The organism is Candidatus Limnocylindrales bacterium (assembly GCA_035571835.1).
Classification (GTDB): Bacteria; Desulfobacterota; Binatia; order UBA1149; family CAITLU01; genus DATNBU01.
Map to the genome: position 1 here is coordinate 230,687 of DATNBU010000011.1, position 82,221 is coordinate 312,907.

General features: G+C 65.4%; 66 protein-coding genes (1 of these 66 running past the window's edge). 36 read left to right on the forward strand and 30 right to left on the reverse strand.

Annotated elements, in window-relative coordinates; all coding sequences use genetic code 11:
• The 3 genes from VN634_04945 to VN634_04955 all read right to left on the reverse strand — a co-directional run.
• Positions 1 to 3,360 carry the 5' portion of a hypothetical protein gene (locus VN634_04945; GenBank protein HXC50210.1) on the reverse strand. It extends 759 nt beyond the left edge of the window, so only the first 3,360 of its 4,119 coding nucleotides appear in the window; the start codon lies at positions 3,358 to 3,360; its stop codon lies off the left edge, out of view.
• Positions 3,361 to 3,689: 329 nt separating this feature from the next.
• Positions 3,690 to 4,742, reverse strand: coding sequence for an NAD-dependent epimerase/dehydratase family protein (locus VN634_04950; GenBank protein HXC50211.1), 1,053 nt, complete (start codon positions 4,740 to 4,742; stop codon positions 3,690 to 3,692).
• Between the two features lie 95 nt (positions 4,743 to 4,837).
• The gene (locus VN634_04955; protein HXC50212.1) at positions 4,838 to 5,656 is read right to left on the reverse strand and encodes a ribonuclease HII; all 819 of its coding nucleotides are present in this window, start codon (positions 5,654 to 5,656) and stop codon (positions 4,838 to 4,840) included.
• A 408-nt stretch (positions 5,657 to 6,064) separates the two neighbouring features.
• Between VN634_04955 and VN634_04960 the strand changes: the two genes are divergently transcribed.
• Together VN634_04960 and VN634_04965 are read left to right on the forward strand one after the other, a co-directional pair.
• Positions 6,065 to 6,997: an acyl-CoA thioesterase domain-containing protein gene (locus VN634_04960; GenBank protein ID HXC50213.1), complete on the forward strand. Its 933-nt coding sequence runs from the start codon at positions 6,065 to 6,067 to the stop codon at positions 6,995 to 6,997.
• A complete protein-coding gene (locus VN634_04965) occupies positions 6,955 to 7,902 on the forward strand; it encodes a PD-(D/E)XK nuclease family protein (protein ID HXC50214.1) in 948 nt (315 codons plus the stop codon). Before VN634_04960 ends, VN634_04965 begins: the two co-directional genes overlap by 43 nt.
• Positions 7,903 to 7,944: 42 nt before the next feature.
• On the opposite strand, the gene VN634_04970 is transcribed toward VN634_04965, so the two are convergent.
• A complete protein-coding gene (locus VN634_04970; protein HXC50215.1) occupies positions 7,945 to 8,397 on the reverse strand; it encodes a nuclear transport factor 2 family protein in 453 nt (150 codons plus the stop codon).
• A gap of 666 nt (positions 8,398 to 9,063) precedes the next feature.
• On the opposite strand from VN634_04970, the gene gorA reads away from it, so the two are divergent.
• On the forward strand, positions 9,064 to 10,422 hold the full coding sequence (gene gorA, locus VN634_04975) for a glutathione-disulfide reductase (GenBank protein HXC50216.1): 1,359 nt from the start codon (positions 9,064 to 9,066) through the stop codon (positions 10,420 to 10,422).
• A gap of 106 nt (positions 10,423 to 10,528) precedes the next feature.
• On the opposite strand, the gene apaG is transcribed toward gorA, so the two are convergent.
• Positions 10,529 to 10,978 (reverse strand): Co2+/Mg2+ efflux protein ApaG, encoded by a 450-nt coding sequence (gene apaG, locus VN634_04980; protein HXC50217.1) that lies wholly within the window; start codon positions 10,976 to 10,978, stop codon positions 10,529 to 10,531.
• A 115-nt stretch (positions 10,979 to 11,093) separates the two neighbouring features.
• Here apaG and VN634_04985 point away from each other — a divergent pair, with 115 nt between their 5' ends.
• From VN634_04985 to VN634_05000, 4 genes are all read left to right on the forward strand, one after another.
• Positions 11,094 to 13,244, forward strand: coding sequence for a molybdopterin-dependent oxidoreductase (locus VN634_04985; protein ID HXC50218.1), 2,151 nt, complete (start codon positions 11,094 to 11,096; stop codon positions 13,242 to 13,244).
• 210 nt (positions 13,245 to 13,454) lie between these two features.
• The gene (locus VN634_04990; GenBank protein HXC50219.1) at positions 13,455 to 14,156 is read left to right on the forward strand and encodes a MerR family transcriptional regulator; all 702 of its coding nucleotides are present in this window, start codon (positions 13,455 to 13,457) and stop codon (positions 14,154 to 14,156) included.
• 286 nt (positions 14,157 to 14,442) lie between these two features.
• Positions 14,443 to 15,453: a ferredoxin--NADP reductase gene (locus VN634_04995; protein ID HXC50220.1), complete on the forward strand. Its 1,011-nt coding sequence runs from the start codon at positions 14,443 to 14,445 to the stop codon at positions 15,451 to 15,453.
• 56 nt (positions 15,454 to 15,509) lie between these two features.
• On the forward strand, positions 15,510 to 16,682 hold the full coding sequence (locus tag VN634_05000) for a ferritin-like domain-containing protein (GenBank protein HXC50221.1): 1,173 nt from the start codon (positions 15,510 to 15,512) through the stop codon (positions 16,680 to 16,682).
• 18 nt (positions 16,683 to 16,700) lie between these two features.
• Here the strand turns inward: VN634_05000 and VN634_05005 are convergent, their stop codons facing one another.
• The 4 genes from VN634_05005 to VN634_05020 form a co-directional block, all read right to left on the reverse strand.
• Positions 16,701 to 17,573, reverse strand: coding sequence for a hypothetical protein (locus tag VN634_05005; GenBank protein ID HXC50222.1), 873 nt, complete (start codon positions 17,571 to 17,573; stop codon positions 16,701 to 16,703).
• A 164-nt stretch (positions 17,574 to 17,737) separates the two neighbouring features.
• Positions 17,738 to 18,544, reverse strand: coding sequence for an SDR family oxidoreductase (locus VN634_05010; GenBank protein ID HXC50223.1), 807 nt, complete (start codon positions 18,542 to 18,544; stop codon positions 17,738 to 17,740).
• A complete protein-coding gene (locus VN634_05015; GenBank protein ID HXC50224.1) occupies positions 18,541 to 19,740 on the reverse strand; it encodes a cytochrome P450 in 1,200 nt (399 codons plus the stop codon). Before VN634_05015 ends, VN634_05010 begins: the two co-directional genes overlap by 4 nt.
• 5 nt (positions 19,741 to 19,745) lie before the next feature.
• A complete protein-coding gene (locus tag VN634_05020; protein HXC50225.1) occupies positions 19,746 to 21,074 on the reverse strand; it encodes a patatin-like phospholipase family protein in 1,329 nt (442 codons plus the stop codon).
• Positions 21,075 to 21,281: 207 nt separating this feature from the next.
• Here VN634_05020 and VN634_05025 point away from each other — a divergent pair, with 207 nt between their 5' ends.
• The 4 genes from VN634_05025 (at position 21,282) to VN634_05040 (ending at position 25,003) form a co-directional block, all read left to right on the forward strand.
• On the forward strand, positions 21,282 to 23,315 hold the full coding sequence (locus tag VN634_05025) for an ABC-F family ATP-binding cassette domain-containing protein (GenBank protein HXC50226.1): 2,034 nt from the start codon (positions 21,282 to 21,284) through the stop codon (positions 23,313 to 23,315).
• A 129-nt stretch (positions 23,316 to 23,444) separates the two neighbouring features.
• On the forward strand, positions 23,445 to 24,155 hold the full coding sequence (locus tag VN634_05030) for a hypothetical protein (GenBank protein ID HXC50227.1): 711 nt from the start codon (positions 23,445 to 23,447) through the stop codon (positions 24,153 to 24,155).
• A gap of 48 nt (positions 24,156 to 24,203) precedes the next feature.
• Positions 24,204 to 24,479, forward strand: a complete 276-nt coding sequence (locus VN634_05035; protein HXC50228.1) for a type II toxin-antitoxin system VapB family antitoxin — start codon at positions 24,204 to 24,206, stop codon at positions 24,477 to 24,479.
• Complete coding sequence (locus VN634_05040; protein ID HXC50229.1) at positions 24,476 to 25,003, forward strand: TA system VapC family ribonuclease toxin; 528 nt, start codon at positions 24,476 to 24,478, stop codon at positions 25,001 to 25,003. The genes VN634_05035 and VN634_05040 overlap by 4 nt, the downstream gene beginning before the upstream one ends.
• 100 nt (positions 25,004 to 25,103) lie before the next feature.
• Here the strand turns inward: VN634_05040 and VN634_05045 are convergent, their stop codons facing one another.
• Complete coding sequence (locus VN634_05045; protein HXC50230.1) at positions 25,104 to 26,585, reverse strand: flavin monoamine oxidase family protein; 1,482 nt, start codon at positions 26,583 to 26,585, stop codon at positions 25,104 to 25,106.
• Positions 26,586 to 26,825: 240 nt separating this feature from the next.
• On the opposite strand from VN634_05045, the gene VN634_05050 reads away from it, so the two are divergent.
• Positions 26,826 to 27,737: a class I SAM-dependent methyltransferase gene (locus tag VN634_05050; GenBank protein HXC50231.1), complete on the forward strand. Its 912-nt coding sequence runs from the start codon at positions 26,826 to 26,828 to the stop codon at positions 27,735 to 27,737.
• Positions 27,738 to 27,770: 33 nt separating this feature from the next.
• On the opposite strand, the gene VN634_05055 is transcribed toward VN634_05050, so the two are convergent.
• Positions 27,771 to 28,460, reverse strand: coding sequence for a hypothetical protein (locus tag VN634_05055; GenBank protein HXC50232.1), 690 nt, complete (start codon positions 28,458 to 28,460; stop codon positions 27,771 to 27,773).
• Complete coding sequence (fabR, locus tag VN634_05060; GenBank protein HXC50233.1) at positions 28,442 to 29,107, reverse strand: HTH-type transcriptional repressor FabR; 666 nt, start codon at positions 29,105 to 29,107, stop codon at positions 28,442 to 28,444. Before fabR ends, VN634_05055 begins: the two co-directional genes overlap by 19 nt.
• 233 nt (positions 29,108 to 29,340) lie before the next feature.
• Between fabR and VN634_05065 the strand changes: the two genes are divergently transcribed.
• From VN634_05065 to VN634_05075, 3 genes are read left to right on the forward strand one after another with little or no spacing between them, the layout of a single operon-like run.
• A complete protein-coding gene (locus tag VN634_05065; protein HXC50234.1) occupies positions 29,341 to 30,567 on the forward strand; it encodes an FAD-binding oxidoreductase in 1,227 nt (408 codons plus the stop codon).
• Positions 30,568 to 30,593: 26 nt separating this feature from the next.
• The gene (locus tag VN634_05070) at positions 30,594 to 31,697 is read left to right on the forward strand and encodes an acyl-CoA desaturase (protein HXC50235.1); all 1,104 of its coding nucleotides are present in this window, start codon (positions 30,594 to 30,596) and stop codon (positions 31,695 to 31,697) included.
• Between the two features lie 13 nt (positions 31,698 to 31,710).
• On the forward strand, positions 31,711 to 32,259 hold the full coding sequence (locus VN634_05075; protein HXC50236.1) for an O-acetyl-ADP-ribose deacetylase: 549 nt from the start codon (positions 31,711 to 31,713) through the stop codon (positions 32,257 to 32,259).
• Here the strand turns inward: VN634_05075 and VN634_05080 are convergent, their stop codons facing one another.
• From VN634_05080 to VN634_05090, 3 genes are all read right to left on the reverse strand, one after another.
• The gene (locus VN634_05080) at positions 32,260 to 32,820 is read right to left on the reverse strand and encodes a DUF2889 domain-containing protein (protein HXC50237.1); all 561 of its coding nucleotides are present in this window, start codon (positions 32,818 to 32,820) and stop codon (positions 32,260 to 32,262) included. It lies immediately after the preceding gene.
• A 96-nt stretch (positions 32,821 to 32,916) separates the two neighbouring features.
• Positions 32,917 to 34,209 (reverse strand): hypothetical protein, encoded by a 1,293-nt coding sequence (locus tag VN634_05085; protein ID HXC50238.1) that lies wholly within the window; start codon positions 34,207 to 34,209, stop codon positions 32,917 to 32,919.
• 585 nt (positions 34,210 to 34,794) lie between these two features.
• Complete coding sequence (locus VN634_05090; protein HXC50239.1) at positions 34,795 to 36,294, reverse strand: PLP-dependent aminotransferase family protein; 1,500 nt, start codon at positions 36,292 to 36,294, stop codon at positions 34,795 to 34,797.
• 92 nt (positions 36,295 to 36,386) lie between these two features.
• Between VN634_05090 and VN634_05095 the strand changes: the two genes are divergently transcribed.
• The 4 genes from VN634_05095 (at position 36,387) to VN634_05110 (ending at position 40,031) form a co-directional block, all read left to right on the forward strand.
• Entirely contained in the window at positions 36,387 to 37,397 is a 1,011-nt protein-coding gene (locus VN634_05095; protein ID HXC50240.1) for an ester cyclase, read from the forward strand.
• A complete protein-coding gene (locus tag VN634_05100; protein HXC50241.1) occupies positions 37,394 to 38,080 on the forward strand; it encodes a GNAT family N-acetyltransferase in 687 nt (228 codons plus the stop codon). The genes VN634_05095 and VN634_05100 overlap by 4 nt, the downstream gene beginning before the upstream one ends.
• Positions 38,081 to 38,168: 88 nt before the next feature.
• Positions 38,169 to 39,068 carry an alpha/beta hydrolase gene (locus tag VN634_05105; protein ID HXC50242.1) on the forward strand — a complete coding sequence of 300 codons (900 nt, stop codon included), beginning with the start codon at positions 38,169 to 38,171 and terminating at the stop codon, positions 39,066 to 39,068.
• 150 nt (positions 39,069 to 39,218) lie between these two features.
• Complete coding sequence (locus VN634_05110) at positions 39,219 to 40,031, forward strand: SDR family oxidoreductase (protein HXC50243.1); 813 nt, start codon at positions 39,219 to 39,221, stop codon at positions 40,029 to 40,031.
• 59 nt (positions 40,032 to 40,090) lie between these two features.
• Here VN634_05110 and thiC read toward each other — a convergent pair whose 3' ends face one another.
• Entirely contained in the window at positions 40,091 to 41,722 is a 1,632-nt protein-coding gene (thiC, locus tag VN634_05115; protein HXC50244.1) for a phosphomethylpyrimidine synthase ThiC, read from the reverse strand.
• A gap of 212 nt (positions 41,723 to 41,934) precedes the next feature.
• Here thiC and VN634_05120 point away from each other — a divergent pair, with 212 nt between their 5' ends.
• Positions 41,935 to 42,747 carry an exodeoxyribonuclease III gene (locus VN634_05120; protein ID HXC50245.1) on the forward strand — a complete coding sequence of 271 codons (813 nt, stop codon included), beginning with the start codon at positions 41,935 to 41,937 and terminating at the stop codon, positions 42,745 to 42,747.
• Between the two features lie 81 nt (positions 42,748 to 42,828).
• On the opposite strand, the gene VN634_05125 is transcribed toward VN634_05120, so the two are convergent.
• Positions 42,829 to 43,131, reverse strand: coding sequence for a hypothetical protein (locus VN634_05125; protein ID HXC50246.1), 303 nt, complete (start codon positions 43,129 to 43,131; stop codon positions 42,829 to 42,831).
• Positions 43,132 to 43,405: 274 nt separating this feature from the next.
• Here VN634_05125 and VN634_05130 point away from each other — a divergent pair, with 274 nt between their 5' ends.
• Positions 43,406 to 44,824 (forward strand): amidase family protein, encoded by a 1,419-nt coding sequence (locus tag VN634_05130; protein ID HXC50247.1) that lies wholly within the window; start codon positions 43,406 to 43,408, stop codon positions 44,822 to 44,824.
• A 60-nt stretch (positions 44,825 to 44,884) separates the two neighbouring features.
• Here the strand turns inward: VN634_05130 and VN634_05135 are convergent, their stop codons facing one another.
• Complete coding sequence (locus VN634_05135; protein HXC50248.1) at positions 44,885 to 46,606, reverse strand: hypothetical protein; 1,722 nt, start codon at positions 46,604 to 46,606, stop codon at positions 44,885 to 44,887.
• Between the two features lie 427 nt (positions 46,607 to 47,033).
• Here VN634_05135 and VN634_05140 point away from each other — a divergent pair, with 427 nt between their 5' ends.
• Positions 47,034 to 47,288 carry a hypothetical protein gene (locus tag VN634_05140; protein ID HXC50249.1) on the forward strand — a complete coding sequence of 85 codons (255 nt, stop codon included), beginning with the start codon at positions 47,034 to 47,036 and terminating at the stop codon, positions 47,286 to 47,288.
• Positions 47,289 to 47,476: 188 nt separating this feature from the next.
• Here the strand turns inward: VN634_05140 and VN634_05145 are convergent, their stop codons facing one another.
• Complete coding sequence (locus VN634_05145) at positions 47,477 to 48,652, reverse strand: hypothetical protein (GenBank protein HXC50250.1); 1,176 nt, start codon at positions 48,650 to 48,652, stop codon at positions 47,477 to 47,479.
• 162 nt (positions 48,653 to 48,814) lie between these two features.
• Between VN634_05145 and VN634_05150 the strand changes: the two genes are divergently transcribed.
• On the forward strand, positions 48,815 to 49,756 hold the full coding sequence (locus VN634_05150) for a glutathione S-transferase N-terminal domain-containing protein (GenBank protein ID HXC50251.1): 942 nt from the start codon (positions 48,815 to 48,817) through the stop codon (positions 49,754 to 49,756).
• A gap of 429 nt (positions 49,757 to 50,185) precedes the next feature.
• Complete coding sequence (locus tag VN634_05155; GenBank protein HXC50252.1) at positions 50,186 to 53,995, forward strand: LamG-like jellyroll fold domain-containing protein; 3,810 nt, start codon at positions 50,186 to 50,188, stop codon at positions 53,993 to 53,995.
• Positions 53,996 to 54,031: 36 nt separating this feature from the next.
• Here VN634_05155 and VN634_05160 read toward each other — a convergent pair whose 3' ends face one another.
• Positions 54,032 to 55,876, reverse strand: coding sequence for a hypothetical protein (locus tag VN634_05160; GenBank protein ID HXC50253.1), 1,845 nt, complete (start codon positions 55,874 to 55,876; stop codon positions 54,032 to 54,034).
• A 602-nt stretch (positions 55,877 to 56,478) separates the two neighbouring features.
• Here VN634_05160 and VN634_05165 point away from each other — a divergent pair.
• Entirely contained in the window at positions 56,479 to 57,009 is a 531-nt protein-coding gene (locus VN634_05165) for a DUF6496 domain-containing protein (protein HXC50254.1), read from the forward strand.
• A 214-nt stretch (positions 57,010 to 57,223) separates the two neighbouring features.
• On the opposite strand, the gene VN634_05170 is transcribed toward VN634_05165, so the two are convergent.
• Entirely contained in the window at positions 57,224 to 59,863 is a 2,640-nt protein-coding gene (locus VN634_05170) for a hypothetical protein (GenBank protein ID HXC50255.1), read from the reverse strand.
• A 313-nt stretch (positions 59,864 to 60,176) separates the two neighbouring features.
• Between VN634_05170 and VN634_05175 the strand changes: the two genes are divergently transcribed.
• Positions 60,177 to 60,461 (forward strand): hypothetical protein, encoded by a 285-nt coding sequence (locus VN634_05175; protein ID HXC50256.1) that lies wholly within the window; start codon positions 60,177 to 60,179, stop codon positions 60,459 to 60,461.
• A gap of 84 nt (positions 60,462 to 60,545) precedes the next feature.
• Here VN634_05175 and VN634_05180 read toward each other — a convergent pair whose 3' ends face one another.
• Both VN634_05180 and VN634_05185 read right to left on the reverse strand, forming a co-directional pair.
• Entirely contained in the window at positions 60,546 to 62,303 is a 1,758-nt protein-coding gene (locus VN634_05180; GenBank protein HXC50257.1) for a phosphoenolpyruvate carboxykinase (GTP), read from the reverse strand.
• A 186-nt stretch (positions 62,304 to 62,489) separates the two neighbouring features.
• Entirely contained in the window at positions 62,490 to 63,146 is a 657-nt protein-coding gene (locus tag VN634_05185; GenBank protein ID HXC50258.1) for a methyltransferase domain-containing protein, read from the reverse strand.
• 180 nt (positions 63,147 to 63,326) lie between these two features.
• On the opposite strand from VN634_05185, the gene VN634_05190 reads away from it, so the two are divergent.
• From VN634_05190 to VN634_05205, 4 genes are all read left to right on the forward strand, one after another.
• Positions 63,327 to 64,733, forward strand: a complete 1,407-nt coding sequence (locus tag VN634_05190; protein ID HXC50259.1) for a sulfatase — start codon at positions 63,327 to 63,329, stop codon at positions 64,731 to 64,733.
• A gap of 101 nt (positions 64,734 to 64,834) precedes the next feature.
• Complete coding sequence (grxD, locus tag VN634_05195) at positions 64,835 to 65,170, forward strand: Grx4 family monothiol glutaredoxin (GenBank protein ID HXC50260.1); 336 nt, start codon at positions 64,835 to 64,837, stop codon at positions 65,168 to 65,170.
• A gap of 143 nt (positions 65,171 to 65,313) precedes the next feature.
• Complete coding sequence (locus VN634_05200) at positions 65,314 to 66,867, forward strand: DUF4301 family protein (protein HXC50261.1); 1,554 nt, start codon at positions 65,314 to 65,316, stop codon at positions 66,865 to 66,867.
• Between the two features lie 58 nt (positions 66,868 to 66,925).
• Positions 66,926 to 67,645 carry a hypothetical protein gene (locus VN634_05205; protein ID HXC50262.1) on the forward strand — a complete coding sequence of 240 codons (720 nt, stop codon included), beginning with the start codon at positions 66,926 to 66,928 and terminating at the stop codon, positions 67,643 to 67,645.
• A 26-nt stretch (positions 67,646 to 67,671) separates the two neighbouring features.
• Here VN634_05205 and VN634_05210 read toward each other — a convergent pair whose 3' ends face one another.
• On the reverse strand, positions 67,672 to 68,307 hold the full coding sequence (locus tag VN634_05210; protein HXC50263.1) for a histidine phosphatase family protein: 636 nt from the start codon (positions 68,305 to 68,307) through the stop codon (positions 67,672 to 67,674).
• Positions 68,308 to 68,388: 81 nt separating this feature from the next.
• Here VN634_05210 and VN634_05215 point away from each other — a divergent pair, with 81 nt between their 5' ends.
• Complete coding sequence (locus tag VN634_05215; GenBank protein ID HXC50264.1) at positions 68,389 to 68,838, forward strand: nitroreductase/quinone reductase family protein; 450 nt, start codon at positions 68,389 to 68,391, stop codon at positions 68,836 to 68,838.
• 131 nt (positions 68,839 to 68,969) lie between these two features.
• On the opposite strand, the gene VN634_05220 is transcribed toward VN634_05215, so the two are convergent.
• Together VN634_05220 and VN634_05225 are read right to left on the reverse strand one after the other, a co-directional pair.
• Entirely contained in the window at positions 68,970 to 69,443 is a 474-nt protein-coding gene (locus tag VN634_05220) for an Sbal_3080 family lipoprotein (protein HXC50265.1), read from the reverse strand.
• Between the two features lie 241 nt (positions 69,444 to 69,684).
• Positions 69,685 to 70,614, reverse strand: coding sequence for an alpha/beta hydrolase (locus tag VN634_05225; protein ID HXC50266.1), 930 nt, complete (start codon positions 70,612 to 70,614; stop codon positions 69,685 to 69,687).
• 140 nt (positions 70,615 to 70,754) lie between these two features.
• Between VN634_05225 and VN634_05230 the strand changes: the two genes are divergently transcribed.
• Positions 70,755 to 71,153, forward strand: a complete 399-nt coding sequence (locus VN634_05230) for an MAPEG family protein (GenBank protein HXC50267.1) — start codon at positions 70,755 to 70,757, stop codon at positions 71,151 to 71,153.
• A gap of 614 nt (positions 71,154 to 71,767) precedes the next feature.
• Positions 71,768 to 73,711: an HNH endonuclease signature motif containing protein gene (locus VN634_05235; GenBank protein ID HXC50268.1), complete on the forward strand. Its 1,944-nt coding sequence runs from the start codon at positions 71,768 to 71,770 to the stop codon at positions 73,709 to 73,711.
• Between the two features lie 3 nt (positions 73,712 to 73,714).
• Here VN634_05235 and VN634_05240 read toward each other — a convergent pair whose 3' ends face one another.
• The 4 genes from VN634_05240 to thiS form a co-directional block, all read right to left on the reverse strand.
• Entirely contained in the window at positions 73,715 to 76,588 is a 2,874-nt protein-coding gene (locus VN634_05240; protein ID HXC50269.1) for a helicase C-terminal domain-containing protein, read from the reverse strand.
• Between the two features lie 91 nt (positions 76,589 to 76,679).
• Positions 76,680 to 77,312: a thiamine phosphate synthase gene (gene thiE, locus VN634_05245; GenBank protein HXC50270.1), complete on the reverse strand. Its 633-nt coding sequence runs from the start codon at positions 77,310 to 77,312 to the stop codon at positions 76,680 to 76,682.
• 29 nt (positions 77,313 to 77,341) lie between these two features.
• Positions 77,342 to 78,172, reverse strand: a complete 831-nt coding sequence (locus tag VN634_05250; GenBank protein ID HXC50271.1) for a thiazole synthase — start codon at positions 78,170 to 78,172, stop codon at positions 77,342 to 77,344.
• Positions 78,173 to 78,174: 2 nt separating this feature from the next.
• Positions 78,175 to 78,375 carry a sulfur carrier protein ThiS gene (gene thiS / locus VN634_05255; protein ID HXC50272.1) on the reverse strand — a complete coding sequence of 67 codons (201 nt, stop codon included), beginning with the start codon at positions 78,373 to 78,375 and terminating at the stop codon, positions 78,175 to 78,177.
• Positions 78,376 to 78,438: 63 nt separating this feature from the next.
• Between thiS and alr the strand changes: the two genes are divergently transcribed.
• From alr to purD, 3 genes are all read left to right on the forward strand, one after another.
• A complete protein-coding gene (alr, locus tag VN634_05260) occupies positions 78,439 to 79,662 on the forward strand; it encodes an alanine racemase (protein ID HXC50273.1) in 1,224 nt (407 codons plus the stop codon).
• Between the two features lie 47 nt (positions 79,663 to 79,709).
• A complete protein-coding gene (purH, locus tag VN634_05265; protein ID HXC50274.1) occupies positions 79,710 to 81,317 on the forward strand; it encodes a bifunctional phosphoribosylaminoimidazolecarboxamide formyltransferase/IMP cyclohydrolase in 1,608 nt (535 codons plus the stop codon).
• Between the two features lie 45 nt (positions 81,318 to 81,362).
• Positions 81,363 to 82,221: phosphoribosylamine--glycine ligase (gene purD, locus VN634_05270; protein HXC50275.1), on the forward strand; the 859-nt coding region annotated here is incomplete at its 3' end.

Genomic DNA, 82,221 nt, shown 5'->3' on the forward strand with positions numbered 1-82,221 from the left:
GCACGGATCGCCGGCGTGGATGCTGCATCCACCGGTGCCGTTGCAGTTGTCGGCACCGTTGCAGAAGCTGCCGTCGTTGCAGGACGTCGTGGTCGCGGCAAACGAGTTTGCTGGGCACGCGCTGCCTGCTCCGGTGCAGCTCTCGGAGACGTCGCAGCCGTCGACGGCAATGCGGCAGATCGTGCTGGTCGATACGAACGTATCGGCCGGACAGCTCTTCGCGGCTCCGTCGCACTGCTCGGCCACGTCACAGACCCCCGCGGATCCGCGGCACGTCGTGGCCGTCGTGAGAACGGTGTCGGCGGGGCAGGCCGCCGCAGTTCCATTGCAGCTTTCGGCAACGTCGCAGACGCCGCCGTTCGAACGGCAGACCGTCGCAGTCGTCTTGAACGAATTTGCCGGACAGTTGACCGAAGCGCCGGTGCAGTTCTCGGCGAGATCACAGATGCCCGCCGCTGCACGGCAGACCGTAGAGGATCCACGGATCGCATTGCCGGGACAGGCGGCCGACGTCCCGTTGCAGTTCTCGGTCACGTCGCACACGCCGGTGGCTGTACGGCACGCACTGGCTGTGGTCTTGAGCGTATCGGCGGGGCACGCCGTCGATGCTCCGGTGCAGCTCTCGGCCACGTCGCAGATGCCGGCGACCGGACGGCACGTGCTGGCTGTCGTCTTGAGCGTATCGGCGGGACACACCGACGACGCTCCGGTGCAGCTCTCGGCCACATCGCAGATGCCGGCGGCGGACCGGCACGTGGTCGCGGTCGTCTGGAATGCGTCGGTCGGGCACGCTGCCGAAGCTCCCGTGCAGCTCTCGGCCATATCGCAGATGCTGACCGTGTTGCGGCACGTCACGTCGCTGGCCTTCAGCGTGTCGGCCGGGCAGGTCTTGCCGGTGCTGTCGCAGGTCTCGGCGATGTCGCAGACGCCGGCGGCGGGCCGGCACGTCGTCGATCCGTCGAGGACGGCGTCGTTCGGACAGAGCGCGCTCGCTCCGGTGCAGGCCTCGGCGGCGTCGCAGACGCCGCTGGTCTCGCGGCATGGAACGGCTGCGACGACGAACGTATCGCCAGGACAGCTCACGGAGCTGCCGTCGCAGCTCTCGACGACGTCGCAGCTTCCGGCGGCCGAGCGGCAGACGCTCGCCGTGGTGCGCACCGAGTCGGCCGGACAGACGCTCGAAGCGCCGGTGCAGCTCTCGGCGACGTCGCAGACGCCGGCGGCGCTGCGGCACGTGGTCGCCGTCGTCTTGTATCCGTCGTTCGGGCAGGTCGCCGCCGCTCCGGTGCAGCTCTCGGCCTGATCGCAGATGCTGACGGCCGAGCGGCACGTGACGATGTTCGGCTGCAGCACGTCGGCCGGGCAGTTCTTGTTCGTGCTGTCGCAGGTTTCGATGATGTCGCAGACGCCGGCCGCGGGGCGGCAGGTCGTCGAGCCGTTGAGCACGCCGTCGGACGGGCAGCTGGCGGTCGAGCCGGTGCAGCTCTCGACCGCGTCGCAGATACCCGAAGCTTCCCGGCACGTGGTCGCAGCCGACACGAATGCATCCGTCGGGCAGATCGCCGAAGTTCCGGTGCAGGTCTCTGCGATGTCGCACGCTCCGGCCGACGAGCGGCAAATCGTCATCGAGGCCACCAGCGTGTCGGTCGGACACGTCACGTCGCTGCCCGTGCAGCGCTCTTCGACGTCACAGCTTCCGGCCGATGAGCGGCAGACGAACGTCGACGGTTGGTACGGAACGTCCGTGGGGCAGGCGGCCGAAGTTCCGTCGCATGTTTCGGCCGGGTCGCAGCTTCCGAGCGCGAGCCGGCAGACGAAGCCGTTCGCGCGCAGCGGGCCGGGAGCAGGACAGACGACGTTGATGCCGTCGCAGATCTCCGGAGCGTCGCACGCGCCGCTCGCATCGCGGCAGATGTGCTGCTCGACGACGCGGAACGGTGCACACAGCACCGGGCTGCAGCATTGCGGGAATGGATCGCCGTAGCCGGGCTCGCCGACTTCGAACTCGCAGTTGGCGCTTTCACGGCCTTCGCGCAGGCCGTCGCCGCAGGTCGGGCACAGGTTCGAGCGCTGCGGCGGCGTGGTTTCGAACGCTCCGGTGTCGACGCCCCAGCAGATGACGGTGCCGTCGCTCAGCAGGCCGCATGTATGGTAGTCACCGGAGTCGATGTCGGTGTAAGTCTCGGGCTCTGGAGTCGACTGTTCGGCGCCGTTGTCACCCCAGCATTCGGCGGTGCCGTCGGAGCGCAGTCCGCAGACGTGCTCCGCTCCGGCGCTGATGGTCGTGAAGGTGCCGCCGAGAGGAACCGTTACGCCCGTATCGTTGAGATCGACGCCCCAGCAAGCGACCGTGTTGTCCGTATGCCTGGCGCACGCAAAGTCGCCGCCTGCGACGACCTGCACGAAATCATTGTCGGTCGGTGCGTCGGTCACCACTCCCAGGCCAGGCGTGGGATCGTTGTAGCCCCAGCATTTGACGGTTCCGCCGGTAGTGACGCCGCAGCTGAACGAAAATCCGCCTGCAACCTGGACGAACAGCGTATCCGCAGGCGTCGTCGTCTGTCCGTAGAGATTCTGTCCCCAGCACGCGACGGTATTGTCCGAGCGGACTGCGCAGGTGTGAAACGCACCGGCGTCGACCTGAGTGAAGTTGGTCCCTGCCGGCGTGTTGGTGACCTCCTGGTCTGCGTCGTATCCCCAGCACTGCACGACGCCAGATGGACGCACACCGCAGGTATGCAGCGCACCAGCGCTGATCTGGGAGAACGTACCAGCCGGCGGCGTGCTCTGACCGTAGCTGTCGTCACCCCAGCACTCGACGATGTCGTCGTCGAGGTGTTCCTCGCCGACCTTGCCGTTTCCGGCGACGATTGCGCACGTGTGCACGTTGCCGCCGCTGACCGCGAAGTTTCCGCAGTTCTGTCCGGCGACGTCCGCATAGACGAACGCGGTGTTGTCCGAGGTGAAAGGATCCGGCGTGGAGGACGAGACCGTCACGGTCTGGAGCGCCGGATTCGGCGGCGTCCAGTCCGACGGCAGGGTGTACGTCGAGTGGATGACCTTGCTGTCGCTCGCGGCAAGCGTGCCGAGCGAACACGGATACGGGCCCGTGCAGTCGCCGGTGTTCGAGACGAAGTCGAGATCGAGCGTGTTGTCCGCCACGCTGACGGCGATTGCCGGATCCGGCCCGTTGTTGGTCACCGTGATCGTGTAGGCGACGCTGTCGCCCGGCGAGACCGGGAAGATGTCGTCTTTGGTCGTGATGATCGAAACGTTGGCGGAAAGCGCTGCCGCAGCGCTTGTCGCGCAGACGAACAGCATTGACGCCCCAACCAACCCGGCAAACCGATTCGCATTCATGATTGTCCCCTCGTTTTCGGAGCCTGGCCGGTTGGTTCCGAAGATCCGGATCCCGGTCGTGCTCCGCGCATCGCGACGTCCTCCTCCGCAATGCGTTGTGGCCGCATCCGCCGATCGGCGGACGGACGACCACCGAGTTATGCCCCGGTTTACAACAGTGCTGCAACTGGCTTTGGCGGAGCAGCGGTCGCGATTCGCCGTTATTCGCTGGAATTTCGTCGCAAGGATCGTGCATCCGTGCACGTTCCGAAAAGCCACCCGTGCACGTTCCGAAAAGCCGCGCGTGCACGCTCGGGAAAGTCTGGCCGTGCAGGCTTCGACGTCGCCCGTTACTTCGGTGCGGGGATCAGGCCCTTGTCGATCATGCTGTTGGCCATGTCGACGAACGTCTCGCGCGCCTCGCGAGGCTTCCAGCCGAGCATGCTCGAGGCCTTGTCGTGCGAGACTTTCTCTCGCTTTCCTACGTACTGCAGCACCAGGCGGATGCTCTTGTCGAAGCGTGCTGCAAGCCACAGCAGCGGATACGGCAGCTTGCCGGTCGGCGGGCGATAGCCTCGCGGCGAGAACTCGGCCGCCAGCAGCCGGCCGATCTGCTGCATCCACATGTGATCGCCGGCCGCGATGAACCGGTGCCCCGCGGCGGCCGGATTCTCGGTTGCCAGCCGGTGCGCGATGGCAACGTCGCGAACGTCGACCACGGCCCAGCCGATTTCCGGGCAGGCCGGCAGCTCGCGCCGCATCAGCCGCCCGACGACTTCTCCGGACGTACCGATCTCGGGCCCGAGCAGCGGCCCGGCGACGAAGCCCGGATTGACCACGGCCAGCTCGAACCGCTTTCCCTCCGGAAGCGAGGCGACGTAGTCCCACGCCGCCTTCTCCGCGAGCGTCTTGCTCTTCTGGTAGGCCTCGCAGCGCTCGGCATTCGACCAGTCTTCCTCGCTGAGCACGCGATCACCGATGTCGCCGTGGCCGTACGCAACGGCCGCAACCGACGACGTGACAACCACGCGGCGGACCGTCCCGGATTCCGCTGCGGCTCGAAGCACGCGCAGCGTGCCGTCGACGGCCGGCCGGATCAGCTCGTTCTCGTCGGCGGGCGCGGCAGCCGGAAACGGCGACGCGACGTGCTCGACGTACGTGCATCCGGCCACGGCCTCCTTCCACCCGGCATCGCGCTCGAGATCGGCTTCGACGAGCTCGAGCCGCCCGTCGAAGCGACTGGCAAGCTCGCGCAGGTGCGCGACCTTTTTCGGATTTGCGAGGCTGCGTACGGTGCCGCGCACGCGGTAGCCATGTTCGAGAAACTCGCGCGCGACGTGTCCGCCGATGTAACCCGACGCGCCGGTGACCAGTACGAGACCTTTGTCTGCGGTTTCACTCATGCTCGTTCTCCAGAGGCCGGCAACCTACGCCGCGGTCCGCGAGCGGTAAAGCCTGCGAGCTCCGGGATCGGGCTGTCGAGTGAAACGGGGGCGAATCAGTCGTCGAGCTGGCGGCCGCCGGCGACCAGCTCGCGAACGAACTCGTACGAAACCCGGTGCACGACGCTCGGTCCGAGCCGCCGCAGCGCGGCCTGATGCTCGGGAGTGCCGTAGCCCTTGTGGCGGGAGAAACCGTACCCGGGGTGATCGACGTCGAGGTCGTCCATCAGCGCGTCACGGTAGGTCTTCGCGATGATCGACGCCGCAGCGATCGAAAGACATCGCGAGTCGCCGCGGATGTACGAGCTCTGCTCGATGCCGATGTCGGGAATGCGGCGCGCATCGACCAGCACGTGGTCCGGACGCCGCGTCAGGCCTTCGACCGCGCGACGCATCGCCAGCAGCCCGGCGTGGTAGACGTTGAGCTCGTCGATCTCGCGGACGTCGGCAATGCCGATCGACACGCAGACAGCGCGATCACGGATTTCGATGGCAAGCTTCGTCCGCGTCGCACTGTCGAGACGTTTCGAATCGTCGATGCCGCGGATCGCCGCCGCGTCGCCGAGAATGACGGCTGCGGCAACCAGCGGTCCGGCGAGCGGGCCGACTCCGGCTTCGTCGACGCCTGCGATCAGCGAGTGTCCGCCCTGCTGCAGCTCGCGCTCGATCGCCATCATTTCTTCGTGCCGCTCGCGATCGTCTTCCATGCGCTGGAACCGGCGGTCGGCGGCGGCAAGCAGAACGGCGACGGCCGCGCGCGGATCCGACCGCAGCGCCTCCAGGAGAGACTCGTCGCAGTACGGGCTGGCAAGGAGTCGGCGAACCTCGTCGAGCGGCATCATGCCGCCGCGGCCGTTCCCTCCGGAATCGTTCACGGTCCCGAATGTTGCCGCTTGGCATGGCCTCAGCAAGAGGAACGGTGCGAAACTTTGCCGGCGGCCGGTTCACGTCGCTGTGGATGTCATTTGTTTTTGACTGTCGGCGCGGCGTGCGGTGATCGCTTCGCGCGACCCGCGGACGTCCGCCGCGCTGAGCGGCGAAGGACCAGCGAATGTTCGGCGACGATCCTGATCCTCGGTTACGGATCCCTGCGTAACATGGCCGGATCGCATCGCGACCGTCGCCGCGAGTGACGATCCATTCTAAAAGCGGCTGCACTTACCCGTGAACCCAAAGCAGCAAGCTCGCCAGGCTCGAATGGCACTGGCGGCCGTCGTCGCGGAGATCACAGAAGGCGCCGCGATCATTACCGGCCGTGTCGCATTGCCGATTCTGGAACCGGCGTGATCGAAGCGGCGAAGCGGCTGGCGGCGGCGATCGAAGCCGCTCCGTATGCTGCGCGGCTCGGATTTCGCGCGGGCGGGATTTCGGATGCCGCAGCGAACGGCTCGGTGCCGTATGCGGGCGTGCTCGCCAACGCGCAGGGCTTCATCCACGGCGGCGTCGCTGCGTCGCTGTCGATCTGGTCGGCGCTGGTCGCCGCCGTCGCGAGCGATCGCGGGCCGGCCGGTGATCTCGACGGACCGCAGGCCATTCCGGCGGCCTCGCCGGTTTCGCTGAGCATCAGCTATCTGGCTCCGGCGCGCGCGGAGCTGCTGCGGGCTTCGGCGGCGGTGGTTTCGCGCGGGCGCGAGATCGCGCACGTTCGCATCGACGTTGCCGGCAAGGACGCAAATGCCGTGGCGACCGCGCTCGTGGTCCTACGAACCACGCGCCCGCCGGCGGCCGCCACCGCGCCGTCGATGGGCGAGGAAACGCCGTTCCCCGAGGAAATTGCCGGCTTTGGCGACGCTGCCGAACGCTCGCGGCCGCTCATCTCTCCGTTCTCCCAGGCGATGGGCATGATCGTGCACAGCTACGATTCGAATTCCGCCGTGCTCGCGATGCGCCGTGACATCAACTCGGGACCGACTGGTGCGGTCGACTGGGGAGCTCTCGCAGCGATGGCCGATACCTGCGCCGCGCTCGCATGCCTTCCGTCGATCGACGAGCGCATGCTCGGCAGCGCAACGCTGTCGCTGTCGGCGATTTTCGGCGAACCGCTGCTCGCACCGGCAATCGCCGTGGGCAGACCTGTTGCCGAATCCGGCGAGCTCAAGTCCGCGCTCGTCGAAGTCGGTGCAGGCAACCTGGACGCCGCCGAAAAAATCGCCGGCCGGCCGGCAATGACGGCGTGCGTGGCGTACCGCTTCGTCGCAGCCCGCGACCGCAGCTGACCACGCTGGCCGTTCCGCAGTCCGCGATCGGTTCGAAGCACATCCGGAGCGTCGCCGAATCCATGCACACGTTTGCATTGCAGCGGCCGGACGAACCGGCCCATGCTCCGGCGATGGCCGACCTCGAGACGTTCAGCTTTTCGCGCGTGACGACGTTCGAGCAATGTCCGCGGCGCTATCGTTATCGCTACGTCGACGGCGTTCGCGAAGCGTTCCAGTCGATCGAGGCGTTCATGGGCCAGCAGGTGCACGCTGCCGTGGAATGGATGTTCCGCGAGCGCGACGCCGGCCGGACTCCTCGAGTCGAACAGGCAGTCCAGTTCTACAGCGCATGTTTCGACAGCGCGCGCGCGCAGATCCGCGGCGCGCTCAAGGTGATCAAGCAGGGCGGCAACATCGAGCAGTACCGCCGCTCCGGTGCGGAGATGGTGGCCGATTTCCACCGCACGCGCTTTGCCGCCGATGCGCTCGAAACCATCGGCCTCGAGCGTCATTTCCTGCTCGAGATGGCTTCGGGCGGCCAGTTCCAGGGATACATCGACCGCCTGGCGCGCGATCGCTCGGGCACCATCCACATCATCGACTACAAGACCGGCGGACGGCCGCCGATCCGCTTCGGCGGAAAAGACGGCGACCAGCTCGAGGCGTATGCGATCGCGATGTTCGCCGAAACCGCCGTCGACGAGCTCGTGCTGATGCTCGAGTACCTGCGCAACGGCAGCACGCAGACACGGCGCATCCGGCGCGACGAGACGCCCGAAGCCGAGCGGCGTCTGGCGGCGCGGATCCGGGTTGCGGCCGAGGCGAGCGTGTTCCCGCCGTCGCCGGGCACGCTGTGCGACTGGTGCGGATTCAACGATCTCTGCGAAGCCTACGGACAGCGCGCGAGAGTGCGCGTCGCATGAAGTATCGGCCGTAAGCTCTCGGGTAACGGGCGACTTCGCCGGTCAGTGAAGCTTCGGCGAATCGTCCTCATCGTCATCGAGGTAGATTTCATCGCCGTCATCTTCGTCGACGCCTGCGAGGCGGATCAGGACCGCGGCAGGATCCCAGTACGACATCACGGTCTGGATGAGGCCGTCCGCGTCGATCTCGAACACCGTGATGCCGGAGAATTCCGTCGTATGTCCGTCGGCCGAGCTCGCTTTCGCCGACCATCGCGCCGCCGCACCGGAACCCGAATAGAAAACCTCATCGCTTGCGAGCGTGAGCGTCGCGAAAGGGCCGGTGAAAATCTGCCAGACCTGTTCGAGACCTTCGCGACCTTCGGCCGGCGTGGTGCCGACGGGTTCGTGAAGAACTGCGCTCTTGTCGAACAGCGCCATCCACTCGCTCTTGTTGCGCGTGCTCAGTGCGCGGAAGTATTGCTCGACCGCGGCTTCGACGCGCGGATCGTTCATCGCCTGCATCGTCCTTAGTCGCCCGCCACCGGCACAAAGGCAACGCCGCGTCGCGGCCGGGCCGGGGCGTGCCGCATCCGGCCCTCGACCGGCCGCGAATCCGAAATGCGGCCGTAAATGCTGGAATTTACTTGGTTTCCGCACGCCACCCCCAAGGTTGCCCGAGGCTTTCATGGAGTTCGCGGGCCCTCTTCGATTCCCCTTTGAACTCAAGACCTTGCAGGAAGCCATGCAAAGCCCGCCTGCGCCCGGGGCCGTTTCCGAGGCCTCCGCGCAGGAGCGAAGGCCCGAGAATTCCGGGCTTTCGCAGGAGTCTCCGAGAAACTTTGAAATGGCTGTTGGCTGCGGGTTCCGTCGACGGCAATCTTGCCTTCGCGCCTCTTGCCTCCTTCGGCGCAACCGGGCGCCTTAACGGGTGGGGCCCGGCAGGGCCCCACCCGGAAGGCGTCTTGGCAACGGCCAAGACGCCGGAACTGAAAAGCTTTTTCGCACCTGGCTCCCGCCCTGCCGAGCCAGGTGAAAACTTCCTCCTCTCTGTTCGTACCTGCTCTCACCTCTGGCCACGGGTCCTTCCGGCTTTGCCGGCACCATGACTCTCGAGATGGCATCCGGCCTCGCCTGGCCACGCCTGTTGAGCCTCCGTCCGGCATTGAGTAGGTCCGGCCAATGACCGATTTCGCCTATGACCTCCTCGTCCTCGGTGCCGGCAGCGGTGGCCTGGCCACATCCAAGCGCGCCGCCTCGTACGGTGCGCGCGTCGCCATCATCGAGAACGACCGCGTCGGCGGCACCTGCGTGATCCGCGGCTGCGTGCCGAAAAAGTTCATGGTTTACGCGGCGGAATTTGCCCACGCGTTCGAAGACGCGCGCGGCTACGGCTGGAGCTCCGAGGGCGTCAGCGTCGACTGGGCCGAGCTGGTCGCACGTCGCGACGCGAACGTCGCGAGCCTCGAAGCGACCCACGAGCGGCTTCTGCGCGAAGCCGGCGTCGAGCTTCTGCGCGGCCGCGGCCGCATCACCGGTCCGAACACGGTCGACCTCGACGGCCGCACGATCTCCGCGAAGACGATCCTGGTGGCGACCGGGTCGCGCCCGGTCGTACCCGAGATCGAAGGGATCGAGCACGTGATCACGAGCGACGGATTCTTCGAGCTCAAGCAGCAGCCGCGCGAGGTCGCCGTCATCGGCGCGGGCTACATCGCGTGCGAGCTGGCCGGCGTGCTTCAGAACATGGGCACGCAGGTGCACTTGATCTACCGCGGGGACCTTCCGCTTCGCGGCTTCGACTGCGATCTTCGGCGCGAGCTCGACTCGGCGATGCGCGCCTCCGGAATGCAGGTTCATGAGAAGACCGTCGTCCGCCGGATCCGGAAGGTCGAAACCGGATTCGCGCTCGAGCTGACCGGACCGGACGGCGAATGCCTGCTCGGTGTCGAGCGATGCATGCTTTACGCGACCGGCCGGCGCGCGAACACCGAAGGCCTCGGCCTCGAAGCGGTCGGCGTCGGGCTCGACGAGGAAGCCAACGTGGTTTGCGCGGAAGACGGTTCGACTGCCGTGCCGAGCATCGTTGCGATCGGCGACGTGACCGGCCGCAGCCCGCTGACTCCGGTCGCGATCCATGCCGGCCGGCTCTGGGCGGACCGCGTCTACGGCGGCAAGACCGTCGCGATGAGCTACGAGAAGATTCCGAGCGCGGTTTTCACCGATCCGCCGATCGGTACCGTCGGCATGGGCGAGGAAGAAGCGCGTCTCGTCTACGGCGACGAAGCCGTGACGATCTACCGCGCGCGCTTTCGGCCGATGCTGCACAACCTGTCCGGCCGCGCGTCGTTTACGACCGTCAAGCTCGTCGTGCGCAAGGACGACGATCGCGTTCTCGGATGTCACCTGATCGGCAAGGATGCGCCCGAAATCATCCAGGGATTCGCGGTCGCCGTGAAGATGGGAGCAACCAAGCGCGACTTCGACGCCACCGTCGGAATCCACCCCACCACCGCCGAAGAGCTCGTCACGCTGCGATAAAAATCGGGGACAGACACCGATTTCGGGAAATCGGGGACAGACACTGATTTCGGGAAATCAGTGTCTGTCCCCGATTACGGGAAACCAGTGTCTGTCCCCGATTATTTCAGTGGAGGGTGCGCGGCATCTGGAGCGTGAACTTCGGGATCACGGCCTGGAAGCCGGTGCCGTCTTCGCGGCGCATCTCATAGGTGCCGTGCATGCTTCCGACCGGACCCTGCAGGATCGCGCCGCTCATGTATTCGTGGGTCTCGCCCGGCGCCATGATCGGCTGCTCGCCGACGACGCCTTCGCCTTCGACCTCGCGCACCGACCCGTCGCCTTCGGCGATGAACCAGTGCCGCCGGGTAAGCTGGACCGTCACGTTCGATTCGTTCGCGATCCGGATGCGGTACGCGAACACGTAGCGGTCGAGGACCGCGTCCGACTGCTCGGGAACGAAGTAGGATTCGACCTCGATCGATATCCCCTGCGTCGTCTCCTTGGTCACCCGGTCACCGTTTCCTTCCTCGGGCGGCGTGCCAGCTGCCGGCTCGCCCGTCGATCCTTTCCGCATTTGCTCGTCACGCGGCTCAATAAACCCAAAGGGCACGGGGTCCGCAAGCCAGAAGAGGGGCAGAAGACTTGAGGTTCCCCTTTTCCGGCAGGGTCTTCCGTGGAAGGATCGGCGCATGACCCGACATCATCGCACCTGCAATCTCTGCGAAGCCCACTGCGGACTGATCATCGAAACCGAAGGCCGCCAGATCCTGTCGATCCGCGGCGACGACGACGATCCGCTTTCGCTCGGCTACATGTGTCCGAAGGGCAACGCGCTCAAGGATGCATACGAGGATCCCGACCGCATCCGGCGGCCGATGATCCGAGACGGCAGCTCGTGGCGCGAGACTTCGTGGGACGAGGCGATCACGACCGCCGCACGCGGCATCCACGGCGTGCAGAAGCGCCACGGCAACGATGCGTTCGCGAGCTACGTCGGCAATCCGAGCGCACACAACCTCACGGCAATGCTCGCGCTGCCGCCGCTGCTGCGGCTCCTCGACACGAAGAACCGCTACAGCGCGTCGACCGTCGACCAGTACCCGCAGATGCTGGCCGCGCATCTCGTTTTCGGCGCGCAGCTTTCGATCCCGATTCCCGATCTCGAGCGCACCGGCTACCTGATGATTCTCGGCGCGAACCCTCTGGTCTCCAACGGCAGCCTGATGACGGCGCCGGGCATGAAGAAGCGGCTGCGCGCGATTCGCGAGCGCGGCGGCAAAGTGGTCGTGCTCGATCCGCGCCGCAGCGAGACGGCCGAAGCGGCAACCGAGCACGTGTTCCTTCGCCCGGGAAGCGACGCTCTGTTCCTGCTCGCGATGATTTCGGTGGTGATCGAGGAAAATCTCGCCCGTCTCGGAGCTGCCGAAGGCCGCGTTGACGGGCTCGAGGACGTCGAGAAGGCCGCACGGATGTTTCCGCCCGAGCGCGTCGCCGAGGCCACCGGAATCGATGCGGACACGCTTCGACGTCTCGCCCGCGAGTTCGCATCGGCTCCCGCGGCGGCATGCTACACGCGCATCGGCGTCTGCGTGCAGGAGTACGGAACGCTCGCGAGCTGGCTCGGAACGGTCCTCAACATCGTCACCGGCAACCTCGATCGTCCCGGCGGCATGATGTTCACCAATCCGGCCGCGACCTACTCCTCCAAAGGAACGTGGAAACGGTGGCGCTCGCGCGTACGCGGACTACCCGAATTCGGCGGCGAGTTGCCGGTCGCGTGCCTGTCCGAGGAGATGGACACGCCCGGCGAAGGACAGATTCGCGGGCTGCTCACGCTCGCGGGCAATCCTGCGCTGTCCAGTCCGAACGGCGCGCGGCTCGAGCGTTCGCTCGAACATCTCGAGTTCATGGTCAGCATCGATCCCGCGCTCAACGAGACGACGCGCTTTGCCAACGTGATCCTTCCGCCGCGACATGCGCTCGAGAACGACCACTTCAGCCTCGTCTTCCACAAGCTCGCCGTGCGCGACACGGTCAAGTACTGCAGCCCGGTCTTCGATCGCGCCGAAGACAGCATGGACGAGCTCGAGATCTGCGGGCGCCTGTGTGCCGAGCTCACGCGGCTGCGCAGCGAAGACGCAGTCGCAGCCGGCGGCCAGCCGGTCGAGAACACGACCGATGCGCTGTACTCGACGACGCCCGAGCAGTTCATCTCCTTGCTGCTCGCAAGCGGACCGTACGGGCTGACGATCGACGACGTGAAAGCGGTGCCGGCAGGAATCGATCTCGGCTCGCTGAAGGAAGGCGGCATCGACCGCGCCGTCCGCCACAGCGACATGAGGCTTCATCTCGCGCATCCGGAAATTACCGAAGAGATCGCGCGCCTCGCCGGTGCGCTCGATGCCGGAAAAGTTGCGCCGGCCCCGCAGGCCACCAACGGTTTCCTGATGATCGGCCGCCGCCAGCTGCGTTCGAACAATTCGTGGATGCACAACTGTCCGACGCTGATCAAAGGGCCCGAGCGCTGCACGCTGCTGATGAGCCCGATCGATGCCGACCGGCTCGGCCTCAAGCACGGCCGCCTCGTCGCGGTCGAGAGCCGCGTTGGCCGAGTGTCGCTGCCGCTTGCCGTCACCGACGAGATGATGCCCGGCGTAGTCAGCATGCCGCACGGCTTCGGCCACACGCGTGAAGGAATCCGCGCGCGCAACGCGGCCGCGCACGCCGGCGCTTCGATGAACGACCTGACCGACGAGAGCATCGTCGAAGGAATGGTCGGAAACGGCGTGCTGACCGGAGTTCCGGTGCGCGTCAGTGCGTGCGAGCCGGCGGTCGCATAGCCGGCGTGCGAGCCGGCGGTCCCATAGCCAAGCTTTGTCGCCGTGCGGTAGTCGTGTAGCGTTGCCCGCCTGATGCCCGCGAAAGAGCGCACCCGCCGATCGAAGGCCTCGGCCACGCGCAGCCCTTCGGCACGCGCCGATGCGCGCGCTGAGGAACGCGGCAATTCTCGAAACGCGGCGACTTCCGCGGACTCCGAAGGCCACCTGCGGATGCGCGATCTGACGCGCATCACCGGCCTTCCGCGCGAGACGATTCATTTCTACCTGACGCAGGGTCTGCTGCCGAAGCCGCTCAAGACCGGCCGTAACACCGCGGTGTACGGCGAGGAGCATCTCGAGCGCCTGCAGCGGATCAAGGATCTGCAGGACAGACATTTCCTGCCGCTGAAGGCGATCAAGGCGGTGCTCCAGGACGGAGCCGCCGAGGGTTTCACCGAGGAACAGCAGTCACTGCTGGCGCGGCTTCGATCATCGATCGAGCCGGCGCCGGCGAGTGCGGTGCGTGACGTCGCGCTCTCGAGCATCGTTCCGTCTCGGGTCACGCGCAGCGATCTCGAGGCAATCCGCCGTCTCGGTGTCGTGACGGTCCATGGAAAGGGCGCGGGTGCGACAGTCACCGCCCACGATGCGGCGGTTCTCGAGTGCTGGGCGGAGCTGACCGCACTGACGCGGCCCGGCGAACCGAAAGTTATACCGGAGCTGCTCGTGGCGTACGTGGAAGCGATGGATTCGCTCGTCGAACGCGAGACGCGCCAGCTCACCGAGCGTTTCTCGGGCCTGCCTGCCCGAAGGCTGCTCGAGCTGATCGACGGGTCCGAGCCGCCGATTTCGCGCCTGATGGCCGTGCTTCGCTCGCGGCGCATCAAGCAGATCATCGCGGGCGCACCCGCTGCCCCCGTCCGCAAAGGCTAGAACTCCAGCATTTTCGAGTCGTTGGGAGTGGGCCGCGCGATTCCCGGGTGACCAAATGGTGCGCACCGTGCGCGATCGGGGCGGAGGTGTTTTTCGTTTCGCGCGTCGCGACGACGAAAAGCCTTGACCGTAGATAGTGTATAGTGCTACTACGCACTTAACATTGTCGATCCCGCGAGGTTTCTCCGTGCAACTCCAGCTCTCCTCTTTTCCGCGCAGTCTTTTCCATCCGCCCGCCGCCGGTCCCACGTTGCGGCACAACGTCACGCGATGGCCGCGTTCTGCGGTGCGTCCGGATCTGCTCCGCCTTACCGTCGAGCGCGTCATCGACGAGACCGCCAGCACGAAGACTTTCGTCTTCGCCGAACACTCTCTTGCGTACCGCCCGGGTCAGCACGTGACGATCGTTGCCGACATTGGCGGACAGACGCAGCGCCGCTGCTATTCGTTCTCGAGCTCGCCGGCCACGGGCGCGAAACCGTCGATTACCGTAAAGCGTGTCGATGGCGGCGTGCTCTCGAGCTGGCTTCACGACCATGTGAGCGCAGGTGACGTGCTCTCAGCGCTGCCGCCGTCGGGCGGGTTCGTCGTGGACGCCGATCCGGATGTCTCGCGACACATCGCATTGGTGGCCGGCGGCGTCGGAATCACTCCGCTCATCAGCATGGCCGAGACCGTGCTTCGCACCGAGCCGCTGTCGCGCGTGACGCTGCTGTACGGAAGCCGCAGCGAGAGCGAGATCATTTTCCGCAACCGGCTCGACGCGCTCGCGCATCTTTTCGCCGGAAGGCTTCAGGTGAGGATTGCACTCGACGAGTTGCCTCCGGTCTGGAACGGACTGGCCGGCGCGCTCGATGGAGAAGCCGTTTCGCGCGCGATCGACCTTCGTGCACCCGACGCGTGGTACGTGTGCGGACCGGAGCCGATGATGGAGAGCGTGACCGGCGCGCTTCGCACGGCCGGCATCGATGCCGCGCGCGTTCATCTCGAGCGATTCCAGTACGCCGAGGCCGGAAAAGGGCAGGCGGCTTCCGCCAGAGGCACCGTCCTGTTCGCAAAAAGCGGCGTCGCGTCGCCGCCACTCGCCGGTACGACGATTCTCGAGGCCGCAGAAAGGGCCGGGATCGCTCTTCCGTGGAGCTGCCGCATGGGCGGCTGCGGAGCCTGCAAGGTCAAGGTCGACGGTCGCGTCGTCCACGCTGAGCCGAACTGCCTGACCGACCGCGAAAAAGCCGACGGCTACGCGCTCGCATGCTGTTCGTACGCCGACGGCCGCGTCGAGCTGGCCGACTTCTGACGACACCTCCCCGATCACGAATTTCACAACATCAGACCATTTTCGGAGAAACGATCATGAAAGACCTCGCTCTCGACCTTCTGCCTCAGGGTGCCCGCCGCGTCGTCGACGACGTGCTCGATGCGGTCGCGATCGCCGGTGCGGTGGAAAACAAAACGGTTCTCGCCGGCATGCTGCCGTCGGTCGCTCGCGGCGTGCTGCTCAAGCGCGGCAAGCAGGGAACCGGCGTACTGATGCCGGCGAGCTACGATGCGCATTTCGATTTCGGCTACGGCGGGGATTATCCGGAGATGTACGATCTCTACCGCCGCGCGGTCGCCAACCAGTGGAACGCCGATGAGAAACTCGACTGGTCGATCGACGTCGATCCCGACCGGCCCGAGCGCCTGCTGATGCCGATGGAGTTCGTGCCCGTGGCCGGGCTTGCCGAGCACGGAATCCGCCTCGACGACCGCGAGCAGAAGCGGTTCCTTCACGATTTCACCGCGTTCATCCTGAGCCAGTTCCTGCACGGCGAGCAGGGTGCGCTGTACGCGTCGGCGCAGGTGACCGAATCGGTGCGCTGGTTCGACGGAAAGTTCTACGGCGCCACGCAGGTGATGGACGAGGCGCGGCACGTGGAAGTGTTCCTGCGCTACATCGACACCAAGCTCTGCAAGCTCTATCCGATCAACGACAACCTGTTCACGATCATCGACGCCCTGATGCACGATTCGCGCTGGGATATGAAGTTCCTCGGCATGCAGATCATGATCGAAGGCCTCGCGCTCGGCGCCTTCAACACGATGTACCAGTCGACCCGAGAGCCGCTGATGAAAGAGATGCTGCGCTACGTGATCCAGGACGAAGCCCGGCACGTGCACTACGGTGTGCTCGCGCTGAAGTCGCACTACGCAACGCTCGGCGAGTCCGAGCTGCGCGAGCGCGAGGACTGGGCATTCGAGGTCGCGCTGCTGATGCGCAACCGCTTCCTCGCGCACGAAGTCTACGACGAGTGGTTCGGCGGCCGCCTCCGGCGCCGGGAGTGGGACCGGATCATGACCGATCTGCCGCTGATGAAGAGATTCCGGTCGCTGATGTTCAAGCGACTGATCCCGAACCTCGAATACATCGGCCTGTACTCGCCGCGTATCCGGGCGCACTACGAGCGGGCCGGGCTCGCCGAATATGCCGGCGGCCGCAACGCTTCCGAGCTGACGGCAGAGGATATGCTGAGCGACGCGGCCTGACGCGGCACCCTTCGCCGGTCAGCCGTTGCATGCCTGGCTCTGCACATCGATCTGGACGGCGACCCGCAGGTCCTTGAGTGCGTCGCTCGACGTCACCTTGCCGCTGAAATCGAGATCGCCTGCCGGATGCCGAGGGCGTATCGCGACGGCGATCTGCAGGATGATCAGCGCATCGGCCGCGGTGATCTTGCAGTCGCCGTTCATTTCGCCGCAGAACATCGCGTCCTCGAAGCCTTCGCACGTCACGCAGTCCGGATTGGGCGCCGGGAATACCGACACGCGGAAGTTATCGAGGCCGTGCTCGATCTCGAGCGGGGTGCCGCCGCTGTTGGTGTTGGTTCGCAGGATGCCGAAGCGGATCGGCTCGGCCGTCGCCGAGAAATCGGGAAGCTGGTTATCCGACATCAGGAAGTCCTCGGGCTTGAGACAGACGAGCTTGCGATTGGCCCAATCGGTGTTCGAGAACGTCATGTCGGTGACCGAGAAAAACGTGTGCTCTCCCTGCTGGATCGCGAACAGCGCGCCGACCGCCGCACCGGGGACGGGCGGATCGAACTCTTTTCGATCCTCGGAGTAGGTGATGCCGGCGATCGCGCCGCGCTCGGCCGGCCGGTAGATCGCCTCGTCGCCGAGGCGAACGTGCAGGATGGACACGAACTTCCCGGCCGGCAGTTGCTGAACCATGTGACGATACGCGCCGGGATTTCCGCCGTCCTCCACGCGCTCGGCGGATTGCTCCGTATCCGGCGTCAGCGCGGTGACCTGCCAGTCGCTGTCGAGGAAGTTGCCGTCCCTGATCGGGTACGGAATGGGCTCTGCGCGGACGAGTCCGGGCGCCAGGCACGCGCATGCGAAGAGCGACGCTGCGACAGTGCGTAAACAACGGTTCATGGGCGAGACCTCCTTTTCGTGATCCCGTGATCACCGGGATCGATTCTCGACTCACCCTCCCCACGACGGCGGCCGTTCCGGCGTCGCCGCAGCGTACGAAAAATTGAAGATGCTGGCCATCGAAGCGGCAGAGGTGCGACAGCCGCGCGGCTGGCGTTTGCCGGCTAGCGCACGCAGTCGGCCGCGCCGCCGTCCACGCGAAGATCAACCGCGTTGATGTACGCGGCCTGTTCGCTGGCAAGAAACACGACGGCCGCCGCAACCTCGGACGTGAGCCCGAGCCGGGTCGCCGGCGATCCCGCGCCGATCGTTTCCGCGATCGCGCGTTTTTCGATCTCGCTCCAGTCTTCGCCCCAGCCCTTGCGCGCGGCCCGCGAACGGAAGTGCGCTTCGACCTCGACCGTCCGCAGGATGCCCGGGCTCACGCAATTGACGGTAATGCCGGTGCCGGCGAGCTCCTTGGCAAGGCTGAGCACGACCGCCGGAAGCGCGGCCTTGGCTGCGTAGTACCCGGGCATGACTGCTCGCGGGCGAACGCCGCCCACTGTGCCGAGGAAAATCACGCGGCCCCAGCCTTGCTCTCGCATTGCGGGGACAAGCCTTTGCGCCATGCGGACGCCGGACAGGACATTGCGCTCGTACATCTCGATCCACGACGTCGACGCCATCGCGTCCCAGCTGCCGCCGGCTGCGACGCCGTAGTTGTTGACGAGCACGTCGATGCCGCCGGCCGCGACGAGCAGGTCCGCGAACGCGTCGGCGCCCGCGTCGGTCATCAGATCCGCCGTCACGGCATGCGCGTCGCCGCCGCTTGCCGTGATCTCCGCGACAACCATCTCGGCCTGCCCGGGCTCGAACCCGTGCACGAACACCGACGCACCTTCGGCGGCGAATGCGCACGCCGTCGCATGGCCGGTTCCGCGGTAGCTGCCCGTCACGAGCACACGCTTTCGGTCGAGCCCGAGGTTCATGCTTCTGCCGGTTCGCGCGTGACGATCAGCTCGTCGAGGCCGCGAAACGGCCCGCGCTGAAGCCAGACGAGTGCGTGGTCGGGATGAAGCCGCAGATCCGGCCATCGCGACGAGACGGCGGCCAGCATCACTTCGGCTTCCGAACGCGCGAGCGATGCACCCAGACAGAAGTGCGCACCGAACGCGAAAGAGATCGGCGCGGCGCCGCTTCGGCCGGGACGAAACGAATCCGGATCGTCGTAGACGTCAGGGTCGCGGTTGGCCGCCGCGAGGAACACCAGAATCGGCTCGAACGCACCGATTTCGGTTCCGCCGATCGTTACGGACCGCATCGGGATGCGCGCGACGAACAACGTCGGTGTCTCGAATCGCAGGAACTCGCTGACGACGTCGACAATCGCCCATTCGCCGCTCGTAACCGCCCGGTAGCGCGCCGCGTCGGACAGAAGCACGGACATTCCGTTGGTGAACAGATCGCGCGTGGTGCGGTGACCTGCCGAATACAAGGTCGCAGCGAGCGACAGCAGCTCGACGCGCTCGAGCCTCTCGCCCTCGGCCTCTGCCGCAAGAAGCGCAGACAGCAGATCGTTGCCCGGCTTTGCGGTGCGCTCGTCGAGCAGATGACCGAGATACGCGTGAAACTCCTCGGCCGCTGCAAACGCCGCTTCTTTCTTTTCTCCCGGAACACGCACGCCGAGCAGTGGAGCGACCGCGTCGCTCCACGACGTCAGCTTGTCGCGGTCCTCGGGCGGCACGCCGAGAAGCTCGGAGATGACGAGCGACGGAAGCTGGTGCGCGAAGCGGGCGAGCAGATCGACCTCGCGTTCGCCGTCGAGTCCGTCGAGCAGCTCCGCAGCCGTCTGCTCGATCCACGGACGCAGCGTTGCAATGCGCCTCGGTGTGAACGCTTTCGAGACGATGCCGCGCACGCGCGGATGATCCGGCGGATCGAGGAAGTTGATGCGATGGCTCATCTCGTCGCGCGCCGCGCCGGGCGGCAGGCCGTCGAGGTAACGCATTGCGATCGGGCTCGATCCGCAGTCGGGATGATGCAGCGCTTCGAGCGCCGCCGCGTGGCCCGTGATCATCCAGAAGCCGCTCTCCAGCCGCTGCACGCGTCCGCCCGAGCGGATGCGCGAGAACACCGGATACGGGTCGGCGATTGCCTCGAGATCGGACGGGTCGAACGAAATCATCCGGTTCATGGCTCGGCGAGCAGCGTGAGGATCCGGTCCGAGGATGCCCTTGCATCCTCGCGCCCGAGCTCGACGAGGCGGTCGGTGTAGACGCGATCGAAGTAGATGTACGACAGGAAATCGGCTTCGTTTCGCGGCACGCCCATCGTTGCGGTTCTCTTGATCAGCTCCGAGACCAGGCTCCGTGCGCCGTCACTGGCATCGCGGCGGTGATAGCACTCCGCCGCAATCCGTCCGATGTCGTCCGACGGGCGCTGCATGAAGAAGTCGATCGGGTGATATCCCACTCCGCGCACGGCGCGAAGCGTCGGCTCGATGCGCTCGACGAAATCCTTGCCGAACGTGGCCTTGCCGCCGGCCAGCAGCGAGTTGATGATCTCGAGCTGGCGCAGCTCGTTCTCGATCGGATCGAGCAGCATCACGTCGAGGAGCTTGCCGAGCAGGAATGCAGGCTGCGTCAGCGCATCGGCCTTGAAGTACTCGACGTGGTCGTCCTTGGTGCGGGCTTTCTTCAGCCCGATCACGAGCACCTTGTCGGCCTGCAGCCGCACGGCCGGCGACAGCGGCGTGTTCAGGCGAAGCCCGCCGTCGACGTAGTAACGGCGGTCGATCAGCACGGCGGGAAACAGGAACGGAATCGCGGCCGATGCGCGCACGTGCAGGTCGGTGATCGAGACGCATACCGCATCGACGTGCGGATCGTACAGCCAAGCCGTGGTGTCGGCGCCGGGTCCGTCGAGGAACACCCGGACCAGTCCGGTGTTGACCTCGGTCACGGCGCAGCAAAGCACCGATGGGCGTCCCTGCTTGAGGTTCTCGCGCAGCCGCTGCCACGGAATCCGCGTGCGGACCAGGTCTTCGAGCGGCGCGATATCGACGAGACCGCCGCGCGACTCGTCGCCGCTCGCACCGCCGTGCGACTTCGGCCGTCCGAAACCCAGTCCGCGCAGCGGAATGCCGACCATGTCGCGCCACGAAAGCCGCATCACGTTGTCGAAACGCATGTTCTTCCACGTCTCGACGAGGTTCTTCGATCGGTCGGCCGGGTCGACGCCGGAAGATGCTGCGACATACGCAGCATGGATCGCACCCACCGACGTGCCGCTTACGATGTCGAACTCGAACTGGTCGCCGAGCTTCGGGTAGACGTGCTCGAACAGCCACGACAGTACGCCGGCTTCGTACGCTCCGCGCGAGCCGCCGCCCGACAGCACGAGCGCGACGCGCTGCTTCCTGCGCGGATCCTTCGCAGCGCCGACGAATCGATTGCTCTCCGGCAGGTTCGTGGCCGCGTCCTTGCGGGAAAGCAGACTGCTGAAACGGAAATCGGCCACGCCGGCGGCAGCGTAGCATGCCGGTCGCGATCGTGCGCGCGGGGTCGTCTCCTGTGATCCGCGAGATGGGGCGGAGAGTCCGCGCGACACGCCGACGGGATCCGCGCGATGCGCTGGCGGGATCCGCGCGATGCGCTGGCGGGATCCGCGCGACGCGCTGGGCGCGACTTGCCCGCGGACCTTCGTCTCCATAGAAAGTCCGGTTCCATGTCGCTCGTCGTCATCGAAAACAGTGAGCTCGCCTTCGGTGGCCGCACGATCTTCACCGATCTGAATCTCCGCATCGGCGAGGAAGACCGTATCGGTCTCGTCGGTCGCAACGGCTCCGGCAAATCGTCGCTGCTGCGCGTGCTCGTCGGCCAGCAGGAGCCCGATCGCGGCTCGATCCGCCGCGCCGGCACGATCCGCATCGGGTACCTGCCGCAGGAGCTCGACGTCGAGGGCGGAAAAACGCTGATCGACAGCGTGCTGTCGAGTGTGCCGGGCCGCGCGCGACTCGAGCAGACGCTCGAGGTCGTCGAGCACGAGCTCGCCGAAGCCACGACCGAATCCGAGCAGATGGAGCTTTCCGAGAAACTCGCGACGCTGCACGACGACCTGTCGCACTTCGACACCAACTACTCGCCGCACGAAGCCTACAGCATCCTCGACGGGCTCGGATTCCGCACGGGCGACGCGACCCGCGACCTGTCCGAGTTCAGCGGCGGATGGAAGATGCGCGGGGTCATGGCCTCCCTGCTGTTCCAGAAGCCGGACCTGCTCTTGATGGACGAGCCCACCAACCACCTCGACGTCGTGACCGTCGGCTGGCTTGCGGACTTCCTCAAGCGCTACCGCAACGCGATGATCCTGATCTGCCACGACCGCGATTTCCTGAACGAGCAGGTCTCGCGGATCGTCTCGTACGAAGTCGAAGGCGTGCGGCAGTACAACGGCAACTACGAGGATTACCGGCGCCAGCGCGCCGAGGAAGCCGAGATCCTCGAACGTCGCGCCGTCAACCAGCAGAGGATCCGCGAGCAGACCGAGAAGTTCATCACGCGCTTCCGCGCGCAGGCGAACAAGGCTGCGGCGGTGCAGAGCCGCGTCAAGAAGCTCGAGAAGCTCGAGGACGTCACGCTGCTCGGCACCGAACGGACGCTGCGCTTTCGGTTTCCGCCGTGCGAGCGCGCCGGGACCGACACGGTGATCCTCAACGATCTCGGACACCGCTACGGCGACGTCCAGGTGTTCGAGCATGCCGAAGGTGTGGTGCGCCGCGGCGACAAGGTCGCGATCATCGGCCCGAACGGCGCCGGCAAGACGACGCTGCTTCGCATCCTGGCCGGCGAGATCGCGCCTGCAAAAGGCGACTTCCGGCTCGGGCACAACGTCAAGGTCGGCTACTACGCGCAGCACGTCACCGAGAAGCTCGATCTGCGGAGTTCGATCTTCGACGAAGTCTGGCAGAACAGCGCGTACGACGACCTGACCCAGGTCCGCAAAGTCCTCGGCACGTTCCTGTTCTCGGACGACGACGTCGACAAGAAGATCGCGGTGCTGTCCGGAGGCGAGAAAGCACGCGTTGCGCTCGCGCGCCTGATGGTCGACCCCGGCAACCTCCTGCTGATGGACGAGCCGACCAACCATCTCGACCTCGAGTCGTCCGAAGCGCTCGCCGATGCGCTCGGTACGTACGACGGCACACTCATCTTCGTCAGCCACAACCGCAGCTTCGTGCGCCATCTCGCGACGCGAATCTGGTACGTGCACGACAACTGCGTCGAGGAATTCCCCGGCACGATGGACGAGTTCATGTACCATCTGGCCGCGCAGCGCGCGGGTGCCGAGGCGGCCGCCAAAGCAGAGAAGCGCCAGGCGAAATTGAAAGAACCGGAGATGCCGGTTGCCGCGCCGTCGCAGGCGGGCGCTGGTGTAGCGGCGCCGGCCGACCGCGCGGTCCGGCAACCGCCTGCTGCTCGGTCAAAAGAAGAAAAGGCGCGCGACCGCGCGACCGATCGCGAATCGCAGAAGAAACGGCGCGACCTCGAGAAACGCATCCAGGAATACGAAAAGCGCATCTCCGAGCTCGAAACGCTGCAGGGCGGCCGCAGCACCGAGCTTTCCCAGCCCGACGTCTATGCAGACAAGAACCGTTACGGCACGCTTCTGTCGTCGTACACCGAGGATCAGAAGAAGCTCGAAGAGCTGATGCTGCGCTGGGAACAGGCGCAGGCCGACCTGGCTTCGCTGGCGGGCTGAACAAATCCGCGCGATGCGATTTTTACTCTGGCATTGACTCCGGCGCGGCCGCTATGTTCCGGCCTGTCGCAAACGGTGTCGGGACCGTACGCGTCATTCCGCAAAAGCCGATCGACAGATGGAGGGGAAATGAGACTGCGATCACTCGCCGGTATTTCGATTGCGTCGCTCGCTTTATCGGCGGGATCCGCGCACTCGCAATGCGCGTTCGACACCGGGCCGGCGAGGGGCTTTCGCACGTCGATGGTGCGGGCCTACCTTCCGTGCCCAGCCACCTTCCGCGATTCGCCGTTTGCCAATAACCAGACCGTGTCCGGCGTGGATGCATGCTCGCCGGTGATACCGTACGTGGAACACTCTGCTGGGACCCCGTACTCGTTTTCCGCCAAGGGCGGATGTTCGGTCCAGACCAAGGTCAAGGTCGTCTCCGATTGCTCGCAGCTCAATAGCTCGGAGGGGCCCTCGCTCAATCTGCCGGCGGGCGCGTGTCACGTGACGTCGGTCCGGAGCTCGTGCAAGGGGATCATGAAAGCTTCCGGCAATACTCCGATCGATTCGACGGATGCCGGCTGGACGCTCGCCGTGCTCAGTCGCGCGTCGATCGACGATCCCGTAGGCGGCGACATGACGTTGATCGACGTGCCGATGACGTTCGAATTCTCGACGCCGGATGACGGGAAGATCTCGCTCGACAGCACAAGCGCGGAAGCTCTCGCGGACATCCTCGGGACCGGAGACGCGGCGTTGCCGCCGTGCACGTCGATGGAGATTCTCGACATCGTCATCAAGGATCCCACCGGCCTGCGCTTTGCGGCACCGGGTACGGCGACCGCGCAGTAGGCGAGTTCCCGCTTTTTCTCCGCTGTTTGTCTTGATATGGGTTCCCATATGAAGACGACCATCGAGATCTCCGAGCCATTGCTGGCGAAAGCCAAGGCGCTGGCTGCACGCGAGAAGACCACCTTGCGGGCGCTGATCGAGGAAGGCCTGCGGGAAATCCTGCTCCGCAAGGGCCGTCCGAAGCCGTTCAAGCTCAAGGACGCGAGCTTCAAGGGCGGCGGCGGTCTTACGCCGGAGATGGAGGCGAAAGGCGGCTGGGCGAAGCTGCACGAAGCAGCCTATCCCGGATTCTTCGACGATGAAGTCGACGAGGGGCAGTCGTGATCGCGGTCGATACGAACGTCCTCGTTCATGCGCATCGCGGAGAATCCAGACACTACCGGGCCGCGTACTCCTGTCTTGCGAACCTTTGCGAGAACACTGAAGCCTGGGCGATTCCCTGGCCGTGCATTCACGAGTTTCTTTCCATCGCTACCAACACATGGGCGTTCGCGCGGGCGAGCTCCCCTGCAGAAGCGCTTCGGCAGGTTGATGTCTGGCTCGAATCGCCTGGTCTCGTGCTGCTTGAAGAGACCGTGCGACACTGGTCGATTCTTTTGAATCTGGTTCGCAGCTCCCGAGCGACTGGCGGGCGCATTCATGACGCACGAATCGCAGCAATCTGCCTCGAGCATGGTGTGCGGGAGCTCTGGACGGCAGACCGTGACTTCGCGCGCTTTCCCGAGCTCGCGACGTTCAATCCTCTTACCGACGATCAGGTGCATGAGACACCGGCGGGATACGCAGCGGTGCTGCGCGCACGCACCGCCGGGCGCCGCCGCGCGCTGACCGGAATCTCCGCCCGCTGAAAAATCGGGGACAGACACTGATTAGCGGAAATCGGTATCTGTCCCGGATTAGCGGAAATCAGTGTCTGTTCCGGATTAATGTTTCCGACTAAGTTACGCGTCAGTCGAGCCCTGCGAGCACTTCTTCGGCTGCGCGCTCGCCCGAGCGGACGGCACCGTCCATGTATCCGTTCCAGTACGTCGACGTTTCCGTTCCGGCCCAGTGAATGCGGTCCACCGGTTGGCGCAGGGCTTCACCGAAATCGACGAGCGTGCCTGGGCCGAGGACGGCCACCGGACATCCGCGATTCCAGGTCTCCTCCGCCCATGCGAACGTGATGGTTTCGATCGGCGATGACGCTGCACTGCCGAAGAAGATCGCGAGCTGGGCGAGGCATGCAGCTTTGAGATCCTCCGCAGGCTGTCGCTCCCAGTAGCGCGCTTCGCTGCCGCCGATGAAGCCCATCAGGATTCCGCGGCTGCCGTCCTGCGGCGAGGTATCGAACGTGACCTTGATCGGCCCGTTCTCGCTGACGACCTGACCGGTCAGGCCGGCCGTGCGCCAGAACGGTGTCGGGTAGACGGCCTCGAACTTCATCAACGAGCCTTGCGGCATCCGCTGCGTGAGCTGGTCGCGAAGCGCCGGCAGCGGCGGATCGTACTCGATGCGCCCCGCGAGCGTCGGCGGGATCGCGACGATCACGCGCTTCGCGCGAACGCGGCGCCGATCCGACCAGACCGTCACGTAGTCTTCGCCCTGGACGATCTTCGTGACCGGTTTCCCGAGCTGGATGCTGTCACCGAGATCGTCGGCGACGTTCAGCGCAATGCGCTGCGCGCCGCCGACGAAACGGCTTTCCTGCGCGCCGCCGGCGGTATTGAAGTTGCGCTCGAAGGTGCCGGCGTTCTGCTCGTTGCCCGATGCCGCGAGGTAGAACAGCGTGTAGAGCAGCGAGAGCTCGCCGGGCTCGCAGCCGAAGATCGCTTCGGTCGCTGCCGAAACCACCGCCATGTACTCGCTGCTTCCGCTCGTATGCGCACGCAGCCACGAGTCGAGGGTCTGGCGGTCGTACTCGAGCGCATTGGTCGCGGTCCACGGACTGTCCACCGGAATTTCGGTGGACAGCTGGTCGAGCAGCGCAACCGACGCGACGATGTCGGGCGCGACAACGGGGTCGGCCGGCGCGGTGCCTAGCGGCGTGTTGCTCGGGAACTCTTCGCGACGTCCGTTCGCATAAAACACGTTGTTGCCGGTGTTGTAGGTCGGATACGTACCGACGCCGACTTCTGCAGCGAGAGCCTGGATGCGGTCCTGCGTGGGACCGGTGAACATTCCGCCGAGCTCGCTGTAGCCGCCGCTTGCGAGATCGTGGTTGAGGACGCGGCCGCCGACGCGATCGCGCGCTTCCAGCACGATCACCGAGCGACCGGCTTCGCTGATGCGGCGCGCTGCCGTAAGCCCGGCGAGACCGGCGCCGACGACGACCACATCAGCGACGTGGCGGCTGGCTGCCGCCTCGGCGTTTTTCGGAAGACGCAGCGCTGCGAGCGCAGCCGTTGCCGCGGTCGCTTCGAGGAACTGCCGACGAGTTAACTTCGCCACGAGGAAAGCTCTCCTTTCCCCCTGACCAGGCGACATGCGCCCGATTGCCCCGGGCGAATATCGCCCGCCTGACGACAGCCAACAATACGAAAACGGGACCAGGTACATTTAAAAAACTGTCGTGATTTCAACAGCCGCGTTTTTTCACGCGAAAATTAAATGTACCTGTCCCCATTTATTATTTGCTTCGATTGCGTGCCGTCTTCATGAGAAGGCCGCTCCCTGGCTCGTGAGCGGACCATGACGACTGCATCTACCGCCTCATCAGGGTCCGCCGGAGCCTCGCCGATCTGCAATCTGTGCGGCTCGGCCGACATCGCGACCTATCACGACCAGGGCTGGCGCCGCGTGGTCGAGTGCCGCCGCTGCGGTCTCGTGTTCGTCGATCCGATGCCGACGTTCGAGCAGAAGGCCGAAATCGAGCGGCTCGCGTACGAGGGCGAACTTCTGCCGGAAGTCTCCGACTTCTTCCGCAACTGCCACCGCGACTTCCAGGACGATCCCGTCATCGAGTCGTTCCGCACCGGGCTGCGGTCGATCGGCTCGATCCGCACGCCCGGCCGCCTGCTCGACGTCGGCCCTGGCACCGGCATCTTCCTTTATCTGGCGAGCAAGGAATTCGGCTGGCAGCCGAGCGGCGTCGACATCTGCAACGAGAGCGCGGTCAAGGCGAAAGAAGAGTTCGACATCGACCTCGAGGTCGGCGACTTCAACACGTATCCGTGGCCGGCGGCGAGCTTCGATGCGATCACGATGCTCGACGTGCTCGAGCACACGACCGATCCACTCGGCTCGCTTCGCCGCGCGTACGAGTTGCTCGAGCCCGGCGGCGCGCTTTACGTCGTCGTGCCGAACCAGCACTGCCTGCTGACGGTGATCCTCGATCGCTGGATCCAGATGGGCGGCCCGATGCACACCTACTTCCTCGAGCGGCTCTACGTGTCGCCGCACGAATACTACTTCTTCCCGCGAACGCTGCGCGCGTTCCTCGAAAAAGCCGGCTTCGAAGTAACCGACATGCGAACCGGCAACGTCTATCTCGGCCGCTACCGCCTGCCGCTGTGGATGCGCATCCCGATGGAGATCGTGCTGCAGACCGGAAACCTCTTCGGCATGGGCGCCAAAATCATGGCACTGGCCCGCAAGCCGTAAAAAGGGGACAGGTACATTTAAAATTCCGCTGCATTATCGCAGGTCGGTGATCTCGCTGCGGGCCTGCTCGAGCGCGCGCGCGAACGCTTCGCGGTCGAGCCCGCCGATTGCTGCGAGAAACTCTCGATGCGGCCGCCCGCGCCGCCAGTCGGGCTCGCGAACGGGATGTCGCAGCACGGCCGAGATCATCTCGAGGTCGGGCTCGACCAGCAGCGTTCCGTGCAGCAGCGTCGCATCGCGATGACGGCGCAGCGCGAGCCCGCCGACCTTGCGATCGGCGATGCGCAGATCGCCCGATGCATCGCTGTCGACCGCTTCGCGCACTCCCGCCTCGCCGAGCGCGCGCACGACGGCCGCGTTGCACGTGCTCCGCACGCTGCCGAGCGACGGCGGCTCTTTTCCAGCGTCGTGCGCGACGACGAACGCGTACTGCACCGTGCCCGGCCCGATCACCACCGTTCCGCCACCGCTCGCACGCCGCACGATCGCGACGCTGCGCCGCGCGCACTCCTGCTCCTCGACCTCGATCGAAACGATGCGGCTGACCCCGAGCACGACCGCGCTCTGGTTGCAGGTCCACACCCGCACACCTGGTCGCGCGCGTTCGAGCATCGCGAAATCGCCTTCGATCCCGTGCACGACTCCGGAAGCCGCACCGAAGAGAACTTCGACCGGCGTGCGGCGCGGGATTCTCGCCGCCGTGCTCAGACCTTGTCCTTCCACTGCGTCGCCCCGAGGAAGATCACGCGCAGCTGCAGCACGAAGTTCTGCGTCAGCTCTTCCTCGACCTGCGGCTGGTCGGGAGGAAGATCGATGAAATCGCTCGCGGCGTTGAGCATCGTGTTGACGACGAGGCCGCAGACCATCTGCAGCGTTCGCATCGAAAGGCTGGGAAGAAGGCTGAGCTCGCGGAGATCCTGCGCCATTTCGGTGGCGAAGTGCTGCGTCTCGTAGCGGATCGAACGCCGGATCAGCGGCGAGCCGCCCCAGCGCTCGCTCGCCATGAACAGGATGTGCAGCCGGTGCTCGCGCACGAACTGCCGGTAGATGCGCACCGAATGATCGATGATGCGGATCGGCGGCACGCCGGCGCGCCGCGCATCGCGAAGAAGCCGTCGCAGCGTCAGGCCGGTTTCCTCGACGAGTGCGAGGCCGAGCTCGTCGAGATCGGCGAAGTGGCGGTAGAACGACGTCGGCACCACGCCGGCCTCGCGCGTGATCTCACGAAGCCCGAGGCTGGTGTAGCTGCGGCCGCTGCTCATCAGCCGAAGCGCGGCGTCCATGAGCATGCCGCGTGTGCGCTGCTTCTGTGCGGCGCGCGAGCCGGTTCCGTCGGGTGCGCGGCCCGGCACGGCGTCGCGGACGGGCACGTGTGCGCGCGCTTCTCCCTTCCGGCTCTTCGCGTCTTCCCGGCCGATTCCGGTCGTGTCGGCGAGCGCGGAACGGTCCGGAGAGTGCCGGGACCTTCGTTTTCGATGTACGAGTGTAGTCACGTCAGTGGGGCGAAAAGAGCAGCATTTCCGAGCCATAGCCAACCGTGTCTGTGCTTTTCAGTGTACAGGTGTTGACAGAAACCATCGGTTCGGTACACAAGTGTTCACCCATGACGACTTCAGCGAATCCCGAACCGCCGCGGACCGACGGCCAGCCTCCAAGGCCGAGCGCAAGCCCGACCGGTCCCTCCGCAAGCCCGACCGGCCGCTCCGCAAGCTCGACCGGCCGCTCCGCAAGCCTGACCCGTCGTTCCGCAAGCCCGAACGGCCGTTCCAGCTGGACCCGCATTCTGTCCAGCCCGTGGCTGAGCCCGCTCAACGATACGGCCGCCATCGACGACCTGCTCGGGCTCGTCGATCCGACCTGGTCGGTCGCCGCCGTACGCGCGCGCGTCGTTTCGGTGAATCGCGAGACCGACGATGCATCAACGCTCGTGCTGCGGCCGAACCGGCTGTGGCTTGGCCATGTGGCCGGACAGCACGTGCAGCTCACGGTCGAGACCGGAGGGCGGCGTCACGTGCGCACGTTCAGCATCTCGTCGCCGCCGCGTGCCGACGGCCTCGTCCACGTGACCGTCAAGCGCCGCGCCGGCGGCAAGGTTTCCAGCTGGCTCGCTGACAGCGCCGCGGCCGGTGACGTCGTCACGCTCAGCAACCCCGCCGGCGACTTCGTGCTGCCGCCGGTGTTGCCGCCGCGCATCGTCCTCGTCTCGGCCGGTAGCGGCATCACGCCGGTGATGGCGCTGCTGCGAACCATCGTCGAGGCCGGGGGACCGACGGATGTCCTGTTCGTGCACACGTCGCGCTCGCGCCGCGACGTCATTTTCGCGCACGAGCTCGAGACGATCGCGCGAACGCATCCCCGCATCGAGATCCGCCTGCACCTGACCGAAGAGAGCGGCCGTCTCGACGCCGCGCAGATCTCAAGCATTGCCGCCGAAGCCGCCGGCGCGCCGGCGTTCGTCTGCGGCCCGGAATCCTTCATGACGAGCGTGCGCTCGGCGTGGGGCAGCGCCGGCAACGCGGAGCATCTGCGCTTCGAATGGTTCGGTGCGCCCGCGCGCGAGAACATCGGAGGCGAAGCGCAGAGCATCAGCGCCGAACATTCCGGCACGCGCTTTACCGCGCTCGCCGGCCAGTCACTTCTCGTTGCAGCAGAAAACGCGGGTCTGCGGCCGCTTTATGGATGCCGCATCGGTGTCTGCCACACGTGCAAGTGCCACAAAATCTCCGGCGTCACCGAAGACCTTCGCGACGGGCGAATTTCCGATGAGCCGGGCGAGATGATCCAGCTCTGCATCTCGACCGCACGCTCCGACGTCTCGATCGAAATCTGAAACCCAGCGGACCTCGAGGAATCACGATGAAATCTCCTGCCAGCAATCTTACCCGCGAACAGATCGACGCGATCGCCATCGAGCTCGACGGCATCCGCGACGAAATCCTCGGCGACCTCGGCGAGCGCGACGCCGCGCACATCCGCCGGGTCGTGCGCCTTGCGCGTGCCAGCTCGATTGCCGGCCGCTCGATGCTCGCGTTCGGTTTCACTCCGGTAAGCTTCGGTGCAGGCGTTGCGCTGCTGTCGCTCGGCAAGATCCTCGAGAACATGGAGATCGGCCACAACGTCATGCACGGTCAGTACGACTGGATGAACGATCCGTCTCTCGATTCGAAAACCTACGAGTGGGACAACGTCTGCGATTCGTCGCAGTGGCGCCACTACCACAACTATGAGCACCACACGTTTACGAACGTGCTCGGAAAGGATCGCGACGTCGGCTACGGGATCATCCGCGTCAGTGAGGATCAGTACTGGCACCCGAAGCACCTCATGCAGCCGGTCAGCAACGTGCTGCTGTCGCTGCTGTTCCAGTGGGGCGTCGGAATCCACGACATGGATCCGATGCGCGTGATGCTCGGTTCGAAAGACGACGAGGAATCGAGGGCCGCGCGCGCCGAGTTTCCGGCCAAATGGCGGCAGTTCCTGCGCAAGGCCGGACGTCAGCTTTTCAAGGACTACGTGCTGTTTCCGCTGCTGACGCCGTGGAACGCGCCGCGCGTGCTGCTCGGCAACCTTTCCGCCAACGTCATCCGCAACGTCTGGACCAACGTGATCATCTTCTGCGGGCATTTCCCCGAAGGCACGCGCGTCTACACGCAGGAAGAGACGGCGACCGAGTCGCGCGGCGACTGGTACGTTCGCCAGATGCAGGGCTCGGCCAACATCGAAGGCAGCTCGTGGTTCCATGTGATGACCGGCCACCTGTCGCACCAGATCGAGCACCATCTTTTTCCGGACCTCCCTGCGCATCGGTACCCGGAAATTGCCGGACGCGTGCGCGACCTTTGCGAGCGAAACGGGCTTCCGTACAACACCGGGAGCTTCGCCGAACAGTACGGAAGCGTGCTTTCACGGATCTTCCGGTTCGCGTTGCCGACGCGTGCCACGCAGGCGCAGACGGCGTAAGATCGGGGCCGCCATGCCGGTACTCTCGCTCGTCGTCGGCGACATCACGAAGCAGAAGGTCGACGCGATCGTCAACGCCGCCAACACGCGCCTGGTCGGCGGCGGCGGCGTGGATGGAGCGATCCATCGCGCGGGCGGCCCCGCGATCATGCTCGAATGCAACCGGATCCGGGCCGAGAAGGGCGGTTGCCCGACCGGCAGCGCCGTTGCGACGACCGCCGGAAACCTTGCCGCAAAGAAAGTGATTCACACCGTCGGTCCGGTATGGAGCGGCGGGCGCCGCGGTGAGGCGGATCTGCTTGCGAGTGCGTATCGATCGAGCCTCGAGTTGGCGGCGTCGCTCGGACTTCGCACCGTCGCATTTCCGTCGATCAGCACGGGTGTCTACGCCTATCCGCTGAAGGAAGCCGCCAGCATCGCGCTTTCCTCGATTCAGCGCGTGCTCGACGAGCGGCCTCAGGATTTCGACGAAGTCGCGATGGTCCTGTTTTCCGACCGCGACTTCCGGATCTATGAGAGCGTTCGAATCGAGCTCGAAGACCGACGCACGCAGCGCGCGTAATCAGTCGGCGAAACTGCGGACCGGCATCTGCTGCTCGAGCAGCCGCAGCGGCGAAGCCTTCTCCTCGATCAGCTGCTCGTGCTCATCGTTGTAGCTGAAGCACGTATTGCGCATTCCCGGTATCGCCGCATTGACCGCGCGCCAGCGCTCGATCGGCACGTCCGCGCGCTCGCGAATCTCCTTCGGCACCGACTGAAAGAACTGCACGAAGTGAAGCTGGTACGCCGCCTGCGCAATCTCGACCACGAGCTCGGATATGCGATGACAGCCCCCGGTCCCGCCAACCGCCGCGCGCGCCGCCAGCGTGAACCCGCGCCCCACTTTCATCCCGACCAGAGCATTCATGTTCACATGCGTCAGGTTGCAGACGTTCGTAAACGGCCCATTGCGAATCTCACTGCGCGCCGCCGCAATCTCGAGCGAAGGATGCAGAATCTCCACTTCGACGACGACATCATGAACTTCGTCTCGAAGCAGCGCCTCGATAAGAAAGCGGTCTTCTGCGAGCGGATAAATATTGGTTTGCTTCGTACGGTGATAGATCGCGCGAATGTCAGGCATGCCCGCTGTTTAGCGTGCGGCCGGTGCGATGCAACCAGACAAAAGGCCATTCGCGGGTTTCGTCCCCATCGACAAGATGCGGACTGCGACGACGTCTCACGGAGCGGCCGCCATTCCCCGACATTCCCCGGGGAATGTTCGCGCACCGGCGAGATTGCTGCGCCTCGCATCCATGAAGGCGCGGCCGAAGTCGAGGTCCGCCTGATACTGGTTGTGTGCAGCGCAGCGCAGCTCGATGTTCTCGGGCGTAGGACGTCCGCCCGTCGCGAAGGGGACTCTGTGGTGGAACTCGATGTTGCTGGTCTCGCGGCAGCGAAGTCCTCGGCCGTCTATGTAGCAGCAGCGCCCCGAGTCGCGTCGCCATACCTCGCGCCGCACGGCCGCGGGGATGGTCCGGGATCGCTGTTCTCGCTGCAATGCCGTCGTATCGGCCGCGGGCGTTGTGGCGGGTCGATCGGTGCATTCCGCGTTCGTCGATATGGTTGACCTCGGTCGATCGGGGCATTTTTCTTTCGTCGACGTCGTCGGCTGCGGTCGATCGGTGCACCCTGCCTTGCGCGAGAGTGTCCGGACGAGCAGCACGTCGATCGCACGACTGATGATCGCGGCGGCATCGCGACCGGTCGACGAGCGGCCCAGCAGATCCTGTAGCGACCGAAGCTTGTCATGCGTTTCTTCGTCTACGGTGATCTCGATTTTGTAACGACGCGGGCTGAGCGGAACGATTGGCTTCGGCACTTTTGCCGGCTGTGCTGACGGTGGAACGATCGCGAGGCCGACGACCGCGAAGTCTGTGGAGGCCGGCCGATTACTCGAGCAACCGACGGACTCGCGATCTGTCGAAGCGCACCGATCTCTCGCACCGCCGGCCTGTTCGCAATCCGTCGAAGTCGCGCTGGCCGCCACCGCCGGCCCAGTGTTCGCCGCGTCCGCACCGCGACGCCGCGGCATCGCACGAATACGCGACGCCACATCCGCTCGCGGCGCAAGCTCGGCAACCAGCCGCTCGACCTCGCGCGAGCTCTTGTGCCTCGCGCGCTCGAGCACTTGCAGGTGATTATCGGCCGTCAAATGCCTGGCCAGCAGATGGATCGCGCTCAGATGCAGTTCGCCGCGTGCGACCAGGTCGAGGACGACCGGAAAACGGCGCGCCGTACGCGCAGCCCAAAGCCGCTTGGCCGTAACCTGCTCCGACATGTGGAAGCGCTCCATGCAGAAGCTGAACATGGAAGAGCAGGCATGCCTGGCCCAGAGCTTGCGCTCGTCGATCTCGGCGATCGCGACGAGTAGCGACGCTGTCATACGACGGTCGCGGGCGACGAGGTGCTCGAAGTGATCGAGCAGTTCCTGTTCGGAGAGCTTTGCAATGCTGTTGAAGGATGTCGTCATGACGACGCTTGTAACATGGGTTTTTCAGGCGTCGTTCGTCCCAAGGACGCGACCGCTCAGAGACATGCGCCTGTCGCGACAAGCCGCGAGATCCAAGCGGCGTAACGCTCGAAGTCGGCGAAAAAATCCGTGCGCTCCGTTTCGCTTCGTTATAGGCGACGTCAAGCGACGAAAATTCGCGTCAAGCGAAATCGACATCGCGACGACGCTTCCATAACAAAAGTGGCATAGCCGGCCGTGATCCGCGCCCGACGCGGCGCGTGTTTTTCGACGAACTTTTCAGACCGATAGCCGGCCGCTGTCCGAGCCCGACGCCGCACGCATCCGAGTCGACGCCGCGCGCGTACGATCCGACAAACCTCCGGACCCACGCCGGTGCAGATGCTCAAAGACACCGATCATTCTGAGCACTGATGCATCGGACGAAACCTGGATCACATTCCCCGCGGAATGTTCGCGCAGCAGGCACATAGCGCGCTGGCCGTTCTGCGCATCGCAACAACAAGCCCATCGCAGCAGCGGCATCGACACGAGCCGGTGTCCAGCCGCCTGAATCAGGAAGGGCGGGCGTCGTGACCAGCCGCTCTACATGAGATCGAGCGCACGCCGAAGACGCTTGATCCCTTCACGAATCGTCTCTTCGCTGAGCGCCGCGTAGCCAAGCAGCAGCTCCGCGTGCGCGGGCGGCTTCGAGTAAAAAGGCCCCGCCGGATAAACCCCGACGCCGAGCTCACGACACGCCTGGCGTAGCCGCGTCACATCGCGCGCATCCATGTCCGGAATCTTCATCAGCACATGCAGGCCGGCGCTTGCACCGAGCACCTCGACGCGACCTGCCAGCTCGCTGTCGACGCTCTCGAGAAGGGCCCGACGCCGTGCGGCCGTTCTGGTGCGGGCCTTGCGGGCATGACGCTCGAGATGGCCTTCGGAGATGAAGTCGGCGAGCGCGAACTGCTCGATCGATGGAGTGCCGGTGTCGGCGAGCGCCTTGGCGTTGAGGCAGTACGGCGCAAGCGCCGGCGGTGCGATCAGCCACCCGATCCGCAGCGACGGAAACAGCAGCTTGGATGCGGTTCCGGTGTAGATCACGCGTCCGCTGCGATCGAGCGCCTGCAGGCATTCGATCGGCTTGCCGTCGAAACGGAACTCCCCGTCGTAGTCGTCTTCGAGCACGTAGCTCTCGTGCCGCGTGGCCCAGTCGATCAGCGCGAGGCGTCGCGCCAGCGAAAGCACGGCGCCGGTCGGGTACTGATGCGACGGCGTCACGCAGACAAGGCGCGCGTCCTCGACATGCTCGAGGTCGTCGGTGCGCAGCCCGTGCTCGTCGACGCCGATGTGCACGAGACTCGCCCCTGCAGCGTTCAAGCAGAACGAAAAGCCGGTGTAATGCGGCTCCTCGATGACGACCGGATCTCCGGGATTGACGAGCAGCCGTGCGACCAGGTCGACGGCCTGCTGCGAGCCGTGCACGATGACGATGTCGTCCGGTGAACAGACGACGCCGCGCGCGCGGCCAAGATATCCGGCCAGCGCTTCGCGAAGCTCGGCGGCGCCGCCGGGCGGCTGATACGCGAGACGCCGCGCAGAAAGCCGGCGCGCGCGGCGGCCGAGAATCCGCGACCATGCGTCCATCGGAAGGTCGGAGAACGACGGTTCTCCGTAACGGAAGTCGTACGGCAGAAGCTCGGGCCACGGGCTCCACGATGCGCGGCCCGGTGGAGCGACGAGCGAGAGACGTTCGCCGAGCGACGACAGGCGAGGCTGTGCGCCGCCCAGGGACGAAACCGTAGACGCGGAGCCGAGCGTACGCGGGCCGCGCGGCGGTTGGGGTAGCTCGGACGCGACGTAAGTTCCCGATCCTACGCGCCCGCTCGCGTAGCCTTCCGCTACGAGCTGGTCGATCGCCTGCAGGACGGTGTTGCGCGACAGGCCGAGCTCGCGCGCAAACGAACGCGTCGACGGAAGCCGCTCGTCCGGCCCGAGACGCCCGTCGAGGATCGACGCGCGCAGTGCACGGTAGAGCTGGCGATGAAGGGCGCCTTCGCCGTCGAGTTTGACCCACAGCACGCGCGCAAGCGGTACCATGAAGTTTAAAGAATGTGGATCTCGCCGGGGAGCCGCTGGCGGGCGATAGTTGCGGCACCTGAGACGCCGCGATGGCGAAGGAGACGACCGCGATGACGACAGCCGCCGCCCGATCCACCGAACCGAACGAGACCCCGAGCGATTTGCTGAGCCTGTTCGGCTACATGCGCGACTTCGAAGTCGCCTACGTGATGGACGAATGGAGCGTCCTCGAGCCGCACTTCCATGAGGACGCCATCCATCGGATCGATGGTGGAGCGCTGCCGCTCGGTGTCGGCGGGACGGGACGCGAGGCGGTGATTGCGGGGCTTCGCGCCGGGGTGAATGCCGTCGACCGGCGCTTCGACGCGCGCATTCCCGAGATCGTCGACGGGCCGGTCACGCGCGACGACGGCATCTGGATGCGCTTCGAGCTGACGCTTCGTCGCGCCGGCGTGCCGGATCTCGTCGTGCACGGCGAACACCTCGCGCGCTATCGCGACGGCCGCATCGAAGCGTTGAGCGAGAAAGTCGCGCCCGGCGAGGCTGCGCGCGTTGCGGCTTTTCTTGTCGAGCACGACGGCGCGCTTCGGCCCGCCGGCTCGGCGTTCGCGCCGCCGTCGACTGGCGACGCTGCGCTTCTCGAAGCGGCGATGGGCCGCTCTCTTGTGCGCTGCTACGGCGGTGCCAAGAGCGAGCAGGATGCGGCCGCCGCGCTTGCGGTCTGCGATCCCGGATTTTCGATCGAGACCATCGCGTTCGGCATCACGTCGCGCGACCGCGAAGACACGCATGCGCAGCTCGAGGCCTTCTTCGCGGCGTTCCCCGATTATCGCGTCACGCTCGAAGGCTTCGCGACCGGGCCCGGCGTCGTCACGTGCTGGGGACGCGCGCGCATGACGTTCGGCGGAGATTTTCTCGGCTATCGTGCGACCGGCCGCAGCGCGGACGCTGCGATCTTCTGCGTGTTCGGACTTGCCGGCGGCACGCTTGCGAGTGAACGCTTCTTCTTCGACCTTGCGGCGTTCTGCGACCAGATCGGCGTCCCGGTCGCAGAGCTGTCGACAAGCCTCGGACTGCTTCGCGAAGCCGACGCGACTCGAGAGGCGACTGCGGCGGCATGAGCATTCGACCGTCCGCTGAAGAAAAGCCCGCGAGCGATTCCGGCAGCGTTCGCATTCGCGACGCGCGGCGTGACGACGTGCCGCTGATTGCGCAGGTTCTCGAGATGGCCGGCCGCGGTCATCTCGAGCGCGGCCCTTGGAACCTGATCTATCCCGATCCGGTCGAGCTCATGCGCGCGCTCGAGCATTTCGCCGGCGGCGCGACCAGAACCTGGTGTCACCATTCACTGTTCCATGTCGCCGAGCAGGGCGGCGTCGCGTCGGCGGCACTCGTCACATTCGAGCCGGCCGAGCTCGGCGATACGTCGCTCGCAATTCCTCTGTACGAGTCGTTCTCGCTGCTCGGCTGGACGCCGGAAAGGATCGCAGGCGTGGGGCCGCTCGTCGCGCCTTATCTCGAATGCTTTCCGGACATGCCGGCCGGCACGTGGATCGTCGAGAATGTCGGCACGCTCGAGTCGGCGCGGCGGCAAGGCCTCGTGCGCCTTCTGCTCGAACGCGCTGTCGAGCTCGGGCGCGAGCGCGGATGGAAACAGGCGCAGATCTCGTGCCTGATCGGCAATGACCCGGCGCAGCGGGCGTACGAGCGCGCCGGGTTTGAGGTCGTCGAGGAGCGTCGCAGCGCGGCGTTCGAGAAACTGATCGGAGCACCGGGATTTTCGCGCATGACGCGCAGGCTTTGACCAGGCATGAAACGCCAGGAATCCAGGCGCGAACGGAACAGAGTGCACCAGCAAGAGCAGAGCATGCCGTGACAGAAATGGAGGCCTCATGAACAGCAGCAACGGCACGGACCCCGCGAAGACGTATCGGTCCGCGGCAGTCGAGCATCACGATCTCGGCGACGCATCGCTCGCCGTGAGAAGGTTCGGCAGCGGACCCGCGCTGGTGTTCATTCACGGATTTCCGACGCACGGGTATACGTGGCGTTTCCTGCTTCCGGAGCTCGCGAAGAATTTCACGTGCTACACGGTGGATCTTGCCGGCCTCGGCGACAGCAGGTTCGACGCACGCACCGATTTCCGTTTCACCGCGCAGGCACGCCGCGTCGCCGAGCTTCTCGCGAAGCTCGGCATCGAGCGCTGCGCGCTCGTCGCGCACGACACCGGTGCGACCATCGCGCGCCTCGTCGCGCTCGCGGAGCCGTCGCGCGTCAGGCGACAGGCACTGATCAACACGGAAATTCCGGGTCACCGTCCGCCATGGATTCCGCTCTACTGCAGGACCGCGAAGCTTCCCGGCGCCGCGCTGTCATTCCGCCCGCTTCTGTCATCGAAGTGGTACGTGCGCTCTGGGATGGGATTCGGCGCGTTCTACTCGGATCACAGCCTGTTCGACGATCCGACGCGTCTCGGCCCCTACCTCGATCCGCTGCTGTCATCGCGGGAGCGCATGAACGGCATGCTCGGATATCTGACCGGCATCGAGTGGAACGTGGTCGATGGTCTGAAGGAGCGCCACGCGTCGCTCCAGGGACCGACGCTGCTTCTGTGGGGTGAGGACGACGTGACGTTCCCCGTCGCATACGCTGAGCGTATGGTTCCGGAGTTTGCCGGCCGCGCGAAGCTCGTTCGCATCCCGCGAGCGTCGCTGATGCCGCACGAAGAGCGGCCGGAGGCGGTGCTGGAAAGCCTCGCGCCGTTTCTCGCGGAGTACGCGGCCTCGGCCTGACGCATACCGTGAAAATCGGGGACAGACACTGATTTTGTGGCTTTCGCCTGACGCGGATTGCGTGCACGACCCAGGTCTTCGGCTGCCGCTGCGTTCACGCCCGCTTCACGCAGCATTGCGAACCGCGGTCCCGGCGATATAAGCCACTCCATGGCAGACGACAGGCGGATCGGCGAAACGGTTCTCATCACAGGGGCTTCGACCGGCATCGGACGCGAGATCGCGAAAGAGTTCGCGTCGCGCGGCTACAATCTCGTGCTGGTCGCCCGCAACGAAGCCAGGCTTCAGGTGCTTGCGCGCGAGCTCGCGACGGAATTTCCGATCACGGCGCGCGTGATCCCGGCGGATCTGGCGACGGCCGATGGTCCGTCACGGGTGTTCCGCGCAGTCAGCGGTCAGGGCATCGCCATCGATATCCTCGTCAACAACGCGGGCATCATGCACTACTCGCCGTTCGTCGAGCAGGGAACCGAGAAGAGCCTGGAGATCGTGCGGCTGAACGTCCTCGCGCTCACCGCAATGACGAACCTCTTCCTGCAGCCGATGGTTGCGCGCGGCCGCGGCCGCGTTCTCAACGTCGCCTCGGTGGCCGCGTTCCAGCCGACGCCGCTGATCGCCGTCTACGGCGCGACCAAGGCTTATGTGCTGTCACTGACCGAAGCTCTCTCCGCCGAGCTCAGCGGCACGGGCGTCACGATCACGGCGCTGTGCCCGGGCTTCACGTCGACCGAGATGCTCGACAAGTTTGCCGACGAAGCCGGCGACAACGTGATTCCGGAGTTCCTCAAGCTCGACGCCGCGGCCGTCGCGCGCGAAGGCGTCGATGCGTGCCTCGAAGGCACGACGATTCAGGTCAACGGGCTGACGTACAAATTTTTGCTGATGCTCGAGAGCTGGCAGCCGCGCTGGGTGATCCGCACGGTCGGCGGGATCGTTTCGCGAGCATTTCGGCCCGCGCCGTAAGCGAAAAACTGGAACTCAGGTTTTCCGCGCAGTTACAAAAATGTACCTGTCCCCTTTTTCTACTGCACGCTGACCCGATCCGGCGCCGGCGAGCCGATCTCGCGATACTCGCGCGCCTTCTCCTGCATCCCTTCGCTGAGCGCGGCGGCTTCGTCCACCCCATGGTCGCGCGCGTACTCGCGCACCTGCTCGGTGATGCGCATCGAGCAGAACTTGGGCCCGCACATCGAACAGAAATGCGCGTGCTTGGCGTTGTCGCTCGGGAGCTCTTCGTCGTGGAAGCTGCGCGCGGTCTCGGGATCGAGCGACAGGTTGAACTGGTCCTCCCAGCGGAACTCGAAGCGCGCCTTCGACAGTGCGTTGTCGCGTGCCTGCGCGCCGGGATGGCCCTTGGCCAGATCGGCTGCGTGCGCCGCGATCTTGTACGCGATCACGCCCTGCTTGACGTCGTCGCGGTTGGGCAGACCGAGGTGCTCCTTCGGCGTCACGTAGCAGAGCAGCGCCGTGCCCATCGAGCCGATCATCGCGGCGCCGATCGCGGACGTGAGATGGTCGTAGCCGGGCGCGATGTCGGTCGTCAGCGGGCCGAGCGTGTAGAACGGAGCTTCGTGGCAGACCGCGAGCTGGCGGTCCATGTTCTCCTGGATCTTGTGCATCGGGATGTGGCCCGGGCCTTCGATCATGACCTGCACGTCGTGCTCCCACGCCTTGAGCGTGAGCTCGCCCAGCGTATCGAGCTCGGCGAACTGCGCCGCGTCGTTGGCGTCGGCGATCGAGCCGGGCCTGAGGCCGTCGCCGAGCGAGAAGCTGACGTCGTACTGCTTCATCAGCTCGCAGATTTCCTCGAAGCGCGTGTAGAGGAAGTTTTCCTTGTGATGCGCAAGGCACCACTGCGCCATGATCGAGCCGCCGCGCGAGACGATGCCGGTCACGCGCTGCGCGGTCAGCGGCACGAACGCAAGCCGCACGCCGGCATGGATCGTAAAGTAGTCGACGCCCTGGCGGGCCTGCTCCTCGAGCGTCTCCATGAACAGCTCGAACGTGAGGTCCTCGACGCGCGCGACTTTCTCGAGCGCCTGGTAGATCGGCACGGTGCCGATCGGGACCGGCGAGTTGCGGATGATCGCCTCGCGCGTTTCGTGGATGTCTTCGCCCGTCGACAGGTCCATGACCGTGTCGGCGCCCCAGCGCGTCGCCCAGCGCAGCTTGTCGACTTCCTCGTCGATCGACGAGCGCACCGCCGAGTTGCCGATGTTGGCGTTGATCTTGACGAGGAAACGCCGGCCGATGACCATCGGCTCGAGCTCGGGATGGTTGATGTTTGCAGGAATGATCGCGCGGCCGGCGGCAATTTCGCTGCGCACGAGCTCGGGCGAGACGTTCTCGCGAATCGCGCAGAACATCATCTCTTCGGTCACGATGCCGCGGCGGGCCCAGTGCATCTGCGACATGTTGGTGGTGCCGAGCGAACGCCGGCGCTCGGTCCACGGCGCGCGAAGCGGAGCCAGGCCGCCGGTACTGTCGACGGGAGCAGGTCCCGATGTGTCGTAGACGGCCAGAGGCGGCTCGCCGCCCGAGAGTCGAATCTCCCTGGCCGGCACCGGCATCTCGGAGCTGTGAAGGACCCGCGTCGAGCTCGGAAAGCTCTGGGACATCGGTGGGAGGCCGCTTCGGTCGTCGTCAGTCTTCATCGGTAGTCCTCTCGGTCCGGCCACGCGCAGGATCGCGCCGGAGAGTCGGTTTCTAGGCTCCGCAGCGCCTTGTAGTCAACGTGACCTGACGCCGGTGTTCGGCCTTCACCGGTGCCTTGACTCCTTCGCGCAGCCGCAGCAGAACGCCGCCCGAGCGGCGTAGGCCGCGACAATTTCCGGAGCTGTTCCGGTTTTGTCGGAAGGGGACTTTGTTGACCCGCATCGTTTCGTGGAACATCAACGGCATTCGCGCGTCGGCGAAGAGCGGCTTCTTCGACTTCCTGGAACGCGAGCTGCCCGACATCCTGTGCCTGCAGGAGATCAAGGCGCGTCCCGATCAGATCGCCGCCGAACATCTCGAGCGCCTGGAAAAACTCGGCTACACGGCGCACTGGCATCCGGCGACCAAGGCCGGCTACAGCGGCGTCGCGACGCTGTCGCGCAAACAGCCGCTGTTCGTCACCTACGGTCTCGACTTCGAGCGAGAGGAAGGCCGCATCCTCGTCTCCGAGCACGGCGACTTCACGCTGTACAACATCTACTTCCCGAACGGTCGCCAGACGCCGAGCGGGCCTGATCCGGAGCGCCTGGCTTTCAAGCTCGCGTTCTACGAGTCGGTCCTCGAAGTGCTCGAGGAGGAACGCGCCGAAGGAAAGCACCTCGTCGTCTGTGGCGACTTCAACACCGCGCACGAAGAGATCGACATCGCGCGCCCGCAGGAGAACCGCGGCACGACCGGATTCCTGTCCGAGGAGCGCGCGGCGCTCGGCAAGTACATGAAGACGGGGTGGATCGATACGTTCCGCCACTTCCACCCGGCCCGGCTATACGAGGGCCGCGCGCCGCATGAGCGCGACTACACGTGGTGGTCCAACCGCATCGGCGTCCGTGAACGGAACATCGGCTGGAGGATCGACTATCACTTCGTGAACAGGGAGTTTCTGCCGGCGGTAAAGGCCGCGGCGATCTGGGACGAGGTTTACGGCTCGGACCATTGTCCGGTCGTCGTGGACCTCAATGTGTGACGGCTGCTACATGCGACCGGAGCGGTCGGACGGTCGATCGATCGGGTGGGTCGAGATCCAGCGGCTCGATCAGCGGCTCGATCAGACGAGAGGGCGCGGCCTCTGCCGGCGCCGTCTCGGCGGATTGCGGAACTGAATCTCCGGCGGACCGTGCCGCCGCGCCGGCACATTGATGCTGACCAGGGCCGCGCCGCATACGACGGTGAAGACCATCACCGCGAACAGGATCCCGTAGGTCATGATGTCGGGAAGCCCGGAAAGAAGATGAAGAGCGAGAACCGTGGTGCACAGCAGCACCAGCATTCCGATCAGGAAAAAGCCGAGCGCCGTCGCTGCGTCGTTCTCGTTTCGAGTAAGACCCGGAATCAGCTGTTTTGCTTCCACGTTTCCACCCCCCGGTGGTAAGCGGTCACTTTGCGCCATGACCAAAATTCCTCCCCGCGCACTGCTTACATTAGAAAAGGTAGACGCGACGCGCAAGCAGCCTGGGCCCTCGATTGAGAAAATACTCAGGCTCCTGTGAGGGGCTTGCTAGCGCCATGAGCCGACATTCAGATTTCTGCAAAGGTGATATGCGCGCCGGATGCGCACACTGGAAGCTCGATTCAGCAGCCGGCGCACAGCCTGAACAGCGCGCAGAGAACTGAGAGGAGTTTCGATGAAAGATACGGCACTGACTGAACTTCCGATGCACGACTTGGCCGCGATGGTCGGCCGCCGCGAGATCTCTCCGGTTGAATCGGTCGCTGCATCGCTGGCCCGAATCGAGGCTCTCAACGCGGCGCTCAATGCATTCGTGCATCTGGATGGCGAGCGTGCACTTGCCGAAGCACGCGCGCAGGAAAAATTGCTTATCGCGGGAAAAACAATTGGCCCGCTTGCGGGAGTCCCGTTCGGGGTAAAAGACCTCGAGAACGTTGCCGGCATGCCGACGTCGTTCGGATCCAGCGTGTTTGCCGGCCGCATTGCGAAAGAAGACTCGGTTCAGGTCGCACGTCTTCGTGCGGCCGGCGCGATCGTTGTCGGCAAAACCAACACGCCGGAATTCGGTTACACCGGGTTCACCAAAAACCGCCAGTTCGGCGTCACGCGAAATCCCTGGAACCTCGAACGCACACCGGGTGGCTCGAGCGGTGGCTCGGCGGCCGCAGTCTCCAGTCGAATGGTCGCGATGGCGACCGCTTCCGACGGCGGCGGCTCGGTGCGTATTCCGGCGTGTTACGTCGGCGCATTCGGCATGAAGCCGTCGTTCGGTCGCGTGCCGCCCGGAGACGCGTCGATGGGAATGCTTCGCTGGTCCGACACCGTGCACTCGGGGCCGCTCACGCGTTCCGTGCGCGATGCGGCGCTGATGCTCGACGTGACTGCGGGTCCGCATCCGAGCGACCCCGATTCATTGCCGCATCCCGGAATTTCCTACGTCGAGTGCCTCGGCCGCGAGCTGCCGCGGCTTCGCATCGCGTTCAGCGCGGGGCTCGGCCACGCGCGCGTCGATGCGGATGTCCTGCGCGAAGTTCGCGCGGCCGTCGCAGTGCTTTCCGGGCTCGGGCACGACGTGGACGAGATCGATACGGTTTTTCCGGACGTGGGCCGTGCGTGGGCGTATCTCGCCGGTTCGGAAGTCTATGCGGAAGTTGCCCGCGAGGTTGCCGGCAAGGAGCACCTGCTCGGCCGCGGCTTCTGGCAGGGCTCGCTCGCGACGAGCGGCATCACTGCGCTTCAGATGGGCGATATCCAGCGCGAGCGCTACGCGCTGAACACGGCGCTGTGGCAGCTGTTCGACCGCTACGACGTTCTTCTGACGCCGACGCTTCCGACCGAAGCATTCGGTGCAGCCGGGCCTTTTCCGTCCACGATCGGCGGTGAGCCGGTCGACTCGCCGCTTCACGCAGTCGCGTTCACGTATCCGTTCAACCTGTCGGGCCATCCCGCCGCGACGGTGCGCGCCGGATTCACCGACAACGGACTTCCCGCCGGGCTGCAGATCGTCGCGCCGCGCCATCGCGACGACCTCGTGCTTCAGGTGGCCGCAGCGTACGACCGCGTACGGCCGATGGATTGCTGGCCGGAGCTGTAACGATTCCGCGGCCGACACGTGCAATGCACGCTTTGCGGCGGCGTGGGTAAGTGAAGAAAGCTAGGGGCGCGGATCTTTTCGCGCCGTTACCGGTGCATCCTGACAATTCTCATCGCATCCGTCGCCGTTTACAGAATTCCCGTCGTCACACATCTCGTCGCAACCGATTACACCGTCTCCGCATCCGCAGATCGTGACGAACGCACGCAGATCTGCGGTTCCCGGGCCCGGAATCGTGATGCCCGCGTCGAGGAAGCCGCTGCGCGTCCCCGACGCGCAGACGAGCGCCTCGAGGTTCGGCGCAAGAGCGCTGTATGCGCACGTGTCGTCCGCGCTGCCGCAATCGACGTTGGTCGTGCACGGATTCCGCGCGATCCGGCAGTACGCGCCATACGGCGAAGGGCTGCCTTCGCGCTCGATCCGCGACTCGTAACATTTCTCCGGGCCGACGACGCACGAGCCCGCATCATTGTCGGCGCAGATCGTCGACTCCGCCGTGCATGGCCGCTCCGGCGCGAGCGAGCAATGTCCGGCGACGCTCTGTGAACATTCCTCTGCCGCGGACAATCCGCAGATGAATTGATCCTCCGAACACTGGTTCGGAAGCTGCTGCGGGCGATTCGCTGCCTGCAACAGCCCGGTCCCGACCTCACACGTCGCGCCGTCGGCGCATTCGGAGCTTTCGAAGCAGGGCTGATCTGGATCGTCGTCGCAGTAGCCGCAGTGGCACCAGTAGCCGCATGTGACCGGCTGGTCCGGCGCGGTCGCACACGCGCCATGACCGTCGCAGTCGGAATTGCTGCTGCACGCAATCGACGGCTCCTCCGAGCAGCGCCGGCAATCGGCGTTCGACGTGCACGCCGACTGGTTGTCGGTACACGTGGCATCGCCCTTCAGCGGATTGTCGAAGCCGGTCGCCGCGCACGGAAGCAGCGCCGTGCGCGACGTCGCACCTGTGGTCAATCCGCGCAGCGGCACCGCGATCGGTGTCGGCGTGATTTCGTCCTCGTCTCCCGTGGGGCAGTCGGTCGAGGCGCCGCCGAAGATTTCGTTCACCGCCTCGACGGCACATGGCTCGCCGTCCTTGGTTCCGCCTTCGCACACGAAGGTGTCACCGATCGTCGGGTTGTCGGACGGCTTGCCGCATCGCGGGCACGCCTGGCCGCCGCCGACGCCGTAGTACAGCGTCGCGAGCAGGCGGCCGTCGAGATCCATCGCGCCGCTTTGGGTATCCAGAGTTCCGTGCAGGCCTTCGTCCAGCCAGAGCGTCATGCAGAACAGGGAATTTTCGAACGCGGCGCCGACCGGCGGTGCCACGAGCGCAACACACGGCTCGTCGTCTTCGCAGTCGGAGTTGCTCGCGCACTCGTCGAATGATTCCAGACAGTGACCGCGGCCGGTGGGACCGATGATTTCGCACGTCGTGTCGACGACGCAGTCGCACGTGGCCACGCACGTGCCGTTGCCGCAGTCGTCGTCGCTCGTGCACGGCGCCGCGTCAGTCGAGCACCGCCTGGCAATGCGGAAATCGATCGGCAGTGCGCTCGCGAGATCGAACTGCGTCTTGCGGCCGTACCCGAGGTCCAGCGTCGAGCCTTCGCCGAGATGAATCTCTCCCGACGAGCATGCGATTCGAGCGATCGGCGGACACACCAGTGTCACCTCGAGACCGACCGCCCGACGAAGCACCCGGAGTGCGTCCCCGGCGGTGATCGCGCCGCTGCTGTCGACGTCACAGACAGAAGGCGGACACACCGCCTGTCCGACTGCGACATCGAGCACACGCTTTGCGTCGGTCGCCGTAGGCTCCGGTCCGCTTGTAACAGGCTGCCCGCAGGTTGCCTCGGCGCTGCCTCCCGCGGCTAACGAGATCACTATTGCCATGGCGGCGGCGAAGCCGCATCGGTGTACGCGAGAAATGGAGTGTCGCATGAGCCCTCGCCTATCGCGCCAGGTAGCTGTTCGCCAGTGGGAAAATGAGGGTGCTCGAGGATTCCGGCGGCGTGGAGTCGTCAGCCGGAGTTACATTGTCGTCAACAACCGCCGTGGTCGGCTACGGCTGGCGTTGGACGGTTGCAGGCGAGACAACGCTTCCGGAGCTTCACCGGTTTCGGACCTCAGGCACGATCCGGTCCACCTCCTGCTTGAATTGCGATCTCGAACATTGACTGACCAGAACCCGAATTGGAGAGAGCCGATGAAACCGAAAATGAGAACGCGAAGAGCGATTTATGCGTTGGCTGCGGTCATGGTCATGGCGTACGTGGCCCCGACGTACGCGCAGACCCAGGGCATGGACCGCCGCAACGAGCGTCGCGATGACCGCGCCGGAGCTCGCGCAGAGAAACAGGCGTGCAAAGCCGGCGACGAGAAGACCCGCGCGGAATGCCGGCAAGTGAAGCGCGATACCAAGCAGCAGGGACGGAACGACGGCGGGGCGCCCGGAACGAAACCCGCGCAGTAGCAGGCCAGCTCGGCGGGCCTGACGGCATCGGCTCGCACCCGACTCGTGCAGCAGGCGCCGCGCCGAGCGCGCGGCGTCTGCACACGTCAGTACGGAGTCATGGAAAGGTCAGCGTCGAACAGTCGACTGCCGGAAACCCAGCGATCCGGAGCCTTTGTCGGGCCTGCATCAGGCGGAAACACCGATCGCTACCGCACGACCGCTTTGGACAACACGTCTTTCAACACATGCGGCGAGATCACATGGTCGCGGTGAGTGTCGTCGATAAAGATCGACCAGTCGCCGTGGTTGATCGCGCCGGTCAGTTGCTCGAGCGGCTCGGCGTAGGTTTTGTAGACGTCTCCGTTGAAACAGCATGAATCGAATCGATTCAGCACCTGGATCTGCTTGCGAGGGCGTCCACCCGTCCGTGGGATCCCGCCGAGCGCGAAGACTTCGAGCCACGAGGCGATGCCGGTTGCGCGATCGAGGAAGCCGTCGTTGTTCGAGTCTTCTTCGCCGAAGATCGGGCGATATTCCTGTTCCGAATCTCCGGAGCTGCCGGGGCTGAACGGTCGCGCATACAACGGAAGCGCCCCGGCCACCGCGATCGAGACATCGATGCGCGGATCAACTGCAGCGCATAGGTGAGTGGCCCATCCGCCGCCGGACAGACCGATCATGAGCAGTTGATCGGGATCGGGGTAGTCGGCCAGCAGCTCGTTCACGGTCTGCGCAACCGGTTCGAGGAAGAAGCGCATCGTTCCGGCCCTCAATACAGGTTCGACCTTGGAGAACAGCTCGTCGTGACCGAGTGAGCTTCGCTGGTCGACTTCGATCTTCCTGCCGTCGACGACGCCCTCTGCATCGCGATTCCATGCCGTTAAAGGCATCTGCATGATCGCCACGACGTAACCGTCGCGGAGTAGCTGATTCACGGTCTCGCTCAGTCCGAACACGAGATAGTTCGCGCGACCTTCGGGCATGTGGCCGCAGTGAACGATCGCCAGTTTTTTTCCCAGACGGCCGTCGGCTGCGGGGACGACAACGTAAACATTGGCGTGCCAATCGAAGCCCGACACGTTCACGTCGAGGCGCGTGGCCGATACGATCAAATTCGCATCGAGGCTCGCGAGCGGGTCGGAATTCTTCGCTGCGTCATGGGTGACGGGGCGGGTTTTCGGCAGCCCGCCCGGCCAGATGGCGTGGATCAACCGCTCGCGGGCCGCCTCGGCTTCGATCGGATCATGGAACCGTACGAGCCCGTCGATACGAAAATCCTTCAAGGCTTCGGGCTTCGCCTGTGCGATGACGTCGCGCGCGGTCAGAAAGCACAAGCCGATGGATACGAGCGCGTGCCACGAGAGACCAGGAAGCGACGTCACTTCCGATAAAGTGCCACGGCCCCGCATTTCTCAATTCTGTTTCTCAGATTCTCTTCCGAATCCAAGTCCGGACAGATGCGAGGCAGGCCCGGTCTGCATTTCGTTTGCGATCGAGCGGCATGAGGATAGCAATGCGCCCGATTTCCGCGGCCTGCTCCCAAGATGCGACTTCGCGATCCCGAAACTCTCCTGACTCTGGCGCTGTACGCGCTGCCCGTTGCCGTCGCGCTGTTCGGATTCGGCGTGCCGGCGGCATTCTTTGCGAGCCTGGTGATCATCGTGGTCGGGATCTTCGTCCGCTCGCGCCGACTCGTCGGACGCGTCGATCCGTCACGGCTGGAGCTGCATACGATCACGTACTCGCACTACGTCGAGAAGGCGCGCTGGTGCCTCGACCGACTCGGGGTCGCGTACGAAGAAGTACCGAGCATCGGAATTCTCGGCGTACTGCTGACCGGGCGAACCGTTCCGACGCTCGCCGTTCCGGCCACGAGGACGTCCATCGGCGACTCGACGGAAATCCTGCGCTTCCTGTGGGGGCGTTATTCCGGCGAGTTGCCGGACAGGACCCGGTTTCTCGCTCCGAGCCCGGAAGCGATCGCGCTCGAGACGCATTTCAATGAGGACCTCGGCGTGCCGGTGCGGCTGTGGTCGTACTGGCATCTGCTCGAGCGCCCCGACCTGACGCTCATCATGTGGGGTCACGAAGAGCCTTCGATTCCGCAGTGGCAGAAGGCGCTCCTGCCGCCGCTTCGTCCGGTCCTGGCTGCGCTGCTTCGGCGAATGCTCGGCCTCAACGAAGCGAACGCCGCCCGCGGCATCGTAAAGACTCGCGAAATCTTTGCCGAAGTCGATACGATGCTCGCCGACGGCAGGCGCTATCTGATGGGCGGCGACGAGCTCACGTTCGTCGACATCACGTTCGCGAGCCTCGCAGCGCTGATCATCTTTCCCGACGGTTACACCGGCGGATCCGCAAGCGTCACTCAGCTTCCCGTCGAGCGGCTTCCCGCTGACTGGCGCGCCGAGGTCGAAATGCTGCGGGCGACGAGGGCAGGGCAGTTCGTGATGCGCATGTATGCCGAGGAGCGGCGGCCCCGCTGATCTCTTTCGTCCAAGGGCGATGCATATCGAAGAGCGGCGGTCGGCGACGGCCGCGTTCGGATGGCCGGGTGCTGTTTTGTCAGCATTCGATGGCGGAACTCCGTCGCGAACCTTGTCATGGCGTGGGCAAGTCGGCAGGTAGGACGCCTTCGACGTGCCATTGGGCGACGCCGTGTGGCTCAGGCTACACAACGGAATTCCAAGGTCGGTCGTAACCACTGCGAACCTGCTCGGCATTCGAGCCGCAGGACGCTCCTGGGGGACTCGATGTTGTCACACAACCCGGCTGGCTCTCGTCTTTCCATTCGATCCTCGCGCCGATCGTCGTGCCGATCCTCGCGCACATTCCTGAGCTGGACGCACTACCGTGGCGGCACAACCGCGAAGACGCTGTTCGTCGCTTGCTGCGTGACAGTCGCGATTGCGTGTATGCCGCTGGCAGCGGAGGCCGCCACGCTGGTCGGCTGGTGGCCTTTCGAAGGCACGAACGCCGATGACGTTACCGGCAACTTCGCCTCGACGACGCTGTTCGGAGCCGCAGTCGCCAACGGGCGGCTTTCGGTTTCGGCGTCGCTCGATACTTACGCCCGCAGCGGCACGTATTCGGGTCCCACGCTCACGGAGAAAACTCTCGTCACCTGGGTCTATCTCGACAGCCTTGCCGACCGCGGCGGCTCCGCGCTGACGATCGAGAAGCAAACCGACAATGTCTTCGACGCGGTCGTCTACGCGGAGCGCGAGAGCTTCAAGTGGATGTCGGGAAGTAACGTATTTGCCCGTACGGAGGACCCGCCCCAGCAGGGGACGGCGGAGGGCTCGAGCTCGTCGACCGTGATCAAGATGGCGATCGTGTACAAGGCGGACAATTCGATCACGATCTACCGCAACGATGTTCTTTATAGTGCATACACGAAAGGCGCGTTGCAGACGTACCCGGGCGGCAGCGATACGAACGTCATGTTCGGGCGTCGCCATGGAACAGCCGACCCAGGCAATCGCGCACTGACCGGACGGATCGAAGAAGCGCGCGTCTACGACGGCGCGCTGACGGCCTCGGAAATCGCAGCGCTGACGCCCATCGATTGCGACGACGGCGATCCGTGTACGCTCGACGACTACGACTCGCTTGCCTCGAGCTGCACGCATGATGCTCCGTCGTGTACGTGCTCGAGCGGCACGTGTGCCCCGGTGCCGCCCAACATGGTGAGCTGGTACCCCATGGAAGGCTCTGTCGCCGACCGGCTTGGTACAAACAATCCTTCGGCTTCGGCAAACGTCAGCTTCGTGGCCGGTAAAGTCGGGCAAGCGGTGTCGCCGGACGCAGGCGGCTACATCGACGTCGCAGATTCACCCAGTCTGCAGCTCCAGCAGATTTCGATCGCTGCGTGGGTGCGGCCCGACGGTCCGGGCCCGAACCTCGACGGCAGCATCATCGTGGTCAAGAACTCGAACGCCAACGACGTTTCCGTCGGGATGGGCTGGAATCCGCAGACCAACGGTCTGGGGTTCGTCGTTGGAACCACCGGCGCGGGAGCAGACAACGTCTTCCCGCCGGGTTCCTTCTACCATGTGGTCGGCACGTACGACGGGGCGAACGTGCGCTTTTACCGCAACGGCGAGCTCCAGGCGTCGACCCCGCTGGTCACGACGATTTCCTACAACAGCTCGGTGCCGTGGGTGATCGGTGCGAACAACCCCGAGGCGCGCGGAATCGGCTTTCCGCGCACGTTCAACGGCGTGATCGACGAGGTCGAAATCTTCGATCGCGCGTTGTCGGGGTGCGAGGTGGCCGCCATGTATGCCGCGGACAGTCGTGGAACGTGCACCTGCGGTAACGGCATCGTCGAGTCCGGCGAAGACTGCGAAGACGGCAATACGAACGATGGCGACGGCTGCGACAACAACTGCACGTTTACCGGATGCGGCAACGGCGTGACCACCAGCGGTGAACAGTGCGACGACGCCAACACGTCGAACGGCGACTGCTGCTCGGGGGCGTGTCAGTTCGAAACGCTCGGCGCGGCGTGTGCCGACGAGGGCAATGCCTGTACGATCGATGCATGCAACGCCACCGGCACGTGCGTTCATACAGCCGGAAATACCGGCGCCGTATGCCGGCCTGTGAACGGCAGCTGCGACGTCGCGGAATCCTGCAACGGCAGCGCAACGTGCCCCGCCGACGGCTTCGCCGACGCGAGCGTCGTTTGCCGCACGGCCTCGGGCGGCTGCGACCTGGAGGACCACTGTTCCGGCTCGAGCGCCGTCTGCGCCGACGCCAAGAGCACGGCGCCGTGCCGCAATGCCGTCGGCGACTGCGACGCGGCGGAAAGCTGCGACGGCGTGGGCAACGATTGCCCGGCTGACCAGCTGCAGCCGACGACACAGGTCTGCCGGGCTTCGGTCGGGGCCTGCGACGCGCCCGACTACTGCACGGGGACGGACCTGGATTGCCCCGCCGACGCAAAGAGCAATTCCGTGTGCCGCCCGCCCGCCGGGATGTGCGATCTCGCAGAAACCTGCGATGGCGTGTCGGACACGTGCCCGGCGGACGGTTTTGTGTCGAACGGCACGAGCTGCAACGACGGGAACCTGTGCACGAGCGGCGACCAGTGCAGCGGCGGATCGTGCGCCGGCTCGTCGGTGCCCGACGGCACGTCGTGCACTGACGACAATACCTGTACGACAGCCGACCAGTGCAGCAGTGGCGTATGCGGCGGAGCATCGCGACCCAACGGCGCACCTTGCGACGACGGCAATACGTGCACGACCTTCGATTTCTGCCTCGTGGGATTCTGCGTCTCGAACTCGCCGCTGGACGGTCCGTCGTGCAACGACGGCAACAGCTGTACGACCGGCGATCATTGCGTCAACGGTTCCTGCGACGCCGCTGCGTTGCGGCCCGACGGCACGTCGTGCGTCTCGGCGAACGACTGCGTCAGCGGCGGGCAGTGTGCCGCTGGAATCTGCGACAGTACCCCGCGCCCGAACGGCACGCCGTGCAACGATCACAACTTCTGCACGAGCCCGGATCAATGTCTTGGAGGGAGCTGCAATGGTGCACCCGTTGGCAACGGTACCGGGTGCGACGATACGAACTCCTGCACGAACGGTGACCAGTGCACCTATGGCTTCTGCAACGGCGTGACGCAGGCCGACGACACCGTTTGCGACGACGGGAATTCGTGCACGGCGAACGACATCTGCGCTGCCGGGCTCTGTTTCGGTACCGGTGTGGAGAACGGAAGAATCTGCAGCGACGGCGAAGCCTGCACGACCGGCGACCAGTGCCTGTTCGGAGTCTGCCGCGGTGACGCGCAAAGCGACGGTGCGCCGTGCAACGACGGCACGGTCTGCACAGGCTCCGATCAGTGTATCGGCGGCACCTGCACGGGCAGCCCGGCCAACGACGGCGCCGCCTGCTCGCAGGATTGTACGACCGGCACGTGCGATGCCGGAGCCTGCGAAGGAGGAGCAAGCACCGACGGTACGTTGTGCAGCGACGGAGCAGTCTGCACGAGGAACGACGCATGCATGAACGGCGTCTGCACTGGTGAGCCGGGCTGTGTCGACCCGTACCTTTGCTACAAGACGAAGGTCACACAGTACTCGAACCTGCCGTCGGTCTCATTGGTGGATCAGTTCGAGTCCACGCAGGCGACCGTGAGCAAGCCGAAAGACCTGTGCCTGCCGGCAGACGCCGACAGCGATGGCGTCGTTGATCCCGTAACGCATCAGCAGTCCTATCCGATCAAGCAGGCGCTCGATCATACACCCCAGCTCGACATCACCGTGACGGACACGTTCGGAACGCTCGAGCTCGATACCGTCAGGCCGGCACGGCTTTTCGTTCCGACGAACAAGCAGCTCGGGAGTGCGCCGAGCGGGCCGCCGGAGATCGGTACGGCCGATCACTTCAAGTGCTACAGCGTCAAGATCACGAAAGACACCATGAAATTTCCCAAAGGAACGCAGGTCACCGTCACAGACCAGTTCCAGACGACCATGCGCGTCTATGACGTGAAGAAGCCCAGGCTGCTGTGCAATCCGGTGGACAAGAACGGGGAAGGTATCCAGCATTCGCTGGATCGTCTCGTCTGTTATCAGGTCAAGCCGGCCGCAGACGAGCCGAAGCATGTGCCGCTCGTCGGTCAGATATTCCTCGAGAACCAGTTCGGGGTCGGTCGCGTCGACACCGTCAAGGAGGACGTGCTCTGCGTGCCCGCGACGCAGATGCCTTGAGGGCCGTGCAGGTGGCCGGTTGGACCGGCTTTATCGCTATGGTGTCTCGGCGCTGAAGCGCTCGCCGTCGTTGCGATCTGCCGAACTAAACTCGCTCGTAAGGCAAAGACCGTTGCTGGCGACGAGCTGCACGACGACGCTCGGCGACATCGCAAAATAGCTGGACGGCGATACCGGCGTCGGCATCGAGAAGCTCTCGCCGCCGGCAATCAACTTGACAGCCGCCGATCCGTCGCTCTTCAGCTTGATCTGCAGCGACCGCAGGCCGCTCGGCGGTGCGTCGCCGCCGCGGAAGATCCAGCCCCTCGGGTCGCGCGAGATCCAGCGCAGCGCAGAGCCGGACACGCTGTGCACCTCGGCCGATGCCGCACCCGACGCGTAGTCCCACACGCAGAAGTCGTACGTCGTGTCGTCGTGGGGATTGCCGAGGTCGGACTGCACGACGGGACCGGCCGACGACCAGCGCCAGGTGACACGATCCTTTGTGGCGATCGCGGAGTCTCTCACTTGCAGGCTGCTGGCGTCGCCGACGATGCACTCCTCTGCAGGCCGGGGCTCGAGTAGGTGAACGCACTGGGCGGAATCGTTGCAGACGTCGCGGCTGCACGGATTGGTGTCTGCGGTACACGCCGAATCGGCGGCGGCAGCTTCGCACGCAGCCGAGCAGCAGTCGCCGTTCCAGAAGTTGGAGTCATCGCAATCTTCCGCCGGGTCGACGGTGCCGTTGCCGCACGGGCCCAGCCAGATCACCGGTTGCGAAAGGAGCACAGGTGTATCGTCCGGGTCATCGGGCCCGATCTCGTCCAGATACGCGCCGACGGTATGCCCCGCGTTGTTGATGTCGTCGGCGATGCTGGCGAATCCGTCCTCGTGAACGACGAGCGTGCCGGCGCTCCACGTGAACGCGCGTTCGACCGGCGTTCCCGCCTCCAGCCGACGAATCAATCCCGCGACCTCGCCGTTGTCGTTGACCGCGCCTACGAAGCTTTCGGTGGATGAGACCGATGCCGCGAGATCCGTCATCACGCCGGCGCTCCACACGAACGCGTGCATGACGCCGCCTGCGATCTCGGCCCTCCCGATCACGGTGTTCGACTCGTTCACGCCGCGGGCTTCACTGCTGTTTCCGCCGAGCGTGCCGAGGTCCTGCATCGTTCCGCCGGAGTAGAGGAACGCACGGGTGACTGCGTCACCTGCGATCTTGCTGGTGCCCACGATGGCGCCCGCTTCGTTCAAGGCTCTGGCCTCGGAGAACGAGCCTCCGAGCGTGCCGAGATCCGTCATCGTCCCGGCGCTCCAGGAGAAAGCATGGGTCTGAGTATCACCAGCAAGGTCCGCGCTGCCGACGACCTCGCCGGATTCGCTCACGTCGTATGCGACGCTGCCCGTGCCTCCGAGCGTTCCGAGATCGATCATCGTGCCGCCACGATAGAGGAAGGCGTGCTCGACGGTGTCGCCGGCCAGCCATGACGAGCCGACGACGTCGCCCGCGCTGTTGACGGCGTACGGGAAGCTCCTGCTTCCGCCGAGCGTGCCGAGGTCGGTCATGACACCGTGCTGGTAAAGAAATGCGTGGTACGCGTTGTTGCCCGGGAGGTCGGAAAAGCCCGCCACCAGACCGTTTTCGCTTACTGCAATCGCCGAGCTTTCGTTCCCGCCCAGGGTTCCGAGATCGATCGCGTTACGGTCGCCATCGGCCAGGAACGCGTGGCGGTAAGAACCAAGGAGGTCGCCGACGATCTGGTTCGCATCGTTGATCGCGTAGGCCCAGCCTCCCGCGTACTCGCCGGTCGACAGGCGGTACGTGGTGGCGCCCGAAGGCAACGGCGCTGCGATGGCCGCGACAAGGCTGGCGGCGGCGAAAGCCTGGACGAGTTTCATGGTTTTCCTCTTTTTTGGGTCGCGACTGTCTGGCAACCGCGGCGCACGATACCGGGGGGTCGACGCATCAAGCAATGGGCTAAAAAGGTCGCTTCTTCGCGAAAGCGTCTGCCGTTCGACCCGGCGCGCGTCCCAACCGAATTCTCACGGGAAACCTACGCCGGCCTGACATGGAAAACCTAGTGTCGGCTCGTGGACGTGTCCTGTCGTCGGCGAATTGCCGCGCGCGGGATCCGAATCACTGCCGGAGCGACCAGCTTCACCAATCTCCTGACCGGCAATCTCACGTCGACGATCTCTGTTGATTGTCCTCGGCCGCGTGGGAGCATTCGCCGCCCTTTGTCGCCTGTAGCGGCACATGCCGCACCACGCGCGGCCGGTCCATGGAAGGGGCATCTCGCTGGCACGCGTGTGTACTTTCCTGCTGCCGCCGAAGACGCAGGAGCGTGCCTGTCGGACAAAGGTCGCAAGCATCGACGTCGAACACCGCTGTGATCGCGTAAAAAATCGCTCAAACTCACACGCCATCGCGTCGGAAAATGCACGATCGCGGATGACGTCATGAAAGCGGCGTGCCAATTCTTCGCGTAAGGAGGCACGTCATGCCAGAAAAACGCACCATCGAGAGAGCACGCAAAGACAAACGCGAAGGCAAGGCGCCGTCGACCCAGGCTGGCGAGTTCGTCCGCGAGGAAATGGATCACATCCGCAGCGGCAAGCACGGAGCGCGATCGACCAAGCAGGCGATCGCGATCGGGCTGTCCAAAGCGCGCAAGGCCGGCGTTGAGCTCCCAGAGCCGAAAGCCGCGAGGAGCAAGACCACCAAGGCCAGCACTCAAAAGAGTGCGAAATCGTCGCAGCGGCGGGCAAGCACGCGTCAGACGTCGAAGAGCGCTTCGCAAAAGCGCAGCATGGGCAAGACCACGAGCTCGCGCCGCTCGAAAGCGACGAGCGAGGCACTCGAGCGCGAGCCGCGTCGCGCGGCTTCGGCTGCGGCGCTCGGCCGCCAGGCGAAGCAGGCGGCGCGCAAGCGCACCAAGACCGAGCGCAGCCAGAGCGCGCAGAAGGCCGCGCGGACCAGGGCGCGCAATCGCAGCGGCGGCGGCTCGAAGTCGGGCTCGTCGAAGAAATAGATCGCTGGCTGATCACGTAGAAGCGGCGGCGGCACTGGAACACTGGTGCCGCCCCCGCCAGTCGCGCCCGGTAACGACATCGGCGGGCTCCGAATGCCGGAGCCGTCGCGTACGTGACGAAGAAAAGCCGCCGCAACTTTCGTTGCGGCGGCTTTTTTCTGTGGCTGCTCCCGCACCGTTTGCGCGGTGCGGGAGCGGCCGGTTGCAGGACGTCTTACGGATTGATCACGCAGGCCGCTCCACCGCAGGAGTCGACGATGGCGCCACCCGTCTTCAGGAAGTCCGACTTCATCTGGCGATTCTCCGGAGTCTTGCGCGGGCACGAGTGCGGATCACCGCTCGAGCTCGACTGCGCGCACAGCGCCAGGTCGTTCCATTCGGGGTCGGTATTGATGATCGGGCCCGGCGGGACGTTCGCATGCGGCGGCTGCGGATTGCCCGCATCCCAGACGACCATGGCCGAGCCGTCGAACGGATCGGAGGGGATCGCGGGAATGCCGTAGTACGGCGTCACCTCGTCGACGACCTTGCCTGGATCGAGAACCGGCGTGTGGATGTACATGCCGTTCGAGCGGGCAGCCACTTCGACAGTGACCGGTGCAACCTGGTGATCGCCGAATGCAACGCTGTAGAGCGCCTTCTTCGCCGGCGTGTTCTCGTACGGATCCGACAGCACATGGTTGATGTGCCCGTTCGGATCGGTGCGATCCCAGATCAGCTGCGCGAGCGACAGGATCAGCATGCGGTCGGTCGACGTCGTGTACGATGCCGAGAACAGCACGTAGAACGGGTCCTCGAAGTCGACGCTTCGATTGAGCAGCGTGCTGTAGTTGATGCCCGGCACGCCTAGCGAGAATCGCGTGATGTCCTGCTCGAACGCCGCCAGCACGCCTCCGAGGATGCCGCCCTGGCTGTTGCCGTCGTAGAAGATCTCGCTGGTGTCGATCACGGGCTGATTGCTCAGGTCCCGGAACGCCGGATCGCTGGAGAAGCCGTTCGCATGCTTCACGAGCCGCGCAAGGAACATCTGGTTCAGGATGCCCTGGTGCTGGACGTCGATGAACGTCGGGAAATAGCTGAAGTCGTTGACGACCGCAGCGGCGAAGACGTAGTCGTCCTCGGAGAACCCTGTCCAGAACGTCGCGCAGAACGCGAAGTTGTGCTCGGTCGCCATGTCGCGGACGTTGCCGGCTTCGACTTCGTCGTAGTGGCCGAGCAGTCCGTGCCCGTACAGCGAGATGCGCGCAGGTGTTCCTGCGGTAGCAGACGTCGGGATCAGGCACTCGTAGTGCGCCGTGTAGAAATCGCCGCTGTTGAACGGAACGTGATTCGCATCGGTGCGCATCGTCGCTCCCGCGTACGTCCCGGCCGTTCCGTCGTTATTCAGGTACACAGGCACCTGGTAGGTTCCCGTGATCTTCTTGGCGATGCCCGTGAACGGGTCGGCCGTCACGTTGTCGACCGTGAAGCTTGGCGCACTCGACCCGAGGATCGTGAACGCATCGTCACGCATCTCGAGCAGGCGTCCGGCCACGCTGTCGGTGCTCTGCGTGGTGAAGTCCCACGCCAGGAACAGGCTGCTGCGCGTAACGCCGCAGGCGGTAAGCTCGTCAAGGATGGCCTCCGTCTGGGGACGGCGGGCTTCGAGCGGAAGGTTCGTCGTCTGCGTGCCGTCGCGAAGCGCCGCAAACGTGGTGCTCGCCGGAAGCGTCGCGCCGGCGCCGTTCTTCATGTCGCGAAGCGCGACGATGTAGCGGTGATTTTCCTTGAGGTCCTTCGCGACGCGGATGATCAGTGCCTCGTCGGCCGTCGACGCTCCGCGCGCGTCACGCTCGACCCACAGCAGCTGCTGCGCGCAGGTGTCCGCGTCGAGGAGCAGAACCGGCGAAGTCGGGCTCAGCGACTGGGCGAGATCGGTCAGCGGCGGCGCGCCGGTCATGGTCAGGTCGATGTCCGCGTTGCTGAACAGCAGCATCGGACCGACGCTCCAGCCGTCGGTTTCGTTCCAGCGGGCGGGATTCACGAACGCGCCGCCGGCATTTTTCGGAAGCGCCTTGCTGGCGATGTTGAGACGCCGTCCCGTGGTCGTGACGGGCTGCGTATCGTCGTCCGACGAGATCGTGAAGTAGTCGCTGGGGAACGGGAAGATGCAGCGCTTGCTGTCGGTCGAGTCACACGGTGACGCAAGTGTCGGCGAGAGCTGACGCGTTACGATACCGAGGTAGGCCGACGAGGTTGCGCCGAGCAGCGACGTGAAATTGCAGTCGGTCTTGCCGTCGAGCTTGGCGATTTCCTTCGTGAGGAGATCGAAGACAGCTCCCGAGCTGAAATCGAAGCTGCAACCGGTCGGGACGCATTTGCCGAGGTTCTTGAGCGCGCCGCTGTAGTACTTCCCGGCTTCCTTGGCAGCCGTCAGGATGCATTTCTTGCCGTCGTCATCGGCCGCGCCGTATCCGCCGAACGTCTGGTCGGTCACGAACTGCGCGCGATCTCCGGTGAGATCCTTGAAATACTTGGCGAGCTCGAGCGTGGGATTGGAAGCACCCGAAGCGTAGCCGCCGTAGCCCGCATCGACGATCGTCGTGTTGGTGCACTTGCTCTGGATTCCGCCCTGAACGTCTGCGAGCGCGTCCGCGATCGCGGAATCGCCCGGCGCACAGTCGGAGCCGGTGCCCTTGTAGCACTTGGCATGGGCACCGAGGGTTTTCTTGATGCCTTTGGAAAGGGACTTTGCGATCGCTTGCGCGCACTGGTCGGCGGGCGTTCCGCCGGCGTTCGCCGACGGTGCCGCGACCAGTCCGGTCGTCGCCACGAGCGCAGAAAAAATCAGAGCTTTCGCTCGAAGATGAACCATGGACTCCTCCCGTTTAAGCCGAGTGTGGATGTGGGGAACCGGGGAACTATGCCCCGGTAACTCTGACGAGGAAAGGCAGAATTGCGTCAGTGCCACTGACGCAACACGTCATGCGCTCATCGGCGCCCGGAACGCCGCCCGAGCGCCACGACACCGGGTAAAAAAACCGACGGACTGCCACGCACCTGGGCAGAAGAACCTGTTCAGTCGTCGCCGTCGGCTCAGGATGGAGGCTGATCGATCTGCCCTCATCCAATGCCAGCTGGTTGCCAGCTGCTGATCGCGACCTTCGGGTCGACGAAGGAGAGCCGTCATGAAGAGAATCGTTTTCGCTACCGTTTGCAGTCTCGCCCTTGTTGCCGGTTCGTCGGCGTCCGCTCTCGCTGCCGTCAACTGCGGCATCGTCAAGAAGGACCTCGACCGCGGACGGACGCCCGCCGACATTTCGGAACGAATGGGCATCAGTGTCTCCGAGGTCAACAAGTGCAAGGAGCAGGGTGGGAACGGGACCACTGCGGCTACCACCGCCCGGCCCGCGCCCGGCAAACCGGGAACGAGTCCGTCGGAGGCGACGAATCCGAATCCGCACGCCAAGTAAGCTCGCGAAAACTCCTCGCCAAAGAAAAACGCCGGCCCGACGTATGTCGGGCCGGCGTTTTTTCATCTCGGAGCAAGGATGCGTTCAGATCGCGAGCCGCTTGGCCGTCTCCTCGTACTGCTTCCAGATTTCGGGCGGACAATGGTCCTCGAACTTCGCGAAGAACTCCTTCTGGCTCGCGAGCTCAATCTTCCAGTCTTCCTTGTCGATGCGGAACAGCTCTTCGAGCACCGGCGGCGGAACGTCCTCTTCGATGCCGCGAAGGTCGAGCGCGCCCGGCGCCGGCACGCGGCCGATCGGCGTCTCGACGGCCTTCCCTTCGCCTTTGCAGCGGTCGAGGATCCAGCGCAGCACGCGCACGTTGTCGCCGAAGCCCGGCCACAGGAACTTGCCGTCGGCCTGGCGGAACCAGTTCACGTGGAAGATCTTCGGAAGCTTCGCGGCCTTGGCGGGATCCGCGCCCAGCGACAGCCAGTGCGCGAAGTAGTCGCCCATGTTGTAACCGCAGAACGGCAGCATCGCGAAAGGATCGCGGCGGATCACGCCGACGGCCTGGTTCTGCGCGGCAGCGGTCGTCTCCGACGCGACGGCCGCGCCCACGTACACGCCGTGCTTCCAGTCGAACGACTCGAACACGAGCGGCGCGGTCTTCGCGCGGCGTCCGCCGAAGATGAACGCGGAGATCGGCACGCCGGTCGGGCTCTCCCATTCCTTCGAGATCCCGGGGCACTGGCGCGCCGGCGCCGTAAAGCGCGAGTTCGGATGCGCGGCGGGCCGCCCCGAGTCGGGCGTCCAGTCTTTTCCCTGCCAGTCCAGCGCATGCTTCGGCGCAGGGCCCATGCCTTCCCACCACACGCCGCCTTCGTCGGTCAGCGCGACGTTGGTGAAGATGCTGTTCTTCCTGAGCGATGCCATCGCGTTCGGATTGGTCTTGTTGCTGGTGCCCGGCGCGACGCCGAAGAATCCCGCTTCGGGATTGATCGCGTAGAGGCGGCCGTCGGGACCGAACTTCATCCACGCGATGTCGTCGCCGACGGTCCAGACCTTCCAGCCTTCCTGGCTTTCGGGCGGGAGCAGCATCGCGAGGTTGGTCTTTCCGCAAGCCGACGGGAACGCGGCGGCCACGTATGTGACTTCGCCCTTCGGGCTTTCGAGACCGAGGATCAGCATGTGCTCGGCGAGCCAGCCTTCGCGGCGGGCCATCGTCGAGGCGATGCGCAGCGCGAAGCATTTCTTGCCGAGCAGCGCATTGCCGCCGTAGCCGGAGCCGATCGAGATGATCTCCTTGTCCTGCGGGAAGTGCAGGATGTAGCGGCGGTCCGGCGACAGGTCGCCGAGCGAGTGGAGACCCTTGACGAACGTGCCGCTGTCGCCGAGCTGGTCGAGCGCGATCTTTCCCATGCGCGTCATGATGCGCATGTTGATGACGACGTATGGAGAATCGGTGATCTCGACGCCGACGGCGGAGATCGGAGAGCCGGCCGGGCCCATGATGTACGGCACCACGTACAGCGTGCGGCCTTTCATGCAGCCCTTGAACAGCGGCTTTACGAGGGCGCGGGCCTCGGCGGGGTCCTTCCAGTTGTTGGTCGGCCCGGCGTCTTCCTGCTTTTCGCAGCAGATGAACGTGAGGTGCTCGACGCGTGCGACGTCGTTGATGTCGCTGCGGGCGTAAAAGCTGTTGGGGTAGAGGTCGGGATTGAGTCGGGTGAGCTCCCCGCGGCTTTCCATCTCGCGACAGAGACGCTCGTTTTCTTCCTCGGAGCCGTCACACCAGTAGATGGCATCCGGCGTCGTCAGCTCCGCAACTTCTTTGACCCACTGCTCGAGTCCTTTGTGCATCGGCGGTCCCTTGCCTCCTGATTTCTTTGATCGGCTTCGCGTGCTGCCCATCCGCTGCGCCGGCGCGTCGAGTGCGCGCCCTATGGCGGCGTCCGGATTTCAGATAAGCGCCGCTTCTACCGGGTTCGAATCAGAGAAGCCAGTGAGAAGTTGGGGGCGCAAGCGCGCCGTGAAGCCGGCGCTTCTCTACGATTGTAGGGGCTTGAATGCTTCGAGCATCTCGAGCACGCCGACGGCCGTCCGGAAGCGCCAGCGAGGCTCGGCCGGATGGAACCGGGCGATCGCAATGGCCTCGGAGATGGTCGGCGTTCCGGAATCGGAAAGGAACGTATCGCGCAGCAGCCGCCACGGGTACGTGATCAGTGCCTCCAGGCCGCTCGGCTCCTGCGCCCAGTCGGCCACCAGCAACCGGCCTCCGGGACGCAGCACGCGCCAACACTCGCGCAGCGCCGTGGCCCGGGTCCGCGCATCGAGCCTGGCGAACAGGCGCGTTGCGCAAACGATGTCGAAGCTTTCGTCCTCGAACGGCAGCGCCTCGGCGACGCCCTGATAAAGCTCGGCCGCGTGGATGGTTCCCGGAATCTTGTGCGACGCTAGCTCGAGCGCATCTTCGTTGGGATCGAGACCGACCAGGATTGCTCCCGGTTCCTGGGATGCGGCCATGGCCAGCAGGTCGCCGCTTCCGCATCCGATATCGAGCAGCCGGTCGCCCGACTTCAGCGAGACGAGCCGCAGGATCTCGGTTACGTACGCGCGCTCCGGGCTCGCCCACTGCACGAGGCGCTCGGACAGGTCCGTCAGCGTGTCGAGCCCGGCAAGGGCAATGGAGGTCGGCGGCATCATCTTCCGTTTCAATCGATCAGCGTTTTTCCATTCGTGGCCATTCGATGGCGTGCCGAAGGCGTCCCGACGGCATCGGCACACCGTGCCCGGCCAGTGCGCGATAGTTCGTTACCGCTGCAAATACCAAGCGTTTCCGGCGTCGGGAAGCTTCGAGTAAAGCACCGGGTTCCGATGAAATCCATGCGACGAATTCGCCGCAGCCGGATGCCGCGGCCGGCGCTGCGCGCTTTGCCGCCGGCGAGAGTGGCTCGTTCGATCGCTGTCGCGACGCTTTTCATCGTTGCGGCCTCGGCCGGCTGCCGTCATGAACCACCGCGGCCGGACGTCCTGCTGGTCACGATCGATACGCTGCGCAGCGACCACTGCTCGGCCTACGGCTACGCGGTGCCGACTACGCCGACCCTCGAGCGGCTGGCGTCGGGCGGAGTCCTCTATCGGCGCGCGTACGCAGAGTCGTCGACCACCGCGCCGTCGCACGCGGTGCTGATGACCGGCCGCCACTTCCGCACGTTCGGGCTCACCAGGAACGGCGGCACGCTGCCGGACGACGTCGAGACGCTCGCGGAATCGATGCATGCGGTCGGATACGAGACGGCAGGCTTCATCAGCTCGTTCCCGTTGATCGGCCGTTTTGGATTTTCGCAGGGCTTCGACATCTACGAGGACCGTTTCGTACCGGAAGAAGCGTCGGCCGGCCGCCGCCATCCCGGTCAGCAGGCGCACGATCGCGAGGCCGGTGCGACGCTGGCGCGCGTCGTCGCGTGGCTCGAGACGCGCAATGACACGAAGCCGCTTTTCCTGTGGGTGCACTTCGTAGACCCCCATTTTCCTTATCGTCCACCGGCGAGCTTCGAAGGTGACTGGCCGACCGGTCACGACACTGCGATCGAGCGCTACGACGGCGAAGTGCGCTACGCCGACCAGCAGCTCGGCCGGCTCATCGACCGGCTCGCCGCGCGCGAGACCCGGCGCGGCCAGCTGATCGTCGTCACCAGCGATCACGGCGAAGGCCTCGGCGATCACGACTGGATGACGCACGGGATCAACCTTTACGAAGAAGCCGTGCGCGTGCCGCTCATTGCGAAGTGGAAAGGCCACCTGCCGGCAAAGAACGTCGTCGACGATCCTGTCGGGCTCATCGACGTCGCGCCGGGAATTCTCTCGCTGCTCGAGATCGATCCGAAGACCGAGGTGCACGGCCGTCATCTGTTCGATCCGCCGGAGGCCGGCCGATCGATTTTCCTGCAGCGGCGCGACTATCGAAGCAGCCACGAGCGCGGCCGGCTGATCGCCGGAGAAATGACGGCCGTCGTCGCCGGCTCGTCGAAACTGATCGTCGCGCCCGGCGAACAGCGGCGCGAGCTCTACGACCTGGCCGCCGACGCTCGCGAGCAGACCGACCTGCTGAAGAACCTGCCGCCCCCCGCTGCTGCCTCACCGGCCCGAGATGCGATCGAGAATCTGTTTCGCAGGCTCGACGCCGAGCTGTTCGGCTGGCAGAGCCGCTTCCCTGCCGCGCCGAAATCAAACGAGCGGCTCGATCTCGAGACCCGCAAGGCGCTTCGTTCCCTCGGGTACGTCGACTAGCGGTGCGTCAAAGGCTGCTGTTGCTTTCGAGGATCGCCGGGGAAACATTCATCGAATTGCGGGCCCGCAGCTCGCGTCCACGACGCCGGGAGCGAAACATCATGGCCGACGACATTTTCCAGACCATCCAGTCCCAGATCCAGAAGGACCGCATCGTTCTCTACATGAAGGGAACGCCCCTGATGCCCCAGTGCGGCTTTTCGCAGAAGGTCACGCTCGCGCTCAAGGCGGTCGGCGCCAAGTTCGCCAGCTACAACGTGCTCGAGGATCCGATGCTGCGCGAAGGCATCAAGCAGTTCTCCAACTGGCCGACGATCCCGCAGCTCTACGTGGACGGCGAGTTCGTCGGAGGCTGCGACATTGCGATGGCCATGTACGAAAGCGGCGAGCTCGAGAAGCTCGTCGCCGGCGAAGCCCAGGCAAGCCACGCCCACTGACGGCTTCGCCGGCGCATCGCGGCCGCGCCGCGCGTCCGATCTGCCGCTTCGCGATTCGCCGATAGGCCTATAGGATTGACGAACACTTCGGTGCGCCCGCAGCTCACGGCTTCGCGCCCACTTCTGCTGCTACCGCTTCCCTGATGGCCACTCCGTCTTTTTCCCCTTCGGACCTCTCCGACCTCGCCGCACGCGGCATCTCGCCGGACGATGCCCACGGCCAGCTCCATCTGTACGCGACGCCGCCCCGGCCGGCGTGCCTCGTGCGGCCATGCTCGCCGGGCGACGGGATCCTGCAACTGACCGACGAACAGGCCGGCGGCTACGCGTCGCGCTACGACGAGCTCGCGCGCTCGCTCGACGTCGCCAAGTTCGTGCCGGCCTCGGGCGCCGCGAGCCGCATGTTCAAGTCGCTGCTGGCTGCGCTTGCCGATCCGTCGCTCGTCACGCGCGGCGATTTCGAAGCCCGCGCTGCGGCCGGTTCCGCCGATGCGAAAGTGGTCGTGACGTTCCTTTGCGGTCTTCGCGATTTCGCATTCTTCGATTCGCTGTCCGCCGAGCTTGCGCGGTCCGGTATCGATATCGATTCGGCAGTGACTGGGGACGTGCCGGCGATTCTTCGCGCGCTGCTCGACGACGGTGCGCTCGGCTACGCGTCGCTGCCGAAAGGCCTGCTCGCGTTTCACCGCGAGCGCGGCCAGGTGCGAACGGCGTTCGAGGAACATCTGATCGAGGCCGCGGCCTACGCCCGCGGAAAAGGCGACGTCTGCCGCCTGCACTTTACCGTTTCGCCGGAACACGAAAGCCGCTTTCGCGACCTGCTCGAGCGTGTGCGCGCGTCGTACGAGCAGCGCTTCGAGGTTCGCTACGACGTCGGGTTTTCGCACCAGAAACCCGCCACCGACACGATCGCCGTCGATCCGGAAGGTCGTCCGTTCCGCGACAAAAACGGACGCCTGCTGTTCCGGCCAGCGGGCCACGGCGCGCTGATCGAGAACCTCGGCGAGACAGGTGCCGACCTGCTGTTCGTCAAGAACATCGACAACGTAGCCGTCGAATCGTTCCTGCCGGTGACGTCGCTGTGGAAACGCGCGCTTGCCGGGCTGCTGCTCGAGCTGCGCGACGAAGTCTTCGCGCACCGGCGCGCAGTCGAAAGCGGCGGCGCCGCCACCATCCGCGCGGCCGCCGATTTCCTTGCGAAGAGGTTCGGAAGCTCGGAGACGTCGGGTGAGCTCGATGCGCAGATCGTCATCCGCGCGCTCGACAGGCCGCTTCGCGCGTGCGGCATGGTCTCGTCGGACACGAATCCGGGGGGAGGCCCGTTCTGGGTAGCCGGCGCCGGCGGCCGCGAGAGCAAGCAGATCGTCGAGACCTCGCAGGTCGACCTTCGCGACCCTGCGCAGAAAGCGATCCTCGCGAGCACGCGCCATTTCAATCCGGTCGATCTCATCTGCATCACGCGCGACTGGAAGGGCAGGGCGTACGACCTCGGCGCTTTCGTCGATCGCGAAGCGTTTTTCATCGCCGAGAAATCCCAGGACGGACGCCCGCTGCGATCGCTCGAACGTCCCGGGCTGTGGAACGGCGCGATGGCCGGGTGGAATACGGTGTTCGTCGAGGTGCCTCTGGAGACGTTCAATCCGGTCAAGACCGTCACCGATCTGCTCGAGCCTGCACATCAGGGCCGGCGTTCGTGACCTGTCGCTCGACTTCGAAGCAGAGAATCGCTTAATCTTTTTTCACGAGCGGACCAGCGTGCGATACCTGAACTTCGACCTTCTCGAATCCTTCGACACCAGGGCCTTCCAGGCGACGTCCCCCTATCCATTCCTCAACCCGGAGAACGCGCTGACCGAAGAAGGCTACCGCCGGCTTCTCGCCACGCTGCCCCCTACGGAAGTGATGCGTCCGTATTTCGGCATCAAGCGGAAACACGGGCAGGAGCCGCACGATCGCTGGGTGCTCGAGTACAGCCGCAACGCCGAGCTTTCGGACGACTGGCGCGCGTTCATCGGCGAGCTTCGCAGTGCGCGCTACGGCCGATGGATCAAGCGCATGTTCGGCCGCGGCGGGCTGTGGCTGAACTTTCACTGGCACTACACGCCGGCGAGCGCATCGGTGTCGCCGCATTGCGACAGCCCGCGCAAGCTCGGCTCGCATATCTTCTACATGAACGATCCGGAGACCTGGGATCCGTCGTGGGGCGGCGAGACGGTCGTTCTCGACGACGAGGGCAAGCTGCCGACCAAATCCGCACCGAAGTGGGAGGACTTCAAGTCGGCGACGCCCGCGATTGCGGTCGGCAACCGCAGCTTCCTGTTCGCGCGGCGCGGCAACTCGTGGCACGGCGTGCGCTCGATTCGTTGTCCCGAAGGCAAGCTGCGCAAGGTGTTCATCGTGGTCGTCAACGACATGGTGAAATCGATCCCGTACATCATCCGGCAGCGGGTCTTTCACCAGGAAGCGGGGTACTGACGCCGGGACGCGCCTGTCGCGTACGGTCACGGTCCCGGCGACTTCGTCCACTGCGTCCATTGCGCCGGCGGAAAGACGCGGGCCACCACGCGGTACTTGCCGTCCGCGGGCTGGAACACCACGACTTCTCCCTCGCCGATATCCGAAAATTCCTTTCCGGCCGCGTCCTGCAGATTCGGAGCGTGGCTGACGATGAGAGTGTTCTTGCCGGCGGCAGGCGCCGTCGACAGCAGCTTGCGAAGCGCATCTGCGCGGCGCTGATTTTCCTCCGGGGGGACGGTCGCGCCGGTACTCGTGACGTCCGGCGTCGGCTCGGGAGTTCCGACGCCCAGAAGCGTGGCCGACTCGCGGGCGCGCTGCAGCTGGCTGCAGACGATGCGTCCGATCGGAATCCGGAGCGCGCGCAGCGCCTCTCCGAGCGCCACGGCCTGCTTGCGACCCTCGTCCGTCAACTGGCGTTGCGCGGCGATGTTGTCGAGATGGGCCGGGTCGGTGTCCTGCTGCTCGTGATTGGTGGCAAAGTGACGAAGGAACAGCACGTATCCGCCCTTCTGGAGCTCTGCGACGACGCTCCTGTCCGGTGTCGGCGGCTGGGCGTGCGCGGCGCAGGCGAGCACAACACCGATCAGCGGACAAAGAATGGATCTGAGCAGCCCCGTCATGTCGCATCCACCTGCGTTTCGCATTGCGCAGCGCAGGAAGGATTCACCGTATAGTCCATTTCAACCTGGAGGTAGGCCGCAATGGAAAAACCCGCAGATGTGAATCCGCCCGGATTGATCGACGGTCTGTTCAACCGGCTGTTCGGGTGGCTGATCGCACGAGGGCTCGCGCCGTCCAACTTTTTCCTGCTCGAGGTGCGTGGAAGGAAAAGCGGCCGGATGTATTCGACTCCCGTCGATCTGCTGGCGTACAACGGCCGCGACTATCTCGTGGCACCGCGCGGGCGGACGCAGTGGGTGCGCAACGCTGCGGCGAGCGGCGAGGTCAATCTGCGTCAAGGCCGCACGAGCCGGCGCTACAGCCTGCACGCCGTTGCGGATGCCGACAAACCGGCGATCCTCAAATCCTATCTCGATACCTATCGCTCTCAGGTCCAGCGCTTCTTTCCGGTTCCCGCCGGCTCTCGTGTCGAGGCGTTCGCGTCGCTCGTCGATCGCTATCCCGCATTCGAGATCCGGCCCGTGGCCTGAACGGAAAAATCGGGGACAGACACTGATTTTCCGGAATCGGTGTCTGTCCCCGATTTTGCGTGATGCGCGGGAAGCCGGGCCAGCGACCGCCAGCAAATGCTGGCAGCGGCGCTCGCTGGTGCAGGTCGCTTCTAAAGAGTGCTGACAGCGGCGCTCGGCGGTGCAGGGTATTCGACCAGCAGCTGGTCCATGACCGGCTTCATCTTGGTTGCCGTACCTTCGTACTTCGTCAACGCGTACCCGCCGCCGCCGCGCAGATGGTATTCGGCATAGGCGATCTGTCGGCCGTCGCGCCGCATCCAGATCTCCGCTTTCACCAGGTACGTAACAATGTCCCAGCTCTGTCGCGCCGTATACGTGACGACGACGTCGCAATTCTCGGGTTTGGTTCCCGTGAAGGTTTCCGACGTAAATCCGTGGCGCTGGAAACCACCGATCAGCGTGTTGAGGAAGTCGCGAACGATCACGGCCGGATTCTCCGCGATACAGACATGGCTCACGGGAACCTCGCTGCGCGGGAGCGCTTCTACGTGGATCGCTGTGCAGCCGGCGAGGAACGCCAGCGCAACGGACGTGGGTAACGCGCAGGATCGAAATGTCGTCATCGGGATCTCCGTCGCAGAAGTCTGGCTCGCGGCGATTTGTGCATGGCCGGCTGAGTTGCGGCAATCGCGGTGTGCGGCAGGTGAGCGCTGTCACGTTGCAGCCCTGGTCCTCCTGCAAGGATTGCCGGCGCAGGAAGATCGAGAAAAGGCGCTCGCCGCACCTCGTCCTGCATCGTGCGGTGAATCGATCTCGCCGTAGCTTTTTAGGATCCAGCCGCGCGGCGAATCTCGCCGTTGCTTTCTAGGATCCGGCCGCGCGCTGAATCACTTCCGTTACGGCCGCCGGCTGCTCGACCTGCACATAGTGCCCGCTCGGTGAGACGAGCGTGAGGTTCCCGTGCGCCACTTCGCGCTGAAGCCGTTCGGCCTGCGCGCTGCGTGCAGCGTCGTCGCGTTGCGCGACGATGTACACGGGGACGTCGATCTCGGCGTAGTGCGGGCTGAGCAGCGCAAGCTCCGCCGTCGAATCCCAATGCTCGTTGGCCATGGCATGAACGACCTTCGGCTCCGAGTAGATGGGCGCGCGGACAGACAGAAAGTTTTCGGGCGGCGCTCCGGCCTTGAACTCGGCTGGAATCGACTCGCGCACTTTGCCTTCGGTCGTGCCGCGCACCATGCGCGCCATGCCGACGCCGAACGCCGGTAAACGCAGGAAGCGGAACAGCGGATTGACTGCGCGTATCGACGTGTAGGCCGCGCTGTCGAGGATCACCAGTGCTGCCACGCGCGGCGACTTCATTTCACCGAGTGCGAGTGCGGTGGCGCCGCCGTAGGAATGCCCGACGACGATCGTATTGGTGAGTCCGAGTTTTTCGATCAGCGCGAGCGCGACGCGCGCGTTGTCTCGAATCGAATAGTTGCCGGTGTCGCCACTGAAGCCCTGGCCCGGCCGGTCGTAGCGCGTCACGCGGAACGACGTTCGAAGGTCACGGGCCTGCGCGTCGAAGTCCTCGAGGATGCCGGGCGAGCCGTGGATCATCAGGATGTCGCGGCCGCTGCCTTCCTGCACGACGCGCAACGGGATACCAGCGACGTCCACGTAGCTGCCGGCGAAACCGGACGGGATGGCGGCCTGGGGACGGTACACCATGCCGGCAATGCTGACGGCGACGCCGAGGAGAACCACGATCAGCAGAACGGCAGAAACGATGCGGATTGCGATCCGTTTCATTCCGTTACCCACGTCACTTCGCCCGCACCTGCCATGCGTACTCTCATCGGCCGATCATTGACTCGCGGGAGAGTTGAGGGAAGGAGCGTCTGTGCGAGTCGACCACGCCTGCTCCTCAACCTGACTCAAGGGGAACTTCGATGACTGGAATCACTGCGCTTTTGCTTTTTGCCGCATGGACGCTCCTGCTGATGTCGACGTTCGTCGGCTACCGCACCGCGATGGTGCTCGGCGGCCGCAAGGCCGATTCGTGGACGCGCGGCCAGAATTATGAAGTTCCGGGCTGGGTGCGTCGCGCCGAGCACGCGCACATGAATTGCGTCGAGAATCTGCCGATTGTCGCTGCGGTCGTACTGTCTGCTTACGTGCTCGGAAAGCCGGGAGTCGCGGACTGGGCGATGCCGTACGTGCTGGCCGCGCGTGTCGCGCAGAGCGCCGTGCATCTCGCCGGCGTGAATCACTGGCTGGTGCAGGCGCGCGCTGCGTTCTTTACCGTGCAGGTGGCGCTCGTCGTTTATATGATTGTGGCGCTGATTTGAGCGGCGCTCGGTAGCGTCTCAGCGCCGGGACCGACAGTTGCGTCGATCCTGTTGAGGTGCGGACCCGGCGTTTCGGGCTTGGCGTTCGGCATCGCGGTCACGTTCCTGCTCGCGCTGGTCATTCGCCCTCGGCGATTGCGTTGCGGCTTTCGCGTTGGTTGTTCGCGCTCGTCGCTCGTCGCTCGTCGCTAATCGCTAATCGCTAATCGCTAATCGCTAATCGTCGCTAATCGTCGCTCATCGTTCGGTCATCGTTCGGTCATCGTTCGGTCGTTCGTCGTTCGTCGTTCGTCGTTCGCGCGCGTTCCGTTCGAGGCTGGCATCATCGCCATTCAGCCTCCGACTGGCTTCCTGTGTGCAGAGCCGGCGTCACGAAATATGACATTTCCAGCATGAAATAAGCCATTTTTGTCTTGCCGGGCTTGTGGATATTTGCTATTTGTTCGCCTGTGATCACAGGCGGTTCCCAAGCAGAATCTGGCGTTGATCTTTCCTTGCCCGGCGACTCCGCAATGGCGTGGTCCGACCAATTGCGACATCCGGACCGTCGCCATGCCGACTCTTTTTTGGCGCGGCAGTTCGAAACGATCTCGGACAATGAAGGTTCGCCAACGATGGCCGTGCCCGCTCGACCGGGTCCGCAGTCGATCTCCCCACTCGACGTCGTTCGGCAGGAACTCCTCGATCCGCCCGACCGTCCGATTCGCGGCGGCTCGCGCACCGATGCGGGCGTAGTTCTCGATCAGCAGCTCGTTGTGCTGGCGGGCATGGAAAGCCGCTGCCGCCTTGTCATCGCACGCCTCGCACTCCGGCTGATGAACGCGCGATCGTGGCGGCGACTCGGCTTCGTGCGTTTGTCGGACTACGCTCGCGAGCGCATTGGCGTTTCCTCCCGTACGCTCGAAGAGGATGCCCGCGTTGTGCGTACGCTCGATCGACTGCCGCGCCTTTGTTCAGCGCTCGAGGCGGGCTTGCTCGGCTGGACGAAGGTCCGGATGCTCGTACGGGTCGCGACCACGCAAAACGAGGAAGCGCTTCTGCATCAGGCGCTGACGCTTCCGACGCGCGAGCTCGAGGAATTTGTTCGAACGTTCGCAGCGGAGGAGCAGGTCGAAGCTGCTGATGAGCACAGTTGTGATGTACCGGCGCGGCCCGCGGACGATGCAATTTCAGCATCCGCACCATTCGATCAGCTTCCCGACCCTGCCGACGAGAGCGACCCTGAAATCCGCTGGAGCATCAATGTCTCGCGAACCGGGCGCCGGCTCTGGCGCGCGGTGCGCGAGGCCGCCAGCCGAGTTGCGGGATCGCCCCTGTCGCCCGCGCAGGTGCTGGAGCTCGTGGCTGCCGAGGCGGCCAGCGGATCGCCAAACGAGTTCGTCGGTGCCGATGCCAAGTGGTCGCCGAGCTTCGACGACCACCAGCGCCGCCTCCTTGCTCTTCAGCGTTCGGACGAAGCCCGCGGCCGCCGCACGCTATTTGCCTATCTCGCGGAAACCGGTGTTGCGGAAGGCTTCCCGTGGCTCGCACCGGCAACCTACGATGCCGGGCCCGCTGCCTGTCTGGAAAAGCTGACCGAAGATCTCGAAACCGCCGATGCATTCGAGCTCGATCGCCGGCTGCGCGACGCGCATCGCGCCATGCAGCGCATCGACTACCAGATGGGCGCGCTGCTGCGCATCGGCGTGGACCGCCGGTTGTTCCGCGAGATCGGCTTCGCCACCGTCAAGCTTTACGTGGAATCACGGCTCGGCTGCTCGGCGCGCAAGGTCTGGAGCCTGATCGCGATCGAACGCGAGACATGGCGTTCATGCGAACAGCTTCGCGCGGCGTGGCGCGACGGCGAGATTTCTCATCTCGCCGCATGCACGATCCTGCCGGTAGTCGGCCCGCACTACGGCGAGCAATGGATCCGCCGCGCACGCGAAGTCACGCTTCGCCGCCTTGCCGAAGAAGTCGCGTGGGCGCTCGAATTCGGCGAGCGTGCATCCACGTCGGGTCGGCCGGCTCCGCCGCCGCTTCACGCCGACCTTAAGATCGATGGTCTCGCCGGCGTGACCGTCGATGAAGTGCAAATGCGTGCGCATGGCGAAGACATCCCGCGCCTCAAGCTGCCCGGCGAAGAAGTCCGGATCGCGTTTTCGCTTCCGGTTTCGGTTGCCGCGCTCGTCGAATCGATGCTCTTCCAGGTCAATGGCGGCCGCGGCGCGCGCGGGCGGGCATTCGAACGCATGATCGCGCGAGCGCTTCTCGAGTGGACCTCGGCGCCGCGGCACCGCGACCCGGTCTTCGAGCGCGACGGGTGGCGATGCACGGTGCCGGGCTGCAGCTCGCGCCGGAACCTGCACGATCATCACGTCAAGTTCCGCTCTGCGGGCGGGAGCAACGCGCGCGGCAATCGTACGACGGTGTGCGCGGCGCACCATCTGCATGGGATTCACGCGGGAATCGTCCAGGCGAGCGGGCTCGCGCCGCACGACATTACATGGGAGCTCGGCTGCCGCCCCGGCGAACCGCCGCTGATGCGACTGCACGGGGACCGCTATGTGACCGCGTGAGATTTATTCCGCGCGCAGCGCATTGCTGCGGCGCAGGAAGTCCTCGACGACGGCATCGAGGTCGTCGAGGCGCACCAGGTGATGCCTCGCGCCCGGCGGCAGCGACGCGATCACGCGGCGGAAGTACGGCTTGTCCGCGCGCGGCTCGACGAGAACGATGATCCCGCGATCGGTCGGCGTGCGGATGAGCCGCCCCATCATCTGCTTGAGGCGCAGCAGCATGCGCGGGATCTGGTAATCACCGAACACCCGGCTGCCGCGCCCGAACAGCACTTCCGAGCGAAGCTGCAGCAGCGGATCGCCCGGCACGTCGAACGGAAGCTTCTCGATCACGACGGCCTGGCACGCGTCGCCGGGAATATCGATGCCCTGCCAGAACGCGCGCGAGCCGAGCAGCACCGAGCGCGGATTGTCCATGAACGTGCGTACGAGCTCGTGCGGATCGCTGTTGCCCGCGGCCGGCGTCGCCACTGCAATCCCTTCGGCAGCCAGCTGCCCGGCCAGAAGATCGGCAACGCGAATCATGCGGTCACGGCTCGTGAACAGCCCGAGCGACCGGCCGTCGAGGCGGCGTGCGATGACCGACAGCGTGCGCGTCATGCGATCGACGAGCGCGGCCTGGTCGGTGGCGTCCTGGATGAAGATCACTTCGAGGTTGCGCGCGTAATCGAACGGGCTCGGGATCGCCGGCGCGACGCGATAACGGCTGCCAGCATGCTCGTGCAGCTTGAGCTCGCGAAGTGCACCGTCTTCCTCGTCGGCGACGGCAAGCGTTGCGGAGGTCGCGAACATGGTTTCGGCCTGCTCGAGCACGTGCTCGCGAAAGTCGTCGCCGGGCAGCACGGGAGTCGCAACGAAACGCCACGAGATCGGCGTCGTCCTCGCAAGCCCGCGGATGCGGAACACGTACATGTCGGACTTCGGGTACGGCAGCGCATGCTCGAGAACCGAGCCGGCTTCTTCGAGGACCTCGCGCATCCTCGCACGATTGCTCTCGTCGCCTTCATCGTCTCCGCCCTGGAAGCGGCCGGCGAGCGAACGCAGCGCGCGCGCGAGCTCGAGCCCGGCATCGGTCAGCTCCTTCCATTCGTTTCCCGGCCCGCTGCGCGGAATGAGCAGCTCGTCGCGGCCGAACTGGAACGCAACCTCTTCGTTGTCGGCGCGCACGATGTGCCGCGCGGTCTCGCCGACCATCGACACGAGCGTGAGCGCGCGCCGCGCCAGCAGCTGGGTTTCGTCGTCGTCGGCAAGCGGCGGCGCGCCGCGCAGGCCGAGGATTTCTTCCAGCCGGTGCGCGAGCTCGATGCCTTCGGCGCTTCGCGCGTACGCGTTGTCGGCTTTTTCGACGAGCTCGTGGGCCTCGTCGAAGATCAGGTGCCGAAGCGGCGGATAGTCCGGCGGCCAGCGCAGCAGCAGGTCGTGATTGACGACGGCAATCTCGGCGGCTTCGAGCCGGTGACGCGCGGAGCGGAACACGCAGTGGCCGCCGGTGGTCTCGCAGCTCTGCCTGCGGCATTCGTCGGCGTCCGCACTCGTCACCTCGCGCGCGAAGCGCTCGAACGACGGGTTGAGCTGGTAGAGCACGGTCGGGATGCGGTCGATCTCGCCGTGCGCGGCGCTGCTCGAAAACGCCGCGATCAGCGCGGACGCGAAGCCTTCCTCGGGATCCATCGTCGCGCCGCCGGCCTGCCGCGCGGTCAGGAAACGGTCGAGCCGGCGCCGGCACACGTAGTTCGCGCGCCCTTTCATCACGCTGTAGCGAAGATCCGGATATCCGAGCATCGCGGCAGCCGCGGGAATGTCCTTTTCGAGAAGCTGCGTCTGCAGCAGCTTGCTCGAGGTGGAGATCACCACCTGCTGGCCGGTGTGCCGCGCAAACGGAATCGCTGCGGCAAGATACGCAAGCGTCTTGCCGATGCCGGTGCCGGCCTCTCCGACCACGACGTTCCGGCCGCCGACGGCAGCGAAGCAGTCGAACACATGCTCGAAGAACTGGATCTGGCCCGGCCGCTTTTCGTAGCCGGGAAGCACGCGGCGGACATTGTCGACGTCGAGAAGGCGTGCGGAGATGGCTTCCTTCGAAAACGGCACCGGATCGAGCACGACGTCCGGAACGACGGGCACCAGACCGTCGCTGACGTCGCTGGTGAACTCGTACCCGACCGAATTCTCGAGGCGCACGCGCCACGCGGACGTCGGATGGAAGTGCGTCAGCGCGGCGACGGCGTTGGCTCCGGCGGGCGAGCCGCCGCGCGACTCGGCGAGCATGCAGACGAGCACGCGCAGCATGTCGAGGGCGTCGTCGAGCGCGCGGTGGCGCTCGCCGCGCCCGAGCCCGCGCCGGCAGAACGTATCGAGCTTCATGTTCGCGCTGTCCGGATAGACGAGCGCGAGGATCTCGACGGTGTCGAGGAACGGATGCGACGCGAAGCGCGGATGCACGGCCTGGCGCAGCCAGCTCTTTTCGAATGCGGCGTTGTGTGCGACCACCGGCGCGTCGCCGATGAAACGGTCGAGCGCGGCGGCAACTTCGACGAGCGGCGGCGCGGTCTGCACGTCGCGCTGCGTGATTCCGGTAAGCCGCTTGATGAACGGCGACAGCTCCTGGCCGGTATGGATCAGCGTATTGAAGATCCGCGCGCGCTGGCCGCCGGTTTCGATGCGGATCGCGCCGGCTTCGATCAGCTCGTCGAGCTTGGGGTCAAGGCCGGTAGCCTCGAAGTCGAGGAAGCACAGCGGCCCGCTCGCGACCACCGGCTCGAGCAGCGCCATGTCGATGCCGAGGCGCTCGACGTCGACGGTGAACTCGAACGGCCCGTGCGCCTGCTCGAGCGGCAACTCTTCGTGCAGTGCGTAGAGCTGGCTGCGATCGAGCATCGCGGGTGACTACACGAGCATTCGGCCGGAGGCTACCGCAGGTCCGGTGCGCTGCTGCATCAGACGCCGTGCGTCACGTCGAAACCGTCGCTCATCCCGCTTTGCCGATAAAATCCCGCGCCGCTCGTTCGACGTCGTCCGAATCCCAGATCGCTCCGATCACGGCGACGGCGTCGGCGCCGTGCTCGCGGCAGTCGCGTACGCGTCCCGCGGTGATTCCACCGACGGCCACCAGCGGAATGCCGACGCTGTGCGCGGCATCCGACGCAGCGGAGAGCTCGCGCGTTCCCTTCGGCTGGCCATACGCGCGTTTCGACGCGGTCTCGAACACCGGACCGTACTGCACGGCGCAAGGAGGGTCGCCTTTCATCGCGGCGATCGCATCGGCCGAATGAACGGACCGCGCGATCCATGCTTGCTCTCCGAGCAGGCGGCGCGCGTCGGCCACCGGCATGCCGTCTTCCGGCAGATGGACACCATCGGCTTCGCTCGCGAGCGCAATGTCGACGCGATCGTTGACGACAAAAAGGCCGCCGCTCTCACGCAGCATCGGCGCGACGAGCATCGCCGCGGCGTAAAGCTCGCTCGCGGGCCTCGCCTTGGCGCGAAGCTGCACCCAGCGGATTCCGCCGGCGAGCGCCGCGGCTACGCGCGAACGCAGATCGTCGAGGTCGGTCCACGCTCCAGTGATGAGCTGAACGGGAGGATCGGGCAGGGCGAGCATGCGAATCGGCGCGTTGCCGCCGGCGGCAATCAGCCGATCAGGTCGGCGAGTGGAGACGATGCGCTCGCATGAAGCTTCTTGGCGATGCGTCCCGCAAGAAACGCGGCGCGACCGGCTTCGACGCCGAGCTTCATGGCCCTGGCCATGAGGATCGGGTCGCGTGCGCCGGCGATGGCCGTGTTCATCAGCACCGCATCGCATCCGAGCTCGAGCGCGTAAGCGGCGTCCGAAGCGGTGCCGACGCCGGCATCGACGATCACCGGCACGCGGCTCTGCTCGATGATGATGCGGATGTTGTACGGATTGCGAATCCCGAGACCGGAACCGATCGGCGCAGCCAGCGGCATGACGGCAACGCACCCGGCCTCTTCGAGGCGCTTGCACGCGACCGGGTCGTCGGTCACGTACGGCAGCACGTCGAAACCTTCCTTGACGAGGATGCGCGCGGCTTCGATCGTCGCGGGCACGTCGGGAAACAAAGTCTTCTCGTCGCCGATGACCTCGAGCTTGACGAGCTTGCCGATGCCGGCCTCGCGCGCGAGCCGGCACGTGCGGATCGCATCTTCGGCGGTGTAGCAGCCGGCGGTGTTCGGAAGGATCGTGAAACGCTTCGGATCGACGAAGTCGAGCAGGTTCGGTTTGGTCGGGTCGGTGATGTTCACGCGCCGCACGGCCACGGTGACGATCTCGGCGCCCGAAGTCTCGATCGCGATGCGGGTCTGCTCGAAGTCGGCGTACTTGCCGGTGCCGACCAGAAGCCGCGAGCGGTAGCTGCGACCGGCCAGGACCAGAGAATCTTCGCTGTCCGTAGTCGCGGTTTCGCCCGGGCTCCTCGACTGACTCTGCACAGGTGCTCCCACGGTCATCCTCCACCGACGAAGTGCACGATCTCGACGACGTCGTTGTCGGCCAGGCACGCGGAATTCCAGCCGGATGCGGGAACGACTTCCCGGTTGCGCTCGACGGCGACGCGGCGCCCGCCGAGACCGAGCGAGTCGACGAGACCGGCGATCGTGATTCCGTCGGCGACGTCCTTGTCTTCGCCGTTGATCCGCAGACGCATCGGTTCCTGCTAGCTTCACAGGTGCGGTTTTACAACCGGGGGTCGCCTTTGGTACCACGCCGCGTGGCCGTCGTCGCGGCTCCCGTCGGAGCGTCATCCGGAACTTCTTCTACTCGCATCGAGCGAGTTTCTGCGTCCGAAATTCCAGTTTCCGCGCACCCGGTCGCGCATGCGTCGTCGACACCGTCGGCGCAGATCGATGCCGGCGCGCTTGCGCACAACTACGGTGAGGTGACTCGCCTCGTCGGCGGCGGCACCGGCGTCATCGCGATGATCAAGTCGGATGCGTACGGGCACGGCGCGCCGCTGTGTGCATCGATCCTCGCACGTGCGGGTTGCAGCCGCTTCGGCGTCGCAACCATCGACGAAGCGATCGAGATCCAGCCGGTGCTCCAGCAGGCAACCGGCTCGCAGCGCGCGCGCATCGTCGTGCTTGGCGGTGTGCTCGCCGGCGAAGCGGCGGCAGCCGTCGATGCCGGCATCGAGGTGACCACGCAGGAGATCGACGTGGTGCGCGCCATCGGAGCCTCTGCGGCGGCCAGCGGCAGCGAAGCGCTGGTGCACGTCAAGATCGATACCGGCATGCATCGGCTCGGCATCGCGCCGGAAGACGCGGTGGACTTCGTGCGCGCGGCGAGCGCGGTGCGCGGCGTGCGCGTGGTCGCGATCTGTTCGCATTTTGCGCAGGCCGAATCGGTCACCGGCGAAGTCACGGCCGGGCAGCTCGAGGCAATGCTCGGCGCCGATCGCGCACTGCGTGAAGCCGGATTCGCGCTCGAGCGCCACCTCGCCAACAGCGCCGCGATCCTTTCCCGGCCCGACGCGCATCTGGATGTGGTACGGCCGGGCATCATGCTCTACGGCGTTGCGCCCGATCCGGCGCTGCGCGGCCGCGCCGATCTGAGGCCCGTGATGACGCTCGTCGCACGCGTGATCCGCGTTGCCGACGTTCCGCGCGGCGACGGCATCGGATACGGGCACACGTTCCGCACGTCGCGTCCGACACGCCTTGCGACGGTCCGCTTCGGATACGCCGACGGCTATCCGCGCTGCCTCGGCAATCTCGCCGTTGCGTCGGTTGCCGGCACGCGCGTTCCGCTCGTCGGCAGGATCTGCATGGATCACGCGATGTTCGACGTGACCGACGCGCCGCCGGTGTCCGTCGGCGACGAAGTTACGCTGTGGGGCGACGATCCGCGCGTCGAAGAGATCGCATCGCTCGCCGACACCATTGCCTATGAGCTGCTCGCGAGAGTGGGGCGCCGCGTGCGCCGGGAGACCAAATGAGCTCTGCTTCCACCGCTTCCACCGCAAAATGCGAAAGGGTCGAGGACATGCGCGAGACACAACCTGTAAAGACGGCGCTGCTCAGCGTCAGCGACAAGACCGGTCTCGTCGAGTTTGCCAAAGGGCTCTCGTCGCTTGGCGTCAAGATCCTGTCGACCGGCGGCACCGCCAAGGCACTGCGCGAAGCCGGCCTCGCGGTCGTCGACGTCAGCGAGCACACCGGCTCGCCGGAGATTCTCGACGGCCGCGTCAAGACGCTGCATCCGAAAGTCCACGGCGGAATTCTCGGACGGCGCGGCGAGCCGTCGCACGTACGCCAGATGGAAGAGCACGCAATCGAGCCGATCGACCTGGTCTGCGTGAACCTCTACCCGTTCGCCGACGTCACGGCGCGCGGCTGCAGCTACGAGGAAGCGGTCGAGAACATCGACATCGGCGGGCCGTCGATGGTGCGCTCGGCGGCCAAGAACCACGAGAGCGTCGTCGTCGTGACCGACCCGGCCGACTACGAGCTGGTGCTCGACGAGCTCCGCCGCACCGGCACGACGTCGATCGAGCGGCGCAAGCTGCTTGCACGCAAGGCGTATCGCGCGACCGCGGCCTACGACGGGATGATCGCCGACTGGTTCGGTCGCGATGCGCTCGCCGGCGCGGCAGGCGCCTCCGGAGAACAGGCCAAAGCCGCCGAGTTCGGCGAGACGATGCATCACCAGTGGCATCTGGTGCAGAACCTGCGCTACGGCGAGAATCCGCACCAGCGCGCGGCGTTCTACCGCGCGCCGCGCATTGACGGGCCGTCGATCGCGACGGCACGCGTGCTGCAGGGAAAAGAGCTCTCCTACAACAACATCGTCGATGCCGACGCGGCGCTACAGCTCGTCATGGAGTTCGACGAGCCGGTCTGCGTCGCGATCAAGCATACGAACCCGTGCGGGGTCGCGGTCGGAACGAACGCGCTCGACTGCTTCGTCAAGGCGCGCCGCTGCGATCCGGTCTCGATCTTCGGCGGAATCGTCGGGTTCAACCGCGAGGTCGACCTTGCTGCGGCCGAGGCGATGAAGGACGTGTTCCTGGAGATCGTGCTCGCGCCGTCGTTCACCAAAGAGGCGCTCGAGCTGTTCGGCAGCACCAAGAAGCTGCAGGCGGTGCGCGTGCTGGCGGTCGACGCGCGGCAGAAAGGCGGAGCCGACTCGCCCGACCTGAAGCGCGTGCTCGGCGGCCTTCTCGTACAGACGCGCGACCTCGAGCCGTCGGATGCGGCCGCGTGCAAGGTCGCGACGAGGCGCGCGCCGACCGACGCCGAGCTTCGCGCGCTCAACTTCGCGTGGAAGATCTGCAAGCACGCCAAGTCGAACACGATCGTGCTCGCGCACGAAGACCACGTGGTCGGCGTCGGCGCCGGCCAGATGAGCCGCGTCGATTCGGCGCGGCTGGCGGTCGCCCGCGCGAGAGAGCATGGCCTCGTGCTCGAAGGCTCGGTCTGCGCGTCGGATGCATTCTTTCCGTTTCGCGACGGTCTCGACGTGGTTGCGGCCGCCGGCGCAACGGCTGTCATCCAGCCGGGAGGAAGCCTTCGCGACGCCGAGGTGGTCGCTGCCGCCGACGAGCACGGGATGGCGATGGTCATGACAGGGGTCCGGCATTTCCGGCACTGACCGCACCGACTCCGGATCCGCCCGAAGCATCACAAGGAAAATGCGATGAAAGTCCTCGTCATCGGCAGTGGCGGACGCGAGCATGCGCTGGTCTGGAAGATCGCGAACGATCGGCGCCGGCCGCGCGTCTATGCGGCGCCCGGCTCGGCCGCGATTGCCGGCCTCGCCGAAATCGTCGCGATCGATCCGTCCGACCTCGAAGCGCTCGCGCGTTTTGCAGAAAGCGAGAGCATCGATCTGACGATCGTCGGTCCCGAAGGGCCGCTCGCGGCCGGCATCGTGGACGAATTCCGCGCGCGGGGTCTTCGCATCTTCGGGCCTGACCGGCGCGGCGCCGAGCTCGAGGCGTCCAAGGCGTTCACGAAGCGGCTGCTGCTCGATGCGGGCGTTCCGACTGCCGACTACGGCGAATTCGAAGAAGCGGCGCCCGCGCGCGAATGCGCGCGCCGCCTCGGCTTTCCGGTGGTCGTCAAAGCCGACGGGCTCGCGGCCGGAAAAGGCGTGATCATCTGCGCGGACGCGGCCGAAGCCGATCGCGCGATCGACGGCATGCTCGAAGGCGGCGACTTCGGCGCCGCCGGCCGGCGCGTCGTGGTCGAGGAGTTCCTGGTCGGCGAAGAAGCATCGTTCATGGCCATCACCGACGGCATAACCGCGCTGCCGCTCGCATCGTCGCAGGATCACAAGGCGGTCTTCGACGGCGACGCGGGGCCGAACACCGGTGGCATGGGTGCGTACTCGCCGGCGCCGTGCGTGACGCCGCAGATTCACGACGAGATCATGCGCCGCGTGATCGAGCCGACGGTGCGAACGCTTGCCGCGCGCGGCATCGACTACCGCGGCGTTCTGTATGCCGGCATCATGCTGACCGCATCCGGCCCGAAAGTGCTCGAATACAACGTCC

What these genes read in the sequence shown, in the direction of transcription:
- VN634_05175 (HXC50256.1), top strand. Translation starts at nt 60,177, where the DNA reads ATGAAGAGAATCGTTTTCGCTACCGTTTGCAGTCTCGCCCTTGTTGCC.
- purH (HXC50274.1), top strand. Translation starts at nt 79,710, where the DNA reads ATGCGCGAGACACAACCTGTAAAGACGGCGCTGCTCAGCGTCAGCGAC.
- VN634_05235 (HXC50268.1), top strand. Translation starts at nt 71,768, where the DNA reads ATGGCCGTGCCCGCTCGACCGGGTCCGCAGTCGATCTCCCCACTCGAC.
- VN634_04985 (HXC50218.1), top strand. Translation starts at nt 11,094, where the DNA reads ATGACCCGACATCATCGCACCTGCAATCTCTGCGAAGCCCACTGCGGA.
- VN634_05005 (HXC50222.1), bottom strand. Translation starts at nt 17,573, where the DNA reads ATGAACCGTTGTTTACGCACTGTCGCAGCGTCGCTCTTCGCATGCGCG.
- grxD (HXC50260.1), top strand. Translation starts at nt 64,835, where the DNA reads ATGGCCGACGACATTTTCCAGACCATCCAGTCCCAGATCCAGAAGGAC.
- VN634_05160 (HXC50253.1), bottom strand. Translation starts at nt 55,876, where the DNA reads ATGAAACTCGTCCAGGCTTTCGCCGCCGCCAGCCTTGTCGCGGCCATC.
- VN634_05095 (HXC50240.1), top strand. Translation starts at nt 36,387, where the DNA reads ATGACGACAGCCGCCGCCCGATCCACCGAACCGAACGAGACCCCGAGC.
- VN634_05110 (HXC50243.1), top strand. Translation starts at nt 39,219, where the DNA reads ATGGCAGACGACAGGCGGATCGGCGAAACGGTTCTCATCACAGGGGCT.
- VN634_05240 (HXC50269.1), bottom strand. Translation starts at nt 76,588, where the DNA reads ATGCTCGATCGCAGCCAGCTCTACGCACTGCACGAAGAGTTGCCGCTC.
- VN634_05075 (HXC50236.1), top strand. Translation starts at nt 31,711, where the DNA reads ATGCCGGTACTCTCGCTCGTCGTCGGCGACATCACGAAGCAGAAGGTC.
- VN634_05085 (HXC50238.1), bottom strand. Translation starts at nt 34,209, where the DNA reads ATGACGACATCCTTCAACAGCATTGCAAAGCTCTCCGAACAGGAACTG.
- gorA (HXC50216.1), top strand. Translation starts at nt 9,064, where the DNA reads ATGACCGATTTCGCCTATGACCTCCTCGTCCTCGGTGCCGGCAGCGGT.
- VN634_04970 (HXC50215.1), bottom strand. Translation starts at nt 8,397, where the DNA reads ATGAACGATCCGCGCGTCGAAGCCGCGGTCGAGCAATACTTCCGCGCA.
- VN634_05165 (HXC50254.1), top strand. Translation starts at nt 56,479, where the DNA reads ATGCCAGAAAAACGCACCATCGAGAGAGCACGCAAAGACAAACGCGAA.
- VN634_05190 (HXC50259.1), top strand. Translation starts at nt 63,327, where the DNA reads ATGCGACGAATTCGCCGCAGCCGGATGCCGCGGCCGGCGCTGCGCGCT.
- VN634_05025 (HXC50226.1), top strand. Translation starts at nt 21,282, where the DNA reads ATGTCGCTCGTCGTCATCGAAAACAGTGAGCTCGCCTTCGGTGGCCGC.
- VN634_05130 (HXC50247.1), top strand. Translation starts at nt 43,406, where the DNA reads ATGAAAGATACGGCACTGACTGAACTTCCGATGCACGACTTGGCCGCG.
- VN634_05035 (HXC50228.1), top strand. Translation starts at nt 24,204, where the DNA reads ATGAAGACGACCATCGAGATCTCCGAGCCATTGCTGGCGAAAGCCAAG.
- VN634_05185 (HXC50258.1), bottom strand. Translation starts at nt 63,146, where the DNA reads ATGATGCCGCCGACCTCCATTGCCCTTGCCGGGCTCGACACGCTGACG.
- VN634_05140 (HXC50249.1), top strand. Translation starts at nt 47,034, where the DNA reads ATGAGAACGCGAAGAGCGATTTATGCGTTGGCTGCGGTCATGGTCATG.
- VN634_05225 (HXC50266.1), bottom strand. Translation starts at nt 70,614, where the DNA reads ATGAAACGGATCGCAATCCGCATCGTTTCTGCCGTTCTGCTGATCGTG.
- VN634_05000 (HXC50221.1), top strand. Translation starts at nt 15,510, where the DNA reads ATGAAAGACCTCGCTCTCGACCTTCTGCCTCAGGGTGCCCGCCGCGTC.
- VN634_05065 (HXC50234.1), top strand. Translation starts at nt 29,341, where the DNA reads ATGACGACTTCAGCGAATCCCGAACCGCCGCGGACCGACGGCCAGCCT.
- apaG (HXC50217.1), bottom strand. Translation starts at nt 10,978, where the DNA reads ATGCGGAAAGGATCGACGGGCGAGCCGGCAGCTGGCACGCCGCCCGAG.
- thiE (HXC50270.1), bottom strand. Translation starts at nt 77,312, where the DNA reads ATGCTCGCCCTGCCCGATCCTCCCGTTCAGCTCATCACTGGAGCGTGG.
- VN634_04950 (HXC50211.1), bottom strand. Translation starts at nt 4,742, where the DNA reads ATGAGTGAAACCGCAGACAAAGGTCTCGTACTGGTCACCGGCGCGTCG.
- VN634_05155 (HXC50252.1), top strand. Translation starts at nt 50,186, where the DNA reads ATGCCGCTGGCAGCGGAGGCCGCCACGCTGGTCGGCTGGTGGCCTTTC.
- VN634_05100 (HXC50241.1), top strand. Translation starts at nt 37,394, where the DNA reads ATGAGCATTCGACCGTCCGCTGAAGAAAAGCCCGCGAGCGATTCCGGC.
- VN634_05015 (HXC50224.1), bottom strand. Translation starts at nt 19,740, where the DNA reads ATGATTTCGTTCGACCCGTCCGATCTCGAGGCAATCGCCGACCCGTAT.
- VN634_05170 (HXC50255.1), bottom strand. Translation starts at nt 59,863, where the DNA reads ATGGTTCATCTTCGAGCGAAAGCTCTGATTTTTTCTGCGCTCGTGGCG.
- VN634_05180 (HXC50257.1), bottom strand. Translation starts at nt 62,303, where the DNA reads ATGCACAAAGGACTCGAGCAGTGGGTCAAAGAAGTTGCGGAGCTGACG.
- VN634_05080 (HXC50237.1), bottom strand. Translation starts at nt 32,820, where the DNA reads ATGCCTGACATTCGCGCGATCTATCACCGTACGAAGCAAACCAATATT.
- VN634_05230 (HXC50267.1), top strand. Translation starts at nt 70,755, where the DNA reads ATGACTGGAATCACTGCGCTTTTGCTTTTTGCCGCATGGACGCTCCTG.
- VN634_05210 (HXC50263.1), bottom strand. Translation starts at nt 68,307, where the DNA reads ATGACGGGGCTGCTCAGATCCATTCTTTGTCCGCTGATCGGTGTTGTG.
- VN634_05090 (HXC50239.1), bottom strand. Translation starts at nt 36,294, where the DNA reads ATGGTACCGCTTGCGCGCGTGCTGTGGGTCAAACTCGACGGCGAAGGC.
- VN634_05010 (HXC50223.1), bottom strand. Translation starts at nt 18,544, where the DNA reads ATGAACCTCGGGCTCGACCGAAAGCGTGTGCTCGTGACGGGCAGCTAC.
- VN634_05030 (HXC50227.1), top strand. Translation starts at nt 23,445, where the DNA reads ATGAGACTGCGATCACTCGCCGGTATTTCGATTGCGTCGCTCGCTTTA.
- thiS (HXC50272.1), bottom strand. Translation starts at nt 78,375, where the DNA reads ATGCGTCTGCGGATCAACGGCGAAGACAAGGACGTCGCCGACGGAATC.
- VN634_05105 (HXC50242.1), top strand. Translation starts at nt 38,169, where the DNA reads ATGAACAGCAGCAACGGCACGGACCCCGCGAAGACGTATCGGTCCGCG.
- VN634_05220 (HXC50265.1), bottom strand. Translation starts at nt 69,443, where the DNA reads ATGACGACATTTCGATCCTGCGCGTTACCCACGTCCGTTGCGCTGGCG.
- VN634_05215 (HXC50264.1), top strand. Translation starts at nt 68,389, where the DNA reads ATGGAAAAACCCGCAGATGTGAATCCGCCCGGATTGATCGACGGTCTG.
- VN634_04990 (HXC50219.1), top strand. Translation starts at nt 13,455, where the DNA reads ATGCGCGATCTGACGCGCATCACCGGCCTTCCGCGCGAGACGATTCAT.
- VN634_05150 (HXC50251.1), top strand. Translation starts at nt 48,815, where the DNA reads ATGCGACTTCGCGATCCCGAAACTCTCCTGACTCTGGCGCTGTACGCG.
- VN634_05200 (HXC50261.1), top strand. Translation starts at nt 65,314, where the DNA reads ATGGCCACTCCGTCTTTTTCCCCTTCGGACCTCTCCGACCTCGCCGCA.
- VN634_05050 (HXC50231.1), top strand. Translation starts at nt 26,826, where the DNA reads ATGACGACTGCATCTACCGCCTCATCAGGGTCCGCCGGAGCCTCGCCG.
- VN634_05070 (HXC50235.1), top strand. Translation starts at nt 30,594, where the DNA reads ATGAAATCTCCTGCCAGCAATCTTACCCGCGAACAGATCGACGCGATC.
- thiC (HXC50244.1), bottom strand. Translation starts at nt 41,722, where the DNA reads ATGAAGACTGACGACGACCGAAGCGGCCTCCCACCGATGTCCCAGAGC.